We start from the raw sequence: 115,343 nt of genomic DNA on the forward strand, positions 1-115,343 counted from the left end.
AATTTTGACAATATCTATTTCTTTATTATATTAGAAACAGTATAAAAAAGAAATACAATGAATTTTGTAGAATTTTCCAGAGAGCTGAAGGATTTCCCGGCGTTTAGTCTCCGTGATGTTGCCAAGCTCAGTTCAAAGGTTTATCACCACCGGCTGATTGAGTGGCAGAAGAAGGGCTATATTACCCGGGTTGCTAATGGTATCTATCTTTTTAGTGATGCCGGGGTGGACGAGCTGTATCTCTATTATCTTTCCGGCAGGGTTTATGAGCCATCATATATTTCGCTGGAGTCCGCTTTTGCTTTTTATGGTTTTATCCCGGAATCTGTTTACCGTATAACAGCTGTTTCTACCAGAAAGACCTGGAAGACCAGTTTTACTGATATTATATTTTCTTACAGAACCGTTGGCCGAAGCTGTTTCTTTGGTTATACTTTACTGAACTGGAAGAATACAGTTATTAAAATGGCGGAACCGGAGAAGGCAATCATTGATTACTTTTATCTTAACCCCGGACTTAATTCACCGGAAAAAATATCAGGAATGAGATTTAATGCCGGCGAGATCATGGAGAAAACGGACTGGAATAAGATGAAAGAGTACCTGCAGCTTTTCCGGAATAAGGCACTGGAAAAGAGAATTGATATATTAGAGAAGGTCATCAGAGAGCATGATTAAGATTTCAGACATTGAACGTTACTATCCGGAACATCAAAAACCTTTCAAGAGAAATATCCTGCGTGAATATCTGCAGTATAAAATCCTGAGCATCATTTTTAACACTGAATATGCTTCACGCCTCTGGTTTATGGGGGGAACCTGTCTGCGAATCGTTTTCGGAACAAACCGGTTTTCAGAGGATCTTGATTTTGATAATACGGATCTTACAGCAGATGAGTTTGATTCTCTATCAGAGATAATTGCACAAAAGCTGGAAGACGAAGGATATCAGGCAGAGATAAAAACCGTACACAGAGCTGCCTTCCGCTGTTATATAAAGATGCCGGGTTTATTATACGGAAGCGGTCTTTCCGGCTTCAGGGAAGAAAAGATACTGATTCAGCTTGACACAGAACCGCAGCAATATGATTACCATCCGGAATCCTTTTTACTTAATAAGTTTGACGTTTTCACCCGTATATATTACACCCCGGTAAATATTCTCCTGGCTCAAAAATTATGGGCAGTGCTGAACAGAAAAACACCAAAAGGCAGGGATTACTATGATGTTGTGTTCCTGTTTGGCCTGACTCTGCCGGATTATGGATATCTTGACAAAAAAGCAGGAATAACCAATCTGCAGGAACTCAAAAAGCGGCTTATGCAAAAACTTGAGGCAACAGACGCGAGCAGTCTGGTCAAAGATGTTGAACCATTTTTAATTCAGCCGGAAGACAGCAAGAGAATAGAACTGTTCCCTGAATTTGTAAAGGGACTCAGGTGAATAATTATCCAACGCAAATGATTATTTGCTGAACGAATTCTACCAACATTTGACTCCTCCGGATTCTGGTTGGGTTGTGTGGGAAATTAAATTTCTACCAATCTGTGACTCCTCTGGAGTCGGGAGGACCCCGGAAGGAAAACTATCCATGGCAATAAGAAACGAAAAAACCCGAACCGAAATTCGGTCTTAAACTCGCGGAGAGTCAGTCCCGACTCGTCGGGAGAACCCTGGAAGTCCGCCACGGCGGATAACACCCTCAAGTGATTTCAAGACTGCCGCACACATTAAAAAGAAAAAGCCCGACACAATGTATCGGGCTTAATTTTGACGGAGAGGCAGCACCAACTAGGGTCGGAAGAACCCCGGAAATTCATCGTGAATGCATGTGGAGATATCGGTTTGGAATAAGGGGCTGTCTCATAAGTCCTATTTTGAAAAAAATGTTGCGTTTTTTAATCAAAAACGAAACATCTTTCACACTTTTTTGACTAATGAGACAACCCCTTATTAAACAGGTGATAGGAACTCGATCTTTTATTCAATAACCCACAGCTTCAGCTGGTGGTTAGTTAAACAAGATCTTGCCATCCTGTTGTATGATGTCACTACGCTTTATTTCGAGACATTCAAGGGAGATGAGCTGCGGTTACCGGGATTTTCTAAAGACAACAAGCCTCAAAAGCCCCAAATTGTTGTAGGATTGATAGTAACCAGAAGCGGGTTTCCCTTAAGTTATGAGATTTTCTCCGGAAACACATTCGAAGGGAAGACCATGTTAAAAGTACTGAAAAACTTCACTGAAATCAACTCTGTAAAACGTCCAATTGTCGTTGCCGATGCTGCAATGCTTGGCAATAGTAACATTCAATAATTGGTAAAGGAAGGATTTTCTTGTATCGTTGTGCACGACCTGGAAATATGTCGAGTGAGATGATTGAGTAAATTAACAGCAAGATACAGCGCCAGGACAGGAAGACTATGAGAGTGAAATCAGCAAAAGTGAATTAACTGTTCATTACAGCCAGAAAAGATATCATAAGGACAAGCATGAGTTGGAGAAACAGATAGAGCGGGCAAATCAGTCAATCCAGAACTCCACATTAGCAAGAAATGTGAAGTTTGTAAAGCCGAAAAACAAGTGTAATGAATATATACTCAATGAACCGTTGGTGCAGAAGGCAAGAACATTGCTGGGGCTTAAGGGATACTATACGAATATTCCTAAAAAAGAACTGAGTGACCAACAAATCATTGAAAGATATCACGACTTAAGGCAAATCGAGAAATCATTCCGAATTGCCAAGAGTGATTTGGCTACTCGCCCGGTGTTCCACTTTAACAGCGACTCAGTAAAGTCACATATACTTATTTGCTTTACCGCGCTTATGATGAGCAAGTATCTGGAGATTTTAACCGGGTATTCCATAAGAAGAATAACCGATGCATTGGGAGAAATCAAAGAGGTGATCCTGGAAGACAGTGTTACAGGTCAATCTTTTAGTGTAAAATCCAGCCCCAACCCGGATTCTGAGCCCATTTTCGAACTATTGAAAGAAAAATTGCCGTAACAAATGGTATAAGTCAAAACTGTTATTTTTATTTCTTGTCTACAAGAAACAAAATAGATGCTATTAACTATCAGTAGAATTAAATCGAAGAATTTTCTGTGTGTCATGACCGACACTTCTAACACTTTCCTGATCAGTTTATTAATTTTTCTCACCCCTTCATCACCTTTCCGGCAAGTTCAGCCATATTTTTGCTCTCATACTTAGTAAGCAGATTCCCACGGTATATATTCACTGTTTTTATGCTGATACCCAAATCCTCTGCCAGTTCCGCCGTTGTTTTTCCTGCAAGAACTCCTTTCAGAACCTCTCTTTCCCGGGCAGTTAAAAACACATCACCGTAAAACTCCCGGCTTACGGTCACTTTCCCTCGGTAGCTTTGCAGCAATCTCTCCAATGCTTCTTCATCATATCCTTCAACGGCAAATCGGGCACCTTTTTCAATCCGGGCCACAATACGGTTTAAGTTACTCACCGCAGCCACTTTTTTCACATATCCGTTCGCTCCTGCCTGGTAGGATTTATAGATATATTCCTCTTCCTGATGGAACGTCAGGACAACTATTTTGCCGTCAAATCCCTTTTGGCGCAGCTCCCGTATCACAACCAATCCATGCTTCTTGGGCAGGGATAAATCCATAAATACATAATCCGGGTTCTGCTCATCTGTTATTCGCAGTGCTTCTTCGCCTGTTTCGCACTCAAGAAACTCGGTGAAAAGTTCATTCTCCCGCAAGGTGGTTAATATCCCCGCACGTACAATTGCATGATCATCTGCAATTAATATCTTCATGTTGATGCCTCATTTTTCTCCTTTGTTTCTGCAGGATACTCTATCAATATTTCTGTCCCGGACAACTTCCCTGTTACCACTTCAAAACGCCCCTCTCGTTGTCTTATCTGATGTTCGATATTAAACAAGCCCCATCCGCTCCCCTCCTTGCTGTTACGGTGTACCTCCGTCATTCCCTTCCCGTCATCTGATACAATGATATTTACCATGCCTTCATGACAGATAAGCTGCACACCAAAGTGCTTTGCATTTGAATATTTTACTATGTTATTGGTCAATTCCTGTATTATCCGGTATATACGCATCTCTTCATCAGCCGTCAGATAATCGTCAGGTATTTGGCTTACAAACTCCCCTTCTAATTCTGCTGTTTTAGCAACCTGGTTTACCAAAGATTGTAACGCTGTATTCAGTCCCAGTTCCCCCAGCAGTTTGGGCTTCAACTCATTAACCATTTCATAGATTTCTTCAATACCCTGATCTGCTTCCCGTAATATCTCTGTTAATTCTCCGTCATACATTCCTGCTGTCTTCTTCTGCAGTCTTTCAGCCAACATTCTGATACTCGTCAACGTCTGTCCGTGTCCGTCATGCAGTTCATTTGCCAGTCTCCTCCTTTCCCGTTCAATACTCTGCTGGAGCCGTTCATTAAATTTTTGTATCTCCCTTTCTAAGGCCGTCCGGTCACTGATATCCACCAAACTAATATATGCAAACTTGTGTTCCTGCACACCTTGCAGCTTTATTATATATACCGTATTTCCCTGTTTATATTCACACTGCAGTTCTGCCCCCCTCTGTATGACCTGTTCAAAACTCTCTTCACCTAAAATCTGCAATATCAACCCTCCAAAGGAACTTCCTTTGGCCGCCTCGATACTTTGCACGATCCTCTTCCCTTCCCTGTTTTGGTAAACTATCAGGCCTGCATTATTCAACAATATAATAGGGATCGGCGACATTTCATTAAACAACTTACCGTATTTTTCCTTTTCTTCCTTAATCTGTTTTTTTTCTGCCGTATGACGCAAATTATTCGGCACCAGTCCGTATTTTGTCATAATCACAAAACTTCCGAATATCATAAGGACCATCACAGCAGAAAATACGATCGGGTTTAGTAGACTGAAATTATCGGTCAATGGCGTAAATCCTCTTCTCGTGTTATCCGTAGTGTTAATTTCGGTTCCCCTGGACGGTAGTAGCAAAAGTAAAGATATAACAGTACATTAGTCCAGCCAGATATCAGAAAATACTCCTTAAAAATTGGCACGCCTGCAAATCCTACAATAATTCTTGTTATTGTATTAAGTTCAGAGAACACAAATACCATATAGAAAAGATTTACAGCACCGGTCTTTAATAAGTCCATAAAAGAATCTTTAAGCACAAGTATTGTTATCAACGAGTGCAATCCGGCGATTATGATTAATTGCAACTTCAAATCTGTCGGAGTAATAAAATACACCAAAACCATTAGCGCAACTATCACATAGTAATGTCTTTTTTCTCGCTTCTCAAAAAGCAAAAAATAAAGCACTGGCACACCAAGCAATATATACCAGTGGTTCCCTCGTATTCCGAGTCCAAATAAAAAAATATGCGCAATAATCTCACCTAACGCAAAAAGAAAAAATATCGGTCCGTATTTTTCACTTCTTTGTCTGTAAGCTGTAAAAATGCTTAGTATTAAAAATACATTAGGCAATAAATTGTCCAATTATTTTCCTGCTATTCCAAACAATATGGTGGACACGGCGTTCCCACCTCTAGTATAAACTCCCCGCAACGCAAGGTAAATGCCTTTTCTCGCTGTTCTGCATAAACAATTTCTTCCCCGCCTCTCAAAAGCAATTCCTCTATCCTTTCCCTGCTGTAAATCATCATTACCTTTTCATTTTGTAATTCAAATCCTTCCGGATATACAATTTTTCTCTCCTTATCGGCTACCACCACCACTCCCCCCGCTATCCCGAACATTAAATATGGTCTGCTTTTTGCCTCATTCAGCAGAATTCTGCTTTCCATAGTGGCCCTCATGGTAACAGCCCCAAACTTCGCCTCCCCTTCGCTTCTGCTGAAAATCTCCCCGATTATTTGTCCATTTATTTCTCCCGCAAATAAGAGTAGAGCAAACAACACTGTGGTTAGTCTGATTCCTTTTGCTGCTAACCTTTCCCGTAAACAAGTACACCAATCCATTTTTCCGCCTTTTTTTTATATTTATTGAATAAAAAGCCCTTTTACTTCTCATTTCCCGGTTCCCCGGTTTTTTTTAATTCTACACAAAAAAAAACAACTGCTTTAGCCTATATTACTACTTATCCCCCACTTCGTCAATAGGAGTAAATACCTAGTTATTCTCTCTTTTGTTATTTTATGACCTTAAAATGAGGGGCCGGCATAACTTTACACCGGCCTCTCATAGCTGGTTTCCCGTATTTTACTTCAACAATGTCATTTTTCTGGTCAGGGTCATCCCTCTGCCATAGCTCAACTTGTACAAATAAACCCCGCTGGCTAAATGAGCACCGTCAAATATCACCCCATGGCTCCCTTGCTCATATTGCCCCTTTGCTAAAACTGCTACTCTGTTTCCGAGTATATCATACACCCCAAGCTCAATTTCACTGCTTTCAGGCAGGCGGAATCGTATCTCACTGCTCGGATTAAACGGATTCGGGTAATTCTGCTCAAGTCGGTAATCGGATTCCATCACCTCATCACGTACACTCACCCATGGGTAAAATGTCGTATCTCCGTACACTACCCCATTAATTACACAGCCCATTTGCCGGTCAGTTTCAAAATCAGCTGTATAGGAGAGTATCCCAAATTTTAAACTGTATAAAGCAAATAATTCATATGGATTTCCGTCTAAACTAATTCTAAGTCTATACAATGTGTCGGGCTGTCCATAAACTAGGTCTAAAAGTATTTCAGTAATCTTATAACGCCACATGTAAATCGTTTTTTGATTAACCCATTCGTCACCTATTTGGGGATTTTCTTTCCAATGTATCCATTCATAATTTGGTGCAATTACGCTGCTGTCAACTCTTTCAACGTGATATCCATCGGGACGGACCCGTGTATAGTATTTATATACATGATGTATACTTCGACCTTCAAGTATAGTATAATCAAGTGAATCAATTATAATTTTACCAGGTAAATATTCGAATCGTGCTTTCTCATTTCCATTCACAACGTCGGTCACCCACACATTACCCACGCCGTATGGCATCTGTATTCTCGGTGTAGATTGTGCCTCAGCTCTTGCAATCAGAACTACTGCTGCAATCGTGATTAATATAAGATTCTTCTTCACATCACATTCCTTTATTTTTCTTCAAACAAATGGGGCTTCCTAAATATAACTTTTTTATTGCATGTATTTTCATATATAGAAAGCCCCGTGCATTTCCTATTTCAATAGAGTCAGCTTTTTAGAAAAAACTTTTCCATTCGTTTTCATCACATAAAAATATACCCCGCTGCTTAAACTGCTTGCATCCAGTTGTACCTCATAGTTTCCCGGTTCCCGGTATGTCCGCTCAATGGTCATAACTTCTTTCCCCAATATATCAAATAATCCAATACTTACTTCCCCCTTGCTTTCTATGCCGTATTGAATTGTGGTGCTCGGATTAAACGGATTTGGGTAATTTTGCTCAAGCCGGTAATCGGATTCCATCACCTCATCATGAACACTCACCCATGGGTAAAATGTCGTATCTCCATAAACTACTCCATTAATTACGCAGCCCAACTGAGACGTTGTTTCAAATTCCGCTGTATAGGATAGTATTCCAAATTTTAAACTGTATAAAGCAAATAATTCATATGGATTTCCATCTAAACTTATTCTTAGTCCATACAATGTATCAGGTTGTCCATAAATCGCTGCTGTAAAAATGTCAATAATCTGATATCTCCAAGTTTGGTGCAACCATTGGTTAATCCATTGATCGCCTATCTGAGGATTTTCTTTCCAGTGTATCCATTCATAGTTTGGGGCAATCACATTGCTGTCCACACGTTCAACATGGTATCCGTCGGGTCGGATACGTGCATATTTCAGGGACATGTACCCGTAGCTTCTGCGTTCCAAAACCCAATACGAAATTGAATCGATAATGAAGTTATCATCAATGTATTCAAAGCGATTTTTATCATTTCCGTCCACTATATCATCAATCCACACATTTCCTATACCGTATGGCATTTGAATTCTGGGTAAGGTTGGTTGTGCTACAGATTTTTCACTAAGTAATATGAATGTAATGGTAATTAACAAAATACTCTTCTTCAAATTGACTTCCTTAATTATTTTTCCAACAAATCAGGGCTTCCTAATGATAGCTTTTTTACTATTTGCACCTTTATATATAGAAAGCCCTGTGTAATTCTTATTTCAATATCGTCAGCTTTTTGGATAAAACTATTCCATTAGTTTTCATCACGTAAAAATATACCCCGCTGCTTAAACTGCTTGCATCCAGTTGTACCTCATAGTTTCCCGGCTCCCGGTATGTCCGCTCAATGGTCATAACTTCTTTCCCCAATATATCAAATAATCCAATACTCACTTCCCCCTTGCTTTCTATGCCGTATTGAATTGTGGTACTCGGATTAAACGGATTAGGGTAATTTTGACTTAAATAATAAGTTTTCGGCACGCTGCTGGTTTCATTCTGTCCGTCCTTTTGTATGGTTAAATCAAAATAAATCCAGTCATACTGAGAATGCATAGATTCCAAATTCGTGCTGTCAACCGCAGATATTTTATAGAACAATTTGTAATCCTCAACTTGCCCTGTAATATACGGATTAGGGTCAATCCACGAAGTCACAGGTGTATCAGGATGAGTATAAGCACTAATCGTTGCTATATGATTCCATGTTGTCGGTTCCGCTCCTGTTGTATATTTGCTGTAAATCTTATAACTCCCCCCTGCTTTAACATCCGGCTCTATATTTGCCGTCCACGCTAATTTGGGGCTTGTTCCAAATTTTTTAACTTGTAAAAACTGTGGCTTCGCTGGTGGTAGCGCCAATACAGAGGCATACGTATTAAATGTTTTTAAAGTTATATTTTCCCCGCTTTGGCTGTAAACCTGCATGGCCATCGTATATAAGGAGTCAATATAAGTGCTTGGTGCACTCCAGGGGCTGAATATCTCAGTATAATTATCATTCCACGCCTGCCCCTCTATCCCGAACACATTTCTCCGCAATGAGTCCGTTTTTACCAAAGGTATGGTATCATGCCATTTCTCCCACCAGCTGCCGTTATAAAATACATTTTGCGGATGCCGGTCGCTCTTTCCGGTATTTCGGTTAACAGCAACACGGCCGCTTAAAGGCATAGTGCTGGGCCAGCCGCTTGGCATACTTATCGTTCCGTTTTGTACCCAGTCCCAGGCGCCGTTTCCCGTTTTCAATTCAATATTTGGAGGCACACCGTTATTTCCGTATGCTGTGGCGCTGTATCCGGATATTTCCCAAACGTATATACCCTTCCCTTTCGTTGCGGTAGTATCATACCCTCCTGCAAGTTCATCCCCACGGGCAATAAAATCATAAATACTTTTCCTCTGATGGTTTTCTACGAGATAAAATTTTGTTCCGCCGTATCCCGCAGGTATTTTTAATACATCACCATCCTCCACATAGTCTCCCAACGTTGTTGTAAAATTATTCTGATCAGCTATGGTATAAGAAATGTAACCCAACTGATAACGCTCCCATGCTCCTAACACATAGGTGCTCGTGTAGTAGTATCCGGTCATCAGTCCGCCGGCGCTTGAGTGATATCCCAACAAGTAGTGTCCTAATTCATGATTCAGCAACCCTAAAAAGCCAAAATGATTAATGTTGCTGCCGTCCCGCACCACAATACCGGACCCTAATCGGTTAAAAATGCCTCCTACACTAATCGAAGATGATATCGCTTTATCTGAACCTAGTCCCAAACCAGCTATTCCTCCTGAAAAACCCCAATTATCTTTTTCTGCACCTCTGAATACAACTATCATCATATCAATATAACCATCCCCTGCTTCCTCCTTAAACTCCCAGCTTGTTCCGTTCCATGCCCAGTTATCATATTTGGCGTAATTAATTTTATTGTATAATGAATCAATGGTAACCGAAACAGCAGCGGAATAACTACCGGACCTGTATGAAAAAGGTATGGTAACCTGTGCCGGATACACTTCACCGATGATATGATAGTTATTATAAGACATTTCTGACCAATAGTCAGACATCGTCCCGCTTCTGTACATGGTATGGACCGTACTGTCGGCAAAATTCCGGGCATACGTAGGCAGCTGGCCTAATGTCCAGTCACCAGCAGAGGTCACCGTATCATTCTCAAATCCTACATACACAAACAATATCCTGAAAAATTCACCCGGTGCTGTCATTGCGGGTTTTAAAAATCCACCGGTTTGATTCTCAATAGACTCCTCTAAGCCGGCTGGTTCATCAGTACAGACATACCTTTCGTCATCTGCCCGTGGGCCATTGTACAAAATAAGAACATGAAAAAGAACACTAATTTCCTGAATTTTGTAATGCCCTCAGGCCGGCATCTAAATAAGTTACTCATAATGAGCTCCTTTATATTTAGTTTAAACGCGGTAGAATGATTATATTTCGGTGATGGTTGAAGCATTGTTAACGCATCCTTCTTCCATTTCCCTTGCGGCCTTTCTCTACCGGGAAAGGCCAATTTATTTCTTATCTATGTTTCTTCTCATCCCCCATATCCCATCCTCAGACATTTTTTTTGTTTGTGCAAGTAAACTCTTATTTTTTTCAAAGTCAATAGGAGTAAATACCTAGTCCCGGATTTTAACATAAACTCACATGGCTGATTTTCCACCGTTAATTTTAACATTTTTTACATTGTTTAAGGGCTGCTATGTACAATTTATACTCAAAACTTTTTGTGGATATATGACCAATACTGATTTCAGGGTTTGGCAGAATGCTCTTGCACAGGAATGCTCAGAATTTCTCAAAACCGCTTATACTGCAAAAATGGGTGAAGTAAAAATGGTCACAGAAATGGCAGGTCTCCTATCCAATAAATATTACAAAAATATTCGCCTTAGTGAAAAAAAATTCAAGGTAAAGCTTCATCCGTGCAAAATAATCATTTAGGTCAGGATACCCCATCAGAACTGGCAGATCTTGTTATTATTTCGCTGATCACGCAAAACAGAAAAATTCTCCTAAAAAAAACCGCATTAATCCAATGCAAGAAAGAAACAGCAAAAGAATCTTGTGCAATTCAACAAAACCAGCTCAATCTGCTCCACAATTTCCCTTCCTTCATTGGTGTTCGCGGGTTGGAAAAACAAACTTTTAAAAATCCCGTTAACTGTTTCAATATTACAAGCAGTCTTTGCCAGTATTGTTCGCTTAAAGAGCCCGGGGATCTCCTTCTTACCACATTTCGCTCCGTAGCTCTAAACCAAATTAATAACAGAGTATCCGCCAATGATACGTTTTCATCTGATCCGAAGCAAATTCATTCTCCCTATTCAATGAGTTTTCCCCTGGCCTTTATTGATCACCCTGATTGGGGAATGTTGTTATATGAATTTAATGGTCATTTAGACGCGGACGGTTTTTCCCGAAGGGACTACGACTTAGTAGGACCGCCGAAGCCAGATCAGAATTGTAAAGTATAAAAAGTCCTAAAACGAAAAAGGCCTGATTATCATCAGACCTTTCATTCTTCGCGGAGAGTCAGTCCCGACTCGTCGGGAGAACCCCGGAAGTCCGAGACGGCGGAATATATCCTTAACGGTTTTTCCCGAAGGGACTCCTACAGATCAAGACCGCCGCACACCTTTAAAATGAAAAAGGCCTGACTTTCATCAGACCTCTTTTGCGGAGAGTCGGTCCCGACTCGTCGGGTGAACCCCGGAAGTCCGCCCGCGGCGGATTACATCCTTAATGGTTTTCCAGTAGGGACTCCTACAGAGCAAGACCGCCACACACCTTTAAAATGAAAAAGGCCTGACTTTCATCAGACCTCTTTTGCGGAGAGTCAGTCCCGACTTGTCGGGAGAACCCCGGAAGGACAATTATACATATCAATTTAAAATGATAAAGCCCGATCATTCAATCGGGCTTTTCAAAGGTTGCGGAGAGTCAGGGATTCGAACCCCGGAAGGACTTACATCCTTAACGGTTTTCAAGACCGCCGCATTCAACCACTCTGCCAACTCTCCGTATTCAATCCCGACTTGTCGGGACCAACTCTCCAATTAAGCAATTCTTGAGATTTTCAAAAATCACAGACTTCAAATATACGGAGTCCGGCCTGATTTTTAAAAGCCGGGGACCGGGATTTTACCGATTTTCTGCCAAATTCGCTATTTCAGCAGGGTGATTTTGCCCGATTTTGTGTTTTCTCCTGCCCGTATGGTGTAAAAATATGCTCCTGAGCCAAGTCCGGCCGCCTCAAGATTAAGCTGGCTCAGACCCGCGGGCCTCATTCCGAAATCCACTCTCCTTACCGCTTCTCCGCTAAGGGAGTAAAGGGTTAACACAACTCTGCTCTCCGATGGCAGCGATACGGTAAACTGCGTGGCGGGGTTAAAGGGGTTCGGATAATTGTCTGAAATGTAAAATTCATCAGGCAGTGCGAACTCAACTTCAATCTCCGGTGAAAAAGTTTCGGTGCCGTCAAAGTCAATCTGCCTCAGTCGGTAGTGATTTTTGCCGTTCAGGGGTGCGTTATCGGTATATATATAGGATGAAACATCAGCGGTCGTGCCATTTCCGCTGATGAATGAAATGGTTACCCAATCATTTGGTAAGGGGGTGGTGCGCTGTATTTCAAATCCGCGGTTGTTTTCCTCGGAGGCAGTTGACCATTTCAGTGTGATGCCGTTCTGATTTTGCACCCCGGTGAAAGATGTCAGTTCAACCGGTGAAAGAGGAATGGGGACTATCACATTCAGAATAGTACGGTTAAAGTTTGTAACGGTTATATTTGAGAAAGGTTGTGGTAAAGCGCCGGGGAACAATGTATCCTGCGGAATAAATTGCAGAGTATAGGTTCCCGGTGCAAGCATTCTCACATAGTAACCACGACTGGCTGAATCTGCATATATATCAGAGTTGTCTGTATCAAGACCATTTATTTTTATATTAGTTCGTATAAGGTAATCAACAGGATGAGCCCCCGCTGAAACAAATCCGTGAATACCATACAGCGCGTTTTCAAGATAGTTCAGCAGCGAGCGCTTATTATACTCCCAGTGCGCGGGAAGCAGGGAGGCGCTTATCAGCTTGGTGTTTGATATCTCGATCGTTACTTCACGGCAGCGCATAAAGTAATTCATATAATCCTGCCTGCCTCCGGTGATGCGGTACCAGTCATAGCCGTTGGTGATGCCGTCGTTGAATCCGCGCATATAGGTAGAAGGAGAGTGTGCCTGCGCTGTATCAGCATACATGTGCGCAACAAACTGCCACCATTGGTCATCAGCAGCGCGGCGCACCCAGGTATCCCACGGATAGTTTACCACTTCTGCTCCGCCGTGAAAGTTTGCTGAAAGCACAAACTTGTTTGCTTTTGCGATATTCATCATCACGATGGTCTCGGGCTGCCAGGCGTTTCCGTCCGGATGTTCACCTGCTGCCGGATCAGGAAAGTTGCGGTTGATGTCTATATTATTATTGTTTCCTCTTCTTGCTCCGCTTACGGTGTGATTGCCTGTGCGGTAGGTGCCGTCAGGATTGGCAAGCGGGTTAATCCAGATTTCCGTCTGGTTAATCAGATTGGTAATTTTGGGATCAGTGCCGTATGAAGTCAGGAGTGAATCAATCAGACGGAGCATCAGTACATATCCGGTAATCTCATCGCCGTGCATTGAGGAAGTGTACATCAGCTGCGGTTCAGGTTCCCGTAATTGTACACTGGCTGAGATCACAACAAAATATATCTTCCGCCCCAGTATCGTATTCCCTGCATCAACAAGCCGGCAGATGGAAGGATAATTCTGAGCAAAACCCTGCATCATGGCAACATAAGCATCATACGTCGGGTATGCATCCCATGCTTCCATCCCTTCCAGAGTATTGCTCATCCGTACGTCCTTCACATCACCCGGGTGGGGCAGTTGGCGGAATGGGATGGCGAATCTTCTGAAACGCTCAAACTCTTTCTCATTAGCATAAGCCCTTACCGAATCAGCGTCGGCGTAGTCGAGTGAAATGACGGTGGTCAGTTCATCCAGCACGGCACGTCCGGGATTGGCAAAAGTGAAATACACCTCGCCATTAACGCGGAAGTACTCGCTGGTGATTTCCTGGGAAAAGAGAGAGGCGGTCAGGAGAAGGAAGAGGAAAATCTTTTTCATGATGTGTATGCCGCAGCAGAAATTGTGTTAAAATGTAAAATTAAATTTACAAAAACGGCCTGGGAAAAGCTATCAGAGCACTCGAACAGGGAGGGACGCAGTGATGGAATTTCCGGCATTCCCGGGCAGAAAAGCGGATTTTATTCTCCGGGGTTTTGAATCCGGCATGATTTCCCCTAATTTCAGACAGTATTTTTACATTTTTGGCTCAAAGTAACTGATAACGGATTAATAAAGCTATGCTGACACTGTTTTACGAATTTCTCACGGATGATGAACTGCTGCTGATTTCCTCAAAAATCAAAGAAATGGAAAAGAAAACCTCGGGAGAGATTGCCATATCCATTAAGGAGCAGAGGGGGATATTGCAGAAGGGGAAGCCGCTCAGCGCGCTGGCAGAGCAGGAGTTCCGCCGGCTGGGGATGTTCAACACAAAAGCCGCGACCGGAATTCTGATATATATAGTTCTTAAATCACGCGAGCTTTACATAATGGCCGATAAAGCAATTCACGGCAAAGCGCCGGAGGGAATCTGGGAAGAGATAAAAAACCGGCTGCTTGAGTCGATTAAAAACGGCGAGAGCTGCAGGGGTCTGCTTGATGCTGTAGAGGCCGTGGGTAAATTGTATGAAGAACATCTGCCTCCTCCTTCTGAAAACCTAAACGAGGTAAGCAACCGCGTGGTGGTAATGCCCTGATGCGGGCTGATATATATACCGGCATAGAGGCGGTCCGTTGAGCTGGAGATGCCCCCGGTGCGGGCGCATCTTCCGGTGTGCTGACCAGTATCACTCATGCCAGACCATGGCGCCGGAGCAGCATTTTGAAAACCGTCCGGAAATTCTCTATCTCACTTTTCTTCAGCTTGTTAAACTGGTTGAATCATTCGGTGAGGTCAGCATAGAAGCAACCCCCAGTGCAATAAGTTTCAGAGCAGGTGCGGGGTTTCTTTCCGTGAATGTTAAAAAGGACCGGCTTGATACGGAGTTTTATCTTGGCAGAATAGCAGAATCAGAACTCATCACAGCTCACCTTCATGTATCAGCAAACCGGATCGCACACAAAGTCACGCTTCACTCGCCGGAGGATATATCACCTGAGCTCACCTGGCTGATACGGGAGTCGTATTTGCTGGTCTCAGGCGTTCAGGCGGAGAATAAATCCGGCTCCTGACCAAGATGCTTCTTTATATATGCTTCGGTGTCGAACTTCCGCTTGCAGCCGTTATAATTCATATAGCGTATTTTGCCAAAGACCGGACGCTCGGTCCAGGCGCGGTCATGCACTCCGCCGATTGACCAGGCACACCCCACATAACCGTTAGGGTCCCGCCCGTCAAGCTGATATTTATCATTCAGCTTTATGGCAATCTTCAGTGCCTCTTCAGGGGACTCAGACCACTCCAGTATTTTCTTTGCCCAGTACATCCTCATATATCCGTGCATCTTTCCGGTGCGCACCATCTGCATCTGAGCCGCGTTCCACAGATCTTCATGGGTGGCAGCTTTTTCAAACTGCCGGAGCGAGTATATATACTCCCGTTTGTCTTTCCGGTGTGCGTTGAGCGTGGTTTTTGCCCAGTCATGGAATCCGTCAAAGGAATCATACTTCGTGTTAAAATAGCAGAAGTTGTCGGTAAGCTCCCGTCTTACGATCAGTTCTTCAAGAAAAGACTCAGTCAGCTGAGGAGCTGAATAGCGCTTTACTTCAAAGGCAACGCGCTGGGCTGAAATCTGTCCGAAGTGGAGGTATGGGCTCAGGTTAGACTGACGGTCAAGCACCGGGTCGTTGCGTTCCTCATTATATTTCTGAAGCCCTCCGGTGAGAAATCCATCCAGCACCTCATGCGCTGCATCTTCCCCCGGCTTAAGCCAGGTAACTTCCGGCACGCTTTCATCCACCTTCAGCGAGGCGTATATACTTTTCCAGTTGTTTTTTGCCGCGGGAGCCCGTTTCTTCTGAACTTCAGGCGCGGGCAGATCAGTCAGGTAGTCACCAAGCAGCCGGATTATTTTCGGCCTGATGGTATAAGCGCCGAATTCCGTTTTATCTGAGACGATCAGTGCCGGGACGATGTTATGAGCATCAACCTCGTAGAATGGTATATATATCTTTTTCGCCACATCGCGCTTCCAGACGCGTTTTATCCGGAGCGGGTCAAAGTCAGCCACCAGATACGAAACATTATGCTCGTGAATGAACTCGGGCAGAGTATCCGCCGGTGAACCCAGGAGCATATGAAACGGGATATTCAGCTCTTTCAGATGCTTTTCGGTCTCCTCAAGTCCTTTGAGCATAAAGCCATACTGCCGGCGGGTTGCCTGCAGGAACTCCGGCACCAGGGAAAAGGCGACCACCAGGGCCAGGTTGTTTTCCTGAGCAAGTTTTTGAGCAAAAAGAAGTGCCCAGTTATCGTACGCCCGCTGATCGCGGCTCATCCAGTAAAGCACCGGCCCCTTGCCCGGGGTGCCTTCCTGAAGTATTCTGAATCGGTCTGAAAGATTTTGCATAGAAAAATTAATTTGTTACGTAATAATAACAATGGAGACTTTCTGAAAGTTTGATTGCACTCGGTAAAACAGGCGATTAATGTAAAAAATGGGGGGATGGTACAAATCATTTTTCCCGCAGATTTCGCAGATTAACGCAAATGCAATGAGCATAAAATTGCACTCAGTAAAACCGGCGAATAATGTAAAGAATGGGGTGAGTGGTGTAAATTAGTTTTCCCCTCAGATTTGGCAGATCAGTGCAGAAAATAAGAAGGAGCAGCATAACGTTTCCTCAATTCAGGAGGGAAAGAAAGTGAAAGCTATGCTCCACTTAAGTGTGATCGCACATCACATCCGGCCAAATCGGCAAGATTCATATTGAATTTAACCGCGGGATTTCTTATTTATACCGGACACAAATACGGATTTTTCCCAATGTGTTCCAAATCGCTTTTTCCCCTTTATCACATCCCACCGGAGGTTCTATGAATATTGACAAGTACCGCGTTCCTTATGACGGCTCATTTAAGATAAGCAAAACAGATCCGGGCGACTCCGGAAAGTTTGAGTCCAAAGATGAGGCGGCCGAAAAGCTGAAGGAAAATGTAAAAAAAATGGCCGAACTTCAGGATAAAATGTATGCTCATGATAAATACGGACTGCTGTTAATTTTCCAGGCAATGGATGCAGCAGGAAAAGACGGCGCCATTAAGCATGTAATGAGCGGACTGAATCCTCAGGGAACCCAGGTATTTTCATTCAAGAACCCCTCAGCCGAGGAACTTGATCATGACTATCTCTGGAGGATTAATAAATCACTCCCTGAAAGAGGCAGAATAGGCATATTTAACCGCAGTCACTATGAAGAGGTGCTGGTGGTAAAAGTCCATGATCTGCAGGGTAAGCAGAAACTTCCGCCTGAAATGGTTACCAACAAAATCTGGGATCACCGCTACCGTCAGATTAAAGATTTCGAGCGCTATCTTTATGAGAATGGTATCATAACCGTGAAGTTCTTCCTGAATGTCTCCAAGTCAGAACAGAAAAAAAGATTCCTGCAGCGTCTTGACGACCCGACAAAGAACTGGAAGTTCTCCTCCTCAGATCTTAAGGAAAGAGGTTTCTGGGATGAATACCAGAAAGCTTATGAGGAATGTCTGAACGGCACCAGCACAAAATACGGCCCATGGTATGTAATTCCCGCGGACAAAAAATGGTATGCCCGCCTGCTGATTTCCGAGGTAATAACCCAGACTCTTGAAAGCTTCGAGATGGATTACCCGAAACTGAATGATGAGCAGATGAGAGCTCTTGAAGGATACCGCCAGCAGTTAATGGCTGAAAAGGATTAATTTCCGTAGCGGCAGCAGTTTTACCGGCAGGCGGAAAGCATCCGTCTGCCATACTGGAGGAAAAGGGGTGGAAGAATGTGGTGCTTTTTGCTCCGGAACTTCCGCCGGCATTTGCACGGATATATAAAGCGAAGGGAGCGGAGTTTGCTCCCTCCCGGTCGCACTGCACTTGTGTGCACTTTCAGGAGAATACAGGGAGATATGAGCCGTTTGATCTGCGGCTCTTCTGCGCCCACTTACGCAACTTCTACAAACGAAATCTCAGCCTCAAAGATGACTCCATTCAGGCATTCCTGCTCCGCACCGGGCAGTGTTATGCCGGCGGAGAATTTTATGAACGTGATGGTATATATGTGTTCACCAAAGGTCTGAATCCCTGGTGCGATGTTTACGCCCGTCAGCCGCACTGGATACGGTTCGGATACAATTTGAAAACTTCTAAATGGAGAAACGGGAGAGGAATTGTGAATGGTGAATGGTGAATGGTGAATTGTGAAACAGAATATATAAACAGTAATTTTAAAACCATCATTTGAAACAGAATAACAGATGAGTAAAGAGAATATTGTAAAAAAGAAAAGTTTCAAATTTTCTGTGAGAATCGTTAAGCTATATAAATATCTGATCGCAACTCATAAGGAATATGTTATACCGAAACAATTACTTCGCTGTGGAACATCGGTTGGGGCTCAGATTGTTGAATCAGAAAATGCACAAAGTAGGGCTGATTTCATTCACAAACTTTCTATATCACAGAAAGAAATCGATGAAACAATGTACTGGCTTGATTTACTGAAAGAAACTGATTATTTAAGTGAAACAGAACATGCCAGTATTTACGAAGATGCAAATGAAATCAAGAAATTATTAACGGCTATACTTAAGAAACTAAAATCAAATTCGAAGGACTGACCGCAGTAATTTTTTTAAAATTATCATTTGCGGTGAAAATTTCCGGTGAATTATTAAAGAATAATTCACAATTCACCATTTACAATTCACAATTGTTTTCTACATTTTCGTTATTTCGGACATCTGTTTTCTGTAGTGTGAGAAAAGGGTTGATTTGGAGATAAATCCGTCGTATTTGCCTTCGCGGGTGACGGGGATGTTCCAGACATTGTGTTTTTCAAACTTGTGAATCGCGTTCTGAACCGGTTCTGATATATCCCAGGTAACAAGCGAACGGGACATCATATCGGTCACAAACAGCGTGGAATATAAATCCTGATTAAACATGATTTCCCTGATATCATCAAGATAAACAATACCCATCAGTTTGCCGCTCTCATTCACGACCGGGAAGATGTTTCTTGTTGTGTGGGCAATCACTTCAACCAGTTCACCCAGTGATGCGTCCGGGCTGACCGGAGTAAAATTCCGCTCGATTATTTCCTCAATATTGATATTACTTACGGCAGTTACTTCCTTGTTTTCAGGATCAATTACTCCGGCTTCAGCCAGTTTTTTAGTATATATCGAATATTTTTCAAAGTAGCGGATGAAAAAGAATGATATGGCCGAGACAATCATAAGCGGAACGATGAGAGCGTATCCGCCGGTGATTTCAGCAATAAGAAAAATTGCCGTTAGCGGTGCCTGTATTACCCCGCTCAGAATGCCTGCCATGGCCACAGCAGTGAAGTTGACAACGTTCAGCTCAACCAGTCCGGTCAGATTAACCGCGTAGGCAAAAAAGTAACCGGTAACAGCTCCCGTAAAAAGAGACGGTGCAAAAATGCCGCCATTGCCCCCTGATGCCAGCGTAAGTGAAGTAGCTAAGATTTTTACCGCAATAATACCGGCCAGATAGATAAGTATAACTGCCGGGACATATTTCCACTGGTGAAATAAGGAGTTGTCAAACAGGAGAACTGCTTTTTCCGAAAAAAGAAAATTAATAGAATCATATCCCTCGCCATAAAGGGGAGGGAAGATAAAGATAAGCGCGCCGAGGCTCAGCCCCCCGATTATTGCTTTGCGCCAGTAACTTTTAATTCCGGAGAATTTTTCCTCCAGGTAGAGCGTGGTGCGGGTCATATATAACGAGATAAGTCCGGTAAAAAGCCCGAGCAGTATATAAAACGGAATCGCCTGAACTTCCCATCCCGAGGTAATCAGATGGAAGGGCTGTCCTGAATAGAGAATTTTGGAAACAACCGCTGCGGTGGCGGCTGAAATAAGGAGCGGTACAAAGCTTGAAACGGTAACGCCAAAGAGAAGTGCCTCAACCGCAAAGAGCACTCCCGCAACAGGGGAGTTAAAAATAGCCGCAATACCTGCTGCCGCCCCGCAGGCGAGCATCAGGGTTTTTTGTTTATAAGAGAGCCGGAAATAATTCCCCACATTCGAACCGATTGCAGCGCCTGTTATAACAATCGGCGCCTCTAGACCAACCGAACCGCCAAAACCAACAGTCACTCCGCTGGTGAGAAGATGTGAATAGGTTTTATGCCGCTCGATTTTTGATGCCTTTTTAAAGATGGCAAAAAGGATATTGCCCACTCCTTTATCAAACACTCCGCCGTGAAAGAATCTGATATATATAGCAGTAAGCAGGATTCCGGCGAGGGGATACAGCAGAAAGAGCCAGTAGCCGTAATCGGATTCCTTCCGTGAGATCAGGAGCGACTGAATGAAGTGTACGGTTGATTTCAGGACAACAGCCGCAAGCCCGCTTACGATCCCGATGATAATAGCCACAAAAATAACATTCCGGGCGTCATTTTTTACGATGGCGTGAAGCTGAGTCCGGATATACGCGGCTGAACGGAGGTACCAGGCGGAGAACATATCAGTTGTATATAACAAAAAAGCCCCTCACTCAAAAAGCGGGGGCTTTTTCAGTTTAAGTCATATTATGCTATGGTAACTTCTTTTTCCAGATAGACATCCTGGATAGCATGCAGCAGTGAAGCACCTTCGTTCATCGGGCGCTGGAAAGCTTTGCGTCCGGAGATAAGGCCCATGCCGCCAGCGCGTTTATTGATAACCGCGGTTTTAACTGCTTCAGCAAAGTCATTATCGCCTGAAGCGCCGCCGCTGTTGATAAGGCCGGCTTTGCCCATGTAGCAGTTCATTACCTGATAGCGAACCAGATCTATCGGATGATCAGTTGAAAGTTCGCTGTAAACTTTCTTGTGAGTCTTGCCGAATTTAACCGCGTTATATCCGCCGTTGTTTTCCGCCATCTTCTGTTTGATAATATCCGCACCGATGGTAACACCGAGGTGGTTTGCCTGACCGGTAAGGTCGGCAGAAACATGGTAATCTTTATCAGCCTTAAATGCATTGTTTCTTGTGTAGCACCAGAGGATGGTAGCCATACCGAGATCATGAGCGTAAGCAAAAGCTTCGCTGACTTCCTGAATCTGGCGGGTGCTTTCTTCCGAGCCGAAATAGATGGTGGCGCCTATTGCTGCGCAGCCCATATCCCATGCCTGATTGATATTGGCGAACATCACCTGGTCAAATTTATTAGGGTAGGTGAGCAGTTCGTTGTGGTTAATTTTCAGAACGAAAGGAATCTTGTGGGCATATTTCCGGGCGACCATGCCGAGCACACCGAGTGTGGAAGCGACTGCGTTACAGCCTCCTTCAATAGCGAGTTTTACAATGTTTTCGGGGTCAAAATAAATCGGGTTAGGCGCAAAGGATGCTCCTGCTGAGTGCTCAATTCCCTGGTCAACCGGGAGGATTGAAAGATATCCGCTGCCTGAAAGACGGCCGGTATTATAAAGAAGCTGCAGATTACGCAGAACATTGATGTTACGGTCTGAGGCTGCAAAGACGCGGTCTACAAAATCCGGTCCGGGCAGGGTCAGGGTTTCTTTTGGGACAATTGCTTTGTGGGAAAGAAGTGCATCGGCTTCAGCGCCGAGGTATTGCTGGATTTTATCTATCATTATCGGTTCTCCGTTCAAGTTTTCTTATAAACTACATGCCCAAAATAGGGGAAAAATGAGAGACTTCAAAGGAAGTATGAGTTGTGAATTATGAGGTATGAATTCCGGGGTTCCGGATTGCCCTTACTATGTCCTGGATTCTTAACGCACTAAGGCGGATAAATTTCCAGATATTGGGAGTAATTCATATCACATTCATCTGAAGAAAAACCTTTAATGCTTTGGATTGATCAGCCGGCTTTATGATGAGTCAAAAAGTTTTCGGGTGTGTGAATTGGGTCACAGGAGGACAGTTTAAGATTAAACCTCTCGTATGATATTTTGTCTTAAGCTGATAATCATAAAGGAGAAAAAATGCAGAAAATTATTGTTGGTTTAATTTTAGTTTTAACATTGGGAGAAATATCTGGTCAGAATCACGGGATAAACGGAAATTGGTATCAATCACCCAAATCAGTTCCGCCTACTGTGGCGGGTGCAAAAATGGGCGGGGCTGTGGCAAATTCAATGGTAGTTACAAGAGATGGCGCCGTCATAATTTTTTATAAGGAAAACGGAAAAATTTTTATGGCAGGATCATCAGACAACGGAAATAGCTGGCTGGCGCCCGCACCCCGCCAGATATCTGTGACCGCCGGTATGCTGCAGACTGGAACAGCATCTGCTGAAAGTGATACATCAGGAAATATTCACATAGTGTGGAAAGCATCTGAACCTCTGGGGCTTTTTCATAGTATATATTACCCACTAACACAAAACTGGTCTGAGGTCACTTCCATCAACACTCAGATTACAAGCTCGATCGGGTTTTATCAGATAACTGTTGACAGAAAAAACAGACTGCACGTTATGTGGCAGGATGGTAATCACGAATCAGCAAATGATACTGCTGAAGTTTACTACTCTTGTTCCATTGATGGCGGCTTAAACTGGAGCACACGATTGCGGCTAAGTTCATTTGACGGAAAACCGGACGCCTTTCCTGTCGCTGATTTTTCAGGCACTGAATCAGATACATTACTTATACCCTGGAGGGAAAATAGTAAATCTGCTTCGGGGTGGGATGTTTACGGAGCCCGTTCAACAAATGGCGGCGCTAATTGGCAGACGCAACAACTTTTAGCCGGAGGGCAGGGTAACCAATGGGACCCTAATCTGGTGATTGACAAGTATGGCAGAATGCATCTTTTCTTTCACGTATATCCAAACCCTAATCCTGCATATACTGCATCGGTGCTCTATATATATTCACTCGACGGAGGGAATACCTGGTCTGAACAGCGTACCATTTCGCAGCCGTTAATAAGAAGTCACCTTGTTAAAACCGCCTATGATTTTACTAATAACCGTGTCTGGTGTTTCTGGAAGGATGAACGGGATTTTAATTTTTCAACCGGAAATCCGGAAGCAGATATTATAGGACTCTACACCCAGTTAGCAGGTGATAACCTCTATCTGTCAGAGCCAGAATTTATTTCAGACGGAGATTCAACAGAATATGGATATCACAATTTTAAGGCGGGCGATGACGGAATTATGCGGGCTCACTTTTTTTTGATGGTTAACGGAGAAGGTGATTCATTGTACTATACGCAGCGTTCAACAGTTTCATCTGCTAAAGAAGCAGATGGTTTAAGCAATAGATTTTTTCTTTTACTTAATAACTACCCCAACCCATTTAATCCGGAAACAACAATTGAGTACTATATTCCCGAACGAGAAATTGTTACCATTCAGATATATAATTCACTTGGTCAAAAAGTCAGAAATCTTTTACAGGAAGAAAAACCGGCGGGCAGTCACAAAATCCGATTTAATGCTGAAGCCCTGGCCTCGGGTGTTTATTATGCAAGGATATCAGCGGGAAAACACTTCGGATTTGTAAAGATGTTGTTGCTGAGGTGATAGATTGTTGCTGATTACATCCAGAAAAGAAAGAGTTCCTGTTCGACTGCCCCGTCTTATCAGTTCGCGCAAAGACGCTTAGGCGCAAAGGGTAGACACAGAGTTTCAGACCGGTTCTTCATTATTAATTCTTCATTACTTCATTAAAACCATCTGTATGGTTTGTTTGAAGCCGCCGCTTACAAGGGAGCAGAAATATACTCCGGTGGGAAGATTGGATGCGTCAAATGAAACGGTGTGTGAACCGGCTGTCTGCGGTTGGTTTACCAGAACTGCGGTTTGCTGCCCCATACTGTTATATATTCTCAGGCGTATATATCCGCTTTCAGGAAGCTGATATCTGATGGTGGTTGAAGGGTTAAAAGGATTTGGATAGTTCTGAAATAACCGGAAATCAGAAACCGCATCCTGGCTCTCCTCAGCGCCGGTTGCTGCGGTTATGGTAAATGATGCAGGGGAGACCGCACTCAGAGATGAATTCAAGCGGTCAACAATCATCACTTTGCAGTTATTTGATGGAACAGAGGGAACCTGAAATCTGATAACTCCAAAGACTGCGGGGTAATCATTATTCACCGGAGCCCAGGTAGCTCCATCGTTGGTCGTAAGGCCAACGGCAACGTCTGAAAATCCGGCGCTTTCCCATGTGATTTCCTGAACACTGCCTGCCGTATATACTTCACCGCCGGCAGGGGAAGTGAGCCGCAGGAAGACGGGAGTTTCGGTCAGAAGGATATCAGCATAATTGATATTGTATTCTCCGGATGCAATAAAGATTTTGAGAGTATGGTTACCCTGTGTAAGCGGGATGTTTGGCTTGGAAACGTTGGCCCAGGTCTGCCAGTTACCGGTGAGTGGTACGGTAAGGAGCCCGCTCACGTCAATATCATCTATATATACCCGCATGGTGCCTGTTGCCGCGGCTGCGGAAGCGGTACGGAGCGTAAAGGTATAGTTGCCGGCCTCAGCAGCGTAGATGCTGTATTCAAGCCATTCACCTGCTGAGACCCAGCCGATATTATATCCGCCTCCCGCATCGGTACAATTTTGAATATCCACAGCATCAAGAGCGCGGTAAACACCGCCGGTATTGCCCGCGGTTGCGTCATAATAAGCAACACCATTGCCCCCGAGATCAAAGTTTTCTGCTTCAATGCGTCCGGGTACTTTTTGGCGGTATCCTCTGAACGAAGCCTGCACACACTGGTCACCTACTTTAAGCGTTACAGGATCAGTTTCACTGCTTCCGCCGGAGATGGTGGTGGCGACTGCCTTTACCCGGTAGCATCCGGGCTGCACATTTCGCCAGGGGAGTGTATACGGAGCCACTGATGTTTCACCAATTTTTACTGCATCCTGAAAAAACTCAACTTTGCGGATAGCTGTTGCTGATGTTACATTTGCTGTGAGATTGATTGTTTCACCCGGAGAAAAGATGGAGCCGTCACCGGGACTGAGCATATTGATAGAGGGAAGCCCGAGAGTATCTTTATATACCCGGACATAATCAACCTCCATTGTCTGCGGGAAAACCGTTGATGCATTCGGGTTGCCCGGCCAGTTGCCCCCGACGGCGACATTAAGAATAATAAAGTGATTTTCCTTAAACTCGCTCAGGAAAGCCGGTGTGATTGACATGGTGCAGTATTTTATGTTGTCTATATACCACTCAATTTTCTGCTGATCCCAGGTTACGGTATATAAATGAAACGCATCGGAGAGATTTCCTGCAGGCAGAGTGTAACTGAGGCCGTAGCTTTGGTGGCCGTTGTTATCCCAGTGAGCGGTACCGTGGACGGTGTTATCGCGTCCCGGGCCGCCGCCAATCATTTCCATAATGTCAATTTCTCCGCAGGCAGGCCAGCCGACCTGAGAGATGCTTTCTCCCAGCATCCAGAATGCCGGCCAGATGCCCTGACCATAGGGGAGTTTTATATATGCTTCTATTTTGCCGTATTTGAAAAACCGCTTCCCCTGTGTTTTAAGACGGGCTGAAGTATAGTTTCTTCCGCCGAAACTTTCCTGCATTGCCTTAATGGTCAGTTTGCCGTTGGAAACAAAAGAATTAACCTCGCGGTCGGTGTAGTATTGCAGTTCGTTATTGCCCCAGCCTCCTCCGCCGGTCTCGCGGGTCCAGTTGGAAGGGTCAAGCGTAGTGCCTTCGAACTCATCAGACCAGACAAGTTTCCAGCCTTGCGCAAAATTATCATAAGGCATTATTAAAATAATAATAGCAAAAAGCATCATCATGCGAATTTTCATCATATTACCACTCTGTTAATAAATATCTCCTTATTATTGCACTTTTTATGCCAGAAAATACTTAATTCAGATGCTTTCTTCCATTGAGAAAAAATTGCCCGGCCCAATGAGAAAAACGATTAACTGGCTTTCCAGGTTCCTGGAGCGTTATCCCAAAGTTAAGGCGCAAATAAGGTATCTCATTCATTTCCCCGGCGGGGCAGGAGAAATGGCGTGGAGCTCTGCCATTGGGGCATTTATTGGTGTTGCGGTTCCGGAAGGGTTGCAGACGATCACCTCGCTTGGTTCCTCGTATCTTTTCCGGATGAATTTTTTGGTGATAACATTTTTCACTCTGATCACCAATCCTCTGACCGTTATTCCGATTTATCTGGCATCCTTCAGACTCGGGGAGATAATTACGGAAATGGAAATCACGGCCGGACAGATTGAGCAGCTGTTTCGTGAACCGGGTATCACTGCCGCGCTTGAACTTGGTACAAACGGTGCGATTATTTTTCTTTCCGGATCAGCGGTGCATGGGTTATTCTGGGGAGGGGTTTGGTATATATTGATGTTTGCACTTTACCCAAAACTGAAGCGGTTAATGAAAAAATGAAGAATTTGATTATTGCATTAGGATTGTAGAGACGATGCAAATGCTTCCCGGATGCCGCGCCTTGACGTAATTATTGCATTTGCGTCGTCTCAGGGAAGTATGAGTAAAAACGCCTGAAATATATGCAAAATTAACCACGAAATCACCTTGTCAAGACTCAGTAATCATAAAACCAGATACCTTTGCGAAACGATGCAATCGAACAACCAGACACCGCGGCGAGACGACGCAATCGCAGGAGTTTTTTATATATATGGAATTTGTACAAGCGATTGCATCGTCTTTACGAAAAAGGGCGGATTGTATTTGTAAAGACGATGCAAATGCTAACCGGATACCGCGCTTTGACGTAATTATTGTATTTGCGTCGTCTCAGAAGGATGGTAGTAAAGCCGGACTTATGTAAGCAGTAATGCTATCACTCCGGGTGTGCGGGCGAGACGACGCAATCGCAGGAGTTTTGTGTATATAAAGAGTTTGTACAAGCGATTGCATCGTCTTTACAGAACCAACCACCAGATAAATCTGGTGGTTATTGAAGGGTGTGTTTTTTCATTTTAATAACACCCGGATTTATCAGGGCGTTGGTGCTTGTACATTGATTACTAAATACTAATTCATAACTACTAATTAAAGTAGCCCGCGTTTTTCCAGACGCATGCGGATAGCGGTGGGGGTGCGGCCAAGGATGCGCGCAATCGCTTCTATCTCGTGATCGTCTTCAAAGAGCTCAATCATCCGGTATTCTTCTTCCTCATCCCAGGGCTGGCCGCGGTGCGGGAGCGCGGGATTTTTCTGGCTCTGACGCTGCTGCTGTTTCCGTTCTGAGGGCTCGGGGGGCATTGGTTTAGCATCCGCACCCTGAAAATCCGGGTGGATTTCACGCGGGATAACAATCTCATTCATGGCGCGGGTAATCCCCACATAAAGGATATTTATCTCTTCGTTTATGGCGTCAAAATCAGGCGGTGTTTTTTCCAGTTCGGCTTCCTCAAGCTGGCTTTTAATTTTCTTTTCGTTGATGAAGTCTCTTACCAGAGATACTTTCGGATACTCCAGCCCCTTGCTTTTATGCACTGTTGTATATATCATATCTGCTTTGTGGCGGTTCTCATCGGGGAGACATTTCCCCCGCAATGATTTCAGATAGCCGGGGAGGTCATCCCGGTATTTTTTTACCACATCCACCAGCGAGGTCAGCAGATAGTCGCCTGTGAGCTTTGCGTATTCTTCAAGTTCGTCGATATCCTTCATCCCCTTGATGAGCTCATCCTTAATGCGGGACTTATCTTCGTTATACAGGTTATATACATCATAAATTGAACCACCTTCTTCATTGCGCAGATAACTGTGCATTCCCCCCTCAAAATAGATATTTTTATGGAGGCGTTTTTCGATGACGTTTTCAATAGCGGAAATAAGGAGCATCAGATTAGTGCGGGCTATGGTTGCCGCTACTCCGGTGCCCTTCCCCTTGCCGCGCCCCTGTATGGTAACGGGGGAATGACGGTCAATCAGGTTTTTATATTTCAGCGCGCTGATGGCTATATCGGCAATCTTTTGCGGAAAACGGAAGCTTTGCGTGAGATGAAGCGTTGGGAACTGCGCAAGCTCCATCGAGTTCACAGCATAGCGCCAGCTGTATATCTGCTGATGGGAGTCGCCGACGATTACTTTTGTTCCCCTCTGTTTAAGAAAAACGTCCAGCATGGCCGCGGAAGCATCCTGCCCTTCGTCAAAGAGTATATATTCATACGGAAGAGACGGGGCTTCAAGCTGAAACTTTTTCAGATAGAAATCATGCGTAATGTCAATTTCACCAGCATCCATTTTAGCCAGATATGCGCGTGCATAGCTGATAATTTTGTCGTAATGCTGTTCCACGAATGTGTACTGCTCATCATGACCAATATGTGCCAGGTAATTCAGATCCCGCACTTTCTGAGCAGAACTGTTGCAGAAATAGGAGGCCAGGGAGAGTGTATGGTATGCTATTGCAAGCATATCTTTGTATGATTTTCCCCCTCTGATGCTGAGCATGCCTATCAGGTCCGAAGGACGCGGTATTTCTCCGATTTTGTATCCGTACTTCGGAACTATATGTGAATAAGCCAGTGAATGCGCTGTGGAAACTCGGACATTTTCCATTCCCATTTTTTCGAAGCGGAGGGTTGCTTCATTTTTTACCGATTTATTAAACGCAAGATAAAGAATACGTTTGCCTGAGGGGCGTGCTTTTGCGTAATGGGTGATGGTTGTAGTTTTCCCCGATCCCGCAACGGCATTTATTTTGATATCCCCTTCGGTTTCAATGATATGTTTCTGTTCGTCAGTGAGTTTCATAATTCGCAATAATCTGACTTTCAATTTACAACCAGTGGGCCGAGTTATGAAGGAAGAAGGCGAATTTCAATGTACAATTAATACTGTGCAATGAGAATAGATTTTGGAGGGCTTTGGTCTTCTCTGCCCGGGGTATTCATCCCAAATTCCGGAAAAGTGGGACCCGGATTGTAAACGGATGCCGCAGCAGCGCGGATTTTTACGGATTCTGGGCAGAAAATCTTTCGTACAGACAGATGAAAATCTGTCTCAAAGGCAGGAGATCAAATTTTGATCCCGGAAATGGGACCCGGATTGTAAACGTATGCCTGGGGAACGCGGATTTTACGGATTCTAAGCAGAAAATCTTTCGTACAGACAGATGACCATCTGTCTTTTGGGGAGGTATTTCAGAATTCAATCATGTTTTTTCATGATAATGGACATTCCTTGTGGGCTGACCGAGACCCGTTTCCACGTATTTGAGGAGGGGTAAGTTTTGCTTGTTTAATTACATGTAGCTACATATATTGTAATAGTAAATAATCAGAATTATGGAACTCGAAAAAGAAATAAAGCAGACAACATTTAGCAGCATTTATCACAAAATGGCGCTGAATATTCTTTTTACTGCTCACTGGATCGAGTACAGGAATGCCTGTTTTATGAAGCCCTGGGGAATCACCCCCCAGCAATATAATATTCTGCGAATCCTGCGGGGTCAGTATCCGAAGCCAGCTTCAGTAAATCTGCTGATTGACCGGATGCTGGATAAAATGTCCAATGCCAGCCGCCTTGTTGAAAAACTGCGGGTTAAAGGGCTGGTAAGCCGTCATGAATGCGCGGAGGACAGGCGTCAGGTGGATGTTCTTATCACTGAACACGGGCTGTCGCTTCTTAAAGAAATTGACAAGGAGATGGATGAACAGCAGAAGTTCTCGGAAATGCTTACGGAAGCCGAAGCGGCTGAACTAAACCGTCTGCTTGAAAAACTGAGAGGATAGAAGTTCTGAGGGGAAAATCCTGATCTCAAAAAAAAATTAAAATAATTTGAAAAAAATATCCGGCTCCGTGAACTTTTTTTCAGGGGGCCGGGTTGTCTTAAATGTCCGGAAAATCTGTCAGGAACGGAAACAACGTGATGAAGAGAGGCAGGGACCTTGAAGAGGGGGTTCCTGCAAGATGAAGAGAAACAAAGTTCCTGATTGGTTGATGATGTGTTAGGAGGCGGTGTAACTACCGCCTCTTATTTTTTTACCGGGAAGATTTCCCTTGATTAGTGACAGAATACAAAAAAGCCCCGCTGGTAGCTGCCGGCGGGGCTTTTGTTTTTTAACTGATAGATTTTAATTTTTACTACTTAGTATTTTATTAATAAGGTTAAAAATAGCCTTAAATGAATCAAAATCTTTCTTATCAAAATTCTTTACATTATCTGCAAATTTTTTCTTCTTTTTACTATCTTTAATTTTGTAAACCTTGCCATTTCCAGGTAATTCACATAACACACAAAAATCTTTAATTAGCTCGTCCTTAAACATCGTTTCTATGCAATGAACTGAATCGTCCTTGAAATCCTTTCTCGCATAATCTTTACGAAAACTGGGCACAGGTAAAAGACTCAGAAAACCTCTACCATTACTATGGCTTAAAGTTAATCCATTAAGTTCTTCTTCAACAAAATTTTTATATACCAAAACCTGCTTATCTTGTTTTTTGATACTTAATTGTAAAACTCTCTCCCATTCTTTGAAGGCACTATCAAAATCAAGCAAGCCAATAAAGATTTTTTTAGGATTATTCTTAAAAATATCACCTCTTCTAAACATATTACCTATAAAATAACAATCGAAAGCAGGAGTAATTTTAAAGGGCATCGGTTTAGTGTTATATAGTTTTGCCCAAGCAGTTGATAATATCATAGCGTCTGTCTCCCCTTCGACAAACACGACAGGTAGATCATCCTTTTTAATCTCAGCCAATATTGCTTCGTAAGAACTTATCTGATCTCGATAATTTTTTACATGTGGTTCCAAAAAAGTTAGCATTCCAAGTTCTTTGTCAATTATATCGAATTTCTCATCATCTATTTGTTGAAAATCTGTTGTAATTCCAGAATCGTCTTTGTTTACAAAGTAAGTGCTGATCCCGACATCATTCTTTGCTAATGAATAAAATACAGGAGAGTGGGTGGTTACTAATATCTGAATATCTTTACTATATTCCTTAAAGTGATCAGCTAATTCAATTGCACGTGCAAATTCAAGACTATTCTCGGGTTCCTCATAGCCCCAAATAGTATTACGCATAACGGATCCTCTTGTGTAGTGCATATTGCTTTTTTTTGAGATAAATTTCAAGATAATAGGTATATGCTTAGATTTTATACCATCACCTCTAGATTTTAAAGGTACTTTACTTGAAGCTATATCGGTCTCAAAGTCTAATGTTGAAAACAACCCTGATAAATCAGAGGGTAACTGAATTGCGCTTTGAAAATTTAACTTATCAGACAATTCTTTAGTTAATTCAGTCGTGTGGGAGCGAATATTCTTTATGAAGTTATCTCCTGCGATGATTAAGTCTTCATTTATATTAGTGTAAAGAGTATCATATAATGTGGCAAGTAATTTGCCGAAATGATTATCATCTTTTATTGCAGGAACATATTGAAATTTGAGATTTCGAACCCATGACTCCATTTTTGAATTTTGGGGAATACTCCTATTATCGGCCGTTCTTAAGGTTTCTTTTCCAGACTGTAGCCCCGATTCTCTCCACCTTTTTGTCCAAACAACTTTCTTTTCATGACCTTTATAAGAAGAGGGCGGAGAAAATATCACTTTAATTACAACTTCTTTTGCCTTTTTGAGACTCGTTTTATGATCTTTTGCAAAATCATTGACAAAATTAAAAGGCATTCCAACTTCTGTTTCTTGATTGAAAAAAAGGTTAAGCGCCTTTAATATATTTGACTTCCCCACGTCATTTTGGCCCACAAAAACAACAAATGACGTGAGCTTGACATTGGCATATTTAAGTGAGCGAAAATTCCAAACCTCAACTCTTTCAATGTACAAAGTAAACCTCTATGATTTTATTGTAAAATATAATGATTAAAAGAAGCAAACACCAGTAGCAAAGATTTAAAAGTTAGGGAGCCACACGATTGTATGGCTCCTAGAAACTTTCCCTACAAACAATTCAATAGTTGAGTAAGGGTTTAATTCATACTTGGCAGATACGAATACTTCTTTGCGTAGTACATCATCTGCTCAGTGAAGTCTTCCGGATATTCAACTTTCACATCCTTAAGGACAGTACCTTCATAGACAGGTATGAGTACCGGATTGATAAAGCCCTTATAAGGAGCGATGTTCAGTTTTTGATAGCGCTCCAGGACTTCCTTATGCAGTGTATAGTCAATCTTAACGCCGTAGGTTTCAACTAACTTCTGCGCGGCTTTATAGTCGCCTTCTGAAGTGATGCGCTGAACTTCGCGCAGCAGCTGTCCAAAAAGTGCACGCAGTTTCTGATGGTCGTTTACAACAAAAAAGATTTTTCCGTCGCGGACTTTCTTTTCAATGACATTTTCAGCTTTTCCTTTTTCATAAGCCCACGCAGCCACTATCTGCCGGTTGCGCATGTGATCCTGTTCAACATTGTCACCCAGTTTAATGCGGGTGAGCTGCGTCATCAGTCCGTTGCGGATATATTTTTCATATTCGGCTTTTCCGGTTTCGAGTTCGGGCATAACGCCGATATCAATCAGCTTCTGGTCAAGTATATACCAGAGCGCTACCAGGTCGGCACGGGTTTCTTCTATGGTGGAAGCGAAACTCTTTAGTGACTCACGAGGTGTGCCAACGCCAGGGTTAATCTGACCGCTTGCGTGGCCGATTACTTCGTGCATATCGGTGTGCAGGTCATCAGAAAGCGCGCCGTATTTTTTCTGCCGTTCTATTTCTTCCGGTGAGTAACAGAACTCCTGCAGCATTCCTTCTGAAGCAGCCATGTTATAAGCATGAACTATGTTGCCAAGGTTTACTGATTTTGAACCGTGCTCTTTGCGGATCCAGTTTGCGTTCGGCAGATTGATTCCGATCGGGGTTGAGGGGGATGCATCTCCGCTTTCAACCACTACGGTTATAACTTTGGCTGAGATTCCGACAACGGTATCTTTTTTATGATTATCCATAATTGGGGAGTTATCTTCAAACCACTGTGCGTTATCGCTGATGGCTTTAATGCGTTTGGTAGCTTCAAGATCCTTGAATGAAACCACCGCTTCATAGTTGGCACGCATGCTCATCGGGTCGTTATAGGTTTCGATAAAGCCGTTTATTGCATCAACGGAGGCCTCGGTATCCTTCACCCACTCGATGTTATATTCATCAAAGGTGCGGAGATTTCCGGTTTTGTAAAACTCAATCAGTTTTTCGAATGCTTTCTTTTGTATTCCGGTTTCAGCAACGGTTACAGCTTTCTCAAGCCAGTAAACAATCCGTTCAATAGCAGGGGAGTACATTCCGCCAACCTTCCAGACCTTCTCTGATATTACACCGTTATCTTTAACTAATTTGCTGTTCAGTCCGTAAGAAACGGGGCGTTCATCTTTTGGATCAATTATTTTCTTGTAATAGGCATCAACTTCTTTTTCGGTAACACCTTCATAGAAGTTGACTGCTGAGGTCTGCACAAGATCTTTGCCCGGATCTTTGTTCACTTTTGCCGGTGCAGTATTCGGATCAAAGATAACCTTCTCAAGCAGTTTAAGCAGATCGGCCGCGGACTGGTTTTTAGGGATGGGGAGGGAGTCAGCCGGCATGCTGTTAACTAATGATGAGAAATACTCAAAACTGAAATCGGGCATAATCTTCGCATTAGAGTAGTGATGATGAATGCCGTTTGAGAACCATACCCGCTTGGTATAAATCATAAAGTTGTTCCAGTCAGCGGAGGTTTTATCTCCCTGATAGCCGGCGACTATTGCCTCAAGAGTTCTTCTTACGGTAAGGTTATATTTATAATTCTGATCATAGATGATATCCCTTCCGGCAAGGGCAGCTTCATAGAGATAATAAACAAGTTCTTTCTGCTTCGGGGTGAGCTCCTCAAAGCCGGGGACACGGTAACGGAGAATGGCCAGATCGGCAAACTGCTCGGTCTGGACCTTGAAATTTTTATCATCGGTCATATTGGGTTGAGTATCCTCTTTCTGGCCGCAGCCGGAGAAAATAATAAGAAAAAGAAACGAGGTCAGTAACAACGGTTTCATGATGTTTGCCTTAAATTAATGGTTCAGTCAGTTAAAATCTTCCTGATTAAGGAAAAAGAAAAACCGGCTATGTAAAAATAGGGACGATTATCATAATAAACAGCATGCCGGGGCCAAAGAAAATCTTAACGCAAAGGAAAGCGAAGTTAAGCGCCGAGTAACGCAGAGTTAAATTAACCCGACCTCTTCCAGTCCTTTCTTTATGCGGCTGAAACTTAATTCGATATTATTGTCAAGCCCGATGGAGAATCGCACAAGTCCGTCACTTAAGCCCATTGCATCGCGTTCCTCCGGCGGAATCTCAGATGAGGTGCTGTGACCTGGTGAGCTGAAAAGTGTTTTGAAATATCCAAGTGAAACAGCCAGATAGCCAACAAAATGTCTTATAACAAAAAGCCCCGGCTGCGAACCAGGGCTTTTTTAATTAAAAGTTATGAGTTAAAAGTGAAAATTCACAATTTAGAATTCCTAATTATTTGAGCAGTGTCATCTTCCTCGTAATGCTCTGCCCTTTGCCGTAGCTGAGTTTATAGATATATACTCCGCTTGCGTGGCTTGTGCCGTCAAAAGGAACAGTATATCTGCCTGCTGAATAACTTCCTGAAGCAAGGGTTGCTATCTCTTTGCCGAGGATATCATATACTTTTAGAGTTATATCACTTTGCTCAGGGAGGGCGAACTCTATCTCAGTTATCGGGTTGAAGGGGTTGGGGTAGTTTTGGGAGAGTAAGTATTCAGTTACAATCAACGGACTGGCAACTGCTATGGTTTTTGTACTGCTCTTCTCAACAACATCACCTACATTTACTCTTCTTGCCAGTGAACTGATATGTTCAAAATTACTCTGCACTGTCAGTTTTAACTTAACCGGTGTCTCTGGCATTCCTTCCATAGTTGCCCGGAACGCAATATTGCCATAATTGCCCAGTGCATTTTTGGTATAGGTAACCTCATCCAGCAGAGCAACCTGCTGACCGCTTTCAGCATCGTTTATCGTGAGGGTGAATTTTATTTCGTCACCTTCATTCAGTTCTTCTGCCCCAAGCACAGAATCGGAGACCATAAAGCCGACTGAGTATAACAACTCTGTATTGCTGTTGACTGTAAACGGCTCTGTTTCAAGATATGAATTGATTATGCCAAGGGAATTTAGATTAATGGTGTCTGGTATCGCCTTAAATGTTATCTCCTGCCCGTTACGGCTGATATCACCTACCAGGTATTTGAAGATAACATCTCCCTTTCTGATAATTCCCTCTCTCCCTGAGCCGATTCTCAGATTCTGTTCCTTCATAAATGTTGAAAGACCGTTTGAGGAAGTAAAGAAATATGGCTGCTGTGTGGTTTTGTAGCTGTTTGCAACCATTGTGCTCTTGTCTGTGCCGTTTGAAATCTGAACATCAAACCCTTGAAGGCCTGTCACAGTTGAAATAGTGCTCAGGGTTGTGTTATTTGCAAAATAAATACCCTGACCGCCATTCTGGCTCCAGCCAAAAATGTAGCCGTTCTCTGCATCGTGACGGTTGATATTCGGTTTGTGAACATTATAACCAAACTGCCAGTACTGCCACCAGTCCGTGCTTTTGAATATTATTCTGGACTCTTCCATTTCATCAGCCCCGGTTTTATTCATACCATCCTCTATAAAGCCGACATAACCCTGCCAGGCAACACGGGCTGAGTTGCCAATTGAGGTGATGGTGGGGTAACGGTTCCAGGGATAGCCGCTTCCTCCTGACATCATTCCGCCATACTGAGTGAATGAGCCGTTTGAGTGAACAGTAACCTGCTTATAATATATATCAGAGGAACTGCCGGACGGGGAGTTTTGCTGCCAGGCAATCCAGTAAACTGGTTCATTAGCCGCGGTTTTGGATACACTGATGGTAGGGTTAACTGAGTACTGATTGGTACCGTGTATATACCAGGGATAGCCGGAGCTATCGGCATAGGAAACAGTGCTTCCATTTATGGTACCTGGGAAGAAGAAGAGACCTTTCTTATCAGAGTCCACTCTTCTGAAGACTATCATAAACTTTATGCTTCCGTTAACCGCTACAATTGGTTGTAACTCAGAAGGTGTGTGCATATTGTCACTCTGCCAGATAGCAAAATCATTCAGAAGAACTGCATCTGTGTAACCATTGAGAAGCAGTGTGCCAATCACCGGGTATCCTGAATTTTGTGATGTATAGGCAAGCAGCAGTTTATCATCTTCGTTAGTTCCGTTATTAACAAAATCCAATGAAGAAGAAAACACCTGTTCCTGGATAATCGGTTTCCCATTGTTCATAAGGGTCCACGCACCGTTTGGCATCTTTTCTTCGATGAAAAGTTTACCCATAGACTCATAAGCAGAATAGAGATAACTGTTCTTAACCCTTACAAAGTGCTGCTGTCCGTTGTTGGTATAGGTTTCGGGGTTATTGGAAAGTTGTATGCCCTTGTATAAAGCACTGACAGTGGTATTGTCCTGCTTGAATGAAACAGCAGTCTCCAAATTTTCAGGATATTGAAACTCGGCACCCACAGACGGGTTTGATATCCAATTCAAAAAATGAAAGTAGTGAGTGCGTCCAGAAGAAGGTACTGTAAAACTACCTGATGCAGAAGCTCTGATCGAGTAATTTGGAGGGAGCCAATCAGGTGAACCACTTTGATTAAGAAATACTCCTTTATAATAACTTCCAATATCCGAACCCGAAGATTTTGGATTAAACGGCGATGGGCGGGAATGAAAAACAGCATTTAATCCTAAATTTGAATACCCGTATGGCGGGGTTAAATAGGGGGAGCTATTTGCTGCAAACCACGGATCCTTAAATTCAATCTGTCCAGCATTATACCCTGCCGTGCTTTCGAATTGGTTGTTGATTACAATGCTATTCTTAACATCTACTAAAAGTGATTTGTATTCTGTGTTTTGCGGAGGAGTGTTTTCATTGAGCACCCTTTGAATTGTGGTATTTTCGAATTCTTTAAACTTAAAGTTTTCAATGAGGTTTGTATCCGCTGCGAGAATTATATTTGAATTTTCTTTTAAACTAAGTGTTTTTCTGGTAGTGTAGGATAAATATCCGTTATTCCACCACCGTTTCAGAACTCCGCTAAAAATAGAACTATTGTATTTAGTCTGTTCCAAATAAACAGTTTTATAACCCCAATCTGAATTGTATATTAGAGAAAACCCCTCCGCATTAAGCAATGTGCCAAAATTCTGGCATTGCCCCCCTGAATAATAACCTTCACGATGAATAGCTCTTACCACCCCATTCTGAATAACAGGCCCGCCAGATGAACCACCTTTGGTATCTATCTCATATTTTACATCAGATTCAGAACTACCAATCCAGGTAACTTGACCTGATGAGGACTGAAGTGCAAAGTTTAATGAACTACTAAGTTTCGCACCATATCCATAAATGGTAGCATTCGAATTCAGCGCCATTTGTCCGTTTAGATCAAGAGTCAGTGAAGTACCTTGCTTTCTTAACGGATGTTCCCCTGTTACCGAGTTAAGTTCAACATCAAATATCCAGTAGTCTAATGTTCCTAATTTCGATGGCGGATCTGTTATTATTGTATATATATGTTCTGCGGCCGGGTGATTGATCTGACCTGAGCTTGAAGATGCGGGTACATTAAATTCAATTACCCAGTGTACGGCTGGATTGCTATGATTTGCGCCATCACTATAAACATGCCTGGCAGAAATTAATTTTCCGTTTGGTGCTATAAAGCCCGTACCTATTTGTACGATTTCACCATTTGCTGCATAACCTAATATTCTTCCGACCGCATTATGGGTTGCAGAAACCCGGCTATCTTCCCCGCATACTACCCCCGGTGTCATTCCGCCTCCGGCAGTTGTTATTTGCTGTGAAAATAATTCCAGTGTTCCGAACAAGACAAAAATTAATGAAACAATATACTGTCTCATAATTCCTCCGTTTATTTTGTTGTTGTATTGTTGTTTAATTCGGATGTTATCCGATTTTTCCTCTTAAAATTATTGCTTTGTTGTTTTCCGTGGCCATGCCAATTAAAATCACCTCATTGGTATTGATTGCTATAGATTTCCAAATAGTTCTTGGAATCTCAGGAAATCCAATTTCGCTTTTGTCTTGCCATCTTACTCCATTAAAATAAAGAAAAGATGAAAAATGCCCGGCTATTGCTATCTGATTGTGAGAATTTGCCCTTACCACACTTGAATATGAATTGCTAATTAAAAGTTCTTTCCAGTTTGCAAGATTATCATTGCTTTGAAAAATTCCCGCTCCAACAGTCAGAGTCTTGAATTTGCCAATCGGAGCTATACTCATTACTTCTTTTGATTCGGGAAAGGTTAGAACTTTTTCAAACACAGTACCATTCTTTTTTAATATTATACCTCCGATGTTTCTTAAGTAAAATCCACCAGCTATCAATACCCGGCCTTCGCTATTACTGTTTATATCGTGTAGGTCAAATTCGGTACCGCTTGGAATAATCTCCCAAGAATATCCGCTATGTTTTGCAATACGACCCCCACCTCCAACTATATACACTTCAGTTGAGGATGCTGCCCAAATACCATTTACTAATGCAGGAAAACTAATATTTAGATTTAACGAGTTGATTGCACCATTCTTAAATTGAACAAAATTTCCGAACCATATTTCATCTTTGTTGATTGCATAGAGTGAATGGATAGGTCGAAATGAAGGACCAGCAGTTGTTTTATAAAACATCTGCTTCCTTTCCCATTTTAACCCATCCCAATGAACTGCATTATAAGGCTGAATATAATTACCTAATGTGTCATAGGTATAAGTATCATTAAAATATATTTCACCAACAACCCATATATCATTTTCAGAGATATAAGCAATATCATAAAAAGCACTGGAAGCCAGCCCTTCGCCAAACTCAAAAACCTCCCACGTAAAACTATGATTAGTGGTATCCATAGTTCTTACTTCTGCGGTATTGCTTATTTTATCATCCTTCCCTTCATGACGGATTATTGCACAGAATGAGTAATTGGTGGAGGGTTCAAGGTCTTCAAAAACCAAGAGGGTGTCACGGTTGAGGGAAAGCAGCCGGAGGTAATCTTTGCCATCTTTCTGGATAGCCACATCTGCCGGTTGAGAAAGGTTGCTGAACTTAAGCTCAAGCCATACCTCGGTGCAGGAGGCATCAAGTGCGCTCAGAGTAATATCGGTCTGCCCAAACGGGCTGGCTGGCTCTGAGCAGGAGTAGGTGGAGAGGGCAATAAGCGAGAGTGCTGCCCAGAAGAGTAGTTTGTAAAGTAAAATACTATATATATTCTTTAAATGATTTTTCATTTCTGGCCAACAAGATTAAAAAAGTAATCAACAGTTTCAGGTTCCTAACTAATCACTTATTTGCGACATATCCAAGTATTCTTCCGACTGCATTATGGGTTGCAGAAACCCGGCTATCTTCCCCGCATACTACCCCCGGTGTCATTCCGCCTCCGGCAGTTGTTATTTGCTGTGAAAATAATTCCAGTGTTCCGAACAAGACAAAAATTAATGAAACAACATAGTGTCTCATAATTCCTCCGTTTATTTTGTTGTTGTATTGTTGTTTAATTCGGATGTTATCCGATTTTTCCTCTTAAAATTATTGCTTTGTCATTAAAATTTGAAAACCCTACTAATATTAAGCCATCATCGTTAATGGATATTGATTGCCAAACTATTCTTGGCAATTCCGGAATCCCCAGCTCATTTTTGTCAATCCACCTAACACCATTGAAATAGAAAACAGAAGAAAAATGACCTGCTACGACTATCTGATTGTGTGCCCGGGCTCTTATAATTTCAGTATATGAAGTTCCTACCTGCAATAATTTCCAGGTAGCCATATTATCCAGACTCTGATATACACCTTCTCCGGCAGTCAGAGTTTTAATCTTACCTACAGGGGCAACACTTACTGCCTCAACTGTTGCTGGAAATGTTGTAATTTTTTGAAATTGAGTTCCATTCTTTTGAAGAATTACACTCCCTATGTTTTGAAGCGCGAGTGAGCCAGATATCAATACCCGGCCTTCGCTATTACTGTTTATATCGTGTAGGTCAAATTCGGTACCGCTCGGAATAATCTCCCAAGAATATCCGCTATGTTTTGCAATACGACCCCCACCTCCAACTATATACACTTCAGTTGAGGATGCTGCCCAAATACCCAGAACTTCTGTCGGGAAACTGATATTTACATTTATTGATTTAATTAAGCCATTTTCTAATTTTACCAAGTTACCAAACAATATTAAAGAATCACTAAGTGTAAAGACAGAGTGTATGGGGCTAAAACTAGGCCCAACAGATGTATTATAAAATATCTGTTTCCTATTCCATTTATAGCCATCCCAATGAACTGCATTATACGGTTGAATATAATTACCTAATGAATCAAATGTGTTAGTATCATTGAAGTAGAGTTCACCAACAACCCAGATATCGTTTTCAGAGATATAAGCAATATCATAAAAAGCACTGGAAGCCAACCCCTCTCCAAACTCAAAAACTTCCCAGGTAAAATTGTGGCTGGTGGTATCCATGGTTCTTACAGGGATGGTATTGCTTATTTTATCATCCTTCCCCTCATGGCGGATAATTGCACGGAATGAGTAATTGGTGGAGGGTTCCAGGTCTTCAAAAACCAAGAGTGTATCATGGTTGAGTGAGAGTATCCGGTGGTAGTCTTTGCCATCCTTCTGGATTGCCACATCTGCCGGCTGGGTAAGGTTGCTGAACTTAAGCTCAAGCCATACCTCCGTGCAGGAGGCATCATGTGCAGTCAGGGTAATATCCGTTTGCCCGAAGGGGCTGGCTGGTTCAGAGCATGAATAGGCGGAGAGGGCAAAAAGCGAGAGTGCTGACCAAGAGAGTAGTTTGTAAAAGTACCTATTTTTAGTAGCCATTCGTTCACTCCAGTCGATTGGAATAAGAAAATAGTAAATACGAACGGGACAGTTTAGATCAATATTATTGACTTAAACTGTATCAAAAAACAAAAACAACAGAAATCAATCTAAAAAGCAGGATTGTAATCGGAGAAAGTTTTTCCCTGAAGAACCCAGAATTTACTTCCCAAATGTTCTCTCACCTGGGGAGTTAATTAATTTCTTTTAGAACTCAGGTAAAAATAGCAAAAAAAAAAGATTAAAAAGCAAGAGAAAAATGAATTTTTTTCGAAAAACATTCATTTGCACCAAAATGTTTGGAATTTGTGTTAAAACAAAGATTTATCATGTGATGAGGATAAAAAAATCATGAACTATGGTACGCTGCTGCAGGGTGCACAGTCAGCCGCGGCGGATAGCGCGGAGTGAATATATATACGTCAGGCAATTTTCAACTTTTAACTTTTAATTCTTAACTTTAAATTAACCCGACCTCTTCCAGCCCTTTCTTTATTCTGCTGAAACTTAATTCGATATTATTGTCAAGACCGATGGAGAATCTGACCAGTCCGTCACTTAAGCCCATTGCATCGCGTTCTTCTGGGGGAATTTCTGATGAAGTGCTGTGTCCGGGTGAACTGAACAATGTTTTGAAATAACCAAGTGATACTGCAAGGTAGCCAACTTTGTTATTCTGCATGGCTACCATAAGCTCATCTGCTTTTTCAGGAGTGCCGCAATCAAGAGCAAGCATTCCGCCAAAACCATACTTTTTGTTCATGATTGCAGTCATAAGATTATAATGCTTGTAAGATTTGAGTCCGGGATAAAACACTTTAAGCCCGAGATTTTCTAACTGCTGAGCGATATATAAAGCATTTGCTGAATGCTGTGTTACGCGCAGATGCAATGAATGAAGATTTTTCAGAATTGATGCAGCGCGGTAACTGTCTAACACCGGCCCGAGCAGCATTGATGCACCAGAGTTGATATTGGTTAGTGCTTCCACATTTTCGTGAGAGGTGCAGATGCAGCCGGCAACGCAGTCGCTTGTTCCGTTTATGAATTTGGTGAGGGAGTGAACGATGATATCAGCACCATGCACGGCGGGGGAGATCATCAGCGGGCTGAAGGTATTGTCAACAATCAGTTTAAGGTTGTGAGAATGAGCGAGCTTGCTGAGTTTAGGCAGATTTACAACTTCAAGCAGCGGATTGCTCACCGACTCGCAGTATATAATCTTTGTGTTTGCATTTATAGCAGACTTCACTGCATCCAGATCAGTCATGTTTACGAATCTGACGGTGATACCAAGTTTTGGCAGAAAGTTTTTAAAGAGCGCGTAGGTGCCGCCGTATATAGTCCGGCTTGCAACAACTTCATCACCCGATGAGCAGAACTGTAATATACTGCAGCTTATTGCCGCCATACCGGAGGAGGTAACAATTGCGCTTTCAGTACTTTCCATACCTGCCAGTGCCTGTGAGAGATAGCGGTTGATCGGGTTCCAGTGGCGTGAGTAGAGGAAGCATCCTTCAATCTCATGCTCAAAAAGTTCTTCCATCTTTTCTGCCGAGAGAAATGTGTAGGTGGAGGAGTCGGTAATGGAAGGATTAACATCGCCGAACTCGCCAAAGACCAGGAAATCCTGAATCGGTTGTGCGGGGTCAAACTGACCATGAATTTTTTTTGTGTCACTCATTGTCGTCTCTTTCAATTGTAAGTTTTGTTTCGTGTTTAAATACCGAGAGGCAGAAATTTGTTTTTACTTTGCTTACTCCTTTGAGCATGGAAAGTTTTTCCAGAACAAACCGCTCATACTCCTTAATGCTCCGGACGGTCACCTTAAGCAGAAAATCATCTTCCCCGCTGATATGGTAACACTCCAGCACTTCATCAAGATTGTCGATACTCCGACGGAACTCATCCACAGAGTTCATCTGATGCACCGCCAGGGAAACCTGCACAAAGGCAGTGATATTCTGCCCCACTTTTTCAGCATCAATAAGAGCGATATATTTTTTGATGATGCCGCTGCTCTCAAGCCGCCGGACGCGTTCGAGCATGGTGGGGGGTGAGATGCCGACTTCTTTTGACAGGTTGAGATTGGTGATGTGGGCATCGGTTTGCAGGATGTTGAGGATTTTGATGTCGGTCTGATCGAGTTTCATGTATGTCTGAACATTATTTGCCGAATGGAAAGTTATGCTAAATAAAATTAGCTTTACCTGATAAAATACAGAATGAATGACCAATTTACAATTTTTAAAAAGGGTTTGGCTTTCTTACAGAAAGATGACAATCTGTCTTCAGCGTGGAAATCCCCCGCAGATTACGCAGATGACCGCAGATAAAAGGATCGTTCGTACAGACAGACGACAATCTGTCTTCAGCAGCGGAGTTTTTTTAACGCAAAGGAAGCGAAGTTAAGCGCGAAGTAACGCAGAGTTAAATCCAGGCAATGGGACGCGGAAGCAATGTACAATGAACGATGTACAGGTTTTGACCACGTGAAGGGTTCGGCTGAGTCATGGCACGCAGATTTTACGGATGCTTCGCAACGCGGATATTCATGGATCGAAAAAATAATTAGTAATAGGGGAGGGAGCCGGAAAACTCTGCGGAACTTTGCTTTTCTGAAGTGATTAATTACATCACCTATACGGCAACCCTCATCCCCAGCCCTTCTCCCTGAAAAGGGAGAAGGGAGCCGGAAGATTAAAAGTCGCGGCGGTTAAAGACTCTCATTCCGCCAAGGAACGGCACTGTGAACCAAACCAATAATAAAAAAAATGCCGCACCCATGCCAAGCGTGCCTGAGAAAACTGATTTATACAGAGCACCGGTGTAGCCCATCAAAGCACTGTGGTCAATATGCAGGAGCAGAATTACGCGCGCCAGGTCAAGCGGGTTAAGTGCTGAGAAGATGAGCACGGGGATTTCAATCGGGTACTCATAAAAGTAAACGGTTATGAATAAAATTATTCCATCATACATTACCGCAAAAAAGAGCCAGATAAAAATTACAAAGGTGAGTGCGCGCACTTTATCCTGTGAAACCGCGCCGGCAAAAAACGCTATATTGGAAAACACCGCTGTAACAAGCACAGAAGTAAAAATAATAAGCAGTGTAAGGGGAATCATGCTTACCGTACCAAAAATGAGTGAGGGAAGCCCCAGTCCGATCAGCAATGAGACTGAAAGAATAAGTGAAACCGCTGTATTCATTGCTATATATACACTCCGCCGCTCAACGGGCTGAGTAATCATAAAAAGGATAAAATCGGATGAGTTGTAATAGACCAGAGTTCCGAAAATAAGACTCACCAGCGGTATGACGGCGGTAACCACATGAATAAGACTGATGCTCACTTTTGTTGCGTCATTGGTGAAGTAAAAAAGCCCTGCCCATAAGAGCATAAAGAAAAGAGTATAGAGTATCAGAATCCGCGAACGGAAAAGATCACGCGCGGTATATTTTAAGATTTTGACGGTTTGATTCATAGTGATTTTTTAATACATGAGATAAAGCTGATTCGAGTGTGGCGGTGCCGTGGTGCTCCATAAGTTGAACCGGCGAGCCGCTGAAGTGTATGCGTCCTTCAAGGATATATATAAGCTGTCCGGCTATTTCCTCAATTTCGTGCATGTTGTGTGAGGAAAGCAGTACCGTGCATCCGTTTTCCTTCATGCGCAGCAGCTCTTCTTTAACCACAACTGATGTTGCCGGATCGAGATACGAAAGAGGTTCATCCAGAATGAGTACAGACGGATGAAAGAGCATGCCGAGCAGAAGACCCGCCTTCTGCTTTGTACCTCCTGAAAGGGAAGATGATTTCTTTTGAGTCTGGCCTTCAAGGTGAAGGAGAGAAACAAGCTCTTCATAACGGGAGTAAGCTGCGCTGCGGAGCTCCATCAGCATGGAAACCATATCCTCAACTGAGAGATTTGGCGGTAATGCCGACTGCTGAGGCACATATCCGGTCTCCTTTTTATACAGAGAAGACCTGGAGATGTCATGCCCGTTGATGGCTATCTCCCCTGATTCATAACGGAGAAGCCCCAACAGGCACTTCATCAGAGTTGTTTTACCGCTGCCGTTCGGACCTGCAATGGCAGTAATGGTTCCGGGTTCTATCCGGGCAGATATATCTTTTAGAATATGATTTTTGGCAAAGGATTTATTAAGATGAGATATGCTAATCATAATGCTCTCCTCATAAGAGGTTCAGTATCGGTTAAATCAGACGGAGTGAACGCGGGGAAGATTTTTTCCGTCATGTCAATAATCCCCATAAAAAAGCTCCGCATCAGTATGATTGATGAAGGATATTTGGCCGTGATTACTGAAGAAAGCCGCACCGGTGAGTGGGGCACATCTCCGACGCCGTCTTTATTCAGATCATAACCGGAATAGGTATCCCAGTAGTTGCGTTTATATTCGTTATAATTCTGGCGGCTGTTTGAAGCAACATCAAAACTGTTATTCAAAAAACTGTTGCTGAGAAACGAATTGGACTCAGAGTTTGCCATGATTTTTATCGCTGTACCGTTGCCTTGTAATATATTACCGGTGAAGTGAATTCTGGAAGAGGCCTCTATATACACGGCTATGGTGTTTCTGAGGAACTGATTGTCAGCAATGATGCTCTGGCGGATATCTTTAAGGAGAAGACCGTACGATGTAGTCCCGTTATTCTCGGAAAAAGAGTTTTTAGTCATTTCAATGTTGGTTGAATACATCACGGCAACTCCGGCGCCGTTTTTGTTAAAAGTATTTGCTGTGTAACGGCAGGAGTCTGAAAACATAAAATGAAGTCCGTATCGCAGATTACCGAAACTTTTGTTTCTTTTAATTCTGGTTTCTTTGGTGAATTCCAGATAGATTCCGTCGCGGTGGTTTGAGACAGTATTGCCCTCTACGGTAATGTTCCGGCAGTTCCATAGATGAATTCCGTTTCCCGAACTTGATTCTTTTTTGCCCGATCCGGTCAGTGTATTGTTTGTTACAACCGAGCCGGATGAGTTTGAGAAATATATCGCAAAAAAATTATTTTCGAAGGTGCAGCCGCTTATGGTTACCTGATTGCTGAGTTCTACCTTTATCGCGGCATAATCTTTCATAAAACTGGTTTGTGTTCCTCTGAAGGTGAGATTCTTGATGGTCACACGGTCATGCTGAACCGAGAGGATATCTCCGGGAGCATCTGCCAGCAGCACGGCCCTTCCTCTTCCGATCAGGGTAATCTCTTTATCAATCCGAAGCCCGGTAACAGGATAGATGCCCTCGTTAATATATACAGTATCTCCTCTGCCTGCCCGTTGTACCGAAGCAGCGAGGTCTGCTCCGGCATAGAGCGTGTGTGTGTTAGCTGCCGGGATGGCCTGGAGGATGAGCAGGCAGAAAAGAATTATGAAGATACTGTATTCTGTAACTAAAAACTGTTTCATATCAGTCGGAGTTTAGCTGGATTACTTCCTGCCAGGCAAGGATCTTGCCCTGCTCTTTGCTAAATACACTGCTGATAGCAGACTCCTGTTCAAAAGCAGCAAGATTGCCTCCCATTGGGCTGTTAACTTCAGGAGAAGTGAAAAAAACGGCTGTTGCAGCGGGGATAAGCGCTCCGGTTATCATATCGGTAACATACAACCGAGCTCCCTGATCAGCCCCGGGATTTTCGGCTATATATGCTGCAAGGCACTCAGCCGAATCAAAAAAGTGGACTTTGCCTTTTGCGGTAATCATTTCCGCGCCGAATTTCTGATCCATTACGGTCATTTCGCAGAGGAGGCAGTTTGCGTTTCCGTAATCAATCGGCTTAGGTCCGTCACTGCAGTTAAGTGAAAGGAAGGCAGGTATCAGCAGCATTGCAAGATTAAGTCCTCCGGTAGTGCTTTTCTGTTTCCCGCTGCGTATATAGATAAAAAGTCCAAGAAGGAAAGCTGCGCCGATAAACGCGCTTCCGGTATAGGGAAGCGATGTGGTGGTCATATTTAAAAGCTGTTTGGTTCCTATGAGCGGCGGCTGATACGAAAGGCCCGGTACTTTTATCGGGGCATTGGGGTCAAGGTTATGGCCGTAGTCGTAACCCCAGAGATAAAAATCATAAATTCCTATACCGCCAACAATAACCAGAAGGGCAAGCCAGCCGAGAACAAGTTTCCTTTTGCCGGCAAGTGCGGTAAGAATACCCAGCAGCGCAAATCCCATAATGATATAAGGCATGATTTTTAATTCGGGGATGCTGTCATTATCAATCACCTTCATGCCGATATAGTGATTAAGACCGTTAAGAGTATTCAGGTCGTTTGGCCTGATGCCGGTAACCTGATCAGCCCAGATATATATTCCGAGCCCCTCCGGATACTGAGGTGCATCAAGGTCAATGATCCAGATAGGAAGGAAAAGAGAGGGCACTACTAAGAGTGCGGCTAATAACATCAGAAGTCTTGATTGCTTATTCATGGTAATTTCTGTAATATCGTCAATAAAAGAAAAACGAGAAAGACCCGGCAGCCATCAAAGGGATTTTACCGCCATATCTGACTGTCAGTTCAGCAGGCCTGAGAATGCTCACAAGGGTAATGAGCGCTGGTAAAAAAGCCGCCGGGTCTTTCATCATCATTATCCGGTTACTTGCCGGTTCCGTAGGTTAACGGAATATTCTGTCTGGAAACGCGGATATATCCCTGCATTTCCTGGTGAAGCGCAGAACAGAAGTCTGAGCAGTAGAACGGGTATATACCCTGTGCTTTTGGCTCCCAGAGTATGGTTCTGGTTTCGCCCGGCATAATCAGTATTTCGGCATTATTCATGCCTTTTACCGCGAAGCCGTGCGGAACATCCCAGTCCTGCTCAAGATTAGTAATGTGGAAATATACTTTATCGCCGGGACGGATGCCTTCGATATTGTCAGGCGAGAAATGGCTGCGGCTTGCAGTCATATAGACGTGTACGGTATTGCCGCTCCGCTCAACGCGGCTTTCTTTTTCCGAACGTGTTATATAAGGATGCTTATTTTTTTCAATCGGATAAACTTTCATGAAATCCTTGGTGAGCAGATCCGCGCGGATACCCTGCGCATAGTGAGGTTCACCAATGGTAGGGAAGTCCAGCAGAAGCTTCATCTTTTCACCGCTGATATCAATAAGCTGTGCTGACTGCGTAAGAGCAGGTCCGGTGGGCAGATAACGGTCTTTGGTGATTTTATTAAGAGCGACAAGATATTTGCCGTCTGGTTTGCGGGTATCTCCGCCCATAACCATAAGGTGACCGATTGAGTAATATACTGGAATACGGTCAACCACTTCCCAGGTGCCGATTTTCCATTTTACCACTTCTGAAGAAATAAATGCGGATGTATACGCGTATCCTTTGTCATCAAACTCGGTGTGAAGAGGTCCGAGACCCGGATCTTTTACTTCGCCTGCAATAATTTCGTTGTATTTAAGAACAGGAATTCCGTTTACGTTACCCTCAAAAGATTCTTTTTCTATTGCGGATTTGATTTTTGAAAATGAGTGGACCGGAATCAGTGATGCAAGTTTACCGCCTGCTGCTATATATTCACCTGACGGATCAACGTCAACGCCGTGGGGTGATTTAGGGGTCGGAAGGAAGTAGATAAGTCCGGGGCAGTCTTTCGGGTCAAGCATTTTAACCGTGGTAATCTTCTGGCTGACCGCTGACTGTGTGCTGTGGTCCATATAGTTGTGATAGTAGGTGCCGGGGAAGTCTTTAGCTTTTCCTTTAGCAACATATTCTTCCGCGAGTTTCCAGTTAACAGCGGCGATAAAATCTTTATCATTCTTTGATGCATTAATTTCAAGCAGAGTATTTGCCTGCTCGGAGTTATATGAAGTAAAGAACGCCCAGCCGTGTGAAGCGCCTTTGCCTGAACGGGCGAGATCATAGTGGAAGCCCGGCATCATTATCTGGAAAGCAAGATTCATTCTTCCGGTTTCTTTATCAACTTTAATAAAGGAAATAGTGCCGTGGAAGTTTTCTTTATAGGTTGCAATTGAAGGGTCAGCATCACCGAAGGGAACGCTGAATCTGGTTGAAGCAACCACATATTCAGAATTTTCAGTGGTGAAAGGGGAGCCGTGGTTGCCGGCTGAGTTTGGAATTTCAATAATTTCCGCAGTTTCAAACTCTTTAAGATCAATGCGTGCAATACGGGGAGTGTTGTTTCCGTTTATGAATATCCATTTGCCGTCTGCAACGCCATCGGTCTGGGAAAGTGAAGGATGATGAGCATCATCCCAGGGCACAAAGCCGTGAGAAGTATTGAGCATTGGTTTGGTTTCTTCAGAATAACCGTAACCGGTTTCAGGATTCTGTGAGAAAACAGAAATTACCTTAAAGAGACGGCCTGAAGGGAGACCATAGACAGAAAGCTGTCCGCTGAATCCGCCGCTCATGAATCCGTAGAACTCATCCTGTGAGCCGGGTTTAACATATACCTTTGCGGCAGCATCACCGGTATCGAGTGATGAGTTTGAGTTGCCACAGCCGTACCAGGTAAGCAGCAGTGAAGCCGCAAAAAGAAATAGAATAACAGAACCTTTTTTCATGGATCAGCTCCTGATTATTTTTTGATTTGTGATGATGTGTGTCTGAAATATTCGAGCAGTTTGAGTGCATCTTCCATAGTTACATTCTGAAATGGCATGGGCGTCATATATTCGGCGAGCATCTTTTTTGCTTCGGGGTGTTTCTGCAGCATGCCTTCGGGGTTCATAATCATATTGACGACGTATTCAGGTGACCGTCTGATGAGAACATCTGCCTGTGCGGGTCCGACATAGCGCTCGTCAAGTTTATGGCAGGCGGAGCACTTTTCGGTAAAGATTTTTTCGCCGTCTTTTACTTTCATCATGTCAAGTTCAGCCAGGGAAAGTTTGGTTTTGATCGGGCCGACGCCGTTTTCCATTTCGAATTCGGTCAGGCCGTATTCGTTGGTCTTGTTGGGGTCCTCAGCGGCCGGTTCGGGAGTATCTTTTTTATCAGAGCATGCAGCCAGCAGAAATGCCATTGCCAGCAGGGTCAGCAGGGAGAGTTTTTTCATGTTGTATTCCTTATGTACTAATCGGATAAAATTGTCTGATTCATCTTGTTAAAAAAATCCGTTTTCTTCTGAGGGATACGCAGCTTAGAAATCGGATAAAATTATCTGATTCAAAATTACGGTTTTCTTTTGATACTGTCAAGTAAAATCGGAAGGGAGTAAAATCGAAATTTGGGGGGATGTGCGAAAATTGGCAAAAATGGATGATTAAACCGGAGAACCGGAAAAATTCGCCCGGAACTTAGACTTTCCGCGGATTTTGGTCGAAAAATTATTTCGGTAGAGACAATGCAAATGCTAACCGGATGTTTTATTGATAACGGTCCTCTGCATTTGCGTCGTCTCAGGGAAGAACGGGAGGACGAAGATTCGGGAAAACGCAGATACGCGATGGGATAATTCAAGGTATGTTACACGCAGACACGCGATGAGACGATGCGAGGTATGTTACACACAGATACGCGATGAGACGACGCAATCGCAAAAATCTTTCGTATATAGTTGTCTATCCTGGCGATTGCATCGTCTTTACGAAAAAATGGAATGAATTGCTGTAGAGACGATGCAAATGCTAACCGGATGTTTTATTGATGACGGTCCTCTGCATTTGCGTCGTCTCAGGGAAGAACGGGAGGGCGAAGATTTGGTAAAACACAGATACGCGATGGGGAGATGATAGTTATGTTAAACGCAGATACGCGATGAGACGACGCAATCGCAAAAATCTTTCGTATATAATTGTCTATCCTGGCGATTGCATCGTCTCTACGATTGCATCGTCACAACGGGGATGCATCGTCTGATGGAAGATTTACACAACCAGATTTTCTTTGAGTTCGGGCGCTGCTTTGGGAATTTCGATATATACGGTTGTGCCATCCGGGGCATGGCTGGTAAGGGTTACCGTGCCGTGCAGGAAGTTTTCCGTAAAGAGCTTTACGCTGTAGGTGCCGAGTCCGTGGCCCGGTTCTTTCTTGGTGGTGAATGAACGCTGGAAAAGCTGACTTTTAATCCTTTGCGGAAGCACTTTGGGATTGTTTACGCTGAAGACGACCGTGTTTTCCAGAACCGTATATCCGGCGGTTATCCGTTCCCCGGGAAGGCTTGCTTCCAGCGCGTTTTTGATAAGATTGCCAACCACTCGGGAAAGCAGGACTTTGTCAGCATAGATATCTGCATTTTCATCTTCATCAAGAAGCAGTTCTTTCCCCTCAGCGGCTTTGTGCCCGGCATAGAGTGATTTCATCTCACGCATGAAAGGAGTTATCTTAAACCAGGATGGCTGCGCAAAAAGCTCCCCTTTTTCAGCCGAGAGGAGATCGCGGTGCAGTTTAATTTCATCAATCAGCCGTTCGGTCAGATTCATCATCATGGTAACTTCTTCGGTGGTGGCATCAGTTTCCATGGCAATAAGACTGGCAAGTCCCTGAAGCCCGCCGGCAGTATTCAGCACATCGTGAAAGAAAACCCGCTCAAGAATTTTCTTTCTTTTTTCGGCACTTATATCGCGCAGAGAGAGAATCAGAAAATCATACGGCCCAAGCTGCAGCGGAGTGGCCATTACCTCAAACTCAGCGGCATCCGAAGCTTTAAGAGTCAGGTGACATTCATTCACAGATTTGGAGTTGGTTTCAGCACAGTTAACGATGGAGTTAACCGCGCCGCAGGTACGACAGTTGATGGAGGTGCCGCAGCCATTGGGAGCATTTTTGGCATTAACGCATTCAACAGCATCGCCGAATCTCTTACCCCGGACATCCTCCATGGAATCAAATCCGAAAGTACGGAGGAATTTTTCATTCCCCCCGATTATTTCGCGGTTTTTATTAAGGATCAGGATAAACTCAGGCATCGCCTCGAGACAGGCAAGAAGAAGACGGTTTCCGGCAATGAACTCACTTTCAGTGTAGATCAATTCGTCAGGTGTTTTCTCTGCCGGTAAAAATTCAGTCGCTAGCATATTTGCTTCCCTTCTCCTGGAAAATATCATATAATTGTAATACAGCTTGTCCTGGGTTTTGAAAATTCCTGCAAATTTTGTGCCGGAGAGAACACCGGGTGCTAAAAGAAAAAGAAGAAGTAGAGAAAAACAGAAATGAGGATTATTTCAACAATTATCAGAAGCGGCGGCAATGATAGTATAGTATCAATAAGTGAAACAGGAGCTTTTTTCCCTGGCTGCCGCGGATTTTGCTGATCATGATCCTGATTGCTCATAATTCACCGCCGGGATGAAATGTAAGTTTTCTCAACATTGAGAGAAATTTTTTCATTTGCAGTACTCTACCATAGTTTGTCATTGCCAGTTCAATTAGCGAGGAAATGTTACCTGATGAATTTTACTAAAATACGTGCTTTTTATGAAAGATTTATACCGCTCACTGAGGGAATGTGGAGAGAACTTGAAAGCTGTCTGACGGTCAGAGAGTTAAAAAAAGGTGAGATTTTTATCCGAGAGGGAGAACGCTGTGATTACGTGAGTTTTTTGGAGGAAGGCCTGCTTCGTATGTACTATCTTAAGGAGGGGAAGGAGGTATCTGCCGCGTTTTTCTTTTCAGGTATTTATCTTTCGGTCTATGACAGTTTTGTAACCCGCTCCCCTTCACGGGTTTGTGTAGATGCCCTGACTGACTCGGTATTAATTAATCTGGATTATGATTCCGTGCAGACACTTTACCGGATGAATCCGGAATTTGAAAAATTCGGACGGCTGATTGCAGAAGCGATTCTGGTATCCACCAATAAAAGAATGATGTCCCTTATGCTTGATGATCCGGAAACCCGGTATAAAAATCTTCTTAAAGAACGTCCTAAAGTAATCCAGCATATACCGCAATATATGATAGCTTCCTACCTTGGAGTGACCCCTGAAGGACTGAGCAGAATTAAAAAAAGAATCCACACAAATGTTCAGGATGGTTAAAAATAGCCTGACGGCAGATTTCTTAACCTGAATCAATGCCCCTGCATGCGCCGGTTAGTAAGTTATGGGAGTAAATATAATTTATTCAGAGGGCAAAAAATCATGAAAGTACCAGTTTATCTCACAGCACTGCTGTTTCTTTTTGCGCAGGCGGTTTTTCCGGCGGAAGGACCGTCAGGTTCAGTTACAGGAAGAATAACGGATGCAGTAACCCGCCAGCCGCTGCCGGGGGTTAATATCCTTGTGACGGGAACTACCTATGGTGCCGCGACCGATGCACAGGGAAAGTTTGAAATTACCGGTCTTCCTGTGGGGACGTATATCCTGCGCATCTCTTTTCTGGGCTATGAGCCGGTATATATATCTGATGTTGTAGTACGCAGCAGCAGAGCAACGGTCGTGGAACATGCCCTGCGTGAAGCAGCGGTAGAGACTGGCGAGATTCTGGTTGAAGGGGGGAAATACTTTGAAACAACCGCGGGAACCACGGTAAGCACACAGACGATGGGTTATGAGGAAATACGTAGAAGTGCCGGAGCCGCGGGGGATGTTCTCAGACTCGTGCAGGTAATGCCGGGTGTGGTTATTGCAAACGATACACGGAACGATCTGATTGTCCGCGGAGGCACGCCGGCGGAAAATCTTATTATAATAGATAATATTGAATTCCCCTCAATTAATCATTACGCTTCCCAGAACAGCAGCGGCGGGCCGATAAGTATGTTGAACACTGAGTTTATCAATGAGGCGAACTTTCTCTCCGGAGGATTTAACGCGCAGTATGGCGACCGGCTCTCCTCGGTGCTGGATATATCACTCAGGGAAGGGAGCAGGCAGAATCATGCTTTTGATCTGGAGATGGGACTCGCCGGATTTGGAGCAATGGCTGAAGGGCCGCTTGCCGGCAAGGGATCATATATATTCTCACTCAGAAGAAGCTATCTTGAACTGCTGAAGGATGCCATCGCGCTCACCGCGGTTCCAGAATACTGGAATTATAATACAAAATTTGTCTTTGAACCGGATAACAGCAATAAACTCTGGCTGGTGAGCATGGGGGGTATTGATGAAATAGACTTTAACGTGGATCCGAATGACCCCGAAGACCCAAGCATGAACGGTGTTAAGGATGAGGGCTGGCAGTCAGTGACCGGACTCAACTGGCAGCATCTCTACGGAAATTCAGGATTCGGTGTTCTGGGATTATCAGACGGTATATACTTTGACAAATCACTGGTAACCGATGAGCAGAATGGCGGTATAACCATCCTGAGCCAGAACAGTTACGACGGAGTTACCAATCTGCGGTATGATGCAACTCTGAACTTCAGAAAGACCGGCATCCTGAAAGCAGGCGCCATGCTCAAACGAATCAGGGCACGGTATGATCTTTCTCAGCCCTTCGGTCTGGAGAACTCATTTTCTTCCGACACCGCAAGAGTAAACGCAGTGTTTATTTCGGAGAATTATACATCCTATCTGCCATCGGTATATGCAGAGTTCTCGCCTGAACTTGGCGGGTTATTAGAAGTGACCGCCGGACTCAGGTATGACCGGTTTTCAGTACTGGGTGAATCGGAAATCAGTCCGCGTATTTCTGCACGCTTTCATGCAACCGACAAACTATCATTTTCGGGGGCTTACGGCATCTACTATCAGTCTCCGTCACTTATCTATATAAAAGCAGATCCGCTGAATGAGCAGCTAAAGCCTATCCGGTCAAGACAGGCAGTCATCGGATCGAATTACTTTCCCGTACCAGATATCAGGATAAGTCTGGAAGGGTATTATAAAGTATATGACCGGTACCCTGTTAGTACTGAATATACCGCGCTCACTCTTGCAAATACGGGAGACAGTTTTGGGGCGGGGGGTCTGCTCTTCCCGATGGTGAGTGAAGGAACGGGAACATCATACGGGCTTGAACTGTATCTGCAGAAAAAACTGACAGATAATCTTTACGGTCAGGTAAGCTATTCGTTCTCAAACACAAAGCACAAGGCGCTTGACGGCATTGAACGGAGAGCCAGTTTTGATATACCTCATATCTTTACAATAGTCGGGGGATATAAATCGGGCGAATGGGAATTATCGGCAAAATTTGCCTACTCAAAAGGAAGACCATACACACCGTTTGATCAGGCAGTATCATTCGCGCAGAACAGAGGAGTACTTGATATGACAAAACTGAACGGCGCCAGACTGCCGGATTATCAGCGGCTTGATCTTCGCATGGATAAACGCTTCAACTATGAAGGATGGAGCATGGTATTCTTCGTAGAGATTCTGAATGTATATAATCATAAGAATATACAGAACTATATTTGGAATCCTAAAACCCGGAGGCAGGCATCCCTGAATCAGTATTCGTTTCTTCCCGCTGCCGGATTCAATCTGAAATTTTAATGTTTTTTATGAATGGTCAAACCAGGACGGTAAGTGGTACATACAAAATTGTACGTTTGACTTTAGCTGCTGATATTACTTATCCTGTTTTGTTCAAATTATGCACGGAACAGGAAGAATTGTATGAGTGAATCGAAAAAATGTAATGGAAATCCAGCATGCAGACTATACTAGGCGCTAACGGTACTATTGGCAGACCGCTTGCGAAAGAATTGTTACACTATACGGATAAAGTCAGATTAGTCAGCCGGAATCCGAAAAAGATAAATGAAACAGATGAACTTTTTCCGGCTGATCTGAGTGATCCCTCTCAGATTGATGCAGCCGTTGCGGGTTCTGAAGTTGTTTATGTTCTGATAGGATTTGAATACAGCGCTAAAATCTGGGAAGAAAAATGGCCGCGGCTGATTAAAGCGGTCATTGATTCCTGTGAAAGACATAATGCAAGGCTTGTCTTTTTTGATAATATGTATGCGTATGATGCTGCCTCACTAGGAAATATGACGGAAGATGCACCGCTTAACCCGCCGAGCCGCAAAGGTGCGGTAAGAAAGCAATTGATCGAAATGATTACTATGGCCATCAGTCATGGGAGAATAAATGCGCTGATTGCACGGGCGGCGGATTTCTACGGTCCGGATAATGAGAGAAGCTTTCTTATAGAAGTAACGGTTAAGAATTTTCTTAAAGGGAAAAAAGCAAACTGGTTTTGCAATCCAGACAAAAAACACTCATTCACCTATACCCCCGATGCTGCCAGAGCAACAGCACTGCTGGGGAACACAGATGATGCATATAATCAGGCCTGGCATCTTCCTACTCATCCGGATGCTCTTACCGGCAGAGAAATGATCAGACTGATCGCCAAAGAGATGCATGCCAAGGATGATATTATGGTGGTCGGCAGGTTTCTGACCGGACTGCTCGGACTTTTTATGCCGGTTATGAAGGAAACAAAAGAAATGCTCTACCAGTACGAAGGGGATTATATATTCAGGTCGGATAAGTTTGAAAAGCGTTTCGGGGTTAAGCCAACAAGCTATGAAGAGGGAGTGCGGGAGACGGTGAAAAGTTTTTTACAATTGTGAATTGTGAATTGTGAACTGTGAATTGTGAACTGTGAATTAAATTTTTGCACTCGTTAAAAGTTATAACTTATACTAAGGTTAAACCAGCGGCCTCCGTCTGATTGTACTTTAACTCCCGGGCCGGAGGGCGGCGCACCGGGGCCGGCGGCATCACGCTTGGTGATATATACAGGGATGAACTGTCCCAGTCCCGCGCTGAATTTCCAGGACCGGTAATCAAATAGGAAATCTGACGCAATGAGCAGCAGTCCCGAGCGGGTAATCAGCAGTTCATTTCTTCTGTAGTCTCTTACTCCAAAGACCAGAAACGCCGGCTGCCAGGTCTCCGAGGTGAATGAGGGGCGAATATCAAAATACTGCACGCGTGGAATAATTCTCATGCTCTCCGTAAGAATATCGTCCTTAACACTTAGGGTAAGCAGTTCAGCGCTGCCCTGCAGAATAGCGTTCACCCTGTTGCCAAATACGGAAATAAGAAAGGAAGAAAAAGGCCAGGTCTGAATATTCCCCGATGCTCTTCCCCGCGCGGAGTAATGACTCAATTCAGCAGAAAGCCGGTGCCGTTTACCGGCTAGAAATGAAGAAAAGAGAGACCAGCTTTTGTAATAAGCCCTGGAAAGTGTAATGCTGCTGAAACTTTGTCTTGTATAATACGCATCAATTTTTCCTTCTCCTCTGAATTCACTGAATCGTATTCCCGCCTTCCAGTTTTTACCCTTTTTTATAAGAGCGGCATCATACTGTTCTGAAGAGAGAGCAAGAACTCCCCTGTAGTCATCATCTTCCGCTGTTTTTTCGGGATATCCTCTGCGGTATATACCCTCAAGAGAGAAGTTCCCCGGTAAGAGAAGAGTACCTCCGGCATGAGAGCCGCTTTCGGCAAAAACATACGGTACCGAAATAAACTGCTCCGCAGCAACTGCTTCTATAAGAGCAGGATCATTGCGGGTAAATATATGCATCCAGAGAGGGGGAGACGGCATATCCCTTTCAGCACGGAGTGACGCGGTAAAAGAATAAGAATAATAATAGGAGTTCTTCTGTTCATGTACCGAAAAAGAGGGCTGCATCAAAAATCCCCCGAGAGAAAATGCCGCATCAGCGGTAACGCTCCGGCGGTCAGTTACTGCTTTTGCCGAAGAGATATCTCCTTCTTTATCAATTGAGGTGATTAATCCACTGCGCGAAACTGATATTCTGCTGCTAAAGCGTTCATGCAGAGGAACTGCAAACCGGAGAGCAAAGGAGTGAACAGATGAAGAGAACCGGCTCAGCGGTGAAGTTTCCCGGTAAAGATCGGCAAACTCAGCCTCAGCTGTTATAATTGCCGAGGTGTCAGGTATATAAAAAACCGGCTGTGCGGTTAACAACCGCACAGCCAGCAAGAGGGAGAGAAAGAGATAAAACCGCAACCGGTTACGGAGTTATGGTTACCTGATTGCTGAAATACTCATAGGCAGCGACCAGGGCCGGATGACCGTGATACTCATTATTAATCCGGTTGGATATCTTGTAGGTATAACTTACTCCGGCGTTTACATTCCAGTCCTGGTACTGCATGCCGAAATAACCTGAAGAGTTCAGTTCAAAATTACCGCTCCCGGTTTTTTTGTATATATTGAACTCACCCCACGGCACAGACGGTTTACCCTGCCAGTTCAGAATGATGTTATTCTGTCCGGCAGCGAATCCTTCCAGGTTTTGCGGATATACAGGGAGACGGATTTCAACCCAGTCGCGCTCCTGCGATTTAATATAAAACCGGTCATTAGGATTAACCATTGCCAGTTCAAACTCTTCACCGCTTATCAGAAGAGCGTAGTGGACGATTTCAACCGGAGTATCGGTCGCATCACGCACAGAGAGTTCAAATACGCCGTATGGTTCAAGGTCAATTATATAATCACGGCTGCCAGTGCTTAGCTTAAGCTGCACATCATTAAACCAGCCGCCGGAAAAATTTACAAACCCTTCAAGCCTGTAAGCATATTCTTTGTCTATATTCAGAAGCCGTTTCAGAACGTTATTCGTCATGCCGGGGAACAGACCGCCGAATGTTGGATCGGGGAAAACAAATTCATCGTAGGTTGTTGCATTAAATCTGAAATCGATATCATCAGTTCCCCGCGGTTCAACCGTATAAGCAGGTATAAAGGCTGATTTCGGATTCTGAACAGGATTATCAAAGAAATTACCCAGATTGATCTGGATATCATAATTGTTGCCTTCACTGTCAGCATCTTTAAGATGAACCGTTACCGTCTGCGTTATGGCATCCTTAAACTTGTTGAGATACTTCTTGGTGGTGTCAAGATCATTCTGTTTGATACCGTTATTGCCAATTTTGATAACAGCGTCAGCTTTGCTGCCCGAGAGGGTTTCCAGGGAAGTAATTCCGCTGAGCAGTTTGGTTGCGACAAGATTAAGATCATTCTTAGCCATGGTTGCACGGGATGCGCCATCGGCGGCAAGATAGAAGAAGTTCGTGCTGTTCTGGTTAAGCGCTGCAAGGAGTGTTGACTGATTATAATTTGGAATGTCAAATTTATACACCAGGAACGCATCCACATTAAACTTCAGAATGTGCATCATGGCATCCATGATGTAGATTTCAGCAGGGTAAAGGGCCACAGCTTCCATCTCCGGATCACCCTGCATCTTTCCGCTTATAACAAACTTAAAAGAAGGATTGGCTTCAAGCTTAGCGAAAAGGTTAGCTGCGTATTCAAGACGGGGGAGCAGTTTATCCCTGAGCACCTGCTGAATACGGCTGATGAGCGGAGGGTCTTTAACAGCAAGCTTCATCATGGTAAAAACAGCTGATCCTGCATCATCAACGGGGATTTTCATTCCTGCAGTACCTCCGGGCAGAAGGTTTGGGGAGAGGAGTTTTTTAAACGGATTTTCCTGATTGAATGCAGAGTCTATATCTTTAATCAGAGCATTAAAATCGGGGTCCTTATACACCATCATGAATTCAGTGAACGCGGCCCCGAATTGTGCCTGGGCGTTTGTTTCATCAAGGGTGAGGGCCTCCTTAAACAGCGAATTAGCAGCAGACATATTGACCTGGTCAAGGTCAGCGAGAGTGTTGTAATTGTTTTTGATCAAATTGAACATCTCGGTTTCAAGGAGTGAAACCGCTTGGTCAGATTTGTTCTTTGAAAAAACCGAGTCTTCATTAACAATGGGGTCCGGTTCTTTATATGAGATGGGGTCTTTTTCGGAGCAAGATAAAAGTAGGAACGAGAACAAAACCAGTAAACTGTACTTCTGAAGCAACTCTTGGTTTATGCGCGTCTTCATGTATCCGCCTTTCTGATAAAAATATTTCTACAATAGCAATATAAGGCAAAAGTAGAATAGTTGTTTAATAAAAATATTACTTTTAGTAGATCACATACGATATCTTTTAAGAGAGAAGTGTAAAGGGGTACAATGTAGGATAAATAAAATTAGTGTCAAGTAGCTGCTAATTATTTTTATTATATAGAAGGATGGCATCGATTTTCCCTATTACAGAAAGCAGTCTCTTCAAAATGGAAAAAGATACTAGTTAATCAGTAAAGGAATCGTGAAGTGTGCAGCATTTTATACCGAGTAAAATCCATAAAAATTTCACCGTGTGTTGCGCATCATTCTACAACTATTCAGGTCATTTTTCGATAATCAAGGAATTTCAAGGTGGTGCCTTCGTACCATAAAAAAAGTCAAATTACTCGGAGTAAAACCAAGAACATGGAATAAATTAAAAGTGTCTGAGAAAGAATAAGCTTTAAATTAAACTAGAAAAATTCAATAGAATTGAAAACTCTCGATTAAAAATAATAGCCGGCTGTAAAACTAAACCATCTGCCGCCGTCTGATTTTACGCTGACTCCGGCACCGCCTGAGGGGACTCCTGTTTCTTCCTGCGGGCGTTTTGTTATATATACGGGGATAAACTGTCCGAAACCGGCGGAGAGTTTCCACGATCCGGTATTCCAGTAAAAATCAGAAGACAGAAGAAGAGCACCTGCTCTGCTGATCCGGAGAACGTTTTTACGGTAATCCTTAACACCAAAAATAAGAAAGGCGGGCTGCCAGGTTTCTGTTGTCAGTGAAGGTCTGATATCATAGTAGCTGAGCTTCGGTACAAAGCGAAGATCATCAGTGGTGATTTCGCTGCTCATTCTGATGGTAAGAAGTTCGGCTCCTCCCTGAAGTATGGCATTTACTCTGTTGCCGAATACAGAAATTAAAAAACCGGAGAAAGGCCAGGTTTGTATATTACCTGAAGCCCTGCCTCTTGCAGAGTAGTGCGAAAGTTCTGCATTGAGCAGATAATTTCGCCCGGCCCGGAACGAAGAGAAAGCGGACCAGCTCTTATAACGGAGTGTCGAGATGCTTATACTGCTGAAACTCAGATTAGTATAATATGCATCAATTTTACCCTCACCGCGGAACTCATGATATCGTACACCGGCTTTCAGGTTTTTTGATCTGCGGACAAGAGCCCCCTCAAATTCCTCCGAGGAAATTGCCAGAATACCATTAAAATCATCATCCTCCGCCGTTTTTTCCGGATAAACTTTTCGGTATATACCCTCCAGAGAAAAACCGCCGGCAAGCTGAATAGTTCCTCCGGCCGCTGATCCGCTCTCCGCAAAAATATAAGGTACTGATATATTCTGATCAACAGCAACTGCTTCGATGAGTGCAGGTTCATTCCGGGTGAATAGCTGCATCCAGAGCGGCGGCGGATTATCCCTTTCCGGACGGAGAGCAGCATTAAGGGAATAGGAATAACTGTACCTGTTTTTCAGTTCATGAACGGTAAATGACGGCTGAATGAGAAAGCCGCCAGCTGAAAAAGAAATTTCACCGGTTATCTTCTGGCTTGCTGTTGATGCTTTGAAGAAGGACACATCACCCTCCCGTGAATAGGAAGTCAGAAAGCCATAGCGGGCAACAGTAATCCTTCCGGCAAAGCGTGATGAAAACGGCGATGAGTAGCTGAGAGAGAAATCCTGAAGCGATGCACTGAAACTGCTGACAACTGAACTTTCGCGGTAAAGATCGGTGAAGCCGGCAGAAGAAGAAACAACCTGAGCTGTGTCAGGTATATAAAAAACCGGCTGTGCGGTAAGAAACCGCACAGCCAGTAATAGAGAGAGAAAGAAACAAAAACGCAACAGGTTAAGGTGTAATCGTTACCTGATTGCTGAAGTATTCAAAAGCGGCAACCAGAGCCGGATAACCGAAATACTCATTGTTAATCCTGTTGGAAACTTTATAGGTATAGCTTACGCCAGCGGTTACATTCCAGTCCTGGTACTGATTTCCGAAGAATCCGGATGAATTCAGTTCAAAGTTTCCGCTTCCTGTTTTCTTATATATATTAAAATCACCCCAGGGGAGCGATGGCTTGCTCTGCCAGTTCAGAATGATGTTGTTCTGACCTGATGCAAATCCATCCAGACTGTGAGGAATTACGGGCAGCCGGATTTCCAGCCAGTCATGCCGTTGCGATTCAATGAAGAAGCGGTCATTCGGATTTACCATGGCCATTTCAAACTCTTCACCATTGATCAGGAGAGCATAACCGGTTATCTCGACCGGGGTGTTTGTTGCATCCCTTACGAAAAGTTCAAAATCGCGGTAAGGTTTAAGGTCACAAACATACTGCCTGGTGGCTGTGATAACTTTTAGCTGAACATCAGTGAACCATCCTCCTGAGGAATTAACATAACCTTCGAGGCGGTATGCAAATTCGTCGTCTATATATAAGAGCCGTTTAAGGAGCTCATTGGTCATGTCGGGAAACAGCCCCCCGAATTTGGGATCAGGGAAGGTGAATTCTGCGTAGGTTGTTGCATCAAAGCGGAAATCTATGTCGTCAGTTCCCCGCGGTTCAACCGTATAAGCAGGTATAAAGGCTGATTTCGGATTCTGAACAGGATTATCAAAGAAATTACCCAGATTGATCTGGATATCATAATTGTTGCCTTCACTGTCAGCATCTTTAAGATGAACCGTTACCGTCTGCGTTATGGCATCCTTAAACTTGTTGAGATACTTCTTGGTGGTGTCAAGATCATTCTGTTTGATACCGTTATTGCCAATTTTGATAACAGCGTCAGCTTTGCTGCCCGAGAGGGTTTCCAGGGAAGTAATTCCGCTGAGCAGTTTGGTTGCGACAAGATTAAGATCATTCTTAGCCATGGTTGCACGGGATGCGCCATCGGCGGCAAGATAGAAGAAGTTCGTGCTGTTCTGGTTAAGCGCTGCAAGGAGCGTTGACTGGTTATAATTTGGAATGTCAAATTTATATACCAGGAACGCATCCACATTGAACTTCAGAATATGCATCATGGCATCCATGATGTAGATTTCAGCAGGGTAAAGGGCCACAGCTTCCATCTCCGGATCACCCTGCATCTTTCCGCTTATAACAAACTTAAAAGAGGGATTGGCTTCAAGTTTAGCGAAAAGGTTAGCTGCGTATTCAAGACGGGGGAGCAGTTTATCCCTGAGTACCTGCTGAATACGGCTGATGAGCGGAGGGTCTTTAACAGCAAGCTTCATCATGGTAAAAATAGCTGAACCCGCATCATCAACGGGGATTTTCATTCCTGCAGTTCCGCCCGGAAGGAGAGTCGGGGAGAGGAGCTTTTTGAGCGGATTTTCCTGATTGAATGCAGAGTCTATATCTTTGAGAAGGGCATTAAAATCGGGATCCTTATACACCATTACAAATTCAGTGAATGCGGCCCCAAATTGTGCCTGGGCGTTTGTTTCATCAAGGGTGAGGGCCTCCTTAAACAGCGAATTAGCAGCGCTCATATTGATCTGATCAAGATCAGCGAGGCTGTTATAGTTATTGTTTATCATATTGAACATTTCGGTTTCAAGGAGGGCGGTTGCCTGGTCGGATTTTGTTTTGGATTCGGCCGGGTCAGGCGTACCTATAGGGTCTTCTTCGGAGCAGGAAACAAGTGTGAGCGTGAGCAGAACAAGTAAGCTGTACCGCAGAAGCCACTTTAAGTTAGCTAGTGTCTTCATGGTTTCCACCTTTCTGTGAGAATTTTTCGACACAGTAAATATAAAGAAAGAATTGCGGAAATTACCGTGAAAATATATATTCAGCCGTAATGAGTGTGATATTTGTCAAATAAACAGGGTGAAGCATAAAGCAGGCAGGGGGGTATCGAAGGAAAAAGGCGAGGTTAACAGCCAGAGTGTGTTTTGTTTACATAATTATTATTATGTAAACAGTGTTAGGTTTCAAATTTTAGTTATTTATACAAATTTGCCGTTCAGTGAAGCGATGAATATACTGATTTGTTTTAACCGATCTGATTTTTATAGTTCACCCGCTCTTTGGATTAATGAGCTTTTGCGAAGGTTTGTTATTAATATGCCACCCGCTACGCGGGTTCATGAAGGTTCGTAAAGGCTCAGTATTTATTAATATGCCACCCGCTACGCGGGTTTATAAAGGTTCGTACAGACTCAGTATTTATTAACATGTCACCCGCTACGCGGGTTAAAGAGTTGCAGCGAAGGTTCGGTTGTTATTAATATGCCACCCGCTATGCGGGTTTAGGAGTTGCAGCGAAGGGCCGGTTGTTAATAATATGCTGCCCGCGGCACTGGTTCATGAAGGGCAGCAAAGGCGAAGTATTTATTAACATGTCACCCGCTACAGGGGTTCATTAATTACTCTGCTATGGGACCACTCAGTCGGTGGATTTATGCAATAAAAGAAACCATGACAAAGTTCCGGAAGGAGAGTTCCCGCGAATGAGGTGATTAGCAGGGGAGTTCTCCTTCCGGACTGACTATAATGGTTACTTAAGAAGAATCATTTTCTTAACCTGCGAAAATGTACCAGCCTGCAGACGGTATATATACGTACCGCTGCTGAGAGTCTCCGCATCAATCGGCAGGGAGTGTTTTCCGGCTTCTCTGGTCTCATTGAGCAAAGTAGCCAGTTTATTGCCCATTACATCATACAGCTCAAGCCGCACCAAAGAACTCACGGGCAGTGTGAACTCTACCGTAGTTGAAGGATTAAATGGGTTTGGATAATTCTGTGCCAAAGTAAATTCTGACGGAATGCCTTCACCCTGTTCAAAAGCTGAAGTTGTTCCTCCGGTCTTAAATATTGCTCCGCTGTCCCCCACGGCAAATCCGGTTGTCTGATTTACAAAATGGAGGTGATAGAGCCGCATAAAGCCGGGGACGTTCTCCGTAGTCCACGTTGTTCCTCCGTTTGTGGTTTTTATTATTCTTCCGTTATCACCGGAAGCCCAGCCGTTGTTTTCATCTGTAAAGAAAACAGAGAGGAGATAATCCGATACTCCTGGAGACTGCTGAACCCAGGAGTTTCCGCCATCAGTAGTTTTTGCGATCACAGCCGGAAGACCGCCGACTACCCATCCGGTTGTTTCGCTGATAAAGTGAATGTTTCGCAACTCTGAATATGTTGGAATTGAAGTTGTATCCCAGTTTGCTCCGCCGTCAGTTGTACGGGTAATTTTTCCTCTGATGCCGGCAGCCCAGCCTTTGTTTTCATTCACAAAGAAGATGCTTGAAAGAGCTTCGTTGGCTTTAATAGGAAGTGAGGTCCAGTTCGTTCCACCATTTGTTGTTTTTAAGATCGCACCGCCGGTAAATCCATTCCCCGCTACCGCGTAACCTGTATTCTCATTGAAGAATTTGATTCTGAAGACATGGCTGGTGGTTCCGGATGTCTGGTTTGTCCAGGTAGCTCCTCCATCGGTGGTTTTTCTTATTGAGCCGGATAATCCGGCAATCCAGCCGGTTGAATTGTTCAGAAAATAGCAGCCAAAAAGATAACCGCCGGGTGCGGGAGTAATTTTTGTCCACACAGCTCCTCCGTTGGTTGTGCGGATAACCTCCCCGTTATTGTAAGGTACCCAGCCATTATTTTCATCGGTGAAATAAACATGCCAGGCTTTGGAATCCACACCGCTTGACTGGGGTGTCCAGCCCGATTGGGCAAATGTTGTCAGGGAAAAAACAGAATAGAACAGGACAATAGAACAGAAAGGTTTCATGACTGCTCCTGATAAAGAGATAACAAAAATTGTTTTGCGAATATAGAAAAAGCAGATTCAAAACAATGTGCCATGCGGCTTGTCTGATAATAACCACAGCCGGGGGATGAAGGGAAGGTTATGTGAAATGGGAGCAGAAAAGACACTCATGGGAAGAGTTTTCAGGAAGAGTTAACGCAAAGTCCTGCAGAGTAAAAGCAAAGTCACGCAGAGTTTTGGGAGAAGCAATGGAACAGTCATCTGATAGAGAAGAGTATATAACTCGCGCAAAGGCGCTAAGTCTAAAAGAATTGTAACAGCACAGGTATATAAGCCGAGCAGATATATGCTCAGCGATTACTAATTACTAATTCCTGACTACTAATTAATTTCAGCAGCTCTGCTTTGGCACTTTTCCGTCTATGGAAAGAAGATTGTCAAGCCGGATTTCTGTTTTGTCGGTGAGTACGAGATACTCAGCTCCCCCTTTGCTTTCAAGACTCTGAATGCTGCAGCGCCTGCGTATGGGTTTGCCGCCGTCGAGAAACACAATTTCTGTTTCCGTGCCGCGCATGGCTATAAGTTCAAGCTCGTCATAAAATGAACAGTCTATGGGTTTATATACGGTCTGCTTTTCCAAAACTTTCTCCACAAAGTTTAAGAATGAATATAAAAAAGGCGGGTGATGAGCCCGCCTTTTATGTTACTTTATGCTATTGCATTGTCATCATCTTCAGGAACGATCTTTGAGACGTCCGCTATTGCATCTCCGTCTTTAAGGCGGATAAGGCGGTTGCCCTGTGTGTTGCGTCCCATTACTCTGAGCTCTTTTACGCTCTGGCGTATAACCATACCGCCGGTTGAGATGATCATCAGTTCTTCGTTATCGGAAACTTCCATCATGGTGATCATTTTGCCGGTCTTTTCGGTTATCTTAACCGTGGTTACGCCTTTGCCGCCGCGTTTGGTAAGGCGGTAATCGGCTATATCGGAACGTTTTCCGAATCCGGTTTCAGTCACCACAAGCACTGAGCCCTGGCGCTTGATTGCAAGTACACCTACAACTTCATCCTTTTTACCAAGTGTAATGCCGCGCACGCCGGTAGCAGTTCTGCCCATATCGCGAACGTCATCCTCATGGAAGCGGATGGCCATACCTTCGCGTGTGCCGAGAACGATATCGCTCTTTCCGTCAGTGAGTTTTACGCCGATGAGACTGTCACCGTTATTAATACTGATAGCATTAATACCGCTCTTGCGGACGTTGCTGTATGCTGAAAGCACGGTTTTCTTAACGGTGCCCTGTTTTGTTGCCATCAGGAGATACTGGTCATCCTTGAACTCTTTCACGGCTACAAAAGCGGCTATCTGTTCATCTTTTTCCTTTTCAATCAGGTTGATGATCGATTTACCGCGGGATGCACGTCCTCCTTCCGGTACTTCGTGCACCTTAAGCCAGTAACACTTTCCTTTATCGGTGAAGAAGAGTATATACTGGTGCGTGCTGGCGACAAACATGTGTTCAATAAAGTCATCATCCTTGGTGCCTGCTCCGGAAACTCCCTTGCCTCCGCGCGCCTGTTTGCGGTAACCGCTCACGGGGAATCTCTTAATAAATCCTTTGTGAGAGATAGTGACCACCACGTCTTCTTCGGCGATTACATCTTCAAGCGAGAATTCGGTATAGTCATAGATAATCTCGGTTCTTCTTTCATCGCCGTACTGCTCTTTAAGCGCAAGCAGTTCTTCTTTGATGATAAGATTCCTTTTCTCTTCGCTGTCCAGAATGCCTCTCAGTTTTTCGATGAGTTTAATTACTTCGCGGTATTCATCTTCAATTTTCTTTCTTTCAAGGCCGGTGAGCCGCTGCAGACGCATATCCAGGATGGCTTTTGCCTGAATTTCGGACAGCTTGAACTTCCGCATGAGGTTGTTCTTAGCGGAGTCAACATCGCGGCTTTTCTTGATCGTCTCGATAACTTCATCAATGTTATCAAGCGCGATGATATATCCTTCTAAGATATGTGCTCTGCGCTCGGCGGCATCAAGGTCAAACTTTGTACGGCGGATGAGAATATCCATCCGGTGGGTAAGGAAGTGCTGCATGATTTCCTTAAGTGTCAGCACTTTAGGCACGCCATTAACCAGCGCAAGCATAATCACGCCAAAGGTTGTCTGCATCTGTGTGTGCTTAAAGAGCTGATTAAGAACCACAGCCGGCTGAGCATCGCGCTTCAGTTCAATAACCACGCGCATACCATCCCGGTCAGACTCATCTCTGAGCGCTGATATATCTTCAATTTTGCCTTCTTTAACCAGTTCCGCAATTTTTTCCTGCAGAGCGGCTTTATTCACCTGATACGGAAGCTCTGTAACGATGATGCTTTCTCTGCCGTTTTTAGCGGTTTCGATATTCGCTTTAGCGCGGACGATAATCTTGCCGCGTCCTGTCAGGAACGCATCCCTTACGCCCTGGTAACCGAAGATTATACCTCCGGTGGGGAAGTCAGGCGCGGTGATATGTTTCATCAGCTTTTCGCCGGTAATCTCAGGATTCTTGATCAGCGCAATAAGACCGTCAACCACCTCACTCAGATTATGCGGAGGAATATTGGTAGCCATTCCGACCGCGATACCGCTTGAACCGTTAACAAGAAGGTTCGGCAAATATGACGGAAGAACGGTTGGTTCCTGCAGAGTGTCGTCAAAGTTGGGGGCAAAGTTTACGGTGTTCTTTTCCAGATCGCGGAGCATTTCACCTGCAATTTTAGCAAGCCGTGCTTCGGTATATCTCATTGCTGCAGCGGAGTCGCCGTCAACAGAGCCAAAGTTGCCCTGACCGTCAACCAGCGGGTAGCGGAGTGAGAAATCCTGCACCATGCGGACCATGGTTTCATACACAGCCGAGTCGCCGTGCGGATGATATTTACCAAGGACTTCACCCACGATTCTCGCGGATTTTTTATACGGGCGGTTATGAGCCATACCCAGTTCGTGCATTCCGAAGAGAACGCGGCGGTGAACCGGTTTCAGGCCGTCGCGCACATCGGGCAGCGCGCGGGAGACGATTACGGACATCGAATAGTCTATATACGATGATTTCAGCTCATCTTCGAGCGTGACCGGATTTATTTTATCAAATATGTTTGCCATTTATATATCTAAAGTTAAATTTCCTGTTAATTATATATCAAGATTGCGGACGTACTTAGCGTTCTTTTCAATGAACTCGCGCCGCGGTTCAACTGCATCTCCCATCAGGGTTTCAAACAGTTTGTCAGCAGCAGCCGCGTTTTCAATGGAGACCTGCAGAAGAGTACGCGTTTCCGGATTCATGGTAGTAGCCCAAAGCTGCTCAGGGTTCATCTCGCCGAGGCCTTTATAGCGGGATATATTGATGCCCTTAATTTTCGGGAGGGTTCCTCCCGAGGTAACCTGGCGTGCTGCTTCTTCGGCCGTCATTTCCGGCTGCTCTTCTTCCAGTTCTTCCTCAACCGGATCGGGCTCCACGTTTTTATCCTTAAGCCGCTTCAGGATGGTATCGCGTTCTTCATCGTCAAACGCGTAATGCTCTTCCTTGCCTTTTTTAATGCGGTAGAGAGGCGGCTGGGCTATATATACCCTGCCCGTGATAATCATCTCCTTCATGTAGCGGTAGAGGAAGGTGAGAAGCAGCGTGCGGATATGGCTGCCGTCCACGTCAGCATCGGTCATCAGGATCAGTTTGCCGTAACGGAGCTTTTCTGTGGAGAAATCGTTTCCTATGCCGCCGCCGAGAGCAGCTACAATTGAGCGGATTTCATTATTCTCCAGGATTTTATTCAGCTTAGCTTTTTCCACATTAAGGATTTTGCCTTTAAGGGGAAGAATTGCCTGAAACCGGCGGTCACGTCCCTGTTTGGCTGAACCGCCCGCGGAGTCTCCCTCAACGATATATATTTCGCAGTGCTCAGGGTCGGTTATTGAGCAGTCAGCAAGTTTACCGGGGAGGTCAAAGCTGTCCAGCGCGTTTTTCCGGCGTGCAAGGTCGCGCGCGCGTCGTGCTGCTTCGCGTGCTTCAGCTGCCTTTAGAACTTTTTCAATGATCTTTTTTCCGACGCCCGGATTTTCTTCCAGATATTCGGCGAGCTTTTCATTCATCAGCGTTTCAACTGCTGATTTTGTTTCGCTGTTGCCGAGCTTGGTTTTAGTCTGGCCTTCAAACTGCGGTTCCATTACTTTAACGGAGATAACTGCAGTGAGACCTTCGCGGAAATCATCTCCGGTGAGGTTAATCTTGCCGTCTTTAACAAGGTTATTCTTGGAAGCATAGTTATTCAGCGTACGGGTGAGCGCCGTTCTGAAACCGACTAAGTGAGTGCCTCCTTCGGTGGTATTGATGTTATTTACATACGAGAAGATATTCTCTGAATAACCGTCGTTATACTGAAATGAAACTTCAACCGGAGTTCCGTCCTTTTCACCTTCGACATAAACCGGCTTATGAAGCGGAGTTCTGGTTTCGTCTATATATTTAACGAATTCAACCAGTCCGCCTTTGAAGTGGAATGTTTCAGCATCCCCTTCAATCATATCTTTCAGCACGATGGTTATAGACTTGTTCAGATACGCAAGTTCGCGCATTCTTTCGGCAACGGTATCAAACTTAAATTTGGTTACCTTAAAAATTTCCTTATCCGGCTTAAACGTAACTTTTGTTCCGGTCTCCTGTTTTTTGAGTGTCTGTACTTCTTTAACGGCACCCTTTGGTTCACCCCGTTTATATTCCTGACGGTAAAGCTTTCCGTCACGTTTAACTTCAACCACCAGCCACTCGCTGAGGGCATTCACCACGGAGACACCCACGCCGTGAAGACCGCCTGAGACCTTATAGGAGTTTTTATCAAACTTACCGCCTGCATGGAGTACGGTCATTACAACTTCGAGGGCGGAACGTTTTTCTTCAGGATGGAGATCAACCGGAATGCCTCGTCCGTTATCTTCCACGCTTACTGATCCGTCGTCGTTAATGGTTACTTTTATGGTATCACAGTATCCGGCCAGAGCCTCGTCAATACTGTTGTCCACTACTTCATTTATAAGATGATGCAGACCGCGCACACCGACATCGCCGATATACATTGCTGGTCTTTTCCGCACAGCTTCCAGTCCTTTAAGCACGTTAATGCTTTTGGCACTGTATTCCTGTTCAACTTTATTTGCTGACATATAATCCGTTATTATTTAATTCGTTACAATTACTTTTTTTACCCGGGGCTGCCCGAAGTATTCGTTAATCTTGGCCGCTATTTCTTCATCGCGGAACTTGAGTTCATTTCTCCAGGCCGCGTTTTCAACTTCGATATATAAAATGCCTTTCACGATTTTCACGGGCACTGCTATGGTTTCGTAGCCGGTAAAAATCTCGTGGAACTTTTCCAGAACTTCCCCCTCTGATGCGGCTTTGTTAATTTTACCGAATTCAGGCGCTTTCCTGAAAAGGTAATCAAATGTCCTGATTTTTTTCATTTTCATAATACTTTTACCCCGGTGTCACTCTGCCGGAGGAGACGGTAAACATTCTGTTCTCATTCATTTCACGCAGATACGCAGTATTTGAAAGATCCGTCATCGTAATGATTGCCTGCCCGACCTGTGTGAGGTAACGGCTGATGTGTCCGGCTCGGTGCGCGTCAAGTTCTCCAAACACGTCATCCAGCAGAAAAACCGGTGTTTTGCCCGAACGCGCTTTTAAATAAAAAAACTGTGCAAAGCGCAGGGCAACCTGAAACGTTTTATGCTGCCCCTGCGAACAGAATGATTTCAGACTGTTTCCGTTAACGGTAAATCCGATATCATCCCGGTGCGGCCCTGTCAGATTAAGCCCTCGTCTTATCTCTTCATCCCTCCTTGCGTAGATTTTCTGCCGGAAGAGAGAGAGTATATCCTCAGAAGATGAACCGCCAAGAAAATGATAATCCATAGACGGAGATTCTTCCTCCCCCATAATCTCGCGGTAAACTTCCGCGACAAAGCTCCGGAATTCACTCAGGAACTCGTTCCGCTGATGTATGATGGCGCTTCCGGTCATGATCAGTTTTTCCGTATAGGCATCAAGTTCTGCCGTTAGACTGCGCGCGGGATTTTCCCTGATCCGGTTTAGTATATACGTGCGCTGTTTAAGCAGCTTGGCGTATTCAAGGATATTGCCCAGATAAACGGAACTGTACTGGGAGATAACCGAATCAATGAATTTGCGTCTGTCTGCCGGGGCACCCTGCGTGAGCGCATGATCTTCGGGCGTAAGCAGAACCACCGGGAAGGTGCCGATGATATCAGCCGCGCGGTGCACCGCTTTGCCGTCTTTTATATACATCCGTTTATTTTCAGACGAAAGGTAGCGGATGTGAACATTGCTGAGGGTTACATCTTCAAACGCCGCGTGAACGGTATATCCCTGCTGGCCGAACCGGAGGAGCTCGGAATCAGGCGCTCCTTTATAATTTTTGGTTGTGCAGAGAAAATAAACTGCCTCGATCAGGGAGGTTTTTCCCTGACCGTTGCCACCCACAATAAAATTGAGCTTCGGAGAAAACTCCAGCTCAGTTGACTGATGAATGCGGAAGTCGTGCAGGGTTAAACGGCGGACTATCATGATTTAACTTCTGCCTGGCTGAGCTTTACCGGCAGATTAGTTTGAATCCGGCAGTGACTGCAATAATCAGCGGTTCAGCCGGATCGGCATCAGCAGAACCAGAAGTTCTTCATTCTCCTTATCCTTGGAAGGAGTAAGAATACCGGCTTTATTCGGCTTGTCAAGTTTAATGACCACTTCGGAATCTTCCATGCTTCCGAGTATTTCAAGCAGATAAGTTCCGTTGAACGCGATATCCATCGGTTCACCGGTATATCTGCAGTAGAGAGTTTCCTGCGCGTCAGCGCCCCGTGCGGCATCACTTGCGGCAACTTCAAGAATGGTATCTTCCTTGATATTCATTCTGATCGCTTTAAAGGTCGGCTCGGCAAAGATGAGCATACGCTTTACCGCGGATGTGATCTTTGATGTTTCGAGTATGAGATTCTGATTGTTGTCTTTCGGGATGACGCTGTTATAATCAGGATATTTATCATTAATCAGGCGGGTTGAAAACTCAACCGTATCATTAGCAAAGGCAACAGCACCGTTTCCTGGGTAGAATGTAACATCACCTGCGGTAAAAAGCTTCTGCAGAACCGAGACTGCCTTGCCGGGCAGAATAAAACTGTCGGTTGTTTCGGCGGTAACGGTCCTGTTAATATACCGCACCAGTATATGACCGGAGGTGGTAACAAAACGGAGACCTTCATGAGAAAGCTCAAGCAGAGTTCCTGACATTGCCGGGCGGAGTTCCTCGCGGGACATAGCATAGGAGGTCAGATGAATACCCCGGTTCAGCACCGCGGCACTTATGGAAAATTTTCTGCTTTTGTCAATTTCGGGGAATTCCAGTTCCGGGTTGGTAACGTCAATGCTCAGGGAGTATTTGCCGGAGTCGGTTTCAAGCATAAGCTGGTTGGAATCATTGAGCCGGAAGTTCACCATCACATCATCAAAGGATTTCATGGCGTCCAGGATAGTCTTGGCAGGCATCATCACCTCCATGTTGCTCTCTGACTGAACCGGCATCGAAGAAGAAATTTTCATCTCAAGGTCTGAAGCGGTAACCGTCAGGATGCCGTCATTAATGTGCATAATGAAGTTTTCCAGGGCGGCTAAAGGGGACTTCGACGGAATCACCGGGAAGACCATAGCAAGGAGCTTTTCCAGTAATTTGCTGTTGGCTTTGAAACTCATCTTTTTCTCCGAATTAAACCGCTAAAAATACGGAAAACTCATCTCATTAACAACCTTTTTTTATAATCGACCGGGTCATAAGTGCCTGAAAATAAGGGACTTAGAGAAACCAAAACAATTATGATTTACCGGTGCTGAATTCTGAATTCCGGAGGAAAAATAACCCGGAAATTACCGGTTACATCATTCTCCGGTCTGCCCTCATAAAGCCTAATGCTGAATTCAGGGCATTTCATAATTCACCACTCATAAATTAGAAATCAGATTATATTTCCGTTTTGTCTGCGGAATTTTTATTACTTATCCTGAAAGAAAATATTTGATGCATCGCTTCGGATTTTTACCCCTCATCATTTTTATTGTTTTACTGCTGCTGCCCGGATGTCTGGTTATTGAGAAAATCGGCTACTCCATAGAACTCAATGAAGACGGCTCCGGCACCGCTACGGTGACTTTTTATGATATACGGTCAGATGCAATAGGCAATAAGGAGTTTGATGAGGATAAAGATCTGGTATTTAATTATCTCCTCAAAAGCAATGAACTGAAAGAATCCATGCTCTCCGAGGGGAAAGCCATTGTCTCGCGCGAGCTTGATGTGATTGAAGGCAAACTTTACGGCAAAGCAGTATATACCTTTGAAGATATAACCAAAGTGGAGGGGCTGCGCCGTGAATCCGGCTTTGTCTATCTTACCATGCAGCTTGAGGATAGTCTGAGATATACAAACGGGGAAGTGGTTGCCACAAACGAATACCGCCGTATCCTCTGGGACGATAAAACAAAGCTTCTTGAATTTGAAATCCTTTCTGCAGAATCAGAAAAAGTAACCCGTTCTCTGGCTCCGTTTTATCAGAAATAATGTACGCTGAAGTCATATTCCCGATACCGTTCAGCCGGCGGCTTACCTATCTGGTGCCGGCTGAACTGCGTGATCAGGCGGTGCCCGGCGTAAGAGTAACCGCACCGCTGGAAAAAAGGATTATGACCGGCTTTATATACGCTACCCGCACCGCACTAAGGCCGGATGAAGCTGCCTATGAGATAAAACCCATTCGTGAAATACTTGATGCACAGCCCCTTCTGCTCCCAGCAGATTTTACTTTTTACGAATGGATTGCGGAATATTATCACTGCTCCCCCGGAGAGGCATTCCGGCTTGCAATTCCCGCGGGATCGGAAGTGCAGACCAGGAAGATCATAGCTGCCGATACCGAAGCGGCCGCGGAACTTTTCGCAAAAGAGAAAAATCCCGATTCCCCAAAAGCACGTGTACTGAAGGTTCTCTCATCCAAAAAACAGATAGCCCTTAAAACACTGCAGAAAGAATCGGGAGTTAAAAATATATACTCGCTTCTCGGCTCGCTTGCCGGCAGGGGAGTACTAACCATTCATGATGAACTGCAGCAGGCAAAGGGGCGGGAAAAACGAATAAAAATCGTGCGCCTTGCAAAGGATAAGGATGCAATTTATGAAGAACTTCCGGCCATTGAGCGGAAGTCCGGGAAACAGTTCGCCGTGCTCTACCGGCTGCTTGCCCTGGGGGATGAATATATACCCGCCGCTGACCTGATGAAGGAAACCCAGACAACCGCGGCCGTGCTTTCAGCTCTTATGAAAAAAAAGCTGATAACGCTGGACTCTGTTGCAACCGAGCGGGTATATAAAGAAACCTATGCTGAGGAGAAAAAGGATATCACCCTTACTGCCGAGCAGGCGGAGGTGACCGCTGCTGTTGCCTCATCACTGAATCAGAATCTTTTTAAGGTATGGCTGCTGCACGGAGTGACCGGAAGCGGCAAGACACAGGTATATATTGAGCTTCTGAAGCAGGTGCTCCAATCCGGCAAAAACGCCATTATGATGGTGCCTGAAATCTCACTCACGCCGCAAATGACTGCCCGGCTGATTGCCCATTTCGGGGAGGATGTGGCGGTTATTCACAGCAAGTTCAGCCATGGAGAGCGGTTTGACACACGGAACAGGATTCTTGAGGGAAGAGCACGCATTGTGGTCGGTCCGCGCTCGGCGCTGTTTACCCCTCTCAGAAACCCCGGCATAATCATCATAGACGAGGAGCATGATGCCAGCTATAAGCAGATGGACGGCACTCCACGGTATCATGCCCGTGACTGTGCTATATATAAGGCCTATCTTGAAAAAATACCCGTTCTGCTTGGTTCCGCTACGCCTTCGATTGAGAGTATGTATAACACCGAAACGGGCAAATATACATTGCTGAAGCTTGAGAACCGCGTGGATGGTGCCCAAATGCCGCTGATACGGCTGGTGAATGTGGTGCAGGAAAAGAAGAATAACCGAATGGCGAGTATTTTTTCTTACACCATGCTCGAAAAGATAAAAGAGCGCATTGAGAAAAAGGAAGGGGTTATCATCCTGCAGAACCGCCGCGGGTTCGCGACGCAGATGTACTGCCATGACTGCGGTACGGTGCAGATGTGTGAGAACTGTTCGGTGCCGATGGTGCTGCACATTAACAGAAATATGCTTAAGTGCCATTATTGCGGATATAATAAACCCACTCCTGAAACCTGTGCTTCCTGCGGGAGCACCAGTATTAAGTTTTTCGGGACGGGAACAGAGCGGGTGGAAGATGAAATCAGTTTTTATTTTCCCGGGGCAAAGATTGTCCGGATCGATTCTGATTCAGTCAGCCGTAAGGGGCTGATGAGCGAAACTCTGAACCGGTTCCGAGAGGGGGAAATTGATATTTTGGTGGGTACACAGCTAGTATCAAAGGGGCTGGATTTTTCCCGTGTGACGCTGGTCGGTGTTATCTCTGCTGAGGCAACACTCTGGATGCCAGATTTCCGCGCGGATGAAAGAACTTTTCAGCTGCTGACTCAGGTAGCCGGCCGAGCAGGCAGAAGCAGCAAACCGGGCGAAGTGGTTATTCAGACTCAGAATGATCATCATTTTGTTCTGCAGCGGGTTCTTGATGGCAAGTACTATCCGTTTTATTATAAAGAGATCGGTGACCGCATCCGGCTGGAGTATCCCCCTATAACCAGGATGTGTCTGATTGAAGCAAAGGATAAGGATGATATCAAGTCACGTGAGACCATCATGGATATTCATAAGTGCCTGAACGTTTACCGTGAGACGGTTAAAATTACTGCTCCCTCTACTGCAGTGATTGCCCGGCTGAGAACGGAATACCGCTATCAGATACTGGTGAAATCAAACAAGGAAAAAGATCCTTCCGGATCGGTGCTGCGGGCAGTTCTTAAACAGGCGCATCAGGAGTTCCTGAAAATCCGCCGCCACTATGATGTGAGAGTCACCTTTGATATTGATCCGCAGAGCATCATGTGAATTGAGAATGGATAGTTGATAATGGAAAATGAATGATGAGAAAAATTTTGTAATTCTTCATCCCGAAAAGAAACAAATTTTGAGCCCGCGTTCCCCACTGGCCCCGTATTAATGACAAACCTTGGTTGACTGACACCCATTTTTCTCCCGCAGATTAACGCAGAAAATTTTGAGACAAATTCCGCGGAAATCTGTGTGATCAGCGGGAAACAATTTGTTATATATTATCGCAAGAGCGAACCAAAACGTAACCCAATTTCGACACACTAAGTAATTTTTAATTTGAAGGATTTCTTACCGTCGCGCAGCTATTTCTTTTGCGATTTCGTTAGAGTTAGCTCCCAATGAAAGAAGCGACTTAACAATTAAATCAAGGGAAACTGACGGGTCACTTTTTTCAATTTTTGCAACACGGGACTGGCTTGACTTAATCCGTTTTGCAAACTCTGACTGCGTAAGTTTTTGCTTTATTCTTAACGCCTGCAGTTTTCTGCTCAGCCGAAGTTTTAGCTCGATGAATTCCGTCTCCTCTGGAGTGAGCGCTAAAAAATCTTCTGCATCACCGAACTTCCATCCTCTTTTTTCTAATTTTCTTTTCTTCAATTCATTCATGGTCGTAATCCTTAATTCGCTTTTTACATGTTTCAATTATTCTTTGGGGAGTTTGCTGAGTTTTCTTTTCAAACACTTCAAGTATAATAATGGCATCATCATCAATCCGGTAAACTATCCTCCAGTTTTTTGTCTTGTCATTGATTCGCAATTCATGGCAATTTGCTCCGATAGCTGGCATTGGTTTGGAAACAGGCATGGAAAGTTTTTCACCCTGTTGCAGCCGCCGTAATAAGCTGCCCGCTTGCATTCTCGCATTTGATGAAAATGGCGGAGTTTTCACCTCGCCGTGAAGCCAGGCCAGCGGTTTATTCTTTTAATAAACGCTCACAACATATGTCAAATATGACATATTACCAAATCAGTTTTCATTCTCCTTTAAAACATTAGCGGGAATTTTTTTCCCGCAGATTTAGCTGACTGATGCAGATATGGGGTAATAGAGGGCCCTTTCCCCCGCAGATTTCGCAGATGAACGCAGAAAATTTTGAGACAAATTCCGCGGAAATCTGCGTGATTAGCGGGAAACAATTTGCTGAACCGTCTCATGAGTTTATCGCGAGCAGGACCTCAGGGTCCCCATTGTCACTACTGTCCCAAGGATGATTGCAAACCTTGGTTGACTGACACCCTTTTTTTCTCCCGCAGATTTCGCAGATGAACGCAGAAAATATTGAGACAAATTCCGCGGAAATCTGTGTGCCCTGCGTTAAACCTTTTTCCTGGCGATTTATATCTGCTCTTTCTCGTTTTCCAGCTAAAAATTCATTAAATTTCCGCCTGCAGAACGGCGTGTTTTTTCCTTCACAATCAGGTTTTCTGACCCCCGGGTATGGGCGAAATTGTTTTTTGGACTATCATCAGAGCGGCTATAATCATACCCTTGGTATGGCTGGCAAAGGACTATCTTGACTATTCAGTCTGGTGGATGGCCGGTATGCTCACGCTCTACGGCGTTATTATTCACCCGGCTATTCTTCATTACAATAACTTCAGAGCCAGAAACATTGATGTGATTGAAGGAACCCTGTGCACCTCCTGCAAGCACTTTGACAAAGGCTCCGTGCTTTGCCTGAAACATGACGAGCATCCTGCCAAGGATTATCTCCCCTGCGAAGGCATTGACTGGGAACCGAAACAATCAGATTTGGAAGATGAACATTTTCAGTAAATTAAAAAAAGTATATAAGCGGGATGAAGGACGCGTTATCTGGCGCATCCTTTTCAATAATCACAACCTGATGCTCATTGAAGAACGGGATCCTCAGAAAAAAGAGGTGTTTTTTACCGTCGCGGATATGAGCACCTGTAAGAACGTAACAGAGAATCTTCAGCAGGGGGAGCTGTTCTGGACAGGTGTGGAGTGTTTCATTGAAGAGTATATACTTTTTCACGGATTTGCCAAGCCCGATATGCCTTTCCACAAAGGAATGCGGCTTTATTCCGTCAGGGAGAAACAGATTCTCTGGGAGCATGATGACCTGGTATTTTCGTTTCTTGAAGGGAATACCGTATGGGCATATAAGCCGGGTTTTGAAAAGAAAGAATATATACGCGTTGATCTTGCTACGGGCGCTGCTGCTCCTTCCCCCGAACCGGTGCCGGCCGATATCGCGATGCGTAAAGCAGAATTCCGTGAAGTAACCACCCGCGGCATAACGGCTCCGGAACCTGAGCGCAATGAGCCGGGCGGAGGGGACATGGTTTATCCTGAAACCGCCGAAAATGATCTTTATACCTTCCGCTCCGGATACCGGGGAGAAACAGACGGGATGTATAATCAGTATCTGCAGATGATCAGGAAATCTGACGGAAAACTTTTGGAAGAAATGCTGATTAATGAGGATACGCCGCTGATCATTCCCGACAGCTGGTTCCTGCGCAACAATGCTTTGTACGTAATAAAAGACAAACGGATACTTTCCGTATATACTATGTAAAACAAAAGAAGGAGTCCTTTATGCTGAGTAAATCAGAACAGGGAGTACTGCTTTTCGGAGCCAGGGAAGCGCTGAGAACGCTGTTCGATCATGAGTACCCTTATCCTTCAGTTCAATATAAAAACTATCCCGCGCTGATGAATCATAACGGCGCGTTTGTTACTCTCTATCTTGACAATCATCTCCGCGGATGCATCGGTTATGTTGAGTCAGATGCTCCCATTTTTGAAACTGTATGTGAAGCAGCTATCCTTGCCGCAACGGAAGACCCGCGTTTTGCACCTCTGACAGCCGAAGAGCTTCCTCAGGTACTCATTGAAGTATCAGTTCTGAGCGTCCCCAAAAGAATCAAAGATTATGTGGAGATTGAAATCGGCAAGCACGGTCTCATCGTGGATGAAGCCGGGCACAGAGGGCTTTTGCTCCCGCAGGTTGCAGTTGAACATAAAATGAAGCTGGATCAGTTTCTCACTGCTTTGTGTCAGAAAGCAGGATTGCCGGGAAACTACTGGACACGGCGGATGATGCACATGATGACTTTTGAGGCGGATGTTTTTGGTGAAGTTAAACACAGGAATCTGACCGGTGAACGACGTTAGAACCTCTGCCGTAGCGGGGATGTTTTATCCCTCTGACCCGTTTAAGCTCCGTTCAATGGTAAGGAAGCTTATGGAAAGCGCCGCGCAGGTCCACAGTGAGGATCATATGTATGGTATTGCGGTTCCGCATGCAGGTTATATGTATTCCGGCTATACTGCCGCCTGCTCGTTTGCATCGGTGATGGAGAGGAATTATAAGCATATCATCATTCTTTCTCCTTCCCATTATGAATTATTCGAAGGATGCTCGGTCTGTGAAGCGGATGTATTTGAAACGCCTCTTGGTCTGATGCCTGTTGACCGTGAACTGGCTGAAGAGCTGATGAAGCATACGGACCGGATATTTTTTTCGAAACGGGGACACGGCCGCGAGCACGGCATTGAAGTGGAGCTGCCGTTTATTCAGTATATATGGGGGGATGTTTCCATTGTCCCCCTGGTGATGGGAAGCCAGGATGACGGGTGTATTTCAGCTCTCGCGGAAGGGCTTCGTGCCGCTGCCTTGAGAAAGGATATTCTGATAATTACAAGTACCGACCTCAGCCACTTCTACAAGAAAAAACAGGCAGACCGGCTTGACGCTGAAGTCGAAAGGGAAATTAATGCAATGAATCCCGGCGAACTGGACATGAAATTTAAAACCGGAACGGCCGAAGCATGCGGGGGCGGGCTTCTTCTCAGTCATATGAAGGCCCTGAAGCATATACCCGGCATTAAGGGAAAAGTGTTATACAGAACGGATTCATCTGAGTCCTCAGGTGATACAGACAGTGTTGTAGGATATTTATCAGCGGTGTTTTATGCGTAAAGATTTCTTTGAAAATGCAGTTCTGGTTGGAACGGGGCGTATTGCCCACTCAATAGCCGCCGCAATGAAAAAGGCGGGAATAACTCCCACTCATATTCTCAGCCGGTCGGAAACAAAAGCGGAGAAGTTTGCCGGAAAATTCGGAATTAAGCATGTACTCACCGCTGACAGCATATTCCCGCAGGGGCTTTCGTTATATATCATTGCAGTGAGTGATGATGCCATAATGCCGGTGAGCGGAGTTCTTGCCGAAAAATTCAGTGATTTTTCATCCACGGTCTTTTCACATCTTTCAGGTTCTTACCCGGCTTCGCAGCTGAGTGCTCTGCATGAGAAAGGCGCCCATACGGCGTCTCTGCATATCATGCAGACCTTTCCCGATACCACACCTGTGCCGGTTCACGGACTGCGGGCCATCATTGAAACGGAAAGTGATTACGCTTACGGCAAACTGAATGAACTGGCGGAACTGCTGAGTCTGATCCGGTACCGTCTGAATGCAGATCAGAAAACCCTGTATCATATTACCGGTATTTTTATATCGAACTTTCTTGTCGGCAATATGCACAGTGCTGAGCGGATATTTGAAAAAACGGGACTCAGCCGTCAGGAGCTATATGACATTTTTACCCCGATACTGATGACCACGGTGAGAAATCTGCTGCAGAAAGGGAGCGTGGAGTCACTCTCAGGACCGCTGGAGAGGGGTGATGTGCAGGTTATTCAGAAGCATATGGAAGTGCTGGGGAAGGAGTTTGAGGGAGAGCCTGATTTACTGCAGAGTTACCTGTCACAGTCAGCAGGGCTTACACGCACGGCAGCTCAGAAGAATCCCGAGAAAAAGGATATATATGTTTTGCTGCGAAAGCTGATTGAGGAGAAATCCTCCGGCAGGGAATAAACCGGGCAGCTAAGGAAATTCTGCTCGTAGTAAAATACGGCTTAGGGTTTCCCGCAGATTTCGCAGATTGACGCAGAATGAGTATTGTGGTCTGGAGGAAATTTAGTCATCAGGAGAGAGAAAAAGATTTTCCCGCAGATTACGCAGATTCACGCAGAATGGGTATTGTGGTCTGGAGGAAATTTAGTCATCAGGAGTGAGAAAGAGCTTTTCCCGCAGATTTACACGGAATATATATTCCGAGCTTTAAATACCCGTCAGGGATGAATTTGTAACAGAAACCCAAAGACAAACACCCGAAATCCGGTCAGAGGTGACACAAATGCACCCGCAAGCACATCTCTGCTTTTTGCTGATATATATTATTTAAAAGAGCAACAGACCGGCCGGAGAATTATCAATTCTCCATTATCAGCTATCAATTAAATCAGGTGTACCAGCAGGCCGTCGCGGAGCTTTGGTTCAAACCAGGTTGATTTCGGAGGCATAATTTCTCCCGCATCGGAGATAGCCATCAGGTCATCCACCGTTACAGGATAAAGAGAAAATGCCGCCGCAAATTTTCCGCTGTCAACAAGTTTTTCCAATTCTTCCGTTCCGCGGATTCCTCCTACAAAATCAATTCTCTTGCTGGTGCGCGGATCTTCAATGCCAAGAATGGGGGAAAGAACAGTATTCTGCAGAATGCTCACATCCAGTTTTTCGCCGATAGAGCTTGCCAGACTAAGACTTGCTTTTACATTATCCCGCGGAGAAAGTGCATACCATTTACCGCCAAGGTAAAGGCAGTATCTTCCCTTCTGATCAGGGGTGCTTACATGATTCTGTTCAATGGTGAAATTTTCAAAAATCTCTTTAAGGAATATATCTGGTTCATGTCCGTTCAGGTCTGTTACCACCCGGTTATAAGGCATAATATGAAGCTGAGCGGCAGGAAACAGCACAGCAATAAAAAAGTTATATTTTTCTTTGCCGGTGTGTGCCGGATTTTTGCTTCTCATCTCTGCGCGGGTACGTGATGCACTCGCGGCACGGTGATGGCCGTCTGCAATATACAGGTAATCAACGCCGCCGATTGCTTCAACCACTTCGGATGTCAGTTCAGCCGGGATAATCCAGACTTTATGCTGAACGCCGTCGGGTGCGGTAAAATCATATACCGGTTTTAATTCGGAGGTAACCTTCGCCGTAATCTGATCAACCCGCTTTGCGCCCCGATAAGTCAGGAAAACCGGTCCGGTCTGTGCGCCGGTGGTGATAATATGGCGGGTACGGTCATCTTCCTTTTCTTTCCGGGTTTTTTCATGCTTTTTGATGACATCGTTATCGTAGTCATCAACAGAAAACGTAGCCGCTATACCGGTTTGTGTTCTTCCGTTCATGGTAAGGGAATATATATAGAGGGCATCACGCTCTTCAGTAAGCATGGCATCCGCGCTAATGGTTTCAAGATTTTTCTTGGCGCGCGCATAAATCTCTTCACCATAAGGGTTTATGCCGTTTCCGAATTCAATTTCCGACCGGGTAACTCTCAGGAGCGTAAAAGGATTATCACCCGCCAACGCGCGTGCTTCCTCAGTATTAACCACATCATAAGGAACACTTGCCACCAGATGTGCATATTCCTGTTTTGGTCTGAGCGCTTTAAAGGGTTTTACGACTGCCATGAGTAACTCCGGAAAATTTTAAACGTTAATTTATAAGTTACAAAAAGAGGAAAAGATGGCATCCCGATTTTTGCCCCTAACAGAAAATTACTCACGGAATATGGCAAAAATCACTTTTCAGGCAGGCAGGGTTTTAGTAAGTTTGACCGTTCATTTACGACAAGATTATGGCAAAACAGACAGTTAAAAAAACAACACCGGTAAAAAAAAGGGGAAACCGTCATTGGAAGGCAGCCGGGGCCGTATTGCTCCTGATTATTCTGGGTATTTTCTTTCTGAAAGATGTTTTTATTCAGCCGGGTAAAAAGGAAGTGGAAACAACATATTACCGATTCAAAAAAGAGGGGGAACTTATCCTGGCGGACAGTCTGGGCAACAAAAAAGCTGCTATTGATATCGAAATAGCTGATACGGAATATGAGCAGGCACTCGGGCTGATGTACCGCACATCCATGGAGCAGAACCAGGGAATGCTTTTCGTTTTTCCTGCCGAGGAAATACGTTCATTCTGGATGATGAATACGCTCATTTCACTTGATATGATTTTTCTGGACAATAACGGCAAAATTGTAACCATTCACCGGAACACCAAAACGGAATCGGAACAGTCCTACCGGTCAACTAAACCGGCTAAATATGTGCTGGAGGTTATAGCGGGCTTCTGTGATATTTACGGAATCACGGAAGGGGACAGAATGAGCTACAAATAGAAATACGAAGTCTGAATTCTGAAGTATGAATACCTAATCAGGTTCTTCTGATGGTAATCATACTGATATCATCTTCAAAGCGGTCGCCGGTATAGTCTTTGAGCTTTGTACTGAGATATTCCATCGGATCAAAGCCGGAGGGCATATCACTCAGCAGTTTAAGAAAATCATCAGTACCGAGCGCTGCGCCATCAGCATTGCGGGATTCAATAAGTCCGTCGGTTATCAGAATAGCCGAATCACCTCTGTTCATCTGAATAACTGCATCCTCAAATAAACCTTCTGATGAAAATCCCAGCAGCATTCCGCGGGAGTTAACCAGTTTCGCGTTACCTTCAGACGCACTTTTTGAAATCATAGGCAGATCACCGGCTCCCGCATACGTGAGGATGTGTTCTTTGTTATCTATAAGCACAACGGAGAGGGTAACAAACACTTCGGAGATTTTTGAATCCTGATATACAGACTGATTTACCTTTTCAAGAATTTTGCTCGGGCTGAATTTATGTGAGTCCTGCAGTGCTCCGCGGATAGCGCTCCGGACATATCCTGCATAAGCTATCGCGAAATACCAGGCGCCCCATTTCTTGCCCATAACATCACCAAGGATAACAGCTATGTTATGTTCATCAAGATTGAAGTAATCAATAAAATCACCGCCGGGCACACCCTTAAACGGCAAATGCCAGTGTTTTATATCATAGCCGGAGAACAGGGGAAAGCTGTCCGGCACCACTTTAACCCGGAGATTATCAGCAGCCTTGTGAAGTTCGGAAACAACTTTCTGACGTTCTTTGCCGAGACTCTTAATAATTGCAGAAACCTTAGCCACCACAACGCGCGGTCCTGCGGTTTTAAGAACATAATCAGCAATGCCGAGATCATAGCCGTCAAGTATATCTTCCTCACCACCTTTGGAAGTAAGAAAGATAAAGGGAATTGATTTCAGATCGGGTTCATTAAGCAGCATCCTTCTGAACTCAAAGCCGTCTATATCGGGCATCATGATGTCGGATATAATAATATCGGGTGTTACGTCTTTTGCGATTTTAAGACCGGCGGTGGGGCCGTTTGCTATATAGCACTCAAAACCGGCCTTCTTCAGATTATACTGAAAAAGTTTTGCGAGTGAGGCATCGTCATCCACAAGTAGAATTTTTGCCTGATCTTCACGGATGGTGTCCTCAACGGGTTTCCGGGCTCCGTACTCCCTGTATATATCAGCCCTGCGCAGCAGCGCCTGCATTTTGATGATGAGGTCCTGAACATCAAAGGGTTTGGTGATATAATCATCACCCCCCACTTCAAGCGCCTGTTCTTTGTCTTCAAAACTGCTTTTGGCGGTTACAAAAATAAAGGGAAGGACGCGGTACCGGTCATTTTCACGGACCTTTTTACAGAAGGTAAAGCCGTCCATTTCATCCATGCCGACATCGCAGAGCACCAGGTCAATCCGTTCCTTTTCAAGAAACTCGAATCCCTGACCCGCGCCGTCTGCCTCAAACGCGGTAAACCCGCGTTTCCGCAGATGAAAACCGAGCAGTTTTCTTACCGTGAGGTCGTCATCAATCAGGAGAATGTTTTTATTAGCCGCTGCCTGCATGGTATATATCCGGTTACCTGGACATCCGGACGCCAAAACTGTGAAGCGCGTCACGGCGGTGCGGATGAGCTTCAAAGACGCGGTACATGCGGGTCAGTTCAAACATGGAGTGAACCGCGGGCTGAAACCCGACCAGTTTCATATCACCGCCAAGGGAGATAATTTTCTTTAGTGAGACCACAAGAGCCCCCAGGAACGTGGAATCAATAAATTCACATTCACCCAGATCAACGATCAGTTTACGGGTTCCCCCCTCAATTTCCGCGGTAAGAAGGCGTTTAAACTCTTCCGCTTCCTTCAGGGTTGCACGTGTGAGTTCCACTATCATGAGGACGACATCGCCGTATTGCTCACGCTTGAAATCCATATATATTATTCCTTTTTATTTACTATTCGTATTCGCCGGAATTAATTCCGTATTTATCCATCAGCCGGTAGATAGTTGCTCTGCCGAGCTGGAGTTTGGTTGCAGCCTCAAAGATATTGCCCCGTGTAATGCGGAGCGCGTTTCTTATGGCTTCTTCTTTTATTTTTTCAAATGGCACAATAATATCATCGCCGAAAAGAGAGGCGGAGCCGTCCGGTTTTCTGGTTTCGGCCGCGGTGCGCAGATGCACCGGAAAATCATCCACATCCACCATATCCGACTCGGCCAGGATGAGGGAGCGTTCAATGGTATTTTCCATTTCACGCACATTGCCCGGCCAGTCATATTCATACATCAGCTTGAGTGCTTTTTTGGTAAATCCGCGCATGGATTTGCCGAGTTTCCGGTTAAAGGTGTTCAGAAACGCTTCGGCAAGCACCAGGATATCACCCCGTCTCTGGCGGAGCGGCGGTATATATATCGGGAATGAGTTCAGCCGGTAGAAAAGATCTTCGCGGAACTCCTTCATTTCAACCGCTTTTTTCAGGTCGCGGTTTGTGGCCGAGATAATGCGCACATCGGTGGAGATCAGCTCATTGCCGCCGACCCGTTCAAACTCCCGCTGCTGAATAACACGCAGCAGCTTTGCCTGCAGCGTCATTTCCATTTCCCCGATTTCATCAAGGAAGATGGTGCCGCCGTTTGCAATTTCAAACTTGCCGAGCTTTTTCTGGTGTGCTCCGGTAAATGAACCCTTTTCATGCCCGAAGAGTTCGCTCTCAAGAAGCTCGCGCGGAATGGATGCGCAGTTTACCACCACGAAAGGCTTGTCTTTTCTCGCACCGTTAAAGTGAATGGCGCGCGAAATCAGCTCCTTTCCTGTTCCGCTTTCGCCGTATATAAGCACGGTGATATCATTATTCAGGACTTTTGAAACAAGACGGAACACATCCTGCATCTTGCCGTCTGCAGAGATGATATTGTCAAAACTGTATTTGGCAGTAACCGTTTCTTTTAAGGAGTGCAGTTCCTTAAGCAGTTCATAATTGCGGATTGCATTCTTGATGCTCGGCTCAAGGCGCTGCGCGTCAATGGGTTTGGGGAAATAATCATAAGCGCCTGAGCGTACCGCTTCAAGGGCTACTTCGATGCTTCCCTGCGCTGAAAGAATAATCACCGGCAGATGTTCATCAGACTGTTTAATCTTCTTCAGGACTTCAATACCATTAAGGCCCGGAAGCATGATATCAAGCAGAATAAGATCAGGCCGGTCACTCAGCCGAGGTAAAACTTTTTCACCATTTTCAAAAATTTCCGCGTCATAGCCCCATTTATCCTTTACCCAGTAAAGAATCAGTTTGGCAATTGATGCTTCGTCTTCAACGATAAATACTTTTGGCAACTATTCAGTCCTCTGCTTAATGATGGGTAGTTTAACCACAAAGGTAGTTCCTTTGTTTTCCTCACTGCGCACAGTTATCATTCCTTTATGAAGGTCAATGATTTGCTTGGAAAGCGCAAGACCCAGACCGGTTCCCGGTATCTGAGCTCCGGGCCGGCTGACCCGGTAAAATTTCTGAAAGATAAACGGAAGATCATTTTTGGGAATACCAATTCCGGTATCGGTAACAATTATTTCTATTTCACGGTAGAATGTTTTTATAAAAAGCGTCATCCTGCCCCCTGCATCGGTAAACTTAAGAGCATTGGAAAGCAGATTGTCGGCAACACGGAGGAAATTTTCCTTGTCAGCGTAAAGCAGCACCTCATTTCCGGGCAGTTCATGCTTAAAGGTGACTCCCTTTTCAGCCGATTGCTTTATATACGCTTCAAGCAGGGGAGCTACTGCCTCTTCCAGTTTAAAGTATTCTTTGTTAAGCGTTACCGTTCCCTCTTCAATGCGTGATATATCAAGCACATTGTTAATCAGGCGGGAGAGCCGCTTTGCTTCATTCAGAATAATGCTGTTAAACTCATCCCTCATCTCCGGAGCCATGGAGGGGTCGGAATGAATAGTTTCCGCGAAGCCGATAATTGAGGCAAGCGGTGTCCGCAGCTCGTGAGATATATTGGAAAGAAAATCATTCTTCAGCCGGTTCAGTTCTTCAAGCACGGAAATCTTCTGCCGGGCGCGGTCGCGCTCAATGGAGATGATCCGGTTGGCTTCGATGAGTTTGCTGTTAAGATCGCGCATCTTATCCTGATCTTTGGAACGGGCTGTAATGTTCCTCCCGATACCCAGAACACCTTCAGGCACGGATGAGGTTGAGGGAACACGGGCGTTTATTTCGAAAATGATATTTTTGCCGTATTTACTCAGGAAGGATGATTCGAAGGTAACAATCTGGCCGGATTTTACAATTTCGCTGAACGAACGGGCAACATCCGCCTTCTTATCATCGGTTACAAACTCCAGAAAATGCCTGCCGGTTATTTCTTCCGGTATATATTCCATCGCAAGCGCGCCGTTCTGATTGATCAGGATGAAGTTTCCTTTACCGTCAAGAATAAAAATCAGGTCTTCAGCGGTCTCAAAAAGCTTTCTGAAGCGCTCTTCGGAGACTTTTATTTCGGCAGACCGGGTATGTTCGGCGGTGATATCCTGCAGGAGGTGGTGCGCGCGGAGAACGTCCGCCTCTTTTTGCATCATGATCTGATGCCTGATAAAGCGGCTCCCCCCTTCGCGGGTTAACCGGTAGAGGGCTTCACCTTTTCCTGATGTCCTTGCCTGGTTTAATGCGGCACGTAATCGTTTAAAATCAGCCGGAGAAAGCGCCCGAAGCATCCGGAAAAGGGATGACTTATCCGACCCCCCGTTAAAGCGGGGTGGAAGACCGGAACAGAAGGAAATCCTCTGACTCCCTCCCGAAACCTCAACAGAGAAGAATAGGAATCCCTCTCCGGCAGGATTTACCGCCAGTGGGCCTATTTCCTCTGCTGAAAGCAGGTCTGATTTCTGAATTGCTGTTTTGGCCACCCTTTATGCCGTGGTATGGTTTTCTCAAAATAAAACACTAAAATAATCAAAAAAAGGCAAATGAATTATGAGGTATCAATTGTGAAGTATGAATTATGAGGTATGAATTCCTTTTTCCTGGCAGGGACGTGTTTTTTACCGCAAAGCCCGCAGAGTTTTGACCCGGCCGATGGGACGCGGATTTTACTGATGCTTCGCAGCGCGGATTTCAAAAGATTAGAATTTTAACTCAAAGGGAGCAAAGGTAATCGCGAAGTACCGCTGAGTTAAAAACTCGATTGTCCTCAGAGTTTAAATTTTCCAAAAGGCAGGTTACTTATTGTAATCAGAATCTCCTGAAGCATGAAGTAATTCATAATTCATACTTCATAATTCGTACTTCTAAAGGAATACTTCCTGTACCAGGTTAATCAGGCTGGCTTGTGTATATGGTTTGGCAAGATAATGTGAGAACCCGCGTGAAAGGAATTCATCGCGGTCTTCATCGGAAGCATAGGCGGTTATGGCAATCATCGGAATGTTTTTATATCCCGGCATGCGGCGCAGGATTTCCATCAGGCCGGTGCCGTCAAGCCCGTAGCGCAGATTGATATCTATCAGGAATCCGTCAAATGATCCGTCAATTACCAGGTTCATGGCAGAATCAGCATCGGGGACAATTTCGAGTTCAAAAAGTTTTCCCAGACTCCGGTTGATGAACCACTGGGAGTTTTCATCATCCTCAACCACAAGAAGTCGCTTCTTCGGAGTATCAGCAGGCCTGACTATTTCCGGCTGTTTTTGTTCTGCCTCCGGTCCGGCTGCTGCCGGGGTCACTGCTGCGTCAGATAACGGAAGAGTAAAAATAAAATCTGATCCTTTCTTGGGTTCGCTTTCAACCCGTATATCACCGCCCAGGATTTCTGTATATTTTTTTGTTATGGAAAGGCCGAGTCCCGTTCCCTCGAAGTTACGGCTGAGCCCTTCGCTCACCTGCCTGAACTCTCTCCAGATAAGATCTGTTTTATCCGCCGGTATTCCGATGCCGGTATCAGAAACCTTAATCACAAGTGAAGGGGGTGATGCTGTCTTATCAACCGATGTATATACAGCAACGCTGCCGGAGAGTGTATATTTAACCGCGTTGCTGATAAGATTAATAAGAATCTCAGAAAAAATCTTTCCGTCGGTTTTTATAAAAAACGGGCGGGAGAATGACTGCAGCCGGTAGGCAAGCCCCTTTGCATGAGCGGGCTGTTCAAACAGTTTGAAGGCATCGGTGATGATTTTTTCCGCGTCAACCTGTTCTTCATTCTTTTTGGGTGGTTCAAATTCAAGTTTGGTCAGAGCAAGAATTTTCTGCAATGTATCCATCATCCGCTGTGATGAACGGACGATGCCGTTCACCAGATCGAGCAGTTCCGGATCGGTGACCTCCTGCGCAAGAATTTCCGAGAAGCCGAGAATGCCCACGAACGGTGTGCGCAGCTCATGGCTCATATTGGCGAAGAAGAATGATTTTACTTTGTTCATCTCCTCGGCTTTTTCTTTTGCGAGGAGAAGATCCTCAAGGATTTTCTTCTGTTCGGTTATATCTTCATTAATGGAAACAAAGTGGGTGATTTTTCCTTCCGTGTTTACGATAGGGCTGATAAAGGCGGAAACCCAGAAAAGCTCACCGTTTTTCTTTTTATTAAGAAACTCTCCGCTCCAGTTTTTACCATTAAGGATTGTTGACCAGAGTTCTTTGTATTCCTCCGGAGATTTCTGGCCGGAATTAAGGATTTTTGGATTTTTACCTACCACCTCTTCGAGTGTATATCCGGTAACTTCGCAGTATTCTTTATTGACATATTCAATCACTCCGTTAACATCAGTTATAATAACTGAAACGGGGCTCTGTTCAACTGCAAGTGAGAGCTTAACGAGCCGTTCTTCAGCCCGTTTACGGTCCGTAATATCAAGGCCCATGCACTGGATTTCACTTGGATTCCCCTTCGCATCAACCAGGCAGATGAATTCCCAGAGTGTGGTCTTTAAGGTGCCGTCCTCAAGGGGTTTATCAAGCTCAACTTTATATACTTTGCCGGGGTTCTCAAGACATCGGGAGACCACTTCGGTTGTTCGGGCGTGATGGTGGGGGGCGATTGATTCGAGAGAGTTTATTTCTCCGATGCTCCGGCCCACGGATATATATCCGAAATCCTCGATGAACTTATCGTTCACATAGGTATAGATTCCATCAAGATCGGTGCGGACCACATAGTTGGTCTGTGAGTGGATGATGGCACGGAGCTGTTCTTCGCGGCTGCGGACTGCTTCTTCTGCAAGTTTGCGTTCGGTGATATCAGCGGCAATACCGGTGGTTCTGATCAGGGTGCCGGATTTATCAAAAATGGGGAATGAGCGGTCCAGTATCCAGCGCACTGAGCCGTCCGGTCTGATGACGCGGTATTCAATTTCTGTTCTCTGCCCTGCCGCCTGCTTTTTCAGGGAGTCGGTCATGACCGGCCTGTCTGCTTCGGCAAGGGAACTTATATATAAACTGTTATCCTTCAGCAAATCGGCAATGCTTCTGCCCCAGATCGGCTCAAATGCATTGCTCACATAGACGATTCTTTGTTCACGGCAGTCAAACATCCAGAATACTTCTTCGATGTTTTCAGCCATCTGTCTGAACCGGGTGCTTGTTTCCTCCAGTGCAAGTTCAGTCATTTTGCGCTGAGTGATATCTCTGAGGAAGCTTTGCGTGGCGATGACGTTATCCCCCTTTTTGCGGGGAAGTGCTGAGCCCTCGAGCAGAACCGTTCCGCCGGATTTTGTCATAAACTCAACTTCCATAAAAGGAATAAATTCCCCTTCGCTTATTCTGAGGAATGCATCCGCGCAGTGTTTCTGGGAGGCAGGAGAGATGATATCAAAAAGATTGAGGTTTTTTACTTCGTCTTGTGTGTAGCCGAGGGTTTTTCTCCATGACTCATTTACATAGGTGAACCTGCCCTCAGGGTCAACGCTCTGTATCAGGTCATGAGTTCTTTCAAGAAGTGCGAAATACCGTTCTTCGCTTTCGCGCAAATCCTGCTCTGCTTTTTTCCGCTCGGTTACATCGCGTACTGCGGCAAGCGCGCTTACTCCCTGTGATCCGTGAAAATAACTGAGACTTATCTCGACCGGGAATTCAGTTCCGTTCTTGTGGAGTCCAAAAAGCTCAACTCCCTTTCCCATTTCTCTGACCCGGAGAGCTTCAAAAAAACTGCCGCGCATCTGTATATGTTTTTTGCGGTATCTCTGAGGAATAAGGGTTTCAATAGGTTTTCCCTCCAGTTCATGGTGACTGTAGCCGAAAAGTTCTTCGGTCTTTGAGTTAACTAACTGGATATTTCCCTCATGGTTCACGGTGATGAGTCCATCAGGAGCAGACTCCCAAAGTCCTTTGAACTTTTCCTCGCTCCGGCGAAGCTGATCTTCCGCGTTCTTCTGGCTGGTAATATCTATGAAGGTCGCATATACCTGGTAAGGTTTCTTTTCTCCATCGCGGAACTGTGGAACTGCATCTATGAGAATCCATTTTTGGCGATTCTCAGCGGGATGAAAAACACCCATGACCACTTGTGAGACTGGTTTGCCGCTTTTAAGAGCAGCCATAGCCGGATGCTCTTCTCCGGGGAAGGGGCTGCCGTCTTCTCTTACAGCTCTCCAGCGGGGATCAATGCTTTTCCGTCCGGTCATCTGGTCCAGTGTGAGTCCCAGAATTCTTTCAGCCGCGGGGTTTGCTGCAATAATGGTACCATCAGCAGACTGATAGACTGCTCCGATGGGCATGGTCATAAAAAGTTCTGAGTGATTTATTTCACTCTTATTCACAAAGCGGTGTTCCTGTTATGAAAGAAAGAATAAAAATAAAGGCGGACACAACACCCTTTTTTGTATAAGAAAAATTTTTGCCCGCAAAATAATAAAATTGTTTAATATTCGTCAGTTTACTTATCATCTTCAACATATTTTCCATACAAAATTATTTTTCTGAGGTGAACGCTGAATAAACAGGGCAAACAGAACGATAAACAATACTTTGCAGGCGGTTATGATTAATCTGAAGAAGTCATGGCATTTTTCAGAACATCCCACCAGCGGTAATTGATAACATGCACCAGATCAAATATCATCAGACCATCGGTGCGTTTCATGCACATTTTAACCGCTTTGCTGAACTGTTCGGGGTAATCTTTATACTGCTCAACATAAAGGCCTCCAATGACAGGAACCGCACCGCCGACAACCTCCATGGCAATGTTGGCTGAACCCTCAACGGAATACCAGTAATCCCTGGTTGTTCCCATTGCGGCTTCATTCCGCTGAGTAATGCGGGCATTGTTGCTTTCAACTTCCTGCATGGTTACTTCAAAGAAGTAGCAGCCGGTGGTATATATGTCAAGCAGAGGAGCGTAACCGTAATTTTTATATCCGGATGTGGCCCAGTCAAACTGAAGCGAAGGATCATAATCCGGAGAGGCCCAGTTGGCGCCCACTTCATAATACAGCGGATACCACGCTCCTGTGTAGGTCCCGAAAAGAATATCCGGATTAATCTTCTTTACCTCCTCACGGGATTCCTTAAAGAATGACCAGATAACCGACGCGCGCCACTCAAGCCATTCTTTGTAAAATCTGCCCGGCACTCTCGCGCTTTTGCCGGTGCTGTCTTTCTGATAGCTGTATATATCCTCAGGGAACTGCTGCAGCTTTTTACCCAGATGCTGTTCGAAAGCAATACGGGAGGCATCACTGAAATCAGCTTCTATGCCGTCGTAGCGAACACGGTCAAGCAGGATGCCGTCAAGACTCGGATAGCGGGCTACAACTTCACGGATAACTGCGAGCTCGTGGCCGCGCACTTCATCCAGAAGAGGATTGGTCATGGCGGAATACTTGTGCTTCAGCCTGGATATAGGCACCAGGCCGGAGTCGGTGTAATTCACGGACTGCCAGTGATCTTTTCCGGTATATACGGGACCCCGGTCAAAAAAGTTATGCCCTGCCACAAAGATGTTCAGAGAAGCGTGCACTTTCAGCCCCGCTTTATGCCCTTCCTCCAGAGCAAGCGCCAGCAGGTCATATTCCGGTTTTCTTCTGAAGCCCTGCCATTCCGTCATCTGGGGCGCAACTGCTGACTGATAAAGCACCTCTCCGGTTATCGGTTTTATATCTATCACAACATCCGTAAAGCCAAGCTCTTTACAGAGTTTAAGGTAATATATAACAGAATCGGGATTGCTCATCCGCTCAAAATTGGCGGTAGCATCTATCCACATGATATTGCCTTTTTGTGCATGGAGGGGGAGGGTTGCGATGAACAATAAAAAACAGAGAGTAAGCGTTTTCATGGTGCCTGATAATATTTTAAGTACAAAAATAGGAAAGAATTATGAGGTATGATTATGAAGTTTGAATTATGAAGTATGAATTATGAATTAGATTGATGATGCGCTTGAGCGGGACACTCACCCGAAAGGGGAGAAACAGTCAGGGCTCACAACATCTGCACAACACTGCGCTCTCGTTCTGCTCTGCGAAGCGTAAGGGCATTGTTTTTCAGATGAACTTCCGCGGAAGTTTACGTAAAGGAGGGAAGTGTTTTTACTAACTCCAAATTACTAACAGTTAATTATTTCCCTGTACATTGTTCATTGTACATTGTAAATTGATGTTGTTGTTGTATGATTATATCAAAGGAAACGAATGGAAAGAGCAGCTCTCTTAAATGATTACCGGAACGGCTATAAAAAGATAACAGAGGCAATGAAGGCAATCCCGTTTGAATTGTGGGATTATAAACCTTCACCTGAAAAATGGAGCGTGAGGGAAATCCTGATTCATCTGGCTGACAGTGAAGCAAACGGATACGTCCGCTGCCGTAAGATACTTTCTGAACCGGGGTCTGAGCTAATGGTATTTGATCAGGATAAATGGGCAGGGGCACTGCAGTATTCGGGTCAGGATATTGATATGGCAATGATTCTTTTTAAGACCCTGCGCGAAGCCAATTTCAGAATGCTTGCTTCCCTTACTGAGGAGGAATGGGGGAGATCTGCGTTTCATCCGGAAAGAGGTAAAATGACTATGGATGACTGGCTTCTGAGCTACACTTCTCATGTGGATAAACATATTGGCCAGATGCTCCGCAATGCAGAGTCGGCTGGAAAATAAAATAAGGAAAAGGGGGAGAAGTACTTACCCTTTTCCCCGTTTGTTTAATCCATCAGCAGCGATGCTGTTTTATTTTTTGGAAGGACCAGTTCACCCGACTCAATCCTTTCGGAAATGCTCAGCCCGAGTTTTTTAAGGAAAGTTGAAAATAATTCCTGTTCTTTTTCATCAAGAACAGCCAGAACCGAAGCCATGGACTGGCTGTAGCCGTCCAGAACTTTCTCATACAGTTTCAGTCCTTTTTCGGTGATCTCAACGGTAATAGAACGCCGGTCTTCACGGTTGTGAACCCGGCGGATATTCCCGTTTTTTTCAAGATTATCAAGGATAAGAGTCATATTACCCCCGCTGACCATCATTTTGCTGCAGAGTACGCCAATTTTTGATGAGCCTCGTGAGGCCAGATAATCAAGAACACCGAACTGAGACTCCGATAACTTAAATTCCCTTAATGAAGTCCCGGAAACGGTTAATACCGATACATAACATCGGTGCAGTTTCAGCCAAATCCGCAGGGCAGCATCCTTGCGGGAAACCTTTGCCATGAGGTTCCTTTCTCTTAGTTTTGTGAACGAGCTTTAGGTAATTAAACGGAAAAACAGCATATACCCCCCTTTGTCGGTTGACTTTAGGGGAAAAGTGAAGTAAATTTTCCTGAATAGAAAATAATAATAAATTTCAAAATAAAAATAATTTTTTAAGAAACGAAAACCATTCTCCGGTTTAGCCTTCTGCTGAAATCGTTTATCAGGGCATAAATTAATTGAGAGTGGTAAAAGAGTATGATTGCAATAATTAATTATGGTAAGGATAATCTGGAAGGAATTACCGCGGGACTGTCGGAACTGAATCAGGAGTTTTGCGTTTCCTCCAGTGAAAGTGAAATCTGCCATGCTGATAAAATTATCTTTCCCGGAAGTGATGAACTAAAAAAGGTCATCAAAAATATTCACCTGATGAATCTTTTTTCGATGATGAGAATGATAAAAAAGCCAGTGCTGGCAATAGACTCCGGTATGCAGCTTTTGTGCGAATATTTCAAAGCGGAAAATCTTACCTGCCTGGGTTTATACCCTGCTGATGTGTACCGTTTTGAGGAGGCGGGGGCTGAAGTACCGTTCAAGGGAATGCATGAGGTTGAGTTTGTAAAGGAAGGAGTGCTCGGCAGAGGACTGCGGAAGAAAGAAGAGTTTGTTTTTCAGAACAGTCTCTTTATTCCCGAAATGGAAGAAACAACCGCAATCTCACGGAACGGAAAAGTGTTTTCATCGGTGATTGAAAAGGATCACTTTTACGGAGTGCAGTTTCATCCGGAGCAGTCAGGTGAAGCGGGGCTTCAGATATTGCGCAATTTTACCGGACTGTGATATATTGATCGCCGTTCAGAGACCGGCAAAAAGATCCTGAACCGGCGGGTTATAGTTCTCCTGAAAAAATTCAAAACTCATTTCCCTGGTGAGAATTTCTCTCACGCCGGAAGCATTAATAGTTTCGGTAAAAGTTTTGTAGCAGTCCAGCGCCTTGTGCAGCGCCTGATGGTCCTCTTCTCCGACCGTTACCACACAGTCAATTTCATCAGGTGTTGAGCAGTTAAGCCGGAAATGTTTGCCAAGCGCTGCCTGTGCTTCATTGAGGGCGATGAATGCAAGGCGGCGCGCCCCGGTTCCTTTGCTTCGCATTCTGCAGAAAACACTTTTCACCGCTGCGTGAGTAATCAGGTGATCATGAAAACCGCTGATGCCGTGTACGGGGTAGGTAACCAGAACATCGGGCTGAATTTTTAGTATATGCTCTTCTATCACCGCCTCAATATCAGCGGGATCCATTTCTTTCAGTCCGGAGTCAGGCAGGTCAAGGATGGTCATGCCGGTAAGCCGGAGCACTTTTTCAACGTCCTGCATTTCAGCCACGCGGACTTTACCCATCGCTTCAATGCTCAGATTATATTTATGACGCTGCCGTGTGGCCCCGCCCTCGGTAAGGGTAAGCAGATAGACTTCATGCCCCTGCGACTGCTGCATGTGCATAACACTTGCCGGTCCGAATGACTCGTCGTCAGGATGCGGGTATATATATAGAATCTTCATGATTTTCTCCTGAAAAGATATTTTAATCCGAAGAACAGCAGCGCTCCTCCGCCAATATATCCAAGAAGCTGCAGGCCGAATTTAAGCATACCGGAACCCGGTTCAAAGTCCCCCTGCGGAAGGGTTTTTCCTTCCTCCACAGCCGTTTTGAGTACTGCCAGACTTTCGGCTATGGCAAAATATTCACCAGAACGGGGCAGGGTTGTTTTTATGTCAAACCCCGCTTCCGAAGGTGTATAGCGGATCAGAAGATTGTCTTTACTGTCCGGATTAAGATTCTCAAATCTTCTCTGCAGGATATTTTTTCCGTTCCAGGCGAATTCCTCTGCCGGGATGATGCCTTGAATGTCATCACCGGTGAGGCCGTCCATCAGATAAAGGGTAACCGTGCCTTTGCCGATAGTGCCTCCCCAGGTGCTGCCGGTCTCCAGTATATATGAAAAAAGGTTTGCTTTTTCTCTATTGTAGCCCTCTCTGATTCCGCCAAAGCTGTTATCAGTAAGATAATAAACGGTAATGACCGATTCCCCAGGAGGGAAAAGGCTTTCCCACACATACCAGTTTCCCTGATCGCTGTAAATACCGTGATACACTGAGTCCGCGGATGCCGTCTCCGGCGGGATGTCTGCGGCATATTTGTTTATATATTCTTCCAGCTTCAGAACTTCGGCGGCGGAGCCGTTTACCGATACCGTGAGCGCGTAAAGATCTTCAAAAATAATCTGGCGGGAAAGACTGTTTTTTGCATATCCGGAAACCGGGAATCCGGTTCTGAGCATAATGGTATCAGGAGTTGTGTTCTTCATGATATATACGCCGCGGACAACGGCAAAATCCTTGTAAAGAGCTATGGTTATGTCTTCTTCCTGCATCAGGACACTGCCACGGTGGACAGCATCTTCTTTGAAGAAGTGAACGAACGTGCGTCCGGTACCGGTATTCCAGAAACCGGGCATGGCGATATTCGCGAATGAAAGCGAAGCAAGAACAAGGAACCAGAGAAGACTTTTCATGATCACTATCTCAGGGGAATGGTTACTGAAAAAAATGGTCTGGATGCAGACCCCGGGACTATTTCTTTTTTCTGCAGCCGGTCAAGTTCTTCCGCGGCAAATTTGCCGATGTAATATCCGATGACCGCACCGAAAACCGTATCTGAAAGCCAATGCACATCATGATACATCCGTGCCATGGCTGTCAGAACTGCAGCAGTATATGCCGCGGCTGTTATACCGGCTGAACGGTATTCCTGTTCCAGCACAGCGGCAATGGCAAAAGTGAAGGTGGTGTGGCCGGAGGGAAAGGAAGTCTGCTCAAAGCTGAAACTGAACGGGTTAAAATCAGTGTTTCCTTTATCCCTGAAGGGGCGGCTTCGCCCTGCGGATGTTTTAATAATAACATTATAACAAATGGAAAGAAACGAGGCAGTCATCAGTTTTAAGCCTACACTCTGTGAGGCCTGGTCTTTAGCTGAAAGCCCGTAGGTGTAAATTCCTGCAAGGGGAATCATTGTGTAATGATTGCCGTAGAATTCATCAAATGAAAAGAACTTATCCAAAAACGGGGATTTTGAATTTTTCCAGAACTCTCTGACGGTTTCATCAGCGAAAGAGGCGCCTCCTGCAGCGAGCAGTGAAAGAAGAGTAATCTCCAGTGCTTCTTTATCCGGGCTGAATGTCCGGTCAAAAAGCTCCGAAGCAGTTTTCCCCGCATTTTTTACATCATCAGAAAACTGCGGAGGTTGCTGTGCATGGAGGTTAAATTCCGCTGCCTGCAGAAGAAAAACCAATAAGAGAATGAGAGCTGATTTAATAATGAGTTACCTCACGTGGCGCCGTATGCATTACAATAACGGCAGATTCGCAAATTGCTGAACGGCTTATCATTTTATTGCCTGCATCTGCAGCTCCACCGGAGTTGCGGAGAAATTTTGGCATGCATTGCAAATTGCACACTGTGATATGAAGCAGGGTATAAAATATTTTGACCTTGTCAAAGTTTTGAATTGAAGATTGATATTGCTAATATAATCACACCAGAAAACAAATATTATAAAAAAGAGAATGAACACAGAATTCTCCGGCAAAAGTCTCTCCCAAAAGCTCGGGCTTAAAGAGGGGCTTGACATCTCCGTAGTGAATGCACCCAACCGCTTTTTTGATTATCTGTCAGACTTTCCAGAACCACTCTCCCCTGATGCCCGGCTCGAAAAGCTGAACGACATGATCATTTATTTCACGGAAAACAAAAAGTCACTGAAACAAACGTTCCCCGGACTTAAAGACTCCATCAAAAGAGATGGCATGATCTGGGTCGCATGGCAGAAAAAAGCTGCCGAAATAAAAAGCGATGTTGATGAGAATGTAATCCGCGATACCGGTATTGACAACAAAATGGTGGATATAAAGGTTATTTCCATTGATGAACAATGGTCCGGACTTAAGTTTGTCATCCCGAAAAACCTTAGATAATTATGAATTATGAGTTATGAAGTATGAATTGCCGGGGAATTCATAGCTTTTTGCTCTGAGAAGCTATTTCTCCCGGTTGTAAAAAGGGCTTAAAAAGCTCTTCCTTGGTGATTTTCCTTACATCACCCGGCTGAAGTCCTTCGACCGTCACACCAAGAATCCTGAAGCGGATAAGCCGCAGGGTGGGGTGCCCTGTTGCGGCGGTCATTTTACGGACCTGCCGGTTTCTTCCTTCGGTAAGGGTCAGACTGATCCAGCAAGTGGGTACGGTTTTCCGTTCTCTGACCGGGGGATTTCGTTTCCAGAGAAACGGGGGCTCCTCAATCAGTTTCACTTTTGCAGGTTTTGTCAACTGCTTTTCAATTACTACTCCATGTTTCAGGGGTTCTAATTCTTCAATAGTCGCCGCTCCCTCAATCTGCACATAATACTCCCGCTCGTGATTGTTCTTCGGGTTGAGGAGAAAATCAGTCAGTTTTTTATCATCAGTCAGAAGCAGCAGCCCCTCGCTGTCAAGATCAAGGCGGCCGACAGGATAAACTCCGCGGGGGAATTTATAGAGTTCCTTCAGTACAGGGCGGCCCTCTTTATCATGAAACTGGGTCAGATAGCCGTAGGGCTTATTTATAAGATAATAGGAAAACATGGCTGCAATCTAACCATTCGGAGCGGAGAATTTCAAACCGGGATAAGAAGAGTCCGCATGCGAGTGATGATATAAGTCTGAAAGTGTGTAATTTTGATAAGCATTTTAAGGCATTTATCAGGTGACCCTGCAATGAAACAGTTATTTTTGGCCCTTCTGATTCTTCTGATCATTGTATCTTCAGTAAAGACCACTTCGCCTCTTCCGCCGCCGGCCAGTACCTTTATCGTTGAAGGATACGTACAATGTGATACCATTTCTGACCGCTCCTTATATACCGTTGTTCTGTACGGAAGAAAAAACGGAAGAGATTCCGCACTGGTACTCTTGCGGGGAATGGGCTATCAGGATGAACAGCCGGTTGCGCTCACTCTTACAAACGGATACTTCAGACTCAGGGTAAGCGACTGGGAGCAGCTTGATACTATCTGCCCCGTAATTATTGCGGACGGAGGTGTGAAGTATCGGGGACTGACACATCCTGTCGATAAAACAAGACTTCAGCCAGTATATACTTACTTCAGAGACTCAGATAATGACAACTACGGATGCAATTCCTGCAACTCTGATGAGGTGAGCTCAGCTCCGCCGTATGTGTCGAAGTATGAGTATTATCTTTTTAATGCAATGATTCATATATGTAATTAAATTGTGAATTGTGAATTGTGAATTGTGAAAATATGCTTTATGATCAGGGTTCTTAAGAGTTCCGGATATAATAAGAAAAGTTAATAGGGCAGATGCTGAACCGGGGAACTGAAGGGATTTGGCTGTAACACGGATTTTTTGACAATTTTATGACATCTTTCTGACAATCAGCCTGATATGCAGAGGTATGTTTGAAAGAAAAATAGTGAGATTTATCATGAAAACGAATTTGCTCAGGTTAATTGCTCTGATGCTTCTTTACCCGTATCTTACCGGCTTTACCCCCGACAGCACCGGCAGTGAAAATTCAATCTTTGTATTTCTTTCCGGCGGAGGCGGAAATCTTCAGCGTATTGCCTATGGCTGCAGCGGCGAAAGAGCACACTCTGTTGTCCCTTTTACTGATTATGGTGCCGGAGCGGAGGTTAACTTACAAGGTCTCATACTGGGAGCCAGAGCCGGCGGTTACCAGGTTAACAGCTATACAGCGGTAATGAAAGATGAAAATAATGTTGAAGTGGGAAGAAGATTTTATACGGAGAGCAAGGGTACATATACAAATCTTTATGGCGGTTTTACGTCACGATATGCATCACTTACCGCAGGAGGGATTTTTGTAAATGAACAGATGTCTAAAGTTACCGGCTACGACGCACCATCCGGGGAAGAACCTGTCGTGTCGCAGGCAAATACCTGGCAGGCCAGACTCCGGCTTGGTAACGAGCAGGGATTATTTGCCTCGGGAGAATTATTAAGTTCATCTCCGATATTCAGCGGCGGCGGAGTAGTAAATCTTGGAGCCGGGGTTTGTGTTAACCCGGTTTCCGAAACGAAAATCTGGTTCGGGCTGGGTCTTATTGATTTCGAAAACGGAGCACCGATTCTAAAAATTTCCAGCCGGGTTTACAATGATTATTATGGTACCCTGACAGGAGGTTTCTCGGGCAGGAGAGAGACTTCGTTTTTATCATTAACGGTCGGAAGGAAATTTAGTTTTTGAACGGTATTTGAGCAAGGGGAAACAGGGAAAGTTATTCAGAATCTGCCGGTGAGGGGTAAGCCGGCAGATGTTATAGTTCCGGCCTTCAGTATACTTCATTTCTTTTTTCCTCATTTCTGACAACATCTTTACAATTCCGTGACATTAATACAATTGAGTCAGAATAATTTATGCAGAAAAAAAAGATTACTATGAAAACCTTTTTTCTGATCTGCGTGGTACTGGCAATGACGGAACATCTATTGCCCGGGTCAGTTTCAGACTCATCCGGCACCAGGCCGGGACTGAGACTTTCAATAGCAGCCGGTGCCGGGAACTTTAATAAAACATCAGTCAAAAAAAACGATAAATTTTTAAGGTCACTTCCAGCCGAATTTGATTATGACTTCGGAGCTGAATTTTCATATGGGTGGCTGAGGGCAGGAATAAATGGGGGTGTGTATAATAAAGATATCTTTGAGCGCTATTCCGCGGAATTTATTGAAATGTATGGATTCGGTGCCCGCTTTAATTATTACAAAAGTTATGTAGGCGCATATGCGGGGCTTTCCGCCAGATATGCTGCCCTTACGGCCGGATATCTGACCTATGGCGGCAATAACAAAATGGGAATACTGCATCTGCGCATTGGCGCCAAGGATATGTACTATGCGACCGTTGATATCAACGGCTCCGCTCCGATGGCAAGCGGAGGCGGAATTGTCACGCTGGGCACCGGTTTCATTATTGATGACGAATATGAATTAGCCCTTTGGGCGGGTATCGGATTTATTGATTTTGAGAATGTTGCCGCATATATTAAGCCCTCTATGATGCTTGCCTGGAATCTCCATGTTGCTTTGACGGCCGGACTGCCGTTTGCGGGGGGATCAAAATTTCTCTCATTACAGTTAAGCAGGGAGTTTTCGCTGTGATATATCCGTGTACCTGCCGTCTCTCTTCTGTTTGCTCTGATTTCATTAACGCGATGCTGTCAGGTATATATAAACGGCGTCCGTGCCAGAATACGGTTACACTGAAACGGGACATATAATGAAATCACCGGTTTTGCTTTTAATTATAACCATCCCAGTGCTGTTTGCGGAAATGTACGGTTTTATGCCGGACACGAACGGAACCGCATATTCGGTGACTGCTTTTATTGCCGGAGGGGGAGGCAGACTTGAGCGGCTGATTTATGGTGACGGTTATAATCTGAATGCAGTTGTGGCCGGATATGCTGACTATTCCGCCGGCGCGGAGCTGACGTTCAAAAAACTTGTTGCCGGAGTAAAAGCGGGGGGATATACAATCAGCGGTTTTACCCAGGTGATTAAAGACCGATACGGTACTGTAATTAAAGAACGACAGTTCAGCAGCGGAAATGGCCGCTATCTCGCTTTCTACGGAGGGCTGAGAGCGAAATACGGATCTTTTCTTATAGGCGGGTTTTTACCTCGCGAACAAACCCAGATTCCTGCGGGGGGCGATACAATTGACGAGAATGCACTGCGCATTATATATGATAACCGGTGGCTGGTCAGCATGCGCTTAGGCAGGGAGGATGGATTTTTTGTCACAGGGGAATGGTTTAATTCGAATCCGTTAATCAGCGGCGGCGCAATAACTCTGGGTGCGGGATATATGCTGCTTCCTCAGTATGAAGCCTCGTTTTGGCGCGGAATTAGTTTAAAGGTGATCAGTAAAAACCCGGTGATTTTTCGTATATCCGGACGTGTTTATCATTCATATTATGTATCACTGACAGGAGGGTACAGCGGAGCTGATCATGATTCTATGATCTCATTGAGTCTGAGCAGGAAACTTCATTTTTAGTATTTTTCAATAATCTCCGGATGCTGCATATTTTGATGCTCAAGAGTTTATGCTGGGGGATATGCGGATACATCAGACAGCGGATATATATTAACCGGTTTTCGTTCATTCTTTCTTTCACTATTATGACAACTTCCTGACAAATCAGGTTAAAACTCAGAGTATGTTTGCAATAAAAAGAAAGGTTTCGTCATGAAAACACATGTAAGTTCATTAATCACCGTTATTCTTTTCAGTTCTCATCTGTATTCTGTATCTCCGGACAGCACTGATAACGAACTCTCGCTGCAGGTCTTTCTTTCATACGGCAGGGGCAGTCTGCATCGAGATGAAAGATATCCTGCATTTTCATTTTTTGACTACGCCGGAGGCGCTGAGATGAAATATAACTGGCTGGTTGTGGGAGTGCAGGGGGGAGAATATAAAATCAGCGGCAGTTCAACAGATCAAAACAATCCTGAAACCGGCGGGTACTACAGTGAGGGGAACGGAAGCTTTGTATCAGTTTACGCAGGATTCTCTGCCAGGTACGGATCACTCCTTGCAGGGGCAATATTTCCAAAAGAACAGTTACAGGTACACTTTAAAAATCATGAACCCCTGGGGAATGCCGACCCGATTATTTTCAACAACAGACTGATGCTCAGTCTGCGCATCGGCAGCGAGGACGGGTGGTACGCCTCAGGTGAATGGTTCAAGGGAGCACAGGTGATAAGCGGGGGCGGAAGTTTTAAGGTCGGAGCGGGGTACAGCATTGATGCTGAAAACGAATTTAAAATATGGACCGGAGCAGGTGCTGTTGACAAAAATAATACCACCTTTATTATGACAGTATCCAGGCGTGTAAGCGAATCATACTACTTATCCAGCACCGCAGGCTACTACATAAAGAATAATACAACAATGATCTCAGTAACATGTGCAAAGAAGTTCAGATTCTGATCGTCATAGGCCGGCGGTATCCGGAATCTGAAATAATGCAATCTGCCGGTTACGGGTGAGCCTGCAGGGCGGCTGAATCCCCTGTAAATCTTTGACTGGACGGGTTTATTCTGCCGTCAATAGGTCAAATTCTCCCCCCGATTTACTGATTTTTCCCCTGAAATTTGGGAAAATGGTTATCTTTAAAGTCTTAATTTTTTAAGGAAACTCCCCGGGCATGACAGCAAGGGAACAAAAAAAGCTGCTTGATGAACTGAAGCGATATGAACCCTCAATGGTACCGGCTGACCGCGATGCCTACAAAATGATGGTGAAGCGTCAAAAGGATGATGAAGATTTTGATACTCTTACGGAGCAGAAACTGACCGCTCTGCACGGGAAATATGTGAAGTTCAAATCGAAGAGCGACTTCGATCAATTTTTTAAGAAATAAAACCGTCTCATAAAACTTATTCAGAGGACTGAATGAATTTTTCTTTATTCCACAGGATAACCGCCGCGGTGGTGTTTGTTATCTCGACTCTGGTGCTGCTCTTTACCGTGCAGCCATCGGTCTCTTTCTGGGACTGCGGTGAGTTTATCGCTGCTGCTTATTATCTGCAGGTGCCTCATCCTCCCGGAACCCCCTTTTTCCTTCTTGTAGGAAAAATCGTGTCTATGATACCGTTTGCCGAAAATATCGCTTACCGCGTTAACATGGTATCGGTCTTCTCAAGTTCCCTCTCGGTTCTTTTCCTCTACTTAGTAGTGGTTAAACTGATCAGAAACTACAAAAAAGCAGAACCGGCAAACCTGTGGGAAGCGCTCGGAACATATATACCCGCTGCCATCGGCGCGCTGTCATTTTCTTTCAGTGATACATTCTGGTTCAACGGAGTTGAAGCTGAAGTGTACGCTCTCAGCACCGTGCTCTTTGCAGCCATTGCGTATCTGATGCTCCGCTGGAATGAACGGGCAGATGAAAAGGATAACGAAAAGTATATCCTGCTGATCGCGCTGCTGATAGGATTCTCAACCGGTGTGCATCTGATGAGCGTGCTGGCAATTATTGCCGTGGTTATGGTCATCATGTTCCGGAAATATGTCACCGATGATGAGATGGCGAAGCGCTCGGGATATTTCCTGCTGATACATATTGGTATCGCGCTTCTTTTCGCGTTTATCATGTGGGGAGGCGAAAAATCCTCAACCCCGCCTGATATTGAGCAGTATAAAGCCTTTGATTCGAAGTTCGTGACCTTTATCGGTCTGCTCAGTCTGGTGTTTATAGGCATCAACTATAAGAGACTGGTAAACTTAAGTTCTTATTATATACTTCTTATTCTTGGCGGTCTTGCTCTGGTGGTAACCTACCCCGGCGTGGTAAAGATAATGCCAAACATGCTGAAAAATATAGCTGGAAACAATATTAACACTGCTCTTATCATTATCGCGCTGGTAATGGCCGGACTTGCAGGGTTTGTATATTATACTGTTAAGAACAATAAACCAACGCTGCATCTGGTTGGTATGTCACTCATCCTGATTATCCTCGGATTCTCAACCTATACCATGGTTAAGGTTCGCGCGAATCAGGATCCCCCGATGAATGAAAATGAACCAAAAGATTTCACTGAGCTTGTATCTTATCTGAACCGCGAACAGTACGGCGACTTCCCGACATTCAAGCGCAGATTTGCAACTGAACCCCATCAGATGGTTGTTTATGATAACTATTCAAGCGATCTGGATTTCTGGTGGCGCTATCAGATGAATCACATGATGACCCGCTACTGGCTTTGGAATTATGTGGGACGCGAATCATGGAATCAGGATTCCGGAGTGAATGCATGGCCGTTTAACGGACTGGCAAATATTATCGGCAAGCCCTTCAGTATATCTTTTGCGGGTGAGGCTAAGGACTCCCTCTTCGGGATCCCCCTGCTGATAGGACTGCTCGGTATATACTTCCACTTCCGGCGGGACTGGAAGATGGCATCGGTCTTTATGGTGCTTTTTATTTTTATGGGCTATCTTACGGCATTTTATCAGAACCAGCAGCAGCCGCAGCCCCGTGAACGTGATTATTTCTATGTGGGTGCATTCTTCGTCTTCTCCGTCTGGATTGGTCTTGGTATCCGCGGACTGATTGAGATCATCCATGACAAGATGAAGAGCGCTGAGCTGAAGCCCGCAATTGTAGCCGCGGTACTGCTCTTCGGAATAGTATTTGTGCCGGGAAGAATGCTTCAGGCAAATTATTATACCCACGACCGCTCAAATAACTGGGTACCCTGGGATTACTCATACAATCTGCTGCAGAGCTGCGAACCGAACGCGATTCTCTTTACAAACGGAGATAACGATACATTCCCCCTCTGGTACCTGCAGGATGTGGAAGGAGTGCGGCGTGATGTAAGAATCGTGAATCTGAGCCTTTTGAATACGCCATGGTATATACGCCAGCTCAAGCATCTTGAGCCATACGGATCAGCCGTGGTTAAAATGAAGATATCGGATATGGGGATACAGCAGATCCGTCCCATCATCTGGAAGGGAGTTGATCTGAATGTGCCGGTGCCTGCTCATGTATATCAGGAGTTCGGCGTTACCGATACGAGCATAATTAATCAGGGTAGAATTTCCTTCAGGATGAACCCGACCATTAATGCCGGTGAAGTTCAGGCAGTGCGCGTGCAGGATCTGATGACCCGCGATATTATTGAGAGCTTCGGTTGGGAGCGGCCGGTGTATTTCGCGGTAACATGCACCGAAGACAGCAAAATTGGTCTCGGTGATTATCTCCGTATGGAAGGTATGGCAATGCGCCTGGTTCCGTTTAAGAGAACACCGGGAGTTGAGTTTGTGAATGAAGAGGTGCTTCGCGCGCAGATTTTCGATTCAAACGAAGAAGAGTTCAGCAAAGATTTCCGTCCGGGCATGAAATTCCGGGGCATTAATGATGAAAGCGTCTTCTTTGACGAAAACCATACACGGCTTTCGCAGAATTACCGCAATGCGTTTATCCGTCTGGCTCTTTATTATCAGAACACCAACAGAATGGATGAATCCATTAAAGTTCTGGATGAGATGGAAAGAAAAATTCCGCGCAAGAGAATGCCTATGGATTACCGCCTGCAGTTTGACCTGAGCGGACTCTATATGGTTGCCGGCGCGATGGATAAATATAAAGAGTATGCCGGTGAAGTTGAAGCCGAAGCATTGAAGAGAAAAGAGGGAAGCGCCATGGATATGGGCAATCCGTATAACTCTTACAGGATTCTGCTTGAGATATATACCAACATGAAGGATTATGACAAGTCAATTGCCCTGCTTAAAGAACTGCAGGCATATTATCCTAATGATCCTTCACTGAAGTCACAAATTGAGATGTATGAAGGGCTGAAAGCCACCACGGCAATTCAGGATACTTCCAAATAAGCAGCGAATTATGAACCGCCGGACGGAGACAGAAACCATTAAATCTTCTGTCATTCTGTCCGGCGGTTTTTTATTGATATGAAACAGAAACGGCTTTTGGTTATCGCGCTCTCCGGAATAGGTGACGCGCTGATGTTTACTCCCGCGCTGAAGCGGATCAGGGAGGAGCGTCCTGACCTGGCTGTTGATGTCCTGCTGATGTATAAAGCCGCTGCTGATATTTATGAGCGGAGCGGACTTGCCGACCGTGTTCTCTTCTTCGATTTCCTGAACGCAAATCCCCTATCAGCACTCCGGTATGTTCTTTCTCTCAGGGGGAAGTATGATTTTTCGATAAGTGTATATCCTTCCAACCGGAAAGAATATGCAGTTATTTCATTTCTTATAGGAGCTGACAGGCGGGGCGGGATTAAATATAAAAGGGTATATAAGAAAGAACTGGGTTTTCTGAATAATGTTCTGGTTGATGAAGATGACCGAAAGCATAATACCGAGCATAATCTGATGATTGCAGCGAAGCTGCTCGGATTTGAAGCAGGAACCCCGCCGGAACTGGTTTTTAATCTCACCGGTGATGACCGCTCTTTTGCTGAAGAATATATCCGCACGCTTCCGCAGGGGAAAAGAGTCATTGGTATGCATCCCGGCTGTTCTCTGCTGAAAAATCATATTAAAAGAAGATGGGAGCCGGAAAAGTTTGCTTCACTTGCAAAGAAACTGATTACTGATGATAATGCACTTGTGCTGATTTTCGGAGGACCCGAAGAAGAGGAGCTTAAAGAATATATCCGTAAGGAATGCAATTCTGAGTTTTGCTTCAGTGTAAAGACGAAAAACCTGGCTCAGTCTGCCGCTATTATCGGTAAGTGTGATGTGTTTGTGACTAATGACTCAAGCCAGATGCATGTTGCCGCGGCAATGCAGCGGAAAACCATAGCCATCATAGGGCCGACCAACACTTCATATATTTATCCCTGGAGGACGGAGCATACCATGGTTTCACTCGGGTTAGAATGTTCACCCTGCTTTTTTTATTCCCCGAGTCCTCTTTCCTGCAGCCGCAGCGATGTGCAGTTTAAGTGCATTAAAGAGATTGATACGCAGATGGTATATACCGCTGTGAAAAAGTATCTTTAGCTTTCTTCTTCCCCGGTTTCTTTGCTTTCCCTGAAGTGAAGAAATGCCTTGTATCCCCTGAAAATACCATAGAGCAGAACAATCAGTCCGAATGCAACCCGGAATGTTTCGTTCATGTCCAGGTACTCACTCCCGAACAGAAAAAATAATCCCGCCCCGAGATAGAGGAAGATCATAGCCAGACCAAAGATGAAATTGATTTTCTGAAACATACCTGGTTCCTTTTTTTTTCTAATAATCCGGAATTAATGTGTTCCTGCGGTATTCAGTGAGCAGGGATGCGCCTGGCTTCCTTTTTCAATCTGAATGGTTGAGTGGGAGATACCAAAAAGTCGTTTAAGATCAGCACAGATGTCACTGAGAAGTTTGTCATCCGGTTCTGAATCCGGCATAATCAGGTGTACGGTTAGAGCTGTTTCTGTTGTGCTCATTGCCCAGATGTGCAGATCATGAAGTTCCTTCACTCCATTGATGGAAAGAAGAAACCCGCGTACCTCGGTAAGGTTTATCTTGCCGGGGACAAAATCCATCGCGAGATTAAGCGAGTCCCGGAGCACTCCCCAGGTATTATAAACGATAACAGCTACAATAACCAGACTGATGACCGGATCAAGAATATATATATTCCATGTATAAATGATAAAACCTCCGGCAACAACCGAGACGGAAACCAGTGCATCTGCCATCATATGGAGATAAGCGCCTTTGATGTTCAGGTCGTGTTCTTTATCCCGGTAAAAGAGCATGGCTGTGGCAAAATTCAGGATGATGCCAATTCCCGCTACGATCATGATTTCGGTTCCGGGAACTGCCTGCGGGGTGAAGAAACGCTGGACCGCTTCAGCGGCAATGAGAGCCGCAGCGACCAGAAGCAGTGCCGAATTGAAAAGTGCAGCCAGAATGCTTGATCTTCTGTATCCGTATGTTTTATTGCCTCCGGGGCGAAGCGTGCAGAGATAGAGGGCAAACCATGAAGTGAGCAGGGCAAGCACATCACCTAAATTGTGCCCGGCATCGGCTATCAGGGAGAGCGAGCCGGTCAGGAATCCGTAACCGCCTTCTATTATTATATAAAGAACATTAATCGCCACACCCAGGGCAAAGCGGGTACCCATCTTTTCAAAATGGTGATGGTGATCATGCGCATGGGAGTGTGAGTGATGGTGGCTCACGGCTGATTATTTACTTCGGATAATTCTGAAAAAATCATTCCTAAAATTACTAAGACCTTAGCTGCTGATAAAAGAGAATCAGAACCGGATCAGGTCATTGAATTGAGGATGTTCCTCAGCTGCTGAGGATAATTGGTGATGATGTTATCCACCCCCGCCTGAATCAGCTCGCGCATATCTTTTTCCTCATTTACCGTCCAGATATGCAGTTCTTTGCCGGCCTCACGCGCCTGTTCAATGAATTTTTTCCCGGCATTTCTTTTATGCATACTCAGTACGGGGGACTGTATGGAAAGTACATTATATGACGGCATGAAATAAAAAATAAGGCCGGTACGCATTTCAGGCGCAGTACTTTCTACGGCTTTAATCTGCCCGGGTTCAAATGAAGTGATAATTGCCTGACCGGAAAAATTCATCCTTTTCACGGTTTCACACACTCTTTCGGCAAGGCGGACTTCATAACCGTTTGTTTTTAATTCTATATTCAAAAGCATTTTGCCGCGGACCAGTTCAATTGCTTCTTCCAGCAGGGGAATTTTTTCTCCCCGGAACGCATTGGAAAACCATGAGCCGGCGTCAAGATGTTTAATTTCGTCATAAGAGGCCTGCCAGATATTCTTTTTAATGCCGGCAGTTCTTTTCAGGTCGGGGTCGTGCAGCAGAACCAGTTTGCCGTCAGAAGTTTCCTGAACGTCAATCTCGGCATACTCTGCCCCTGCCTCAATGGCTTTTTGTAATGCAACAAGAGTATTTTCAGGAGCCGAACCCGAGGCCCCTCTGTGAGCTGTAATTTGTACTGGCATTCTGCTGATATTTGTTAACGAACGGGCAGTAAATCTGAAAGCAGCAGATTTTGCCTGTCCCCAGAGTCAAACTGAAAAATAATAAATTGTACAGAAATATATAAAACTGAACCGCAATATTAAGTGACAATTTGCGTATCCGGCAGAATCATGCGGATTTAACCGAATATGTGAGCAGAGTTACAGCGCATGAATTCCGGGGAGGGATTTTCCTCTTTTGGGGTAATTAGGTAAATTGAGAGGGTAAAGAGCAATAATTACGGTATTACTTGAGTAAATTACTGAGCCGCTTCAGAAATCAGCGGAACGGGCAGCAGGATCAGAATGAAAAATGGGGAGCTTACGGTGATTTCCTTTACCGCATGTTCCGCATCCTCCGGGCTGTTCTGGCGATTATTGCCGGGGTAAGCATGATAGCCGAGTACGGATTTCATCTGCATCCTGCATACTCGGAAGCCGGGCATCAGCTCCGTGTATATATACTTAACGTCTATTTTATCCTGAGTCTTTTTCAGATTCTCACCGCCCGGAATATTCCCGAATACATCAGAAGGAGAAAAGGGGAATCACTGCTGCTGCTGTTTATCGGGGTTTATCTGGTGTTCCCCGATCTTGCATCTAAAATTGCTCTTTCAGTTAACCCGAATCTGACACCGGTTGCCGTTACCAATGTATATCTGGTGGCCAGCCAGGTATTTCTTCTGCTTGCACTGATCTTTAACTGGGTGCGGTTTAGTTCACGGCTGACCAACTACCGTATTCATCCGCCCGCGCTGCTTATGATCAGTTTTCTTTTTCTCATCATGTTTGGAGCGGGTTTGCTTTCGCTGCCAAAAGCCACGCATTCAGCGGGTATGCCGTTTCTGGATGCGCTCTTTACCTCGGCGAGTGCGGTTTGTGTAACGGGTCTTACGGTGGTTGATACGGGCAGTTATTTTACCTTTACCGGGCAGCTGATTATTCTCTTTCTCATTCAGCTTGGGGGGCTGGGCATTATGACGCTCACTACTTTTATAAGCGTGATACTTGGCAATGCAGCTCAGCTTAAAGAGTATGCAACGCTGAAGGATATGCTGGATGAGGAAAGTACGGGAAAGATACGGCAGACGGTGCTGGTGATCGTCCTGATGACGGTAATAATCGAATCAATCGGAGCTCTAAGTATATATTACTCCATTGATCCGGCATATCTTTCAGCCAGAAAGGATAAAATCTACTTTGCGGTTTTTCATTCGGTGTCCGCGTTTTGCAATGCCGGATTTTCTCTGGATCCGGCAGGCCTTGCGCATGTCCGTCTGGCATCGAACAATCTGATGCTTTTTACCATCATGACACTCATTGTGTTGGGGGGACTTGGATTTCCGGTCATGTCCAATATCGGAAGAAAACTAAACCCGTTCGCACGAAAAGGATTCAACCGGCGCCGGCTTTCACTTCACAGCAAGATCGTTCTGGTATCAACACTGATACTCCTGGCAAGCGGGCTGCTGCTGATATATATACTGGAGTCCGGCCGGATACTCGCGGGAATGAGTTTTGCTGAAGGCTTTATTGCATCGCTCTTTCAGTCCGTTACGCTAAGAACCGCGGGCTTTAACACGGTTAATTTTTCCGCGCTGGCGGAGCCGACGCTTTTTATCATGGTTTTGTATATGTGGATTGGGGCTTCACCCGGTTCAACGGGAGGAGGCATTAAGACGACTACCTTTACCGTTGCATTATTAAATCTGGTGAGTCTTGGCAGGGGAAGAAGATATGTGGAGCTCTGGGGAAGGGAAATACCTCAGGTTGCAGTTATTAAAGCATTTGCCACTATTATTCTCTCCGTATTCTTTATTTCGCTGGCTATTTTCACAATGATGCTTGCCGAACCTGACAAGGAATTTATGGCGCTTCTTTTTGAAGTGGTTTCAGCATTCAGTACTGTCGGGTTAACTACCGGAATCACAACATCGCTCAGCCCGGCAGGTAAATGTATTATCATAACGATGATGTTTCTGGGAAGAATAGGATTGCTCACATTTCTCTTTACCTTCCTCAGACACCGGAGTGAAGGAAAATACCGTTATTCAGAAGAACATATTATAATATAGGTTTACGCATGAGAAAAAAGATTGCTGTAATAGGACTCGGTCACTTTGGCGAATATCTGAGCCAGAAACTCTCAGATTCAGGCAGTGAAGTTCTCGCCATTGACAAGGATCCGGAAAAACTTGAACAGATTAAAGATGCGGTAACGCAGACGGTTTGTCTGGACTCCTGTGATGAAAAAGTTCTGAGAAGCCAGGGGCTTGAAGAGTTTGATGCAGTGGTGATCGCCCTGCGTGACAACTTTGAAGAAACACTGCTGACCATCATGAATCTGCAGAAGATCGGTGTGAAGCGTATCATAGTCCGCGCGGTTACCGCTGAACATCAGCAGATTTTGAGGCATCTCGGCGTTGATGAAGTGCTGCTGCCTGAGGAAGAAACAGCCATACGGCTTGCTCAGTCACTCACCATGGAAAACATCATTGATTCATTCAGTCTGAATGATGACTATATCATCATCGAAGCCGAAGCACCGGGAGAATATATCGGAAAGACAATCCGTGAACTGGATATGAGAAAAAGTTTCGGGGTAAGTCTGATCACCATAAGGAGAATGACAGAATCAAAAGGGGTTTTAGGGTTTGGCAAAAAAAGCATAGAAAAGATAATCGGCATCCCCGATGCAGACACCGTCGTCGAACGGGGAGATATACTGGTGCTATTCGGACCGGAGAAGAATATTAAAAAGGTTTTTGGGAAGAACTGATTTCGTAGAATTCAATAGCACCGGGCTTAAGCCCGGTGCTATTGAAAGCTTTAAATAACCTCTAATCTATTACAGAAGCTTCGCGGCGTCTTTGGCGAAATAGGTGAGAATCATATCGGCGCCGGCGCGTTTGATGGCATAGAGAGATTCCATCATCACCCGCTGTTCGTCAATCCATCCGTTTGCGCCCGCTGCTTTGATCATGGCATATTCACCGCTGACCTGATATGCTGCGGTCGGCATTTTGAATGTATCTTTCACTCTTCTGATGATATCCAGATACGGTCCTGCGGGTTTTACCATGACGATGTCAGCATTTTCTTCGATGTCGGCTTCAACTTCGCGCAGCGCTTCTTCGGCATTACCGATATCCATCTGATGAGAACGGCGGTCGCCAAAGGCAGGGGTTGATTCAGCTGCATCGCGGAACGGGCCGTAATATCCGGAGGCGTACTTAGCCGCGTAGCTCATAATCGGAATCTTTGTGTGGCCTTTGTAGTCCAGAGCTTTCCTGATAGCATAGATACGGCCGTCCATCATATCTGACGGGGCAATCATATCAGCGCCTGCATCGGCATGAGAAAGGGCTTCTTTAACAAGAAGACTGACGGTTGCATCATTCACAATTTCTTCACCATCAAGCACTCCGCAGTGGCCGTGCGATGTATATTCACACAGGCATACATCGGTGATTACCAGCAGATTGGGTACATCCTTTTTGATTGCGCGGATTGCACGCTGAATTATACCCTGCTCATCATATGCGCCGGAACCGACTTCATCTTTATGATCCGGGATGCCGAACAGAATAACTGCTTTCAGTCCGAGAGCTGCAACTTCAGCGCACTCTTTAACCAGCATATCAATAGAAAGCTGAAAGACACCGGGCATGGACTTAACCGGATTTTTTATATTCTGACCGGGGACAACAAAGAGGGGGTAGATGAAATCATTTTTTGTGAGAACCGTTTCGCGCACCATATCTCTTACGAGCGGATTATAGCGGAGACGGCGGAAGCGTTTAATGGGAAGCTGTGTTGACATGGTTTTCTTCTCTTATGATAAACGTGATAATGCCTTATCGGCGGTTAATTTAGAATTCTTTATGCAGTCCCC

At 44.7% G+C, this 115,343-nt stretch carries 98 protein-coding genes, 1 tRNA gene and 1 pseudogene (1 of these 100 only partly in view); 38 read left to right on the plus strand and 62 right to left on the minus strand.

All coding sequences use genetic code 11. The features are described 5' to 3' along the window. Positions 1-57: 57 nt before the first annotated feature. The 4 genes from HRU80_03775 to HRU80_03790 all read left to right on the plus strand — a co-directional run bounded on the left by HRU80_03775 (position 58) and on the right by HRU80_03790 (position 3,015). Entirely contained in the window at positions 58-678 is a 621-nt protein-coding gene (locus HRU80_03775; GenBank protein QOJ28037.1) for a hypothetical protein, read from the plus strand. After that, positions 671-1,444, plus strand: coding sequence for a nucleotidyl transferase AbiEii/AbiGii toxin family protein (locus HRU80_03780; protein ID QOJ28038.1), 774 nt, complete (start codon positions 671-673; stop codon positions 1,442-1,444). Before HRU80_03775 ends, HRU80_03780 begins: the two co-directional genes overlap by 8 nt. A 595-nt stretch (positions 1,445-2,039) precedes the next feature. Continuing rightward, positions 2,040-2,318 carry a transposase gene (locus HRU80_03785; GenBank protein ID QOJ28039.1) on the plus strand — a complete coding sequence of 93 codons (279 nt, stop codon included), beginning with the start codon at positions 2,040-2,042 and terminating at the stop codon, positions 2,316-2,318. A 181-nt stretch (positions 2,319-2,499) separates the two neighbouring features. Continuing rightward, entirely contained in the window at positions 2,500-3,015 is a 516-nt protein-coding gene (locus HRU80_03790; GenBank protein QOJ28040.1) for a hypothetical protein, read from the plus strand. 151 nt (positions 3,016-3,166) lie between these two features. On the opposite strand, the gene HRU80_03795 is transcribed toward HRU80_03790, so the two are convergent. The 7 genes from HRU80_03795 to HRU80_03825 all read right to left on the minus strand — a co-directional run bounded on the left by HRU80_03795 (position 3,167) and on the right by HRU80_03825 (position 10,206). Next, the gene (locus HRU80_03795; protein QOJ28041.1) at positions 3,167-3,808 is read right to left on the minus strand and encodes a response regulator transcription factor; all 642 of its coding nucleotides are present in this window, start codon (positions 3,806-3,808) and stop codon (positions 3,167-3,169) included. Further along, positions 3,805-4,950: a hypothetical protein gene (locus tag HRU80_03800; protein ID QOJ28042.1), complete on the minus strand. Its 1,146-nt coding sequence runs from the start codon at positions 4,948-4,950 to the stop codon at positions 3,805-3,807. The genes HRU80_03795 and HRU80_03800 overlap by 4 nt, the downstream gene beginning before the upstream one ends. Next, positions 4,947-5,528 (minus strand): hypothetical protein, encoded by a 582-nt coding sequence (locus HRU80_03805; GenBank protein QOJ28043.1) that lies wholly within the window; start codon positions 5,526-5,528, stop codon positions 4,947-4,949. Before HRU80_03805 ends, HRU80_03800 begins: the two co-directional genes overlap by 4 nt. A gap of 11 nt (positions 5,529-5,539) precedes the next feature. Then, positions 5,540-6,010, minus strand: coding sequence for a hypothetical protein (locus HRU80_03810; protein ID QOJ28044.1), 471 nt, complete (start codon positions 6,008-6,010; stop codon positions 5,540-5,542). Between the two features lie 241 nt (positions 6,011-6,251). Then, on the minus strand, positions 6,252-7,139 hold the full coding sequence (locus HRU80_03815) for a T9SS type A sorting domain-containing protein (protein ID QOJ28045.1): 888 nt from the start codon (positions 7,137-7,139) through the stop codon (positions 6,252-6,254). Positions 7,140-7,235: 96 nt separating this feature from the next. Then, the gene (locus HRU80_03820; GenBank protein ID QOJ28046.1) at positions 7,236-8,123 is read right to left on the minus strand and encodes a T9SS type A sorting domain-containing protein; all 888 of its coding nucleotides are present in this window, start codon (positions 8,121-8,123) and stop codon (positions 7,236-7,238) included. Positions 8,124-8,220: 97 nt separating this feature from the next. Beyond that, positions 8,221-10,206 carry a T9SS type A sorting domain-containing protein gene (locus tag HRU80_03825; GenBank protein QOJ28047.1) on the minus strand — a complete coding sequence of 662 codons (1,986 nt, stop codon included), beginning with the start codon at positions 10,204-10,206 and terminating at the stop codon, positions 8,221-8,223. 481 nt (positions 10,207-10,687) lie between these two features. On the opposite strand from HRU80_03825, the gene HRU80_03830 reads away from it, so the two are divergent. Both HRU80_03830 and HRU80_03835 read left to right on the plus strand, forming a co-directional pair. Next, complete coding sequence (locus HRU80_03830) at positions 10,688-10,984, plus strand: hypothetical protein (protein ID QOJ28048.1); 297 nt, start codon at positions 10,688-10,690, stop codon at positions 10,982-10,984. Then, positions 10,966-11,517 (plus strand): hypothetical protein, encoded by a 552-nt coding sequence (locus HRU80_03835; protein QOJ28049.1) that lies wholly within the window; start codon positions 10,966-10,968, stop codon positions 11,515-11,517. Before HRU80_03830 ends, HRU80_03835 begins: the two co-directional genes overlap by 19 nt. Positions 11,518-11,976: 459 nt before the next feature. Here HRU80_03835 and HRU80_03840 read toward each other — a convergent pair. Both HRU80_03840 and HRU80_03845 read right to left on the minus strand, forming a co-directional pair. Beyond that, positions 11,977-12,063: transfer RNA gene (locus tag HRU80_03840), tRNA-Ser, on the minus strand. A gap of 144 nt (positions 12,064-12,207) precedes the next feature. After that, complete coding sequence (locus HRU80_03845; GenBank protein QOJ28050.1) at positions 12,208-14,202, minus strand: T9SS type A sorting domain-containing protein; 1,995 nt, start codon at positions 14,200-14,202, stop codon at positions 12,208-12,210. Between the two features lie 239 nt (positions 14,203-14,441). On the opposite strand from HRU80_03845, the gene HRU80_03850 reads away from it, so the two are divergent. Both HRU80_03850 and HRU80_03855 read left to right on the plus strand, forming a co-directional pair. Continuing rightward, on the plus strand, positions 14,442-14,900 hold the full coding sequence (locus HRU80_03850; GenBank protein ID QOJ28051.1) for a TPM domain-containing protein: 459 nt from the start codon (positions 14,442-14,444) through the stop codon (positions 14,898-14,900). A gap of 37 nt (positions 14,901-14,937) precedes the next feature. After that, complete coding sequence (locus tag HRU80_03855) at positions 14,938-15,375, plus strand: hypothetical protein (GenBank protein QOJ28052.1); 438 nt, start codon at positions 14,938-14,940, stop codon at positions 15,373-15,375. Here the strand turns inward: HRU80_03855 and HRU80_03860 are convergent. Continuing rightward, positions 15,348-16,712 (minus strand): deoxyribodipyrimidine photo-lyase, encoded by a 1,365-nt coding sequence (locus HRU80_03860; protein QOJ28053.1) that lies wholly within the window; start codon positions 16,710-16,712, stop codon positions 15,348-15,350. The two genes, HRU80_03855 and HRU80_03860, sit on opposite strands and share 28 nt — an antisense overlap. A gap of 467 nt (positions 16,713-17,179) precedes the next feature. Here HRU80_03860 and HRU80_03865 point away from each other — a divergent pair, with 467 nt between their 5' ends. From HRU80_03865 to HRU80_03875, 3 genes are all read left to right on the plus strand, one after another. Then, the gene (locus tag HRU80_03865; GenBank protein ID QOJ28054.1) at positions 17,180-18,046 is read left to right on the plus strand and encodes a polyphosphate kinase 2 family protein; all 867 of its coding nucleotides are present in this window, start codon (positions 17,180-17,182) and stop codon (positions 18,044-18,046) included. A gap of 77 nt (positions 18,047-18,123) precedes the next feature. Next, positions 18,124-18,528 (plus strand): hypothetical protein, encoded by a 405-nt coding sequence (locus HRU80_03870; GenBank protein QOJ28055.1) that lies wholly within the window; start codon positions 18,124-18,126, stop codon positions 18,526-18,528. 67 nt (positions 18,529-18,595) lie between these two features. Beyond that, a complete protein-coding gene (locus HRU80_03875; protein QOJ28056.1) occupies positions 18,596-18,958 on the plus strand; it encodes a four helix bundle protein in 363 nt (120 codons plus the stop codon). A gap of 99 nt (positions 18,959-19,057) precedes the next feature. Here HRU80_03875 and HRU80_03880 read toward each other — a convergent pair whose 3' ends face one another. Both HRU80_03880 and HRU80_03885 read right to left on the minus strand, forming a co-directional pair. Further along, positions 19,058-20,857, minus strand: coding sequence for a chloride channel protein (locus HRU80_03880; protein QOJ28057.1), 1,800 nt, complete (start codon positions 20,855-20,857; stop codon positions 19,058-19,060). Positions 20,858-20,904: 47 nt separating this feature from the next. Then, complete coding sequence (locus tag HRU80_03885) at positions 20,905-21,951, minus strand: class I fructose-bisphosphate aldolase (protein ID QOJ28058.1); 1,047 nt, start codon at positions 21,949-21,951, stop codon at positions 20,905-20,907. Between the two features lie 354 nt (positions 21,952-22,305). Between HRU80_03885 and HRU80_03890 the strand changes: the two genes are divergently transcribed. After that, positions 22,306-23,856: an exo-alpha-sialidase gene (locus HRU80_03890; GenBank protein ID QOJ28059.1), complete on the plus strand. Its 1,551-nt coding sequence runs from the start codon at positions 22,306-22,308 to the stop codon at positions 23,854-23,856. A gap of 135 nt (positions 23,857-23,991) precedes the next feature. Here the strand turns inward: HRU80_03890 and HRU80_03895 are convergent, their stop codons facing one another. After that, positions 23,992-26,121: a family 16 glycosylhydrolase gene (locus tag HRU80_03895; protein ID QOJ28060.1), complete on the minus strand. Its 2,130-nt coding sequence runs from the start codon at positions 26,119-26,121 to the stop codon at positions 23,992-23,994. Positions 26,122-26,224: 103 nt separating this feature from the next. Between HRU80_03895 and HRU80_03900 the strand changes: the two genes are divergently transcribed. Continuing rightward, entirely contained in the window at positions 26,225-26,716 is a 492-nt protein-coding gene (locus HRU80_03900; GenBank protein QOJ28061.1) for a DUF2062 domain-containing protein, read from the plus strand. Positions 26,717-27,346: 630 nt separating this feature from the next. Here the strand turns inward: HRU80_03900 and HRU80_03905 are convergent. Then, positions 27,347-29,083, minus strand: coding sequence for an ATP-dependent helicase (locus HRU80_03905; protein ID QOJ28062.1), 1,737 nt, complete (start codon positions 29,081-29,083; stop codon positions 27,347-27,349). Between the two features lie 509 nt (positions 29,084-29,592). On the opposite strand from HRU80_03905, the gene HRU80_03910 reads away from it, so the two are divergent. Next, positions 29,593-30,042, plus strand: coding sequence for a winged helix-turn-helix transcriptional regulator (locus HRU80_03910; protein ID QOJ28063.1), 450 nt, complete (start codon positions 29,593-29,595; stop codon positions 30,040-30,042). Between the two features lie 342 nt (positions 30,043-30,384). Here the strand turns inward: HRU80_03910 and HRU80_03915 are convergent, their stop codons facing one another. The 18 genes and pseudogenes from HRU80_03915 to HRU80_04000 form a co-directional block, all read right to left on the minus strand. Further along, on the minus strand, positions 30,385-32,118 hold the full coding sequence (locus HRU80_03915; protein ID QOJ28064.1) for an AAA family ATPase: 1,734 nt from the start codon (positions 32,116-32,118) through the stop codon (positions 30,385-30,387). Positions 32,119-32,261: 143 nt separating this feature from the next. Then, positions 32,262-34,316, minus strand: coding sequence for a dihydrofolate reductase (locus HRU80_03920; GenBank protein QOJ28065.1), 2,055 nt, complete (start codon positions 34,314-34,316; stop codon positions 32,262-32,264). A 168-nt stretch (positions 34,317-34,484) separates the two neighbouring features. After that, positions 34,485-34,691: pseudogene (locus HRU80_03925) on the minus strand (PLP-dependent transferase). A gap of 97 nt (positions 34,692-34,788) precedes the next feature. Continuing rightward, the gene (locus HRU80_03930; GenBank protein ID QOJ28066.1) at positions 34,789-38,256 is read right to left on the minus strand and encodes a T9SS type A sorting domain-containing protein; all 3,468 of its coding nucleotides are present in this window, start codon (positions 38,254-38,256) and stop codon (positions 34,789-34,791) included. A gap of 46 nt (positions 38,257-38,302) precedes the next feature. Next, the gene (locus HRU80_03935; GenBank protein QOJ28067.1) at positions 38,303-39,646 is read right to left on the minus strand and encodes a hypothetical protein; all 1,344 of its coding nucleotides are present in this window, start codon (positions 39,644-39,646) and stop codon (positions 38,303-38,305) included. A 52-nt stretch (positions 39,647-39,698) separates the two neighbouring features. Continuing rightward, on the minus strand, positions 39,699-39,878 hold the full coding sequence (locus HRU80_03940) for a hypothetical protein (protein QOJ28068.1): 180 nt from the start codon (positions 39,876-39,878) through the stop codon (positions 39,699-39,701). Between the two features lie 46 nt (positions 39,879-39,924). Further along, positions 39,925-41,253: a hypothetical protein gene (locus tag HRU80_03945; protein ID QOJ28069.1), complete on the minus strand. Its 1,329-nt coding sequence runs from the start codon at positions 41,251-41,253 to the stop codon at positions 39,925-39,927. Between the two features lie 460 nt (positions 41,254-41,713). Further along, positions 41,714-42,937 (minus strand): aminotransferase class I/II-fold pyridoxal phosphate-dependent enzyme, encoded by a 1,224-nt coding sequence (locus HRU80_03950; GenBank protein ID QOJ28070.1) that lies wholly within the window; start codon positions 42,935-42,937, stop codon positions 41,714-41,716. Beyond that, entirely contained in the window at positions 42,930-43,406 is a 477-nt protein-coding gene (locus tag HRU80_03955) for an Lrp/AsnC family transcriptional regulator (protein ID QOJ28071.1), read from the minus strand. The genes HRU80_03950 and HRU80_03955 overlap by 8 nt, the downstream gene beginning before the upstream one ends. A gap of 547 nt (positions 43,407-43,953) precedes the next feature. Beyond that, the gene (locus HRU80_03960) at positions 43,954-44,739 is read right to left on the minus strand and encodes an ABC transporter permease subunit (GenBank protein ID QOJ28072.1); all 786 of its coding nucleotides are present in this window, start codon (positions 44,737-44,739) and stop codon (positions 43,954-43,956) included. Beyond that, complete coding sequence (locus HRU80_03965; GenBank protein QOJ28073.1) at positions 44,699-45,442, minus strand: ABC transporter ATP-binding protein; 744 nt, start codon at positions 45,440-45,442, stop codon at positions 44,699-44,701. Before HRU80_03965 ends, HRU80_03960 begins: the two co-directional genes overlap by 41 nt. After that, positions 45,439-46,686 (minus strand): nitrous oxide reductase family maturation protein NosD, encoded by a 1,248-nt coding sequence (nosD, locus tag HRU80_03970; protein QOJ28074.1) that lies wholly within the window; start codon positions 46,684-46,686, stop codon positions 45,439-45,441. Before nosD ends, HRU80_03965 begins: the two co-directional genes overlap by 4 nt. Before the next feature lies 1 nt (position 46,687). Further along, complete coding sequence (locus HRU80_03975; GenBank protein QOJ28075.1) at positions 46,688-47,701, minus strand: nitrous oxide reductase accessory protein NosL; 1,014 nt, start codon at positions 47,699-47,701, stop codon at positions 46,688-46,690. A 19-nt stretch (positions 47,702-47,720) separates the two neighbouring features. Beyond that, a complete protein-coding gene (locus tag HRU80_03980) occupies positions 47,721-47,861 on the minus strand; it encodes a hypothetical protein (protein ID QOJ28076.1) in 141 nt (46 codons plus the stop codon). A gap of 7 nt (positions 47,862-47,868) precedes the next feature. Then, positions 47,869-49,812, minus strand: coding sequence for a Sec-dependent nitrous-oxide reductase (gene nosZ, locus HRU80_03985; protein ID QOJ28077.1), 1,944 nt, complete (start codon positions 49,810-49,812; stop codon positions 47,869-47,871). Positions 49,813-49,826: 14 nt separating this feature from the next. Continuing rightward, the gene (locus HRU80_03990) at positions 49,827-50,306 is read right to left on the minus strand and encodes a cytochrome c (GenBank protein ID QOJ28078.1); all 480 of its coding nucleotides are present in this window, start codon (positions 50,304-50,306) and stop codon (positions 49,827-49,829) included. Positions 50,307-51,117: 811 nt separating this feature from the next. After that, positions 51,118-52,266 carry a HAMP domain-containing histidine kinase gene (locus tag HRU80_03995; protein ID QOJ28079.1) on the minus strand — a complete coding sequence of 383 codons (1,149 nt, stop codon included), beginning with the start codon at positions 52,264-52,266 and terminating at the stop codon, positions 51,118-51,120. Between the two features lie 101 nt (positions 52,267-52,367). Next, the gene (locus HRU80_04000) at positions 52,368-52,523 is read right to left on the minus strand and encodes a hypothetical protein (protein QOJ28080.1); all 156 of its coding nucleotides are present in this window, start codon (positions 52,521-52,523) and stop codon (positions 52,368-52,370) included. 115 nt (positions 52,524-52,638) lie between these two features. On the opposite strand from HRU80_04000, the gene HRU80_04005 reads away from it, so the two are divergent. The 3 genes from HRU80_04005 to HRU80_04015 all read left to right on the plus strand — a co-directional run bounded on the left by HRU80_04005 (position 52,639) and on the right by HRU80_04015 (position 56,723). Further along, positions 52,639-53,229: a Crp/Fnr family transcriptional regulator gene (locus HRU80_04005; GenBank protein ID QOJ28081.1), complete on the plus strand. Its 591-nt coding sequence runs from the start codon at positions 52,639-52,641 to the stop codon at positions 53,227-53,229. A 102-nt stretch (positions 53,230-53,331) separates the two neighbouring features. Further along, positions 53,332-55,635: a TonB-dependent receptor gene (locus HRU80_04010; GenBank protein QOJ28082.1), complete on the plus strand. Its 2,304-nt coding sequence runs from the start codon at positions 53,332-53,334 to the stop codon at positions 55,633-55,635. A 158-nt stretch (positions 55,636-55,793) separates the two neighbouring features. After that, a complete protein-coding gene (locus HRU80_04015; GenBank protein QOJ28083.1) occupies positions 55,794-56,723 on the plus strand; it encodes an NAD-dependent epimerase/dehydratase family protein in 930 nt (309 codons plus the stop codon). 53 nt (positions 56,724-56,776) lie between these two features. Here the strand turns inward: HRU80_04015 and HRU80_04020 are convergent, their stop codons facing one another. The 11 genes from HRU80_04020 to dnaN all read right to left on the minus strand — a co-directional run bounded on the left by HRU80_04020 (position 56,777) and on the right by dnaN (position 73,580). Beyond that, positions 56,777-58,099: a hypothetical protein gene (locus HRU80_04020; GenBank protein QOJ28084.1), complete on the minus strand. Its 1,323-nt coding sequence runs from the start codon at positions 58,097-58,099 to the stop codon at positions 56,777-56,779. 40 nt (positions 58,100-58,139) lie between these two features. Further along, positions 58,140-59,843: a hypothetical protein gene (locus tag HRU80_04025; protein ID QOJ28085.1), complete on the minus strand. Its 1,704-nt coding sequence runs from the start codon at positions 59,841-59,843 to the stop codon at positions 58,140-58,142. Between the two features lie 698 nt (positions 59,844-60,541). Further along, on the minus strand, positions 60,542-61,861 hold the full coding sequence (locus HRU80_04030) for a hypothetical protein (GenBank protein ID QOJ28086.1): 1,320 nt from the start codon (positions 61,859-61,861) through the stop codon (positions 60,542-60,544). A gap of 40 nt (positions 61,862-61,901) precedes the next feature. Continuing rightward, positions 61,902-63,767 carry a hypothetical protein gene (locus HRU80_04035; protein ID QOJ28087.1) on the minus strand — a complete coding sequence of 622 codons (1,866 nt, stop codon included), beginning with the start codon at positions 63,765-63,767 and terminating at the stop codon, positions 61,902-61,904. 788 nt (positions 63,768-64,555) lie between these two features. Then, a complete protein-coding gene (locus tag HRU80_04040; GenBank protein ID QOJ28088.1) occupies positions 64,556-65,788 on the minus strand; it encodes a T9SS type A sorting domain-containing protein in 1,233 nt (410 codons plus the stop codon). 370 nt (positions 65,789-66,158) lie between these two features. Beyond that, complete coding sequence (locus HRU80_04045) at positions 66,159-66,407, minus strand: hypothetical protein (protein QOJ28089.1); 249 nt, start codon at positions 66,405-66,407, stop codon at positions 66,159-66,161. Positions 66,408-66,475: 68 nt separating this feature from the next. Continuing rightward, complete coding sequence (gyrA, locus tag HRU80_04050; protein ID QOJ28090.1) at positions 66,476-68,920, minus strand: DNA gyrase subunit A; 2,445 nt, start codon at positions 68,918-68,920, stop codon at positions 66,476-66,478. A gap of 30 nt (positions 68,921-68,950) precedes the next feature. Then, positions 68,951-70,975, minus strand: coding sequence for a DNA topoisomerase (ATP-hydrolyzing) subunit B (gene gyrB / locus HRU80_04055; GenBank protein ID QOJ28091.1), 2,025 nt, complete (start codon positions 70,973-70,975; stop codon positions 68,951-68,953). Between the two features lie 15 nt (positions 70,976-70,990). Then, on the minus strand, positions 70,991-71,275 hold the full coding sequence (locus HRU80_04060; GenBank protein QOJ28092.1) for a DUF721 domain-containing protein: 285 nt from the start codon (positions 71,273-71,275) through the stop codon (positions 70,991-70,993). Between the two features lie 13 nt (positions 71,276-71,288). Then, on the minus strand, positions 71,289-72,401 hold the full coding sequence (locus tag HRU80_04065; GenBank protein ID QOJ28093.1) for a DNA replication/repair protein RecF: 1,113 nt from the start codon (positions 72,399-72,401) through the stop codon (positions 71,289-71,291). A gap of 66 nt (positions 72,402-72,467) precedes the next feature. Then, positions 72,468-73,580, minus strand: coding sequence for a DNA polymerase III subunit beta (dnaN, locus tag HRU80_04070; protein QOJ28094.1), 1,113 nt, complete (start codon positions 73,578-73,580; stop codon positions 72,468-72,470). Between the two features lie 319 nt (positions 73,581-73,899). Between dnaN and HRU80_04075 the strand changes: the two genes are divergently transcribed. Beyond that, entirely contained in the window at positions 73,900-74,442 is a 543-nt protein-coding gene (locus HRU80_04075) for a hypothetical protein (protein QOJ28095.1), read from the plus strand. Continuing rightward, positions 74,442-76,916, plus strand: a complete 2,475-nt coding sequence (priA, locus tag HRU80_04080) for a primosomal protein N' (protein QOJ28096.1) — start codon at positions 74,442-74,444, stop codon at positions 76,914-76,916. Before HRU80_04075 ends, priA begins: the two co-directional genes overlap by 1 nt. A 294-nt stretch (positions 76,917-77,210) precedes the next feature. On the opposite strand, the gene HRU80_04085 is transcribed toward priA, so the two are convergent. Continuing rightward, on the minus strand, positions 77,211-77,528 hold the full coding sequence (locus HRU80_04085; protein ID QOJ28097.1) for a helix-turn-helix transcriptional regulator: 318 nt from the start codon (positions 77,526-77,528) through the stop codon (positions 77,211-77,213). Next, the gene (locus HRU80_04090; protein ID QOJ30446.1) at positions 77,521-77,778 is read right to left on the minus strand and encodes a type II toxin-antitoxin system RelE/ParE family toxin; all 258 of its coding nucleotides are present in this window, start codon (positions 77,776-77,778) and stop codon (positions 77,521-77,523) included. The genes HRU80_04085 and HRU80_04090 overlap by 8 nt, the downstream gene beginning before the upstream one ends. Before the next feature lie 582 nt (positions 77,779-78,360). On the opposite strand from HRU80_04090, the gene HRU80_04095 reads away from it, so the two are divergent. From HRU80_04095 to HRU80_04115, 5 genes are read left to right on the plus strand one after another with little or no spacing between them, the layout of a single operon-like run. Continuing rightward, a complete protein-coding gene (locus tag HRU80_04095) occupies positions 78,361-78,699 on the plus strand; it encodes a hypothetical protein (protein QOJ28098.1) in 339 nt (112 codons plus the stop codon). Then, positions 78,683-79,468: a DUF4905 domain-containing protein gene (locus tag HRU80_04100; GenBank protein ID QOJ28099.1), complete on the plus strand. Its 786-nt coding sequence runs from the start codon at positions 78,683-78,685 to the stop codon at positions 79,466-79,468. Before HRU80_04095 ends, HRU80_04100 begins: the two co-directional genes overlap by 17 nt. Before the next feature lie 20 nt (positions 79,469-79,488). Continuing rightward, entirely contained in the window at positions 79,489-80,067 is a 579-nt protein-coding gene (amrA, locus tag HRU80_04105) for an AmmeMemoRadiSam system protein A (GenBank protein QOJ28100.1), read from the plus strand. Continuing rightward, on the plus strand, positions 80,054-80,875 hold the full coding sequence (gene amrB, locus HRU80_04110) for an AmmeMemoRadiSam system protein B (GenBank protein QOJ28101.1): 822 nt from the start codon (positions 80,054-80,056) through the stop codon (positions 80,873-80,875). Before amrA ends, amrB begins: the two co-directional genes overlap by 14 nt. Next, positions 80,868-81,776, plus strand: coding sequence for a DUF2520 domain-containing protein (locus HRU80_04115; GenBank protein ID QOJ28102.1), 909 nt, complete (start codon positions 80,868-80,870; stop codon positions 81,774-81,776). Before amrB ends, HRU80_04115 begins: the two co-directional genes overlap by 8 nt. Before the next feature lie 422 nt (positions 81,777-82,198). Here HRU80_04115 and HRU80_04120 read toward each other — a convergent pair whose 3' ends face one another. After that, positions 82,199-83,443: a DUF1015 domain-containing protein gene (locus tag HRU80_04120; GenBank protein ID QOJ28103.1), complete on the minus strand. Its 1,245-nt coding sequence runs from the start codon at positions 83,441-83,443 to the stop codon at positions 82,199-82,201. 167 nt (positions 83,444-83,610) lie between these two features. Between HRU80_04120 and HRU80_04125 the strand changes: the two genes are divergently transcribed. Continuing rightward, positions 83,611-84,153 (plus strand): DUF192 domain-containing protein, encoded by a 543-nt coding sequence (locus tag HRU80_04125; GenBank protein ID QOJ28104.1) that lies wholly within the window; start codon positions 83,611-83,613, stop codon positions 84,151-84,153. Between the two features lie 37 nt (positions 84,154-84,190). On the opposite strand, the gene HRU80_04130 is transcribed toward HRU80_04125, so the two are convergent. From HRU80_04130 to HRU80_04155, 6 genes are all read right to left on the minus strand, one after another. Beyond that, positions 84,191-85,756, minus strand: a complete 1,566-nt coding sequence (locus HRU80_04130) for a response regulator (protein ID QOJ28105.1) — start codon at positions 85,754-85,756, stop codon at positions 84,191-84,193. A 13-nt stretch (positions 85,757-85,769) separates the two neighbouring features. After that, on the minus strand, positions 85,770-86,123 hold the full coding sequence (locus HRU80_04135; GenBank protein QOJ28106.1) for an STAS domain-containing protein: 354 nt from the start codon (positions 86,121-86,123) through the stop codon (positions 85,770-85,772). Between the two features lie 22 nt (positions 86,124-86,145). Further along, positions 86,146-87,525 carry a sigma-54-dependent Fis family transcriptional regulator gene (locus HRU80_04140; protein QOJ28107.1) on the minus strand — a complete coding sequence of 460 codons (1,380 nt, stop codon included), beginning with the start codon at positions 87,523-87,525 and terminating at the stop codon, positions 86,146-86,148. Beyond that, a complete protein-coding gene (locus HRU80_04145; GenBank protein QOJ28108.1) occupies positions 87,526-89,100 on the minus strand; it encodes a PAS domain S-box protein in 1,575 nt (524 codons plus the stop codon). A 381-nt stretch (positions 89,101-89,481) separates the two neighbouring features. Next, positions 89,482-92,943 carry a PAS domain S-box protein gene (locus HRU80_04150; protein ID QOJ28109.1) on the minus strand — a complete coding sequence of 1,154 codons (3,462 nt, stop codon included), beginning with the start codon at positions 92,941-92,943 and terminating at the stop codon, positions 89,482-89,484. 224 nt (positions 92,944-93,167) lie between these two features. Next, positions 93,168-94,391: a family 10 glycosylhydrolase gene (locus HRU80_04155; protein QOJ30447.1), complete on the minus strand. Its 1,224-nt coding sequence runs from the start codon at positions 94,389-94,391 to the stop codon at positions 93,168-93,170. Between the two features lie 427 nt (positions 94,392-94,818). On the opposite strand from HRU80_04155, the gene HRU80_04160 reads away from it, so the two are divergent. Beyond that, positions 94,819-95,286, plus strand: a complete 468-nt coding sequence (locus HRU80_04160; GenBank protein QOJ28110.1) for a DinB family protein — start codon at positions 94,819-94,821, stop codon at positions 95,284-95,286. A gap of 44 nt (positions 95,287-95,330) precedes the next feature. On the opposite strand, the gene HRU80_04165 is transcribed toward HRU80_04160, so the two are convergent. Next, a complete protein-coding gene (locus HRU80_04165) occupies positions 95,331-95,831 on the minus strand; it encodes a MarR family transcriptional regulator (protein ID QOJ28111.1) in 501 nt (166 codons plus the stop codon). Between the two features lie 237 nt (positions 95,832-96,068). Here HRU80_04165 and hisH point away from each other — a divergent pair, with 237 nt between their 5' ends. Beyond that, positions 96,069-96,653: an imidazole glycerol phosphate synthase subunit HisH gene (gene hisH, locus HRU80_04170; protein ID QOJ28112.1), complete on the plus strand. Its 585-nt coding sequence runs from the start codon at positions 96,069-96,071 to the stop codon at positions 96,651-96,653. A 15-nt stretch (positions 96,654-96,668) separates the two neighbouring features. Here the strand turns inward: hisH and HRU80_04175 are convergent, their stop codons facing one another. From HRU80_04175 to HRU80_04185, 3 genes are read right to left on the minus strand one after another with little or no spacing between them, the layout of a single operon-like run. After that, positions 96,669-97,373: a PIG-L family deacetylase gene (locus tag HRU80_04175; protein QOJ28113.1), complete on the minus strand. Its 705-nt coding sequence runs from the start codon at positions 97,371-97,373 to the stop codon at positions 96,669-96,671. Then, the gene (locus HRU80_04180; GenBank protein QOJ28114.1) at positions 97,370-98,386 is read right to left on the minus strand and encodes a hypothetical protein; all 1,017 of its coding nucleotides are present in this window, start codon (positions 98,384-98,386) and stop codon (positions 97,370-97,372) included. Before HRU80_04180 ends, HRU80_04175 begins: the two co-directional genes overlap by 4 nt. Positions 98,387-98,391: 5 nt before the next feature. Beyond that, positions 98,392-99,162: a phosphatase PAP2 family protein gene (locus HRU80_04185; GenBank protein ID QOJ28115.1), complete on the minus strand. Its 771-nt coding sequence runs from the start codon at positions 99,160-99,162 to the stop codon at positions 98,392-98,394. Between the two features lie 274 nt (positions 99,163-99,436). Between HRU80_04185 and HRU80_04190 the strand changes: the two genes are divergently transcribed. Further along, positions 99,437-99,844 (plus strand): DUF3052 domain-containing protein, encoded by a 408-nt coding sequence (locus tag HRU80_04190; GenBank protein QOJ28116.1) that lies wholly within the window; start codon positions 99,437-99,439, stop codon positions 99,842-99,844. 40 nt (positions 99,845-99,884) lie between these two features. Here the strand turns inward: HRU80_04190 and HRU80_04195 are convergent, their stop codons facing one another. After that, complete coding sequence (locus HRU80_04195) at positions 99,885-100,490, minus strand: pseudouridine synthase (GenBank protein QOJ28117.1); 606 nt, start codon at positions 100,488-100,490, stop codon at positions 99,885-99,887. Between the two features lie 132 nt (positions 100,491-100,622). On the opposite strand from HRU80_04195, the gene HRU80_04200 reads away from it, so the two are divergent. From HRU80_04200 to HRU80_04235, 8 genes are all read left to right on the plus strand, one after another. Next, positions 100,623-101,138, plus strand: a complete 516-nt coding sequence (locus HRU80_04200; GenBank protein ID QOJ28118.1) for a hypothetical protein — start codon at positions 100,623-100,625, stop codon at positions 101,136-101,138. Positions 101,139-101,355: 217 nt separating this feature from the next. Then, entirely contained in the window at positions 101,356-102,138 is a 783-nt protein-coding gene (locus HRU80_04205) for a hypothetical protein (GenBank protein QOJ28119.1), read from the plus strand. 170 nt (positions 102,139-102,308) lie between these two features. Further along, positions 102,309-103,052 carry a hypothetical protein gene (locus HRU80_04210; GenBank protein QOJ28120.1) on the plus strand — a complete coding sequence of 248 codons (744 nt, stop codon included), beginning with the start codon at positions 102,309-102,311 and terminating at the stop codon, positions 103,050-103,052. A 118-nt stretch (positions 103,053-103,170) separates the two neighbouring features. Further along, positions 103,171-103,953: a hypothetical protein gene (locus HRU80_04215; protein ID QOJ28121.1), complete on the plus strand. Its 783-nt coding sequence runs from the start codon at positions 103,171-103,173 to the stop codon at positions 103,951-103,953. A gap of 192 nt (positions 103,954-104,145) precedes the next feature. Further along, entirely contained in the window at positions 104,146-104,895 is a 750-nt protein-coding gene (locus HRU80_04220) for a hypothetical protein (GenBank protein QOJ28122.1), read from the plus strand. Positions 104,896-105,112: 217 nt separating this feature from the next. Continuing rightward, positions 105,113-105,328 (plus strand): hypothetical protein, encoded by a 216-nt coding sequence (locus HRU80_04225; protein ID QOJ28123.1) that lies wholly within the window; start codon positions 105,113-105,115, stop codon positions 105,326-105,328. Between the two features lie 32 nt (positions 105,329-105,360). After that, positions 105,361-108,315: a DUF2723 domain-containing protein gene (locus HRU80_04230; GenBank protein ID QOJ28124.1), complete on the plus strand. Its 2,955-nt coding sequence runs from the start codon at positions 105,361-105,363 to the stop codon at positions 108,313-108,315. A gap of 78 nt (positions 108,316-108,393) precedes the next feature. Continuing rightward, positions 108,394-109,452 (plus strand): glycosyltransferase family 9 protein, encoded by a 1,059-nt coding sequence (locus HRU80_04235; GenBank protein ID QOJ28125.1) that lies wholly within the window; start codon positions 108,394-108,396, stop codon positions 109,450-109,452. Here HRU80_04235 and HRU80_04240 read toward each other — a convergent pair. From HRU80_04240 to HRU80_04250, 3 genes are all read right to left on the minus strand, one after another. Next, positions 109,449-109,664: a hypothetical protein gene (locus HRU80_04240; GenBank protein QOJ28126.1), complete on the minus strand. Its 216-nt coding sequence runs from the start codon at positions 109,662-109,664 to the stop codon at positions 109,449-109,451. The genes HRU80_04235 and HRU80_04240 overlap by 4 nt on opposite strands. Positions 109,665-109,697: 33 nt before the next feature. After that, complete coding sequence (locus tag HRU80_04245; protein QOJ30448.1) at positions 109,698-110,567, minus strand: cation transporter; 870 nt, start codon at positions 110,565-110,567, stop codon at positions 109,698-109,700. A gap of 146 nt (positions 110,568-110,713) precedes the next feature. Continuing rightward, entirely contained in the window at positions 110,714-111,430 is a 717-nt protein-coding gene (locus HRU80_04250) for a glycerophosphodiester phosphodiesterase (protein QOJ28127.1), read from the minus strand. A gap of 269 nt (positions 111,431-111,699) precedes the next feature. Here HRU80_04250 and HRU80_04255 point away from each other — a divergent pair, with 269 nt between their 5' ends. Both HRU80_04255 and HRU80_04260 read left to right on the plus strand, forming a co-directional pair. Further along, positions 111,700-113,523 carry an ATPase gene (locus HRU80_04255; protein QOJ28128.1) on the plus strand — a complete coding sequence of 608 codons (1,824 nt, stop codon included), beginning with the start codon at positions 111,700-111,702 and terminating at the stop codon, positions 113,521-113,523. A gap of 8 nt (positions 113,524-113,531) precedes the next feature. After that, positions 113,532-114,227: a TrkA family potassium uptake protein gene (locus tag HRU80_04260; protein QOJ28129.1), complete on the plus strand. Its 696-nt coding sequence runs from the start codon at positions 113,532-113,534 to the stop codon at positions 114,225-114,227. Between the two features lie 69 nt (positions 114,228-114,296). Here the strand turns inward: HRU80_04260 and hemB are convergent, their stop codons facing one another. Beyond that, positions 114,297-115,271, minus strand: coding sequence for a porphobilinogen synthase (gene hemB / locus HRU80_04265; protein QOJ28130.1), 975 nt, complete (start codon positions 115,269-115,271; stop codon positions 114,297-114,299). A gap of 12 nt (positions 115,272-115,283) precedes the next feature. Then, positions 115,284-115,343: the final stretch of a protoporphyrinogen oxidase gene (hemG, locus tag HRU80_04270; GenBank protein ID QOJ28131.1), read on the minus strand. 1,320 nt of this gene lie beyond the right edge of the window; only the last 60 of its 1,380 coding nucleotides appear in the window; its start codon lies off the right edge, out of view — the gene reads right to left on this strand; its stop codon occupies positions 115,284-115,286.

It is taken from the genome of Ignavibacteriales bacterium (assembly GCA_015709675.1).
Classification (GTDB): Bacteria; Bacteroidota; Ignavibacteria; order Ignavibacteriales; family Ignavibacteriaceae; genus H2-BAC3.

Excerpts from the sequence above, each read along its gene's own strand:
- HRU80_03810 (QOJ28044.1), bottom strand. The coding sequence starts at position 6,010 with ATGGATTGGTGTACTTGTTTACGGGAAAGGTTAGCAGCAAAAGGAATC.
- HRU80_03850 (QOJ28051.1), top strand. The coding sequence starts at position 14,442 with ATGCTGACACTGTTTTACGAATTTCTCACGGATGATGAACTGCTGCTG.
- HRU80_03895 (QOJ28060.1), bottom strand. The coding sequence starts at position 26,121 with ATGATGAAAATTCGCATGATGATGCTTTTTGCTATTATTATTTTAATA.
- HRU80_04010 (QOJ28082.1), top strand. The coding sequence starts at position 53,332 with ATGAAAGTACCAGTTTATCTCACAGCACTGCTGTTTCTTTTTGCGCAG.
- HRU80_04235 (QOJ28125.1), top strand. The coding sequence starts at position 108,394 with ATGAAACAGAAACGGCTTTTGGTTATCGCGCTCTCCGGAATAGGTGAC.
- HRU80_03980 (QOJ28076.1), bottom strand. The coding sequence starts at position 47,861 with ATGATGATGAAAGACCCGGCGGCTTTTTTACCAGCGCTCATTACCCTT.
- HRU80_03950 (QOJ28070.1), bottom strand. The coding sequence starts at position 42,937 with ATGAGTGACACAAAAAAAATTCATGGTCAGTTTGACCCCGCACAACCG.
- dnaN (QOJ28094.1), bottom strand. The coding sequence starts at position 73,580 with ATGAGTTTCAAAGCCAACAGCAAATTACTGGAAAAGCTCCTTGCTATG.
- HRU80_04205 (QOJ28119.1), top strand. The coding sequence starts at position 101,356 with ATGAAAACGAATTTGCTCAGGTTAATTGCTCTGATGCTTCTTTACCCG.
- HRU80_03975 (QOJ28075.1), bottom strand. The coding sequence starts at position 47,701 with ATGAATAAGCAATCAAGACTTCTGATGTTATTAGCCGCACTCTTAGTA.
- HRU80_04195 (QOJ28117.1), bottom strand. The coding sequence starts at position 100,490 with ATGTTTTCCTATTATCTTATAAATAAGCCCTACGGCTATCTGACCCAG.
- HRU80_03940 (QOJ28068.1), bottom strand. The coding sequence starts at position 39,878 with ATGAGACACTATGTTGTTTCATTAATTTTTGTCTTGTTCGGAACACTG.
- HRU80_04125 (QOJ28104.1), top strand. The coding sequence starts at position 83,611 with ATGGCAAAACAGACAGTTAAAAAAACAACACCGGTAAAAAAAAGGGGA.
- HRU80_04005 (QOJ28081.1), top strand. The coding sequence starts at position 52,639 with ATGAATTTTACTAAAATACGTGCTTTTTATGAAAGATTTATACCGCTC.
- HRU80_03965 (QOJ28073.1), bottom strand. The coding sequence starts at position 45,442 with ATGATTAGCATATCTCATCTTAATAAATCCTTTGCCAAAAATCATATT.
- HRU80_04175 (QOJ28113.1), bottom strand. The coding sequence starts at position 97,373 with ATGAAGATTCTATATATATACCCGCATCCTGACGACGAGTCATTCGGA.
- HRU80_03930 (QOJ28066.1), bottom strand. The coding sequence starts at position 38,256 with ATGAGACAGTATATTGTTTCATTAATTTTTGTCTTGTTCGGAACACTG.
- nosD (QOJ28074.1), bottom strand. The coding sequence starts at position 46,686 with ATGAAACAGTTTTTAGTTACAGAATACAGTATCTTCATAATTCTTTTC.
- HRU80_04215 (QOJ28121.1), top strand. The coding sequence starts at position 103,171 with ATGAAATCACCGGTTTTGCTTTTAATTATAACCATCCCAGTGCTGTTT.
- HRU80_04260 (QOJ28129.1), top strand. The coding sequence starts at position 113,532 with ATGAGAAAAAAGATTGCTGTAATAGGACTCGGTCACTTTGGCGAATAT.
- HRU80_04120 (QOJ28103.1), bottom strand. The coding sequence starts at position 83,443 with ATGGCAGTCGTAAAACCCTTTAAAGCGCTCAGACCAAAACAGGAATAT.
- HRU80_04210 (QOJ28120.1), top strand. The coding sequence starts at position 102,309 with ATGCAGAAAAAAAAGATTACTATGAAAACCTTTTTTCTGATCTGCGTG.
- HRU80_04040 (QOJ28088.1), bottom strand. The coding sequence starts at position 65,788 with ATGAAACCTTTCTGTTCTATTGTCCTGTTCTATTCTGTTTTTTCCCTG.
- HRU80_03795 (QOJ28041.1), bottom strand. The coding sequence starts at position 3,808 with ATGAAGATATTAATTGCAGATGATCATGCAATTGTACGTGCGGGGATA.
- HRU80_04015 (QOJ28083.1), top strand. The coding sequence starts at position 55,794 with ATGCAGACTATACTAGGCGCTAACGGTACTATTGGCAGACCGCTTGCG.
- HRU80_04100 (QOJ28099.1), top strand. The coding sequence starts at position 78,683 with ATGAACATTTTCAGTAAATTAAAAAAAGTATATAAGCGGGATGAAGGA.
- HRU80_03860 (QOJ28053.1), bottom strand. The coding sequence starts at position 16,712 with ATGCAAAATCTTTCAGACCGATTCAGAATACTTCAGGAAGGCACCCCG.
- HRU80_04135 (QOJ28106.1), bottom strand. The coding sequence starts at position 86,123 with ATGGATTTCAAGCGTGAGCAATACGGCGATGTCGTCCTCATGATAGTG.
- nosZ (QOJ28077.1), bottom strand. The coding sequence starts at position 49,812 with ATGAAAAAAGGTTCTGTTATTCTATTTCTTTTTGCGGCTTCACTGCTG.
- amrA (QOJ28100.1), top strand. The coding sequence starts at position 79,489 with ATGCTGAGTAAATCAGAACAGGGAGTACTGCTTTTCGGAGCCAGGGAA.
- HRU80_03885 (QOJ28058.1), bottom strand. The coding sequence starts at position 21,951 with ATGATAGATAAAATCCAGCAATACCTCGGCGCTGAAGCCGATGCACTT.
- HRU80_03990 (QOJ28078.1), bottom strand. The coding sequence starts at position 50,306 with ATGAAAAAACTCTCCCTGCTGACCCTGCTGGCAATGGCATTTCTGCTG.
- HRU80_04245 (QOJ30448.1), bottom strand. The coding sequence starts at position 110,567 with ATGGGTACCCGCTTTGCCCTGGGTGTGGCGATTAATGTTCTTTATATA.
- HRU80_04200 (QOJ28118.1), top strand. The coding sequence starts at position 100,623 with ATGAAACAGTTATTTTTGGCCCTTCTGATTCTTCTGATCATTGTATCT.
- HRU80_03890 (QOJ28059.1), top strand. The coding sequence starts at position 22,306 with ATGCAGAAAATTATTGTTGGTTTAATTTTAGTTTTAACATTGGGAGAA.
- HRU80_04190 (QOJ28116.1), top strand. The coding sequence starts at position 99,437 with ATGAACACAGAATTCTCCGGCAAAAGTCTCTCCCAAAAGCTCGGGCTT.
- HRU80_03945 (QOJ28069.1), bottom strand. The coding sequence starts at position 41,253 with ATGGCTACTAAAAATAGGTACTTTTACAAACTACTCTCTTGGTCAGCA.
- HRU80_04220 (QOJ28122.1), top strand. The coding sequence starts at position 104,146 with ATGAAAACACATGTAAGTTCATTAATCACCGTTATTCTTTTCAGTTCT.
- HRU80_04095 (QOJ28098.1), top strand. The coding sequence starts at position 78,361 with ATGGGCGAAATTGTTTTTTGGACTATCATCAGAGCGGCTATAATCATA.
- HRU80_03960 (QOJ28072.1), bottom strand. The coding sequence starts at position 44,739 with ATGAATCAAACCGTCAAAATCTTAAAATATACCGCGCGTGATCTTTTC.
- HRU80_04155 (QOJ30447.1), bottom strand. The coding sequence starts at position 94,391 with ATGTGGATAGATGCTACCGCCAATTTTGAGCGGATGAGCAATCCCGAT.
- priA (QOJ28096.1), top strand. The coding sequence starts at position 74,442 with ATGTACGCTGAAGTCATATTCCCGATACCGTTCAGCCGGCGGCTTACC.
- gyrA (QOJ28090.1), bottom strand. The coding sequence starts at position 68,920 with ATGGCAAACATATTTGATAAAATAAATCCGGTCACGCTCGAAGATGAG.
- HRU80_04090 (QOJ30446.1), bottom strand. The coding sequence starts at position 77,778 with ATGCAAGCGGGCAGCTTATTACGGCGGCTGCAACAGGGTGAAAAACTT.
- HRU80_03995 (QOJ28079.1), bottom strand. The coding sequence starts at position 52,266 with ATGCTAGCGACTGAATTTTTACCGGCAGAGAAAACACCTGACGAATTG.
- HRU80_04025 (QOJ28085.1), bottom strand. The coding sequence starts at position 59,843 with ATGTTCAATTTGATCAAAAACAATTACAACACTCTCGCTGACCTTGAC.
- HRU80_03875 (QOJ28056.1), top strand. The coding sequence starts at position 18,596 with ATGAGTAAAGAGAATATTGTAAAAAAGAAAAGTTTCAAATTTTCTGTG.
- HRU80_03830 (QOJ28048.1), top strand. The coding sequence starts at position 10,688 with ATGGCTGATTTTCCACCGTTAATTTTAACATTTTTTACATTGTTTAAG.
- HRU80_03910 (QOJ28063.1), top strand. The coding sequence starts at position 29,593 with ATGGAACTCGAAAAAGAAATAAAGCAGACAACATTTAGCAGCATTTAT.
- HRU80_03955 (QOJ28071.1), bottom strand. The coding sequence starts at position 43,406 with ATGAAACTCGATCAGACCGACATCAAAATCCTCAACATCCTGCAAACC.
- HRU80_03935 (QOJ28067.1), bottom strand. The coding sequence starts at position 39,646 with ATGAAAAATCATTTAAAGAATATATATAGTATTTTACTTTACAAACTA.
- HRU80_04160 (QOJ28110.1), top strand. The coding sequence starts at position 94,819 with ATGGAAAGAGCAGCTCTCTTAAATGATTACCGGAACGGCTATAAAAAG.
- HRU80_04165 (QOJ28111.1), bottom strand. The coding sequence starts at position 95,831 with ATGGCAAAGGTTTCCCGCAAGGATGCTGCCCTGCGGATTTGGCTGAAA.
- HRU80_04060 (QOJ28092.1), bottom strand. The coding sequence starts at position 71,275 with ATGAAAAAAATCAGGACATTTGATTACCTTTTCAGGAAAGCGCCTGAA.
- HRU80_04115 (QOJ28102.1), top strand. The coding sequence starts at position 80,868 with ATGCGTAAAGATTTCTTTGAAAATGCAGTTCTGGTTGGAACGGGGCGT.
- hisH (QOJ28112.1), top strand. The coding sequence starts at position 96,069 with ATGATTGCAATAATTAATTATGGTAAGGATAATCTGGAAGGAATTACC.
- HRU80_04085 (QOJ28097.1), bottom strand. The coding sequence starts at position 77,528 with ATGAATGAATTGAAGAAAAGAAAATTAGAAAAAAGAGGATGGAAGTTC.
- HRU80_03845 (QOJ28050.1), bottom strand. The coding sequence starts at position 14,202 with ATGAAAAAGATTTTCCTCTTCCTTCTCCTGACCGCCTCTCTCTTTTCC.
- HRU80_04240 (QOJ28126.1), bottom strand. The coding sequence starts at position 109,664 with ATGTTTCAGAAAATCAATTTCATCTTTGGTCTGGCTATGATCTTCCTC.
- HRU80_04225 (QOJ28123.1), top strand. The coding sequence starts at position 105,113 with ATGACAGCAAGGGAACAAAAAAAGCTGCTTGATGAACTGAAGCGATAT.
- HRU80_03900 (QOJ28061.1), top strand. The coding sequence starts at position 26,225 with ATGAGAAAAACGATTAACTGGCTTTCCAGGTTCCTGGAGCGTTATCCC.
- HRU80_04035 (QOJ28087.1), bottom strand. The coding sequence starts at position 63,767 with ATGAAGACACTAGCTAACTTAAAGTGGCTTCTGCGGTACAGCTTACTT.
- gyrB (QOJ28091.1), bottom strand. The coding sequence starts at position 70,975 with ATGTCAGCAAATAAAGTTGAACAGGAATACAGTGCCAAAAGCATTAAC.
- HRU80_04130 (QOJ28105.1), bottom strand. The coding sequence starts at position 85,756 with ATGCAGGCAGCGGCTAATAAAAACATTCTCCTGATTGATGACGACCTC.
- HRU80_04250 (QOJ28127.1), bottom strand. The coding sequence starts at position 111,430 with ATGCCAGTACAAATTACAGCTCACAGAGGGGCCTCGGGTTCGGCTCCT.
- HRU80_04065 (QOJ28093.1), bottom strand. The coding sequence starts at position 72,401 with ATGATAGTCCGCCGTTTAACCCTGCACGACTTCCGCATTCATCAGTCA.
- HRU80_04000 (QOJ28080.1), bottom strand. The coding sequence starts at position 52,523 with ATGAGCAATCAGGATCATGATCAGCAAAATCCGCGGCAGCCAGGGAAA.
- HRU80_03865 (QOJ28054.1), top strand. The coding sequence starts at position 17,180 with ATGAATATTGACAAGTACCGCGTTCCTTATGACGGCTCATTTAAGATA.
- hemB (QOJ28130.1), bottom strand. The coding sequence starts at position 115,271 with ATGTCAACACAGCTTCCCATTAAACGCTTCCGCCGTCTCCGCTATAAT.
- HRU80_03775 (QOJ28037.1), top strand. The coding sequence starts at position 58 with ATGAATTTTGTAGAATTTTCCAGAGAGCTGAAGGATTTCCCGGCGTTT.
- HRU80_04230 (QOJ28124.1), top strand. The coding sequence starts at position 105,361 with ATGAATTTTTCTTTATTCCACAGGATAACCGCCGCGGTGGTGTTTGTT.
- HRU80_03920 (QOJ28065.1), bottom strand. The coding sequence starts at position 34,316 with ATGAAACCGTTGTTACTGACCTCGTTTCTTTTTCTTATTATTTTCTCC.
- HRU80_04180 (QOJ28114.1), bottom strand. The coding sequence starts at position 98,386 with ATGAAAAGTCTTCTCTGGTTCCTTGTTCTTGCTTCGCTTTCATTCGCG.
- HRU80_03780 (QOJ28038.1), top strand. The coding sequence starts at position 671 with ATGATTAAGATTTCAGACATTGAACGTTACTATCCGGAACATCAAAAA.